The sequence below is a fragment of the Parabacteroides timonensis genome, assembly GCF_900128505.1.
In the GTDB taxonomy this organism is placed as follows: Bacteria; Bacteroidota; Bacteroidia; order Bacteroidales; family Tannerellaceae; genus Parabacteroides; species Parabacteroides timonensis.
In genome coordinates, this window is record NZ_LT669941.1 from 3,762,399 (window position 1) to 3,877,741 (window position 115,343).

Genomic DNA, 115,343 nt, shown 5'->3' on the forward strand with positions numbered 1-115,343 from the left:
TTTGCGGTTCAGATGCTGTGCCATAACGCCCAGGCAGAATACCTGGCTTAACGGGCCAGCAATGGAGAACGGCGAACGGGTCTTTTCTTTTCCTTGGCAAGCCAACAAGAAGTTTTCGTAATGGTTGGACGGACTCTTTTCATATTCCGGCAGTTTCGGATTCATATCCTTTGCAATCTGATCCGGAATAACAGACAATGTACTGCCATGAGAACCACCTTTAAATGTAAGTGTCTTTGAATAGATTTCCTTACCCGGGTTCAGTTTCATCAATTGCAGTTTACCGCCGGCAACGGTCGGAATATTCGGATCGACATCCGAAGAGCCAAAGTCTTTCGGAACAGCTGGAATATTATCCAAACCATCATACCAGGTTACATCTACAGCCGGCATATTATTCCTTTCAGGGAATTTAAACAAAATGGTAGACGACATCGGATAGAAAAATGGATTATGGTCTTTCAGATACAACGGGTTTACTTCGGAAGGCAAGCCTAAATCCAGGAACTCATGAGCCGTATCCAGAATATGAGCTCCCCAGTCTCCCAGTGCTCCCATACCGAAATCATACCAGCAGCGCCATTGTCCCATATGATAATCATGGTTATAGTCATGATGCTGCACTACACCCAGCCAGGTATCCCAATCCAATGTTTCCGGAGCCGGTTCGCCCATCGGCATATGTTTAATGTTCGGATTCCATCCGTGCCAACGGCGCGGAGAGTTCATATGAGCTGTGATAGCAGTCACATCCTTGATTAATCCGGCATCTTTCCAGGCTTTGAACTGGAAGTAATTCGCTTCAGAGTGTCCCTGGTTACCCATCTGTGTAACAACACCGTATTTCTTTTCGCCTTTCATCATCAACTCCACCTCATGGAAAGTACGGGCCATCGGTTTTTCAACATATACATGTTTGCCATGAGCCATAGCTTCGATGGTTATAGGGAAATGGGCATGGTCAGGAACCCCCACCGTAACAGCATCTATCTTATCTGCCATCTTATCGAACATCTGGCGGAAATCCTGGAAGCGTTGAGCTTTCGGGAACATAGATATAAGCTCCTGTGTGTGCTTAGCTCCCATGTCGACATCGCAAAGAGCTACCACATTACATAAACCTGTTTTATACAACTCCTTGGCAATCTCACCTCCCCGGTTACCAATGCCAATAAACGCAATATTTACTTTTTCGTTAGGACTAACGAAAGGTACGCCAGGAAAGGCATTAGCCTTTGAAGGTATCCAAAACGACGGGATCGCCGTAGCTGCAGAAAGAGCCAATGCCCGCTTCAGAAACGAGCGGCGTGAAATGTCTTCTGATCTCATGGTACTTTATATTAGATAAATTAAGTCTGTTTGCGCAAACATCAAAAACATCAACTTTGCAAAAATAGATATTTTTTGTTGATATGAAAGGGTTTGTAGAAGAAAGTTCTTAAATTAATCCAATAATATTGTTATCATCGAATTATTTTATTCGTATAGTAAGGCAGAAATCTCCTGTCGTTTTTGCCTGTCGATAATTATGAACAAGCCTGTTGATAATTGTGGGCAGGCTTGTTGACAATTGTAAGCAAGCTTGCCGACAATTATCGACAGGCAATCAGATTGGTAACTGATTCTGATTGCTACGTATAATAATCAGAATCACATCACATAGTAACTACCAGATATTCTGCATTGTGTGGCTAGTCAATGCTTCTTCTACCCTTTGTTTATACACCTCAGCTCCTGCCGCTATATTTCTGGAAGCATCCCCGCTACCCATTCCATAGACAACCAACGGTGTATTCCAGACCATTCCGGCATGTATTGCACATCCCTGATAAGGACGCAAAAGTTCATCCATTGTAAAACAATTCCGTCCACCACTGCGGTAAGCTGCATACTCCGAGCCGGTTGTCGTGACGATTTGCAACGGTTTACCGGCTACGGCAGGTGTCTTCGCCAACGAAGTGAATACTTCATCCAGCCATCTTTTTAAAAGAGAAGGAGCAGACATCCAATGGAAAGGGAACTGAAAGATAACCATAGAGGCATCAGAAATGATAGTGCTCCACACATTTACATCAAAAGACTGATCCTGGTATTCATATAAATCATAGAGCATTACACCATCTATATCTTTTACCGCATCTGCCAATGCTTTGTTTGCCTGTGACTCTTTCAGGTTAGGATGAGCCAGAAGAATCACTACTTTTTTCGAACCGTCATTCATAATATTGTATTTTATAGTGAAAAAGAGCTGATTGATTATTATTTTACAAATATAAACAAATTCATAAAACACTGATACAAAATTAAAAGTCAGATTTTCGTCTTTAATTAAATAACAATCGCTTCCAGATAATTGATTTTTGAAAAGAGAAAGAATTAGACACACTCTACTTATTTAACATAAATAAAGAAATGCATCTCTTTATGAGCCTTTGATTAAAATCAAAGACAAAGTTATGATCTACAAATATATAGTTGCCTTTTGACAATTTTATAAATGATATTGTTCTAGTAGAACTCATTCGTAAATTCTGTTAAAAATAGATTCTAAGTTAACATTCATACTTTTGACCTCCTTAGGTAATAAACTAATTACAACTAATTTGTTACAAAATTAACGCTTTTAGCTTGCGTATTCCTTTTATTAACGAATTTAAAATTGATTTAGGCTATTTTAGCCATTATGAATAGCTGTCATTTTGGTAGAATTCCATAGTTCTACTAGAACTACAACAACTTTAAATATGCTAAAACAAATATACACACATCTATTTTTTACCTATAAATCAAACGCTTATGTCTAAAAGATTAAAATTTCCAAGCTTGATTTTGCTTGCCGGTGCATTAGCTTCTCCATTAGGAGTCTATGCAGACGTGTTACCTGACAAGCAAAGTGTAAACATTTCCCAACAAAACGGGAAAATAACCGGAGTAGTAGAAGATTCAATGGGACCGGTTATTGGAGCATCTGTCGTTATTAAAGGAACCACAAGTGGAATCATGACCGACCTCGATGGCAAATTTACGCTAAACGATGTCAAAAGAGGTCAAGTGTTACAATTCTCTTTCGTAGGATATAAAACGAAAGAAATCGCTTACACTGGCCAAACAACGCTGAAAGTATTTCTGGAAGAAGACTCACAGGCCTTGGACGAAGTTGTAGTAACAGCTTTGGGTATGTCACGTGACAAAAAATCACTGGGTTATTCCATGACCGAACTGAAAGGAGATGAAATCGCCAAAGTAAACTCCCCCAACCCGATCAACGGTCTGCAAGGTAAAGTGGCCGGTGTACAGATCAACATGGGTAACTCCGGTCCGCAATCTTCACAACGTATCATCATCCGTGGTAACACTTCTTTGGGAGGTAACAACCAGCCGATTTTCGTGATCGACGGTATTATCATCGACAATGAGGTAACAAAAACAGGAGCAGGACAAGACTGGGGTAATGACCTGAAGAACCTGAATGCCGATGACTTCGAGTCGATGTCTGTATTGAAAGGTGCTGCCGCAACCGCTTTGTATGGTTCGCGTGCTTCCAACGGTGTGATCCTGATCACAACCAAAAAAGGCCGTAAAGGTGAAGGTATAGGTGTTTCCGTTTCACATACGCAGCAATGGGAAAAGATCTATGCGACACCGGATTTACAAAACGAATTCGGATCCGGTTCTTCTCCGGCATGGGCACAGAACCCCGACGGCAGCGAAAACCGATACACTTCTGCCGGTCGTAGCTTCGGTCCTCGTTTCGACGGCAAACCATTCTATGTGGATGGCCAGGAAATGATCTATTCCGCCAAAGACAACAACTTGAAAAACCTTTATCAGACCGGACACTACATGAACACCAACGTGGCTTTGCAAGGGGGTTCTGAAAAAAGTGCATTCCGTTTCTCTTATTCAAATTTGCAATCAGAGGGTTTGACTTTCAACAATGAGTTCAAGCGTAATTCGTTCAGCTTAAACGCTTCCCACGATATCAGTTCGCGTCTGAAAGCAGAAGGTGGATTCTCTTATATCGAATCGACCGCCCAGAACCCGACAAGGCAGGGAGGTTCAGGTTCTCCGATCTATGACTTCATGTACAGCATCGCTCGTGAATATGATACAGATTACTGGTTGAACAACAAAAACTATATCAGTCCGGCCGGCGACGGTTACAACTCACAGGATCCGTATGGTTATTCCAAAACGATCTACGACTACCTGGAAAATATCTATACACAGGACGAAATGAGTGTACGCGCTTTCCTGAATCTGGATCTTAAACTATTGGATTGGTTGTCATTGAAAGTGAAAGGCGATATTTACAAGTTATATACAACCAACGAATCAAAAGTAATGGCTACAGGTGCCAGCAAATATGACGGTGCGGCATACAAAATCCATGAAAACAAGAAAGACCAGTACAAGATTACCGGTATGTTGACTGCCAACCATTCTTTCGATGATTTCAATATCAGCGGTAGCGTGGCGGTAGAACAGTGGGATACCAAAAGGGGATACCACAGAACCAACTCGGAGAATGGCTTGCGTGTTCCCGGTTTGTTCGATATGACAAACTCCGTTAATAAAGCAACAACCGAAGTCAGATATAATACCGACAGAAAACGCATCAACTCCATCTATGCTTTTGCCAATATGGACTATAAAGGCGTTTATTTCCTGGATATAACAGGACGTAACGACTGGTCGTCTGCATTGATCTACGAAAACGGAACAGGACACACTTCTTATTTCTACCCGTCTGTAGGAGCTTCCTGGCTTTTTGCCGAAGGTCTACGCGATGCGATACCCGAATTTATTTCTTTCGGTAAACTGAGAGCTTCGTATGCTATCGTAGGTAACGACTGTGCGCCTTATCTGACAACCGGTACCGGTTATTATGCATTCGACAACACATTCGACAACCAGCTTGGCGGCGGTACTTATCCTTATTACAAATTCGACAAAGATGAATTACCGAACTTGAATTTGAAACCGGAGAAACAACACTCCATCGAAATCGGTTTGGATATGCGTTTCTTTAAAAACCGCCTCGGCTTCGACTTTGCATGGTATAAGACCAATACAAAGAACCAGATCCTGGCATTGCCGATCGCATCCGAATCTGGTGTTTCAAAACGTTGGATCAATGCCGGAGACATCCAGAACAAAGGTATCGAATTATTGATCACCGGTACTCCGATCGAAACGAAAGACTGGCGCTGGGATTTGTCTTTCAACCTGACACGCAACAGGAACATGATTGTTTCTTTGTTTGAAGGCGTTGAGAAATACCAGTTAGTAGGAGGTGGTACAGATACACAGGCATGGGCTACCGTTGGCGGCGCTTATGGTGACATCTACACATCCTATGCATACACACGCAACGAAAATGGTGAAAAGCTGTTGAACGCAGACGGTTCTTATCCCCGTTCAAATAAAAGTGAGAAAATCGGTTCTTTGCAGCCTAAATTCTTATGGGGAGCCAATACTTCCGTAAGCTGGAAAGGCATTACACTGAATGCGGTCATCGATGCTCGCTTCGGCGGAGACGTCTTCTCGGCAAGTTACTATTATGGTATGAATTCAGGTAACGTTAAATCTTCATTAATCGGCCGTGACACACAATACGGCGGTCTGCCTCGTACATTGAGCGACGGAAGAGTGGTTAACGACGGTGTAATTCCGGAAGGCGTATTTATACCTGGTACGGAAATCAAAGGAGTAGACGTATCCGGCAAGAGCTACCAGTATGCTTACGATCAAGGATTGGTCGATCCGTTATCTGCCTACAAATATTATGACAATGTGTACAGTTGGTCCGGAGGTATCCGTGAAGAAGGTATCCACAAATGCTCATGGGTTGCCTTACGTGAAGTTTCCGTACACTGGCAATTGCCTAAAAAATGGGTGAATAAAGCCTACATCCAGAATGCAAGTATCGGTCTGATGGCTCGTAACTTAGGATTCCTGTATAACAGTCTACCGGACAATATCCACCCGGAAGGCTTAAATACATCTTACAGCTCTGAATATATGGAAAGCGGTGGTGCCGTATTCTCACGCAACATTGGTTTCAGTGTTAACGTTTCGTTCTAATCACCTTTATAATCAAGTAAAATGAAAAAAATTAAATATTATATTCTCGGAGCGCTAGCTTCCATGGCTGCATTAAGCTCCTGTGATGCCGACTTCACTAAAATCAACAAGAACCCGGATACGGTATACGAAGTTGATCCGGAAGTATTCCTCTATCAGATTGAAAATGTAATGTGTAATGCCGGAGAGACATGGGCAGACTCGTATGCCTGCCGCTTGAGATGGATGCAGTATTGTGCCGGAATCTGGGGGTATAGCACAACCAACTTCACCGAATGCGCCGGTTTTTCGGGATCATTATACAGCAACTATGTAAACGCCGGCAAATATGCCCGTCATATCCCCTATTACGTCAAGACCCATATGCCGGAACAGGAAGCAGCTTACAGCGACTTGACCGAAGTAGCCCGTGTTCTCCTGATTACAAAAGGTATTCAAACATCCGACGTATACGGATCTTTGGTGTACACCGACGGCTGGGGGACCCGTAACGGCAACGTGGAAATTCTTGAGCCTGCTTTCCAGACTCAGGAAGAATTGTTTACGATCTGGAACCAGGAATTGAAAGAGGCAGCCAATAAACTGTCGACATCCAGCAACCAGGTGACTTTCAAAAATTATGACCTGGCTTATAGCGGCGACATGAGTAAATGGGTGAAGGCAGCTAATGCCGTTCGTCTGCGTCTCGCTTTGAGATTATTAAAACAGAAACCGGAAGAAGCAAAAGCCATTGCGCAGGAGGTATTATCTTCCGGCAACATTTTCAGTAGCATCGACGATAGTTTTATCCTCTATTTCGATAACTACTGGACAACGCAAGGCGACTGGCATTCTGTGATTGACATGGACCGCGCATCTTCTGCTTTCATGGCTTACTTACTAAAGTATAACGATCCGAGAAAACGCCTGTTTTTCCAGATCAACAATTTGACTCCGGAAAATGTAGCCGCATTCAATGCCAAAGAGACAACGACTCCTGCGCAGGTCATCCCGACTCATTTAGGTCGCTGGACCGGTGGTAGCGTAAGTTACGACAAATGGGCAACCGACTCCTGCCGTACATCCCGTTATCTGGATGATATCGACATGCGTCCGATGAACAGACCTCAGACTCGTTTGTGGAAAGGTGCACAAGACAATGGTAGTGCCGGCGGCTGGATTCCTTTGGTAACATACGCAGACTTCTGTTTCATGGCTTCCGAATTTACACTGGAAGGCGTAGCCAACAGCAAAACTGCTCAGCAATGGTATGAAGAAGGCGTAAAAGCCTCGCTGAGACAATGGAGCAAAATTGCAGATTATTGCAAAATCAACGATTACGAAGCTGTCACAGAAGCAGAAATCGAAGCATTCCTGAAACAGGATGGCATCGCATGGAACAGCTCCATGGCTAAAGAGCAGATCTACTGCCAGACCTGGGTAGAACATTTCAAGAATAACAGTGAATCATGGGCCATGTACAAACGTACCAATTATCCGAGCACTACATCTACACTGGTTACCTGGGAACCGATCAATGTATACGGAGAATTGCAGCAAGTACCGCGTCGTAAAAAATTCACTATGCCTGCCGATGGCTCTGCCAACTATGCTAATCAGGTAAAACGCCTTGAAGACATGCAGAAAGCATCGAACTTCGGTCGTTTGGACAGCGAATTTGGTCGTATATGGTGGGATAAAGAATAAACCCAGAACTAAATTTTCAACATAATTTTTGATGGTGAAGGGTGACCGGGATGGTCACCCTTCTTTATATGTATTAACTAATAAGCCGCTGAAAATGCTATAACTTACAGAAAAAATCATTTACTTTGCAGGTTGATAATAATTACATATACTTATGGCACAAGAAGATGTTTTCAAGAAATTAGTTTCACACTGTAAAGAATATGGATTTGTATTTCCTTCTTCGGAAATATATGATGGTTTAGGTGCAGTGTATGATTACGGACAGTATGGCGTAGAGCTGAAAAACAATATAAAGAAATACTGGTGGGATAGCATGACCCTACTTCACGAAAATGTAGTAGGCATCGACTCCGCTATTTTTATGCACCCGACTATCTGGAAAGCATCCGGCCATGTGGACGCATTCAACGACCCTTTGATCGACAATAAAGATTCAAAAAAACGCTACCGCGCAGATGTCCTGATCGAAGATCACCTGGCTAAGATCGACGAAAAGATACAGAAAGAAGTAGATAAGGCAGCTAAAAAATTCGGTGAAGCATTCGATGAAGTTCAATTCCGTGCCACCAACGGCCGTGTATTGGAAAATCAGGCTAAACGCGACGAGATACATACCCGTTTCGCAAAAGCATTGAACGATTCTAACTTCGAAGAACTCCGTCAGATCATCATCGATTGCGAAATAGCCTGTCCGATTTCAGGAACACGTAACTGGACGGAAGTACGCCAGTTCAACCTGATGTTCTCTACGGAAATGGGCTCTACAGCCGATGGTGCTTCTAAAATATACCTGCGTCCCGAAACAGCACAGGGAATTTTCGTAAACTTCCTGAATGTACAGAAAACAGGCCGTATGAAAATACCTTTCGGTATCGCTCAGATCGGTAAAGCATTCCGTAACGAAATCGTTGCCCGTCAGTTCATTTTCCGTATGCGTGAATTCGAACAGATGGAAATGCAGTTCTTTGTTCGTCCGGGCGAAGAAATGGAATGGTTCAAGATGTGGAAAAAGACTCGTCTAAACTGGCACAAGGCCATGGGATTAGGTGAAAAGAAATATCGTTACCACGATCACGAGAAACTGGCCCACTATGCCAATGCAGCAACAGATATCGAATTCGAAATGCCATTCGGTTTTAAAGAAGTGGAAGGTATCCATAGCCGTACAGACTTCGACCTGAGCCAACACGAAAAATTCTCCGGTAAGAAAATGCAATACTTCGATCCGGAACTAAATAAAAGCTATACTCCGTATGTTATCGAGACATCTATCGGTGTTGACCGTGTATTCCTGAGCGTTATGGCCGGTTCATATTGCGAAGAGACACTTGAAAACGGCGAAACCCGTGTGGTATTGAGATTACCGGCAGCCCTGGCTCCTATCAAACTGGCCGTATTGCCACTGGTAAAGAAAGACGGTCTTCCTGAAAAGGCAGAAGAAATTATCAACATGCTGAAATTCGATTTCCGTTGCCAGTATGATGAAAAAGATTCTATCGGTAAACGTTACCGCCGTCAGGATGCTATTGGAACCCCGTACTGTATTACAGTTGACCATGATACTTTGAAGGATAATTGCGTAACGATCCGTTTCCGCGACACAATGGAACAGGAACGTGTAAGCATCGACAAGTTGCACGACATTATCTCTGAAAAGGTAAGTATGAAGACGTTATTAAAAAAGATAATTGAATAAGTACATGAAGAAGTACCTGCAAATCGCGTTGATGATTTTTTGTATATCGACCGTTTTTACCTCCTGTAAAGACGACGATAATAATGATGATGCACTTGTCGAGGCATATAAGTTGGAAAACGAACAAGCTTTCCAGGCAAAAGCCAATGATCCGGATTACATACAAGTACAAATAACTGGTAGTGGAGACGGTTTTGTTTATGCTAAAAAGCTGAAAAATGGCGATGGTCCGGCAATCTACTTTAATAGCCGCGTTACTGTTTATTACAGAGGTTGGCTGGCCAACAGCACCTCCGATGATTATTTCGATAAATGCGAGTTTGAAGATGGGTCACCTGCTAAATTTGCAGTAAGTTCCTATTCGGCAAACTACAATCAATATAGCAATCCTAGCGGCTATTCTGCACCGATAACAGGCTGGACAATTGCTTTGCAAAACATGGTTGTAGGTGATAAATGGGAAGTATGGATTCCTTATGGATTAGCTTACGGAACAAGCGACCGGAAAGACAATGCCGGAAATGTTACAATTCCTGCATACTCTACTTTAGTTTTTGAAATTGAAGTAATGGAACGGACTGCTGAAGTGGCAGGCACTACTTAATCGTTCTTATACAATAAAAAGGAGTTGTGTCAAAAGTCTGCAATAGTTTTTGACACATCTCCTTTTACCTCTTATGATCAGAAACTGAGTAACCTTTTTAATACACAACACCTTAAAGCTATCTTTATGAGAAGAGTCCACTATATATACTTGCTGATGTTTTTCTGTCTGCTACAGCTCGATGCAGCGAACAGAAAGCCATTCAACTATTACTTTTCGCATATTTCAAGTAAAGATGGCCTATCGGAAAGCCAGGTAAAAGTTATATTGCAGGATAGTTATGGCTTTATGTGGTTTGGGACCAAAAACGGATTGAACCGTTATGACGGCACTTCCATCCAAACAATCAACTGTGATGACTATATTGCCGGCAAAGGAGACCACAACATTTCTGCTCTTTTCGAAGATGAAAATAAAAAACTTTGGGTAGGTACCGATAGAGGTGTTTATATCTATGATCCAATATACGATCTGTTCACTTTCATAGACTTAAAAACAGAAAATGGAGAACAGATGGGAAACTGGGTTGCTAAAATAATCTCCGATCATTCAGGAAACATCTGGGTACTTATTCCCGATCAGGGAGTTTTCCGTTATAAAGACAATAAGTTATACTACTACGCAATTACCAATAAAGATAATATTAAACGAGAAAGTCCCAGCGCAATCTGTGTCAGAGAAAATGGAGAAGTATGGATCGGCACAGTGGGCGTAGGCCTTTTCCGCTATGATCCAAAAACAGATTCATTCGCTCAATATCATACCGACAAGGATAATAACACGCTGATGAATCAATATATCTTCGCCATGTGTGAGTATGGTGACTGGATCGCCCTGGCCATTCATGACGGCGAATTAAAGAAATACAACCCTGAGACGAATGTCTTGCAAACAGTAAAAGCCCCAGGGGTACATTATACCGTATTACGCGATGTCGCTTGCTTCGACCAGAAAAAACTTTGGGTCTGCTCTCATGCCGGCCTGTTTATCATAGACGAGAGTCATGAGAAAGTGACTCATCTGCAGGAAGACCTGATGCACTCGTATAGTTTATCCGACAATATTATTTTCTGTATCCATAAAGACCGGGAAGAAGGCATCTGGCTTGGAACTAAATTCGGAGGTGTCAACTATTTACCGAACCATCAACTTTTATTCGAAAAATATGTTCCGTCAAGTTCCGAAAGCTCCCTAAACACCCGACGGATCCGGGAAATCGTAGAAGCTCCGGACGGAAAGATCTGGATCGGTACGGAAGATAACGGTATTAATATACTGGATCCGGAAACCGGAGAAGTTAAGCAACTGCAATATCCGGCAGCCGAACGAAAGAACCACCTGATGACCCATTCCATGACCACACACAACAATCAGCTGTATTGTGGCCTGTTCAAACAGGGCTTTGACATCATCGACTTATCCACACAATCGATAAAGCATTACAGTCCCAAAAGCCTGAACATCGATGAAGAAAGCGTTTATGCTCTTTTAGTCGACAGTAAAGGGCAAACCTGGCTGGGAAACGGATGGGGATTATACCTAGCAAAGCCCGGCACGCTGGATTTCAAGAAAATCAACGAAGTTGGCCTCGACTGGATCTTTCACATCATGGAAGACAGCAAGGGCCGGATATGGATCGCTACCATGGGGAGCGGAATATGGAAATTTACTCCGAATGACCATTCTTTTAAAAAGTACAATCATGAACCGAAAGATCCGACCAGCTTGAGCTCAAACTCCGTTAGTTCCTCCATGGAAGACAGTAAAGGACAGATATGGCTCTCTACCGACCGGGGTGGTATCTGCCGATATAACGAAAAGGAGGATAACTTCACTACATTCTCCAAAGAACAAGGCTTACCGGATGATGTAGCTTATAAGATACTGGAAGATAAAAATCATAATTTATGGTTTGGAACAAACCAGGGACTTGTCAAATTTAATCCGGGAACCAGAGAAGTTCGTGTATTCACAACCCAAGACGGGCTGATTGGAAATCAATTCCATTACAATTCAGGATTTAAAGCAAGAGACGGAAAATTTTATTTCGGAACAATAGACGGATTGATCGCATTCAATCCGGACGACGATCGGCAAAAAGATTCAGTTACTCCGGTATATATCACTAAATTTAGTATCTACAACAAAGAAGTGACGGTTCACACTCCCAATTCGCCGTTAAATAGAAGCATAGTGCATACCGACAGAATCGTATTGCCTTACAATCAGTCGAATATCAGTTTTGATGTAGCAATACCCTCTTATTCGTCCATACGCAATAAAGAGTGCCTTTACAAAATGGAACCACTCGACCATACCTGGATAAAAGCCAATAGCAATCAGAACATATCCTATGCCCAACTACCTCCCGGAAATTATACATTCCAGGTAAAAGCGACGCAAGGAGAAAAAGCCGAGAACTCACCGACAACATCTCTTCTCATTACGATTCTTCCTCCTTGGTGGTTATCATTCTGGGCCTATCTGGTTTATACCATACTGGTACTCTGCCTGTTATACGGGTGGTTCCGCTGGTATAAACGGCGTAAGGAACAACAGATGGAAGAAAAGCAAAAACTCTTTGAGATTGCTAAAGAAAAAGAGCTCTACGAAGCAAAAGTGGAATTCTTTACAGAAATCGCCCACGAGGTACGTACCCCTTTAACTCTGATCAATAGTCCATTGGAGACAATTCTGGAAATGGATATTCAGGATAGCAAAATCAAACGTAATCTGAATGTAATTGCCCAAAACACGAAACGACTGCTCGAACTGGCAAGCCAATTACTGGACTTCCGGAAAATCGATGCCAATAAATTTAAAATGGATTTCATTTGGGTAAATGTCGGTACCTTACTCAAAGATACGATCCTGCGCTTCGAACCGACTATGGTACAGCAGAAAAAAGAACTGTCTATCGCTATCCCCGATAAAGAGGTCATTGCCGCCATCGACCAAGAGGCCGTTACCAAAATATTGAGTAACCTGCTAAATAATGCTCTTAAATATTCAGCTCATAAAATCAAGGTCGAGTTACAACAGGCAGAAACCACCTTCAGCATCCGTATCACCAATGATGGGGGCCGGATACCAGCCGAACTCAGTCAGCAAATATTTGAACCATTCTATCAGATCAATAAAAAAGAAAAAACATCTACCGGAACCGGTATCGGTTTACCGTTAGCCCGCTCACTGGCTATGCTCCATTCCGGTAATCTCTCGTTAGATACGGAAGCAACCGACAATTCATTTGTATTGATTCTGCCTCTTACCCAGGAAAAAATCAGACAACAGGAGAGTTCCGCTCTTCAGGAAGAGTTCATTTTTTCTGAAGAGAATACTAATATTCATATTGAAGGCCGGAATTATACCCTTTTGCTTGTAGAAGATAATGATACCATGCGTTCATTTCTTGCTGAAAAATTACAAGAGTTTTTTATTACCGAAACTGCTCCGAATGGGAAAGTGGCCTTGGAGATCCTGAGTGAACATTCTGTTGATATTGTAGTTAGTGATATCATGATGCCTGTCATGAACGGTCTCGAACTATGTAAAGAAATGAAAGCGAACATCGAGCTCTGTCATATTCCGGTTATTTTCCTGACGGCTAAGAATGATCTCGACAGTAAGATCAACGGTCTGCGTCTGGGAGCCGAAGCTTACGTAGAAAAACCTTTCTCATTCAATTATCTGGCAACACAGATTTCTTCATTGCTGAACAACCGGCAGAAAGAACGTGAGGCGTTTTCTAAACGCCCGTTCTTCCCTGTCAATAATATGCAAATGAATAAAGCGGACAAGGAGTTCATGGATCGTATCATCGCTATTATCCACGAAAACATCACCGATGAGAACTTTGGTGTAGAAAAGCTGGCAGAAATACTTTCTTTAAGTCGTTCCAGCTTACTACGTAAAATAAAAGTCTTATCCGGACTTTCACCGAATGACTTTATCCGCCTCATACGTCTGAAAAAAGCAGCTGAGTTGATACTCGACGGCCAACATCGGATCGGGGAGATCTGTTATCTGGTCGGTATCAACTCACCTTCTTATTTTAGTAAGATATTTCAGAAACAATTCGGTGTAACTCCCAAAGATTTTGAGAAACAAAATAGCTAAACAGAGCTTACTACATATACTTATACGAATCTATTATCAGTACGCATCACTAAGTGAAACTATTTTCAACTGTTTTCCAAAGTCCGATCCTGACAGTTTCGATTTTACTTTAACAGAGACAGTTTCTCCCGGAAGTATATCAAAATAATTGTTCTCAAAGAAATTATCGATTCCATTCAACGACATGAATACCGCACGTGCGAACTTGTCGGCAGTAAGTTCTATTTCATAGCCTCCATCGATCGGTTTTATTTGTTTTGAAATTGTTACCAGAGGATAATTTATCGCTTTTTGCTGCAACAAGAAATAATTGTTCGTATATATTTTCCCTGCCTTATCGACCAAACGGGTCTGTATGACCACTTCACTCTTTGAATTTCCTTTTATCAGATGCTCTGCATCCATCGACAAAACGTTCTTACTGGTATTAGCCGCGATTGAAACTTTCTTCTGTATCTTGTTGATCACTTTACCATCCAAAGTCAATACAGTTACAGTCAGATCCCCTTGTGAAGCAGTCAGTCTGTCAGACACGATATATACCGATAACCGATTATCCTTTTCGATCGGAGAAACCAATATATCCTTATAAGCTTCACGGGCAAAATAATGCTGAGCCTTCCAACGGCCATAATAATCACGGCTGGACCATGAAGCCACAGGCCAACAGTCATTATGCTGCCAAAATAACGTACCCATACAATAAGGCATATCTCTTCGATGGGCTTCCATCGCAATCTTAACGGCATCACCCTGCAAAACCTGATTCATATAAAGAAAAGATTCAAAATCTTTAGGCTTTCTATATTCATTCAGCAGATACTCTTCTATCAAATTGTTAGCGTAAGAACCGGCCCGTTGATGTTCCATCATAACTTCAGAGGTAATGGCCCAGTCTTTAGATTCCGGCGCATATATTTTCACCGACTCAAACTCCGGAAAAGATTGAAATCCATACTCACTGAAAAAGCGGCTCCGTTCATTATTATATTGAGTAATCGGCTTTCTTCCATGCCAAACATCCCAGTAATGGCGATCTCCATGCTTATCATCACAACCTTGTCCCGGAAGACCATAGGGAGAAGAAGGCCAATAAAATACACCCGGAGCATACTGTTCCACCATATCCGGCAACAACTTATGGAACAAATCAGTATACTGTTTCCACATAACACGCGCATATTCCGGATTCTGTCTGGTATAATCTTCCTTGCGTCCCCAGCCGAACCAGCCATCATACGCTTCATTATTTCCACACCAAAGAGCAATAGAAGGATGATTTCTTAAACGCTTAATATTATCTATCGCTTCCTGACGGACACTTTCAAGATATTCTCCTTCAGAAGGATACATACTACAAGCAAACATAAAATCCTGCCAGACCAAAATACCATATTGATCGCAAAGATCATAAAAGATATCATTTTCATAAGTACCTCCACCCCAGACTCTGAGCATATTCATATTCGTATTTACAGCATCGAGAACTGTTTTCTCATATATCTCTTTGGTTACACGAGGTAAAAAGTTATCGCAAGGAATATAGTTCGCTCCCTTCATAAATACAGGAACTCCGTTTAGCTCAATATATAACGTCGAACCATATTGATCCGGCTTATTGATCACTTTTACAGACCGTAAACCAGTTTTGGAAGTATTAGAATCAACAACCTGAGAATCCAATATAATATCTGTCTGGAACTCATAAAGATGGGCTTCACCTAAACCGTTTGTCCACCATAACTTCGGATTATTGATCACAAAATCGGTAGTAGCAACGTTTGCTCCTTTTTTCAGATCTGTTGTGAATGTAGCATAAGATATTCCCGATTTCTTATCTTTTACAACGATTTGTGCATTGGAGATATCTTTGTCAGCCAAAACATCCACATTTACTGTAATCGAGGCTTTTCGCTTGTTCACCTCTTTCTGCTGGATAAAGACATCTTCCAGTTTAACGTCATTCCATGCCTCTACATAAACCGGACGCCAAATTCCAGATGTGACCAGGCGTGGTCCCCAATCCCAACCATAATGATAACCCGCCTTACGTGCAAACGGACTAACTGTTTTTTCGAAAATACCTCCTTGCTGAGACTGATCCGGTCCTGTTGGATAATGATAAGGCAGCGCATCCCATTTAGGTATATCTTCTTTTATCGGAGAGCGGAATAAAACCTCCAGTTTATTGTCTTTTTGTTTTACCTTCCCCTTTATATCGACTTTCCATTCACAGAACATATTATTGCCTTCTAAGATCTTTTCACCATTCAGATAAACACTGACATAGGTATCCAGTCCCATAAAATGTAGCCGGATATTTTTCTTATCAAACATTTCGTTATTCAGATCAAACGATGTTTCATACATCCAGTCTTCTTTGTCAACCCACTGCACACTTCTCTCATTCAGACGAAAGAAAGGATCCTCTATTATTCCATTTGCAATAAGATCGGTATGGACTACACCTGGCACAGCCGCCGGATACCAATTGTTCAACCGCCATTGTTTAAAACGCCATCCGGAGTTCAACTCCGTTTTCAATGAAGTCTCACCGACTGCTGTATAAGATAAAGTTGCCAGAAAAAAGATGATAAGTTGGATATAGTTTTTCTTTATTTGGATTTTCATGTCAATATGCTATTAAAAACTAAAAAATAAAAGGGGGTAATATAGAGAATATCCAATATTACCCCCATATTTCGATCAGGTTTCAATTAATAGCCCGGATTCTGATCATCTTTTGTGAAGTCCGGATTATTATTAATTTCAGAATCTGGAATAGGATAACGCATGTGGTAATCTTGAATCGTACCGGATTCTTTTGCCCAACGGTTACGTTGTTTGATCAACTCCACAAATTTACCTGTTCTGATAAGGTCCATACGTCTCCATCCTTCAAAGCAAAGTTCCCGCATACGCTCGTCCATGATTTCGACTCTGAATTGTTCTTTCGACATTCCCTTCCACTGCTTATCTGCCGGAAGATTTCCGCCCCAGGCACGACTACGGATCTGATTATTTACAATATCCAGAGCCTGAGCTGTATTTCCAACTTCATTCAGGCATTCTGCATAGCAAAGCAATACATCTGCAAAGCGAATCATCGGATAATTCTTACCTACACGGTAATAACTCCTGTTGAACACATTTGGATAATCGGGAGCAAAACGGTCAATACGTCTGTCTTCCCATTTCTTAATATGCGGATCCAATTCGTCAGCAGCATCCGTAGGAACTGTATAAGTAATTCCGTCATAAGTCCATTCGTAACGCAGGTTCACATTTTTACGCGAATCGCCGTCTTCCCATACACCACCGTCCTCTTTCATGCTGTACTGGTAAACTGTCGGCATAATCACATCCCAGCCACCCAGATAACACTCTTCACTATAACCGGCTTGTCCTAAAGTCTTAGATCCCATATCCCATTGCCATCCGCTTCGGCCCTGGTCATTCGGTTCATAGTCGATCTCAAATACAGACTCAGGAGAGTTAAACTCTAAAGTACCCCATTCATCAAACAGCGTTCCGTAATTCGGTTCCAGAGAATAACGTCCGTCATTTATTTTCTCAAAATAACCGATGGCTTTTTGGAAATCGCGATAACCACTCTCTTCCGGAGCATACATACAAGTCTTTCCCAGCATAGCTATAGCAGAACCTTTTGTGGCACGAGGGCCCGTTTGTCTTCCATCAGCCAGATTCTCCGAAGCGTATGTAAAATCATCAAAAATCTGCTGCCATACTTCCGATAAAGGTCTTCTTGAATAATCAGTATCTGTCTGGTCCAAAGACTCAATTTTAACAACCGGAACTTCTCCCCAATGCATCGCAAGCTCAAACATTGACATGGCACGCATAAAACACGCATTACCTTTCAATACCTTAATTCGCTTCAGGTTCTCTTCATTAGTTTCCGATTCTTCCAGGATACTCAAACCACAAATAGACAACGATGCCGTATTTATAATAGGCCATTTGCTTTGCCACATGGCAGAGATCTTATCCAGTGAGCTATTCAGCTGTCCATTATAATAATCAAAACCAGGCTGGCTCGCATAAGTCAGCACCTCTTTAATACCCTGCTGGGCTTCATCCGTACCGATCATATAGAAAGTAAAGCCTTCTCTATTGACTTTCGTATTACGAAAACTGGTGTACAACCCGTCAACCGTAGGCTCCAATCTGTCCAAATCAGTATAAATCTGATCTGCTGTCAATGCGCTCTGAGGCTCCTTATCCAAAAAATCCTGGCATGAACTTGTCCCGAACAAGCACAGAGCTGAGAGTGATAATATAGTTATTGCTTTCATAAATTTCATTTTAAAAATTGTTTACAATCATTTTTTATCAACGGTAGCTTAGAATGATACGTTAAGACCAAAAACAAACATTCTTGTAGGTGGATACCAGTCACCCGTTTCAGGATCATATCCCTTATACGGAGTTATACAGAATACGTTAGAGGCCGTACTATATACTCTCAGATTATCCAATTTCAGTGTATTGGTAATTTTTTTAGGAAGAGTATAAGCCAACGTCATTGTAGACAAGCGCAGAAAAGATGCATTTTGTACAGAGAAATCCATCTGGCTGGCAGAGAACGGATGATATGCGGGAGCAGTATCGTTACCATCCTGATACATCGGACGAGGGAATTTAGCTCCTGTATTTTCCGGAGTCCAACGATCTAGCAAATCGACCGATGCCAGTGAACTACCTGTACTTCCGACCAGCGTCTCATATAAAGGACTTAATTTCTTTGCACCATAAGAATAATTGAATACAAGGTTCAACGAAAGACCTTTGTAAGAAAGATCCGTACTGAATCCGCCATAGAATTTAGGATCAGGCGAACCAACGACAACACGGTCATATTCATCATCAATTTTTCCATCAGGCACACCATCAGGACCAGAAACATCCAACGGATATAAATCGCCAGGGCTGACATTCTTTCCCTGCCAGTTGATCTGATTCAGACGATCCATATCACCCACCTGAGCAATACCGCCGGTTTTCCAGATATAAATGGTATTACGTGATTCTCCCAGGAACAGGTTACCCTCTTTTTCCAGGTTATGATCATCATTATATTTCTTAATAAATTCCACACCATCTCCATACAGTTTAGTTACTTTATTACGGTCTCTGGAGAAGTTAGCAGATATATTCCATTCCCAGTCTTTCGTTTTTATAGCATTCACATCCACAGTAAATTCAACACCGCGGTTCTTGATCTCACCGATATTCATCACTGCGGTTTTGAAACCGGAGGTTTCCGCCAAATTACGTGTCAACAACAGGTCGCTGTTGACAATATTAAAATAATCAGCCGAAAATTTAATCCTATTATTGAGGAATGCCATATCGAATCCAAGGTTGAACTGACGCTGTCCCTCCCAGGTTATATCAGATGTACCTTGTTTTGAATCAGGCACGTAAGTGGTTGATCCACTCGATACATTTGGCTTGTATAAAGTCAGGAAAGCATAGTTATCAATTTCCTGGTTACCAACGATACCATAACCAAGGCGTAATTTCAACTGATCGAAAATATTCTGATCCTGCATAAAATCTTCCTGAGTTATATTCCATGCTCCGGAGAAAGAAGGGAACATACCCCATCTGTAGTCTTTACCGAATTTGGAAGAACCGTCATAACGAGCCGTTACAGTCAAATAATATTTATTATCATAGGTATAATTGGCACGCAAATAATAGGACATCAATGAAGAGGAATAGAAATCCGATTCAATACGTCTATCTCCTGTTTGCTCCGATGCACCGATATTGTGGTATCCAAGAAGATTGGAATCGAATCCGCGACCGGTCGCATTGGTATAATTACGGGAGTTATTAGAAGCACTGGTACCCAACATAGCATTGATACGGTGAACTCCGCCGAAAGTATTATCATACGAAATAGTATTATCCCACTGCCACATAGTTACATTATCCCGCTTATGCTGCGTTTCTCCATGATTGGAATAACGGATAGCCTGTTGAATATCGTTCGGTTGATATCTGAAAGTAGATTCTTCCAAATGGTTCAGTGAAAAGGTCGTACGGAAGTTCAATCCCTTGATCGGATTAATATTCAAAAAGTTAGAACTGATAAAACGGTTTCTTATCCGATCGTGGTCAATACGCATTGTACCCAGCGGGTTAAAATAGTTTTCGTCGATACGATCGCCATAATTCAATGTAAGCAAGTCATAATCAATTGGCAACATAGGGTTCGCACCTCTTGCTTTATCGAAAACATCGTCATTTTCTGCAATCTCCGATTCAGTACGTATAAACGAAGTATTAGTACCCACCTTTAGCCAGGACTTAACATTGTAATCAACATTGACACGGCCAGTAATATTCTTGTTACCCAGGTTTTTCACCATTCCTTCCTGATTGGCAAAACCAAGGCTAATAAAATAAGTACCTTTATCACTTCCACCTGCAAAACTCAATGAATGATTATGTTCTATGGCATTACGAGTTACTTCGTCCAACCAGTCGTAATCCTGAAAATTAGGATTGTTATAGGCATCCAATTCGTATTGCCCGAATACATATCCTCCTCCACCAAGCGGGTTATAAGGTGTCATGATACGATTTTGCAGATTGGCATTAACCTCTGCTTCCGTTGCATTAGGATGACGAGCGGCAAAACTGTTCATTGCAGCATCTCTGCGAAGTTCGAATAACTGTTTAGAGTTCATTGTTTCAGGTCTTTTCGCATAAGAACGAACACCAATCCATCCGTCATAGCTAACTTTACCTTCTCCCTTGCTACCCTTCTTTGTTGTGATCAAAACGACGCCATTAGCGGCACGTGAACCATACAAGGCCGTAGCCGAAGCATCTTTCAAAACCTCGATGGAGGAAACGTCATTCAGGTTAACTGCATTAAATCCACCTCCATAATTATCCATGATCAAACCGTCAACTACATAAATAGGATCTGTAGAGCCGTTAATAGTGTTGATACCTCTGATCTTAATAGATGAGTTATCTCCCGGTTTTGCAGCAGAACTGATAAACACACCAGCTACGCGCCCTTGAAGTGCTTGGTTGATATCGGTCACCGGTTTTTCTTTCAATACTTCACTGCTGACACTACCCACAGCACCGGTCAGGTCACTCTTTTTCATCACAGTACCCACAACAATCACTTCGTCAATGGATTGTGAATCTTCAGAAAGTGCGACATTGATCACATTCTGATTGCCTACTTTTATTTCTTTTGAATCATATCCGACATAGCTGATCACCAACGTGGCGCCGGGTGATGCAGTTAATGAATACTGTCCATCCATATCCGATATAGTCCCTTGCGTTGTTCCTTTAACAACAACACTCGCTCCCGGAAGCGACTCCGACGTTTTCGCATCGGTGATCGTACCTGTAATTGTTATGCTTTGTGCGAAAATGGTACCGCAACATAATACAAGCATCATCAAAATACTAAAAACTTTGATCTGTTTCATAATTGATAAATTTAAGAACATTTAGTTGTATCCAATCTTATAAAGCAACGCATCCTTGGCAGGGATCGTCACCTTTAATGTTTCCTTAACAGGTTGTTCATCTCCGCTCCAAAGCTCTTTCGCCCGGTAAGTAACAGTTGGCTCCAGGCCGAGACGTTCAAGTGAAATTGTGGTGTTCATCTCCTCTTCCGAATAATTAAAGATAGCGAAATAAGATGTTCCGTCTGCATCATGATGAATAAATTGATTTTCAGAACGTTCGCCATTCCCTTCCACCGGAGTAAATGAGAGGCCTTTAGCGACAGCATTTACCTCCGGATTGGTCATGAATTTCATAGCACGATCTTTATCGATCTGTTTTCCGCCTTTACTGAAATCATCTCCAACGATATACAAACCGGTAATGGCGCCGGAAGTCATACGGGCACGGTTCTCACCTTCGGTCGCTTCACGCAACACCAGATGGTCGGCATCATTATACTGATACACTTCATCCTGCCACCAACCGTAAGAAAGGGCATTCAGCGTATACTCCGTATCCTTGATCTTATTCCATGCATCGCAGGCGATACGGCGTGAATTTGCGTAATGGGCAGGGAATACAGGAGAAATCGACAAATTGATGTACATATCGCCGAAGTACTTATTCAGCAACTGCATACCGTAGTTGTAAGCCTGGATACCTGTCTGAATTTCCGGATTATACCATTTGTCGGCTTCCATGGCTCCATGTGTCATAAAGTCCATCTTCACATATTTAAAGCCGCAACGGTGGAACAAGTCGGAAGTCTTCTTCATCATCTCCTCGATGGCCGGATGAGTCGGGTCGATCGCATAAGCGCCGTCCAGTTCCTGCGGCTGACCGTTTGCATACAGATAGACATCTTTATACTTATAATCAGGAGCACCGTCGATGGTTCGTTCCGGATGTTTACCCCAATCGGTAAAAGGCGTCCAGTACACACCGGCGATCTGTCCGTTAGCCGCACAATGATCTACGAAATCTTTCAGTTCCTCATCTTTAAAGCTGTTCCAGCCGGAATCGAGACCGATCGTCACATTGCCGTCCGTATTTACAAAATGATTGTTCTGCAAATTATTCTTGAAGAAATCGGATACTTCCAACGCTTTCTGGTAAGTAAGATTAAACTGAAGTGCTCCCCAACTGTTCCAGCCGAAAGTAACGGCACCCGGCCATTTCTTTACAGGAGCCACCACTGCATTCGCTTTTCCGTATTCTTCCAATCCGGCACGCCAGTCGTTGAAGAAGCCGACAAATACTTTCGGGGATTTTACTTCTTTGCCTTTCAGTGCACCATGTGCTTTCGAATCGCGTGTCAACGTATCGGCTACACCACCGAAACAAACCAGCGAACCGATATTATTACGGTCACCCTGAGTCATATCGATACCGGTTTTCCAGTCGGAATGTTCCACCGAACCGATCACAAGACCTTTACGGTCATGATTATTAAATACGGTAGCCACCTCATAACTGCGTAACTTATCGAAAGTCAGCGGATGAGACTGATAACGGATCCAGCAATCGTTATCGAAAGGCTGGAACAACGCACGGTTATCCCCTTCGGCAAGTAAAGCAGGCATACGGTCGACGTTGACCGGAGCCATATAATTCGATTCGACATCGGCATCTCCTCCCTGAAGAGTAAATTCCGTCAACAGATAATCTTTCTCCGGATAGATGTAGAAAGACTGTACCAGTGTAGGCAGGTTACTGTCGGTATAAGTGACCTGCAATAATGACCCCTCGCCGAAAGCGTCACTGATAGCGGTTGCTTTCGACCGGCTACTCTTGTAGTCACGGGTAGTGACCAATCTGTCGCCCAGTTTGTACGAGGCGTAGACCCCATCGGAAAGAAGCTGATTCTCTTTCTCGATGCGATGGCCTTTCTGCGCCTGATCGTAGCTGACCGTCCATTTCCCCGAAGAGACGGATGGTTCACCACAGGACACAAGCAGGGCGAGCAATAGCAGCAGATTTAAATTGATGAGTTTCATGTATTGATAATTAAATGTGTGTTTTCAAATGTGATCCGGCTTTATTCCGGACAGTGTCATTGTTCTGTGATCAACAGGACAGTGCTTTCATACGTATTCCCGATCTTCAGGCTGATGCCGGCATTCATCAGATAATCGCCGGGGAAGACCTGGCCGTCTCCATAAAAGGTACTGTCTCCGGCTTTGTTCAATTCACTAATCTTATACATTTTAGCCGGATCCAGCCCTTTTAGCTTGGTCTCAAAGAATGTTGTACGTCCGTGGTATTTCAGGCTGTAAGCGAAAAATACCGATTCCTTTTTATCTTTCGATATATACATATGCGAAGCCCATCCGGTTCCGTCGTAAGGAGATTTGAGACGATAAAGGTCGCCCAGCTGCACGATCGGACGGATACGTTTATAATTCCTGATTGCCTGTTCTGCAAAAGGCAGTTCATCGCCGGTCAGATCCTTCGGCTGCAACTCCATTCCCAAACGGCCTGTCATAGCGACATCGAAGCGGAACTTCAGCGGAGCCATCATACCTGTCTGATGATTCGGAGTGGTCGACACGTGTGATGCAGTGGCTTTTGCCGGAAAGAAAAGGTTCGTGCTGTATTGGATGAATATACGGTCGAGCGAGTTGGTATTATCGCTGGCCCAGAACTCATCGTGATATTTCAAAGCCCCGAAGTCCAGACGACCGCCACCTGCGGAACATAGCTGAATCATAACGTCCGGATGATTTGCACGAATCCGTTCGTAGGCACTGTACAGACCTTTTATATAATCGATCCAGAAATGCGTCTGATCTTCTTTCGACAGATATTCGGAACCGAAGTTATCGACATGGCGGTTTGCGTCCCATTTAATATAAGAAATATGGGGAGACAGGGCGATCACATCGTCGAAAGTCTTTACCACAAAGTCCTGTACAGCCGGATTGCTCAGGTCGAGTAACCATTGGTTACGCATCGGGATAATATCCCGTTTGCCGCTCTTCACGATCCATTCCGGATGTTTTTCCGCCAATTCGCTCTTCGGGCTTACCATTTCCGGCTCAATCCAGATACCGAATTTCAAACCTTTATTGACAGCATATTTCGCCAGGTAGTCGATGCCACGCGGCAGTTTCTTCTTATTCACCTGCCAGTCTCCTAAGCCGACTTTATCCGAGTTGCGCGGATACTTATTGGCAAACCAGCCATCGTCTAATACGAACATCTCAACACCGAAGTTGGCAGCATCATCGATCATATCTGTGATCGTCTTCTCTGTAAAGTCAAAATAGGCACCTTCCCAACTGTTCAGCACGATCGGCAATTCCTGATTGCCATGAGCCAACGCATAGTTACGCGACCAGTCATGCAGGTTTCTGGAAACCTGTCCTTTACCGGCAGAGCTGTAAGTCCATACCATCTCCGGAGTTTGCAAGACTTTACCCGGTTCCAGGTTATAAGTAGAGGCAAAATTATTCATACCGGTCAGCACATGCAGCATGCCGCATTCATCTATTTCAAAAGAAGTCAGATAGTTACCCGACCAGGCGAGGGAGCCTCCATAGACTTCACCCATATCTTCATAAGCCGGTCCGTTCAGAGACAATAGGAAAGAAGAGTTTTCAGACTGCGTAGTCCGTATCCCTTTCTTGGATTCTATCCGTTTGACACCGGGAGTCAGCTGTTCTTCCACCAGCTGCATTTCGGAAGCCCATGCACCATGGAAATGCGTCAGATAATAGGAATCTGCATGTAAAGGGAGATAAGCGGAAGATATATTTTCAACTGCCAGACGGCTATTTTCCTGATGGGAGATCGAAACAGACTGGCAGATCACATTCTCTTTCTGATAAGCAACGAAGTTCAGATCGACAAAAACCGGATACAAAGGGTCTTTCAGCCGAATCACTGTTTCGACTCTGTTAGCATCGACATTCTTTACCGAATGATCTGCATATATTAATTCGGTAGTCTGAACACCGTCGGTATGTGTCAGCTTCAATGCCGGATTCAAGAAAAGACGTCCTCCGTAAGCAGGATAGATTGCCGGAGCATAACCGATACCATTATCCGGCTGTTCTTTATACTTCTTAGTAAGGAAAGGGGAAACGTGCTGGAATTTATCTCCAAAATAGTTATATACTACCTTTTTATCCGGAGAGATAGAAAAGACCATATTTAAGTCGTTCGTAGAGACGGATATGATATCCGCTTCTTTCTCCTGGGAAGAAACATTTATACACCCCAGTAAGAGGGCTACAGTTAACAATAGTGCTTTCATGTCTATCAGTTTTATTTTACTTATTCAAGGTTGATGCTGCAAACTAAGCCAATAAACAGATGTACGGAAAGCACGGATTCGCCAATAATTTGTATTTATGCGCTTAATTCACAGAGAATTAACACGAATGCAACATTTACGTCATTTTTTGACGCATCTATTACAAACGGAAAACAGATAAAAGAGAACACTACCCACAAGCTACCTGTACTGATGGCAACTGCAGTAGTCTCCACTGCTAACTGAAATTTGTTTATAATAACAATACCCATTATTATAACTGCGGCAATTGGCACATCTTGCACTACCGGAAGAAGAAAAAAAGCATAAGATAGCATATCCTATGAGAACAACTATCAGCAAAGGCAGGAAATGGAAAAGCGTTATAAGTGTAGCTATTGAACCTACTACGTATAAGACAATGGTGTATATCAGATTAATCCAACTGCCGTCGTCCCGAATATTATTGTACACAAGCAAAGCGATTTGAATAAACTGAATACCTAAAACACACCATAAAACAATGTGCAGATATTCTTTAAAGAAGATGACAGATATAATTGCTGCAATAATGCCAATTGCCCATCCGTACACACCCAAACGAAAATCTATATTACGTTTGCCATGATAACAACTGGCATAATTCAGACACACAAAAGAAATGACCTGATGAAACAACAGGATGGCAAACAGTATAAAGTTAATGATAGTCCAAATCCATCCGACCTTATCCGGTGAACAAAACCATGTCTTATCTCCTTTATATGTTACAAAATAAATCACCTCACTAATACAGAGTGCTAGAAATATGGCTGAAGAAATATAAAACCCCGCCGCACTGTCTTTAAAATTACCCGAATCAGATTTGTATAGCCATCCTATACATACCATAACCAATCCCAAAGCACAAGAGATATAAAACCATATCAAGGAATCGGTTTTCGAAGCCATATCGATCAGTTCCTGCCAATCAAACGAAGAGAAAGAACTTTGTTTTTCAATCTTTTGTTGCACAGGAGCAGCCTTAATGTATTGTTCAGATACGTAGCCGATCTTCCCATTATATGAAATTTTAGCCCATCCATTCTTTATGGTGTAAACATTCACCGTTTCCCCACTTTTCAACTGACCAAGCTGGTTATAGGATTTGCCGGGGCCTGTTCGTACCAACAAAGTTGTTTTTGTATCGACTACATATTGAGTTTGTGCGTTTGCACTAACTGCAACCAACAGCAGGAGAAGAAGAATAGAAATAATGCATCTGATTGTTGTTGTCATAATACTAGAGTTTAGGCTTCACATTCACAAATGTAAATAATTTCTTACATACAACACCCAAAATACATGACTTCATTCAGATTATAACTGCAGAAAAAGAAAAAAGGCCTGCATCTATCTTAGATGCAAACCCCTATAAACAATTAAAGCCTGTCTCACGACAAGCCCTAACCAACTTTGTTAACCTTAAATCTAATACTATTATGAAAAAACCACAATGCAAAGATAAGCCCTAAACAAGGGTTTGTCAAGTCTTTTACAGACAATATATGTTAAGCCTTACGAGCTTTGTAGCTAAAAATTGTTTCCGAACACAAATCTTTATACAATACAGACAAAAACTGCTAAATTTAACAGTTAAAGCGAGGCATTTTATAAAGAAAGCCGCTCTTTAAGCAACCTGTATCCGGTCAGGCTGGCACGCAAGCAGACACCTGACTTCAGACGAACCTGGTAACTGTCTTTTCCGAACAATTCCACACGGATGATCTGATCGCTGTTCACGATACAGGAACGGTGAATACGGATGAAAGAGCTTTCCGGCAAATGCGTCTCAAAATATTTCATCGTTTGTTCCTTGACATATTGGCCTGTCGAAGTGAACAGCGTCACATAATCGCCGCTTGCCTGGATATAGAGCAACTCATCCAACTGGATCAGATGGATACGCGTGCCGTCTTTCACAGAGATACGATCCAGCAAAGTTTCTTCAGGTGGCAATGACGTTTCTGTCTCAAGAGAAACAGAAGAATCCTCGGACGGGTCCTCTTTCCGAATCTCTTTCCAGCGAATAAAATACCACTGCGCCAGAATGATCCACACTAACAGACCAAACAGAAAACGAAAAGGGATCGTGGAGGCAAACCATTCCATCCGATCGGGGCAAATCAATGTCCCTGCCATATACCCTCCTATAGTAGAAATCGCCAGGACACCGATGGTCAATGCGATCTGGGCCTGTATCGGGCGCAATACTCCGGTAACGTACCAAAGCAGAAAACCGGAAACAGAGAATAACCCTACCGAGACCAGACTGTCAAGCCATGCAACAAGCCACCCCGTATGTTCATAGTAATACAACAACAAGGCTCCTATGCCACAAGCTATCAACGCCAAGGTGATACCGACAATCCTATAAAAGACAGAGTTTATAAACGGATGCGTCTGCATAATCAACTTTTAAATTCAATTCCGCCGAAAGTAGCATTTCCACGTACTACTAACACATGTTCTTTATCCATGTCTACAGAAGCATTGAAGCGTTTATCTTCACAGCCCCCCAACAACGGACGGACATTAAAATGAAGTCGCCAGTCATTGGGCACATATATTTCCACTCCGGCAAACGTACAGTCGATATCAATATAGGTTCGCGAACCTTCCAGCTTTGTTCTTCGCAGATCCAGAATAGTCCCCCCGAACAATGCCTTGATCCGTGCCCCTTTGAAAACCGGCTCCAAAATGATCTGCTCCACGGAGCTAAACGTATTATCCGATTCCACATAACCGTCTATATTGACAAATTCACTTTTTGTGCCAGTGTCCGCCTCGTTACCTGTCGCCTCCCCTCTATTTTTTCTATAAGCATCGTTTTTCTTTCGAGGTGAAAAGAGGATTACAATGCCGGCCAACACCAGGAGCAGCGGCCAGATGGTCAATCCACTGCCATCCATCCAATCCAGTTCCGGCATCAGAAAATAGAGTCCGAATAAAAAGGTCATCACTCCTCCGGCATACCGGCGAGAGAAAAAGGTAAAAACTCCGACATACATAACCAGCATCTGCCAGGATACTATAATATCAAAGATATCGGTTGCTATCATACCCATATTCTTCAGCAGCCATACAATCCCGACTACGATAAACGGGATTGCCCAAAAGATATTTTTTCTAAAAGCCATAATCTATATTGTTTAAGTGTTTGGGACAAAAGTAGGTATCAGACATCTCCCGGACAAGAGAGAAACGCTCTATTACAGGCAAATATCGGTGAACTGCCGATAATTACCGATAAAAAAGGATATTATTTGCTCTTTGCCGCAAACTTTCTATTTATACCGGCAGATAACAAGCACAAAAGGGAACAGAAAGCCCCCCGTATACATATAAGAAAACTCAATATCAACTATCATACTATCACTTTTCGACTTAAACATCTAACCAGTAACACATTGTATTATGATAGTTGCTGTTTTCAACTATCACTCAACTATCATACATCTATCATCATCCGTTTAAAAACAGAAAAGACTTGATCCTTTTTAGAGTAGATATATGACTAAAAATCAACAATATAGTAACAAATATCGTTTGCCACCCGGGTCTCAATGATCCCGAGACCCGGATGTGAGCATCGTCGAGATGGGGGTGTGAAAAGGGTTGAGACCGGCATCTCAGCAAGTAAGAGTAAGCACTTTCATGAAAATATACTATAGCTTTTGGAGAAAAAGCAAGAGGGACGCGAAGGATGCAACCCCTATAAACAATTAAAGCCTGTCTCACGACAAGCCCTAACCAACTTTGTTAACCTTAAATCTAATACTATTATGAAAAAACCACGATGCAAATATACAGCTTAATCCAAATTTGTCAAGGGGTTTTATGCTAAATCATGTTTCGTCTCGTATAAGAAAAGCTAACAAGTTTCAATATGTTTGTTTTTTGCTTCCAAAGTGTTAAAATAAACACTTTTTGTTCCTATTTCTTCTTTAATATGCGTTGCGCACAGTCGGATAATACAACGATCGCTCCCGCAATAATAGCCGTGTCTTTGATCACCAGACGACCTGCTCCCGTAAGCAGCGGGAAACCGTGTTCGCCGCTTCCCAGGTCCGGTACCCATACCTCCGGCGTAGTGACGAGAAACGACAAGGTACCTATTGTCATTATAATAGCCAATAAGGAGCCTACCAATCCAATCTTCGGAGAAAAGATACCCAGGAAGGTTAAGATACCGATTGCCATGATCATAATACCCAGTCCATGAGAGAAACCATACGTATTGTTTTCTACATGCCACTGATGTTTAGCTTCGTTGAATTCACCTTCTTTCAGTTTATACTCTTTGTATTCCGGTGCACTTTTGGTATAGAAGAAGCTCATAAACGGGCTGTTTGCCACGAAAGGAACAATTCCTTCTGCTTCATAGTTCCAGAACTTCAGTCCGCCGATCCATACGAAGATGATCAGGATAGCTATGCGGATCAGGTTAATACCCAGTTTCTGTGAAGAAGCTGCCAGGTTCAGAAATGTGTCGAATAAATCTTTTAGTTTAGTAGTCATGTCTTTCTTTATTTATCAGTTTAACTTATGATGCAAAGGTCTGACATTTCTACCCTATGGGAAATGGCAATTCTACCGGATAATTTGACAATTATTCCCTAAGACGCAATAAAGCCGGTTAGCAGAGGCACATTTCCTCGCTAACCGGCCTTATTACAACGAATTATTTTTAATTGCGGATGCCCAGTTCTACCAGTTTCTGTTCGTCCAGAGCATACTTCCGTTCGATGCTCTGCAACAAATCTTCATTGATATTCAGAGGACGATTCAGCTTCTTCATTTCGCGATATCCCTTATATACGTGGGTAATCATCTTACGCGGATTGAAAACCAATGAAGAAGTGATCCAACATCCATGCGTACACCAGCAGTTGGCGGTATCGCCGTGACCGATAGCAGCAATCTCTTGTTTCATGGCACCGCTCTGCATGATCTTGCTGATATCACAACCGTAATCCTTCACATTACCGAGCGGTTCACGAAGCTCGCAGGCACGGAAACGACCGTCGTAGTCGATCACCAGCGTGGTCTCTCCTGCCGTACAATCCATACCCCAGGGAGTCGGATGGTCGATATTGGTTGCACGTATATTATATAATGTACGGATAAAGCCCAGATAGAAGAAACGGGCGATCGGCTTCCTGAAACCACCGGTTTCTTCCGCCATCCGTTCACCATATACATTATAAATAGGTACAACCTGGTCCTGCAAAGCACGCAAGGTAGGTTCGGTAAGTACTTTCACTCCATCGTCGCGTGTCATTCCGCGGGCCGCTTCGATGATATGGTTGGAAAGATGGAAACGTCCCAACATCCACAACATTAAGTCCTGTACCTCTTCCAGGTTATATTTTGTAATAACAGTGGCCAGGTTCTTCAGCACTCTGCCATCATCGGCAAAATTCTTTTCAATCAGTTTCAAAGTCCCCATTGCCTTATAGAAGTTACCGGGAACGCCGCGCTGTATATCGTGCGTATCTCCGAAACCGTCCAGCGAAAGGCTCAGGTTGATATTCAGTTCCGGACAATTCTGGCGGATCTGTTTCACCCAGGCAACGATCCGGTCCGGTTTCAAGCCGTTGGTAGGAATGTTGACATCCTTTATCTCATTGTTCTTATAGAACATTTCTATGATCTCGGGAAGCTCCTCACGTAGAGTCGGTTCACCGCCGGAAACCCATAAGCGGTTAAATTGTCCGGCCGTTTCAGATATTTTCTTTATCTCATCAAAGGTCAGGTCTTTTTCCTTTTTATCCATGTCTTCCGCATAGAAGCACATTTTACATTTTGCATTACATCGTCCTGTGACAAACAGGAAAACAGATTCTAATTTTCTGTTTGTGCTCATTGTTCTGAAAGAGCTCTTTGTTCGTTTTGTACCCATCGTTATTTTCTATTAGAATTCTCTATTAGTATTAGCTTTCATTTCTTATTAAGCAGATAGACAAATATATACCTTCGCAGCTAAAGCTACCGGCCAGACTTGAAAACATTCGCAAATTTCAACTATTATGCAGCACCAAACAATCTCCATTTGTGGGATTCGATGTTCTATATTTAAGATTATCGCACGACAAGTCTAAATAGTTTTATATTTGCACAATCAAATAGTGGAGATAACAACATGGAAGACAACATTCCTAAATTCGACATTCCTTTGGATTTTATTGTCGGAGACAGCATTACGGGTGAAATATTAAATCAGTACGGTCGCTTCCCCTGCAAGATCAAAGCCGGTGTTTTTGTGCTTTGTGTACAGGGCAGTGTACAGGCCACCGTCAACCTGACAAAATTTATTATCAAACCCAATGATTTCATTACGCTTCCTCCAGGATGTTTTATCCAGATACACGAAGTATCCGACGATGTCAAACTGTGTTTTGCCGGATTCTCTTCTACGTTTGTGAGTCATATCAACTATATCAAAACTATCACGAACTATCTGCCCGTTATCTTCGACAGTCCGGTCATGCCTTTACCGGAGCAGGTTTCCCTGTTATACCAGGAGGCTTTTTCATTGCTGATCAAGGCGTATTCTTTGCCTAAGACCATCGAGAATAAAGAGATTATCAAGGCGATCTTCACCATTTTCATGCAGGGAGTGATCGAACTGTATAAACATCATACACCTTACAGCAATGCTCCGATGACACGCAACATGGAGATATGCCGTGAGTTCGTGCAGCTGGCAATGGAAAACTACACGAAAGAGCATAGCGTTTCTTATTATGCCAAGAGGCTTAACATTACCTTGCAACATTTCTGCTATGTGATAAAGAAAGTCAGTGGTCGGACGGCGTTGGAAATCCTGAGCAATATCATCATCATGGATGCGAAGGCACAGCTTAAATCGACCGATATGCCGGTTAAGAAGATCGCATTCGCCCTGGGGTTCGACAACCTGTCGTTCTTCAATAAATATTTCAGACAACACGTGGGAATGACTCCCCAGGAATACAGGGAGAGCTAAAAAAGGGATATGCCGAATGCAAACCCCTATAAACAATTAAAGCCTGTCTCACGACAAGCCCTAACCAACTTTGTTAACCTTAAATCTAATACTATTATGAAAAAACCACAGTACAAAGATACGGGTATTCTCCAACTTGTCAATAGTTAAAATGCTAATTAGTGTTGTACAGCACATAAGAAAGGCTAACAAGATTCAAGATATTTATTATTAGATTTCGAAATGTTAAAATGAAGGCAAAAAGAGAGAGGCGCTGCATAAAGCAACGCCTCTCAAGCTATACATTATATATATGTATATTAGTCTTGTAATTTAGCAGCAATAAATTCGCGGTTCAGGCGAGCGATGTTGCTGACAGAGATATTCTTCGGACATTCCATTTCGCAAGCGCGAGTGTTGGTACAGTTACCGAAGCCCAGTTCGTCCATCTTGGCAACCATTGCTTTTGCACGGCGGGTTGCTTCGACCTTACCCTGAGGCAACAGAGCCAACTGGCTAACCTTTGCAGAAACGAACAGCATAGCCGAACCGTTCTTACAAGCAGCAGCACAAGCACCACAACCGATACATGCAGCAGCATCCATAGCCATTTCAGCATCTGCACGAGGGATAGGAATTGCATTTGCATCAGGCACACCACCTGTGTTCACTGATACGAAACCACCTGCCTGGATAATTTTATCGTAAGCATAACGGTCTACCATCAAGTCGCGGATTACCGGGAAACCGGCAGAACGCCACGGTTCGATCGTGATTGTTTCGCCATCGTTGAAACGGCGCATGTACAGCTGGCAGGTAGTAGCACCTGTTGCCGGTCCGTGCGGATGTCCGTTTACATACAATGAACACATACCGCAGATACCTTCACGACAGTCGTGGTCGAAGACGATCGGCTCTTTACCTTCACTGACCAAACGTTCATTCAAAATGTCTAACATTTCCAGGAAAGAAACACTCTGATTGATTTTGTCTATTTGGTAAGTCTCAAATTGTCCTTTATCTTTCGGACTTTTCTGACGCCAAACTTTAAGTGTTACTTTTATATCTTTATCCATGATTCTAATTTTTGTGATTGATGATTATTACTTCTTGTAGTTACGTGTTTGAGGAACAACGAACTGATAGTTCAAATCTTCCTTCAGCATAACCGGGTCTTTGTCTTCACCCTGGTATTCCCAACAAGATACGTACATGAACTTATCGTCATGACGCAGGGCTTCGCCTTCCTCGGTCTGGTGCTCTGTACGGAAGTGTCCTCCACAAGATTCGGCACGATCCAACGCATCGTGTGCCATCAATGTACCAATCTCAATAAAGTCAGCCAAACGCAATGCTTTATCCAACTCTACGTTCAGGTTATCGGCTTCTCCCGGGATATATACATTACTCCAAAACTCTTTCTTCAGGTCTTTCAACATCTGGATCGCTTCCTGCAAACCTTTTGCATCACGTGCCATACCTACGTGTTCCCACATAATATGACCCAGTTTCTTATGGATAGAATCTACCGACTCTTTACCCTTGATACTCATCAATTTCTTGATACGGTCTTTGATACCCTTTTCAGCTTCTGCAAACTCAGGCAGGTCGGTGCTGAAACGCGGAACCTGGATCTGATCTGACAGATAGTTCTGGATTGTATAAGGCAATACAAAGTAGCCATCGGCCAATCCCTGCATCAACGCAGAAGCACCCAGACGGTTAGCTCCGTGGTCAGAGAAGTTAGCTTCACCGATAGCGAACAGACCCGGAATAGAAGTCATCAATTCATAGTCAACCCACAGACCACCCATCGAGTAGTGCAATGCAGGATAAATCATCATTGGAGTTTCATATGGATCGTCGTTGGTAATTTCTTCGTACATGTCGAACAAGTTACCATATTTAGCTTTCACAACATCCTTACCCAGACGGTTGATAGCGTCAGAGAAATCAAGGAATACGGCCAAACCTGTGTTGTTCACACCGAAGCCGGCGTCGCAACGTTCTTTAGCAGCACGTGAAGCCACGTCACGAGGAACCAGGTTACCGAATGCCGGGTAACGGCGTTCCAGATAGTAGTCGCGGTCTGCTTCAGGAATATCTTTACCTTTCTTTGTTCCGGCCTGCAATGCTTTAGCATCTTCCAGTTTCTTCGGAACCCAGATACGACCGTCGTTACGCAATGATTCAGACATCAAAGTCAACTTAGACTGATAGTCACCTTTCACCGGTACGCAAGTCGGATGGATCTGCACCATACAAGGGTTAGCGAAATAAGCACCTTTCTTGTAGCACTGCCATGCAGCAGAACCATTGGAAGCCATAGCGTTAGTAGACAAGAAGAATGTATTTACATAACCACCTGTTGCAACAACTACGGCGTGAGCAGAGAAACGTTCGATCTTACCGGTGATCAGGTTACGGGCAATGATACCGCGAGCGCGGCCATCCACCTTAACAACGTCCAGCATTTCGTGACGAGTGTACATCTTTACTTTGTTCAAACCGATCATACGGCTCAAAGCAGAGTAAGCACCCAATAACAACTGCTGTCCGGTCTGACCGCGAGCATAGAACGTACGGGATACCTGAGCACCACCGAATGAACGGTTATCCAGCAGACCACCGTATTCGCGAGCGAAAGGAACACCCTGTGCCACGCACTGGTCGATAATAGAGTTTGACACTTCAGCCAGACGATAAACGTTTGCTTCGCGGGCACGGTAGTCACCACCTTTAATTGTATCGTAGAACAGACGGTAAACCGAGTCACCATCATTCTGATAATTCTTTGCAGCATTGATACCACCCTGTGCAGCGATAGAGTGTGCACGACGGGGAGAATCCTGAATACAGAAATTCAATACATTGAATCCCATTTCAGCCAAAGAGGCAGCAGCAGAAGCACCGGCCAGACCAGTACCAACTACAATTACGTCCAAGCGACGTTTGTTTGCGGGATTCACCAGTTTCTGATGATCTTTATAATTTTTCCACTTCTCAGCCAACGGGCCCTGAGGGATTTTAGAATCTATCTGAGTCATAATGATTTATTTTCAATTGTTACACCTTAAATTAATGTCCTGCACAAACAGCTACATAATCACCGCCTACACCATTCAGGTAGAATACGATAGTAATAATAGCAAAGATCACGCAAATAGCAGTTGCTACGATCTTTGAAATGCAGATCCAACGGTTCATCCAGATTGTGTTGTTCCAACCGATTGTCTGGATAGCGCTCCAGAAACCATGAGTCAGGTGGAACCACAAAGCTACATACCATACCAGGTAAAGAACTGTGTTCAGGATATTACCCTGGAAGTAGTAGTTGATAAACGCTGCACCGTCCTGAGGAGATACGGTAGTCGTTCCGTCGCAAAGAGTTACCATGTGATTGCCCATAAGTTCGGCGAACATCATCTTATACCAGAACTGGCTGAAGTGCAACACCAGGAACAGGACAATGATAATGCCCAGTACCAGCATGTTCTGAGATGCCCATTCTACACCTTTCGGACGAGCGTTGATTGCATAACGGTCGTTACCGCGAGCCTTACGGTTCTGGAGTGTAAGAAGAACTGCATACACAAAGTGAATCACAACGCCTGCTGCCAACACCAATGTTGCTGCAACGGCATACCAATTAGCTCCCAACAATGAGCAAATCATGTTATAGGCTTCTCCCGAGAAAGCAGCCGCCACATTCATTGACAAGTGGAACAATAAGAACAAAACAAGAAAAAGCCCTGTAATACTCATTATCAGCTTTTTCCCGATAGAAGAATTAAGTAACCACATAAGATAATAATTTAAGTTATTTAATTGTTTTTAAAGATTCGTTTCAACTAGCTTAATTGTCACGCAAAGGTATGCTAAATACACGTATCACGCAAACGATTAAAGAAATATTTCGCCAATTCAAGCCATGCATTTCGGTCGAAAGAAGTCCCGCATGATCAGCCTTGCAATAATTAACATGCATATTCCGTTTTATTTCAATAAATAATCTATTTTCGCCGGACAATTAACGACTATGCATGTTACATCATAAAATACTGTGCCTCATAGCTGTCACGCTCTATACCTGCACTATTTCTGCTCAGCGGAACGATAGTGTAACAACCATGTACACAGGAGATAAATTTGAAAAGACTTATAATAAAATATCAGAGAATAAGGCCTTTCAAATGCTGCGCATACCGGTACCTTTATTTGCTATATCGGCATTGACTTACAGTCAGGGAAACAAGTTCCGGACCATGCGAAACACCTATGTACCGAACTTCCGGTATCATTACGACGATTTCCTGCAATATGCACCTTTAGCTGCCGTAATCGGTATGAAATTGGGAGGTGTAGAAAGTCGGAGTTCATGGGGACGGATGTTAGCATCGGACGCTTTATCTACAACCATCATGGCTCTCACGGTAAACAGCCTGAAATATTCCATCAATCGCACACGGCCAGACGGCTCGGCCAACAATTCCTTTCCTTCCGGACATACGGCCACGGCATTTATGGCTGCAACCATCATGCACAGGGAATACGGACTCACCCGTAGCCCACTATACAGTATCGGTGGATACACGGTTGCTACTGCTACCGCTTTCAGCCGGCAGTTAAACAACCGTCACTGGCTAAGCGATGTATTGGCTGGTGCCGGCATCGGAATATTATCCACTGAACTAGGTTATTTTCTCGGCGACCTGATATTTAAGGACAAAGGGCTTAACCTGCCTGATAAGATCAGAGAGACCGCTCCCAAAGGCGGACGACCGTCGTTTCTTGAATACAGTGTGGGATACAGTATTATAAACGGAAGTATCGAAATAGGAAAACATATCCGGCTTACTTCGCCGGGGGCTACCCACATCAGTGTAAAAGGAGGATATTTCTTCAATCCTTATATTGGCATCGGTGCCGAAATCACGGCCCTTACCAGTCCAATGGCCTTCGATATGTCATTATATAACGGATCTTCTCCTTCTGAAAATTATAATATCGTACGGGTTCATGCCGATCCGACAGGTGTATTTTCATTTACCGGTGGTCCCTATTTCTCTTTACCTGTAGCTGGCAAACTGCTATTAGGCACTAAGTTTCAAACCGGCTACTCCCACTTTCTAGGAAATGAAGTCGAAATGGATATACAAGAGAAAAAAAGTCCCTACACGATTAAAAAAGATATTGCTTTTATGAAAGGTAAAAGCAGCAACGGACTCATCATGCGCACAGGTATTTCAGCAACGGGTATTATCAACCGGAATCTGGGAATTCGTATGTATGTGGATTACGATTATACTTTCCTGAACGCTCCTTACCAGATATTATCTAATCCGGGAGAAGAAAAGCCGGTATATGGCGATCTCCATTACAGCAAACATAAGATGCATTACTTTACGATCGGGGCTGCTGTAACCGCTTTATTCTGGTAAAAGCGACTGTTCACACAGAGCCAACAAATTGTCTACATGCAACAATATTTATCAATAAGCCCATGAAATACTAATAAATACGAAACATACGAAGTTTTTACGACAACTTCGTAATATCATTTACGAACATTTCGTATGTTTGCTCCATAAACATAAAAGCAAGCACCATGAAAACAAACGTATTTATCAGAAGCATCCTATGCTTACTACCGGCATACCTGTTTCAACTAGTAAGTGCACAATTGCCCGTTGCCGAATATCAGCCGGGGATAGCTATCCTGACAGGTAAAATCAAGAACTTCAACCCCGAGCAGAACCTGGATATCCGTTGCTCAGCCCCCAACCTGATAATGATGCGAACCGATCCTATCTTTATACAACCGGACAGCACTGGAGATTTCCGTCAAAACGTCACACTGAAATACACAACACAAGTTAGAGTCAAAATAGGAAAAGATTATCTGTACCTGCTAATGTCGCCCGATAACAAAGAATACCATTTGTCGATCGAAGCGAATGAACAAGGAGCCCAGATGCCTATTCGCATTTCCGGGCCGTACGCAGAGATCAACAACAGTTTCAACTTTAAGCTGAAACGACTGTCTACAAACATGTTCGTCCCCACAACCTGCGAACTCACCCCAGACCAGTATAAAGAGACATGCCTGCAAGACCTACTGAAAATAAATACGGAAAACAACAGTCTGCCGGATATTAGTATGGATGCAAAAAAACTAATGGAGCTGACCAACGCTTTCGAATGCCTTGAGAATCTGAACCGCTGCAAATACGCAATGGTCTATTCCCGCATGCAGAAAGACAGTCTGCAACGCATGGAAGCGTTCGGACTTTACAAAGACTTCCGGTTACCTGACAACTATTTTGACTTCCTGAAAGAAATGCCTTTAAACGATCCGGAAGCACTATTATGCTACAACTTCACTTCTGCAATTCCTTTCCCCGGCTATTACGATACTTACCAGGATGAAAACGGATACGAAAAATATATACTGGCAAACGCTCCGATGAGCCAGGAAGAAAAAGACTTGATCAATGATTATATTGATAAAAGATATCTCTCCGACAACTATCCCCACGTAAATGAAGTAATGACTATCTGTATGAAATACCAGTACATCTTCCAGAAAAAACGGAAAGAAAACCTCGTTATACTGAAAGAACAGTTACCTCTACTGACCGGACAGGAACATCCGATGATATCGGAATTTGCCGACATTCGGTTTGCACGCTTCCTGTTCATGGACTTCAAGCCTTTGACACCCGAATACGAAGAGTATTACAAAGAGGCTCTCACAAGCCCTCTTTGTATCAACTTACTGAACGATGCCAACGAAAGCATGAAACCCAAAAAGAAAATACAACCTAAAACAGGTTTTATTTTACGCGACAATCCGGACTGCGCAGCCGATCAGATACTGGATGCTATTATCGAAAAGAATAAGGGGAAAATACAGCTTATCGACATGTGGGCTACCTGGTGCGTTGGTTGCCGGCAGACAATTAAAGAATACGAACCATTAAAGAAAGACTTCCCCGATGTCGCCTTCGTATACCTGACAAACGAAACATCCCCATTGGATCTGTGGAAAAAGCTGATCCCTGATATTGCAGGCGAACACTACCGCCTGGGCACCAAACAATGGGACTATCTATGGACCCGCTTCAAACTACAAGGTGTCCCCTACTACCTCATCATCGATGAAAAAGGAGAGATTAAAGATCAATTCATTTACACTAACAAGAAAGAAGTACAGAAGAAATTAAGCGAATTAGTTAGCCAGTGAGTCAGAAGAATTGAACTTTTTTAGCTATGTTTGCAAATGCATAATTAAAAAAGGCAATGAAGACACTGGTACACACTGAGAAAGAACATATAGAGGCAATCATCCGTAGCTGCGACGTCTGTTTCGTCGGTCTGGCAGATACGGACGGTACACCTTACGTTATTCCTATGAACTTTGGCTATCGCGATGGTGTTATTTATTTACATTCTGCCCAGGAAGGTCGCAGCATTTCTATTTTGGAGCGTAATCCGAAGATCTGTATCACGTTCAGTACCGATCACGACTTGGTATTCCAGCACCCCGAAGTAGCTTGCAGCTACCGTATGCGTTCGAAAAGCGTCATCGCTTGGGGAGAAGTACGGTATGAAGAAGATTTCGATAAGAAAGTGGAAGCTCTGGATATTATTATGAAACAATATTCAGACAAAGAATTCCGTTATTCAGACCCGGCAGTTAAAAACGTAAAGATATGGCTGGTAGACCTCGATGAAGTAACATGCAAAGAATTCGGGGCACCGCACAAGAAATACTAAACATTTAATAGAATGAGTATATGAAGAATTTATTAGCAATATTTTTAATGGCAATCTTGTTCGTTTCGTGCGACGGGGAAATAGGGCCGATGGGCCCTCCGGGACCTCCGGGAGAACCAGGGCAAGATGGTGGTATTACCGAATGGTGGATAGATAAAAACATAGCAGTCAAATCTAGCGACTGGGAACTGGTAGACAACGGAGCCGGCAAGCCTTTCTTTATATATGAATACAGGATCGACGACAAGAACTATGATCTGTATCAGGATGCTTATGCTGAAGGATTAGTCACCTGCTATATGTATCTGGACTACGACGACAAAAACATACAGGCGCAAACGGCATTGCCCTATACGCTTTATGATAAAGACGATCAGAACAATCACTGGGAAGAACATTACTCGGCAGAGTACACGATCGACGGATTCATTATCTTCAAGGTAACAATCTCCGATTTCTTCGTTGACCAGCGACCGCCGGAGGCTCATTTTAAAGTAGCTTTAACCTATTAAAAGTACACATATATCAGATATTTAATGTACTTTTGCCCAAAATAAGATTTTCAAAATAATGGGATTGCAAAAGCATAGCAAGGTACTGAATGAAACAGTAGAGAAGCTTTCGGACGAGAGCTCATACAAACAACTGTTCCATGCATACCGTGACGAAGAGGCATTACCTTCGGGAGAAGTGCTGAAGGACATCATAGACCTGTGCCGTGCAATCCTGTTTCCGGGTTACTACGGGAATGCGCGGATCAGCAAACAAACGATCCGCTTCCATACCGGAGTGAACGTAGAAACCCTGCATACCTTACTCTGCCGGCAAATCTATGCCGGACTTTGCCTGGCCGATACCAGCTGTACTTCCTGCCCGGAAGAAAAAATACAAGCACACGCGGAAGCACTTACCGAAGCATTCATCGCAACCCTCCCGGAGATGCGAAGCCTGCTCGCTACCGATGCCGAAGCCGCCTACAACGGCGACCCTGCCGCACAGAACATCAGTGAAGTGATATTCTGCTACCCCGGGTTCCGGGCCATCTGCAATTATCGTATCGCACACCAGCTATATAAGCTCCGTGTCCCTTTCATCCCCCGTATGATCACCGAAATGGCTCATTCCGAGACAGGTATCGACATTCATCCGGGAGCTGAGATCGGACACTATTTCTCTATTGACCACGGAACAGGAACCGTGATAGGCGAAACCAGTATTATCGGGAACCGCGTACGTATCTTCCAGGGCGTCAGCCTTGCCGGAGAGAAATTGCCCCCCGACGAAAACGGGAATGCTATCCGCGGCGTAGCCCGTCACCCGATCCTGGAAGACGACGTAACAGTCTATTCCAATGCCACTTTGCTGGGCAGGATACGGATCGGTAAAGGAGCGACGGTCTGTGGTAACGTCTGGATCACCGGTGATGTACCCCCCGGCGACGTGATTACGCAAAATAAAATAACTAAATAAATATCTTTTCTTACAACGCACACAAATGAATAACGAGACATTTGAAATGGTGGCCAAAACCCTATACGGGTTAGAAGAAATACTGGCCGGTGAGTTATTAGCTATTGGCGCTAACGATATCGAAATCGGACGCCGGATGGTATCTTTCACAGGAGACAAAGAAGTGCTTTACAAAGCGAACTTCTGCTGCCGCACCGCACTGCGCATCCTGAAACCGATCTATCACTTTAAAGCCAAAGACGCCGATACGGTTTACAAGGAAGTTAAGAAAGTAGTATGGGAAAACTACATGTCACTGGACAAGACCTTTGCGATCGACTCCGTGATCTATTCCGACGATTTCAACCATTCAAAGTTCGTTGCCTACCGCACGAAAGATGCGATTGTCGACTATTTTATGGAGAAGCACAACAAGCGGCCTTCCGTACGTGTGAATAATCCGGACTTATATATCAACATACATATCTCGCACAACGACTGTACACTGTCGATCGACAGTTCGGGCGAGAGCTTACACAAACGCGGCTACCGTGTCGAGCAGACAGAAGCTCCGTTGAACGAAGTACTGGCCGCCGGCATGATTCTGAAAACAGGTTGGAAAGGTGAGTCGAACTTCGTCGACCCGATGTGCGGCTCCGGTACCCTATTGATCGAAGCGGCCATGATCGCCCTCAACATCGCCCCGGGTATCCATCGCAAAGAGTTCGCCTTCGAGAAATGGATCGATTTCGACCAGGAATTGTTCGACCGTATCTACAACGACGAAAGCAACGAACGCGAGTTCACCTTCAAATGCTATGGCTCGGATATCAACCCGGCCGCCATCGAAATTGCCCAGAAGAATATTCGCAGTGCCGGATTGGTTAAATATATCGACCTGCAAACACTGCCTTTCCAGCAGTATGCAGACGCACCGCAACCGGGTATCATGGTAACCAACCCTCCTTACGGCGAACGTATATCCAGCCGTGACCTGCTCGGACTCTATACGATGATCGGCGAACGCATCAAACATGTATTCACCGGTTATAAAGTATGGATACTAAGCTATAAAGACGAATGTTTCGACAAGATCGGCCTGCGTCCGAACGAGAAGATGAAACTGATCAACGGTTCACTCGACTGCGAATACCGCTGCTACGATATTTTTGAAGGAAAGAATAAAGATTATAAGAAAGCATTGAACGAAGAAGGAGGAGAAACCCCTTCCGACTCACGTCCTAAAACAGAGTTTCCGAGAAAGGAATACGGAAGCCGCAGCAACGACCGTCCTGCCGGCCGTCCTAATTTCAAGTCCGACCGCATGGACAGCCCGGCTCGCCGCTTTGCTGCCGCCCATAGCGAAGACGACGAGGAACGCGCAGCTGCAGCACCCGGCAAACGCTTCTTCGGCGAAGATCGCAACGACGGACGCCCCGCCCGCAAACAGTTCGGTGGCGAGCGTGAAAAACGCCCGGTCCGCCCAATCCTACACAAAGCCGGCGAGAAGCGCCCGGTCAAAATGCGTTATAAAGACGAAGACGATAAGTTCTCAAAGAACAAAAAGAACTTCGGAGACAGAAAACGCGGAGACGTACGTTCATTCAAGAAACCATTCAAAAGAGGCACAGATGATTTTAAAGACGAGTTTGACGATTAAATATCTTCTACTCCTTTGTGCGTTTGTTTTATCTACACCTATAACACTGATGGCACAAGACAAACAGTTTACCTTACACGACCTGATCCCGGGCGGAAAAACGTACAGCCGCTTCGTGCCGGAAAACCGGTCACAGCTGCAATGGATAGGCGACGACACGTATATATATGTAGAAAAGAACAGCGTAATAGGAGCCAAACCGAAGCATTACCCCGAGATACGTGTCAGCCTCTCCGGGCTGAATGAAGCGTTGCAGGCTGCCGGACTCGATACTGTGGGACGTATGCCGTCTTTCTCGGTACCTTACAAAGACAAACAGATACTAGCGTTCACCTCCAAGCAGCACCGTATCCATTACGATATGCAGCGACATAAGGTGGTAGCCGACTACAAGCTGGACCGAAAATGGAGCAATTACGCGTTCTGTCCGGCTAACAACTACCTGGCTTTCACGGAAGGCAACAACATACAGATCCTTTCGCCGGAGAACCGGCCGGAGATTGTTACACGTGAAACAAAAGACGGTGTCGTGTGCGGACAGGCTGTCCACCAGCGGGAATTCGGCATCAATAAAGGCCTGTTCTGGTCGCCGGAAGGTGACGCTCTGGCTTTCTACCGCATGGACGAGAGCATGGTGACCGACTATCCGATCGTCAATATCGATGCCCGCTGTGCGAAAGCCGAACCGAACAAATACCCGATGGCAGGGATGAAAAGCCATGAGGTAACAGTAGGCGTCTACAACCTGGCAAGCGGCAACACGATCTGGCTAAAGACAGGAACTCCCAAAGAGAAATACCTGACGAACATCGCCTGGAACCCTGACGGGAAAAGTATCTATATCGCAGAACTGAACCGCGACCAGAACGAAATGCACCTGGTACGCTACTCCGCCCTGACAGGCGAGAAGGAGGCCGACCTGTTCACCGAAACAAACGAACACTATGTCGAGCCGCAGCACCCCATACTTTTCCTGCCCAACGCCCCGGATAAGTTTATCTGGCAAAGCCAACGCGACGGATACAATCATCTTTACCTGTATGGTACGACCGGCAAGCTACTGAAACAGCTTACCAAAGGCGAATGGGTTGTCACTGGTGTAAACGGTTTCGATGCCAAAGGCGAAAACCTCTTCCTCACTTCCACCCAACCGCATGTACTGAGCTCATTCAGCTACGGGACACCGATGAACGTGAACGGCTGGAAGCTGAACCTGAAAAAAGGCGACACACAGCTCCTCACCTGGAGCGCCGGCCTGGAAAGCGTACATACCCTGTCCGTCAGTCCTTCCGGGAAATATGCGATAGACAGCTACGAAGCCCCTAAGATACCACGTAATATCGACATTGTACAGACGAAAGACGGAAAGGTACTCGAAAACCTCCTGACCGCCAAAAACCCGTACGAAGGCTACGCAATGCCTGAGATAGAAGCCGGCATACTGAAGGCGGCCGACGGCACGACCGACCTGCATTACCGCCTGGTAAAACCCGTCGGACTGGATGAAAACAAGAAATACCCGACCATCGTCTACGTCTACGGCGGCCCTCACTCGCAACTGGTTACAGGCGGATGGCTGAACGGCGTAAGAGGGTGGGATATCTATATGGCCGGGCGCGGATATGTAGTCTACACCATCGACAACCGGGGTACCTCGAACCGGGGATTTGCTTTCGAAAGCGTGATCCACCGTAACCTGGGAGTCAACGAGATGGCCGACCAGATGAAAGGTGTGGAGTTCCTCCGATCGTTGCCCTATGTGGATGCCGACCGTATCGGTGTACATGGATGGAGTTACGGAGGCTTCATGACGACCAACCTGATCCTGACGCATCCCGATGTTTTCAAAGTCGGTGTAGCCGGCGGCCCGGTGATCGACTGGAGCAATTACGAGATCATGTACGGCGAACGGTACATGGACCGTCCACAGGATAACCCCGAAGGATATAAGAATGCCAACATGAAACTGAAAGCAGGCAACCTGAAAGGCCACCTGCTCCAGATACACGGCGACATCGACCCGGTAGTGGTATGGCAACACAGCCTCGGCTTCCTAAAAGCCTGCGTGGATGCAAATACCTACCCCGACTATTTCGTATATCCCCGTCACCAACATAACGTGATCGGCAAAGACCGCCCGCATCTGTATGAGAAGATTACACGATACTTTGATGATTATTTAAAATAAATTACGACGATATGAATATTCTGTTATTAGGCTCCGGCGGCCGCGAACACGCAATAGCCTGGAAGATCGCTCAAAGTCCGAAGGTGGACAAGTTATTCATTGCCCCCGGTAACGCAGGTACTGCACAGGTGGGAACCAATGTACATATCAAGGCTGACGATTTCCAGACCATAAAAGAATTCGTATTGGCTAACAACGTCAACATGGTGGTTGTAGGCCCGGAAGACCCGTTGGTAAAAGGTGTCTACGACTTCTTCAAGAACGACGCTTCCCTGGCCTCCATCCCGGTGATCGGTCCCTCTAAAGCCGGTGCACAGCTGGAAGGCAGCAAAGACTTTGCCAAGGCTTTCATGATGCGTCACAACATACCGACAGCCCGTTACAAGAGTATCACTGCCGAAAATCTGGAAGAAGGATATGCCTTCCTCGAATCGCTGACAGCCCCTTACGTATTGAAAGCCGACGGACTGGCAGCCGGCAAAGGCGTATTGATCCTCGAAACACTAGAAGAAGCGAAAAAGGAACTGAGCGACATGCTGAACGGCATGTTCGGCGACGCCAGCAGAACAGTCCTTATCGAAGAATTTATGACAGGTATCGAATGCTCCGTATTCGTCATGACCGACGGCACAAACTACAAAGTACTCCCGGTAGCCAAAGATTATAAACGTATAGGTGAAGGCAACACAGGCCTCAACACCGGCGGTATGGGAGCCGTTTCCCCTGTTCCTTTCGCCGACGAAACCTATATGGCAAAGGTGGACGAGCAGATTATCCGTCCGACTATCGAAGGACTGAAAGCGGAAGGTATCGACTACAAAGGTTTCATCTTCCTTGGCCTGATCAACGAGAACGACCCGAAGGTGATCGAATACAACTGCCGTATGGGCGACCCGGAGACGGAAGTAGTTATGCTCCGTATCCAAAGCGACCTAGTAGACCTGCTGGAAGGCATAGCCGAAGGTAACCTCGACAACCGCACCCTGGTTCACGACCCGCGTGCAGCCGTTACTGTTATGCTGGTAAGCGGCGGTTATCCCGAAGCATACGAGAAAGGCAAATTGATCTACGGCCTGGACGATGTTCCATCCGACAACATCCTTTTCCACGCCGGTACCGTCGCTGCCAACGGTCGTATCCTGACCAACGGTGGACGCGTCATCGCCGTCAGCTCTTACGGAGCCGACAAGGAAGAGGCCCTGGCCCGCTCTTTTGCCGGTGCGAAGAAAATCTTATTCGACAAGAAGTATTTCCGGAGCGATATAGGATTTGATCTGTAAGAGGGTATTATATCTAAAGCATAATGAACAGTACATACAATTACTCACGCAGAAACAACATATCCGGCACTGGTACCTTTATTACCGTGTTGCTGGCCTGTGTTGTATGCTGGGTAATTAGTTACATGAATTCGGTAGGATATCCGGTATATGGCGAAGTGACTGCCCCTCCGCTGTGGAACGCCATCTGCCAGGTACTGCCCGGCAAGGCTTTCACCTACGGCATCGGTATATTATTGATGTTCGGAGGTGCTTTCCTGATCCACCGGGCCAACTATATATTGGTCCTGATCCGGGAAAAGACACTATTGCCTTTTCTCTTTTATGTACTGTTCATCAGCACCAACCCGGACTTCCTCCCGCTGAAATCGACTTCACTGGGTGTATTCTGCCTCATACTAGCTATCTACCAGCTATTCATGTCCTATCACGACCCGGAAGCCAAAAGTAACGCCTACAACGCAGCACTGCTTATCGGTGTAGGTAGCCTGTTATGGATTCATATCCTATGGTTCCTGCCGCTGTTCTGGATGGGGATGTATAACTTCAGGACACTGAACATACGAACCTTCCTTGCCTCCCTATTGGGGGTCGGCACAATCTACTGGTTTCTGTTGGGCTGGTGTGTATGGTTCCGCGACTTCACGCCGTTCACGATCCCGTTTGCCTCCCTGCTTAAGATACGTTTCCTGGTTTCACAGGAGATCGGCCTGCTGAGTTGGATCGCCATACTGTGGACAGCCTTTCTGACAACCGCCTCCGCCATCAACATCATTACACATGAGTTCGAGGATGTCTTGCGTACACGCCAATTCTTATCCTTCCTAATCGCCATGTCGGTATGGGCATTCGCTCTTTATTTCCTTTACGAGCAGGCTTCCGAAGAGTTCCTGGAAACAGCCTGTGTGCCTGCCTCGATACTGATAGCTCATTTCTTCACCGTTATGCGGGGTAAGATCATCTTCTGGATGTTCTATTCGACAATTGTACTTTTTATTTCCCTCCTGATATTACGTCTATGGAATTTCTTATAGAATATGGATACATCGGGGTGTTTATCGCCTCTTTCCTGGCAGCTACCATTCTGCCTTTTAGTAGTGAGGTGGTACTGACAGGTGTGCTGCTGGCCGGTTCCTCCTACTGGCCCTGTATGATCGCCGCCACCCTGGGAAACTTCCTGGGCGGTATGAGTTGTTACTGGCTCGGTATGCTCGGCAAAGTGGAATGGATCGAGAAATACCTCAAACTGGATGCTAAAAAGCTCCAAAAGGTTCAGGACTGGATCGCAGGAAAAGGCTCCTGGATGGGCTTCTTCGTCTTCCTCCCCGGCATCGGCGACTTTATCGCAGTGGCACTGGGTTTCCTCCGCGCTAACATCTGGATCGTCGCCATTTCGATGTTCCTGGGCAAGGCCATCCGCTACTGGGTATGGATGGAGTTCGTTTATAAAGTGCAGGGAATGTTTTAACTCACGTCTGATTAATCTATATTATCATTACGATTATTTCGTAAACGGTAGAAAATAACTATATTTGCGTTCACATTATACCTACTTTTAAATCCGGTCTCCTATGAAAACGAAATACTTTCTACCGTTTTTGCTTCTTCTGCTTTTATCCTGTTCCGGGAAGCTGAAAAATATTGACTATACGTTAGTACCAACCGGTAAAAAACTCGTTTTTAATCTCGATACGAAAACCTACCCTTTCATGATGTGTGTATCGCCATATACCGATACGGATCAAAAGGAATATCTAACCCTTCAGTGCCATGATTCCAATACAATACACTTCTACGATATACATTCAGGTAAGCATCTGTTTGAGATCAAGACAGACCGTGAAGGCCCCAACGGTGTAGGAAACCTCAGCGGTTATTATATCCATAACCTCGATAGCATTTATCTTTCGGGCTACTATGGGGAAGAGTTGATCCTGATCGACCGGAAAGCCGAGATAAAAAAGCGTATCCCCATCAAGAATAGCCAGGAAGGAATCCCTCTGGATATGAGAAGTTTCACGCAAGAGGGAGAAGTACGCTTGCAAAGCGATTCCCTCTATATTATTGCAGAGGCTGACAGATGGATCGAACACGATCCGATCGCTGCCGTCCTGAATATACAGACGGGAATCATCCATACCTATCCCCCCGAATATATCACGTTCCCGAATCAAAACAAACAAAAGAAGTACGGTTGGGAAAGCTATATGCAACGTTGTTTCAACGGGACGAACTTCGTCTACTCCTTCCATTTCCTGGAAGATCTGCTGGTGGCCTCTCCTTCGCAGGATGAAATGACCCGTGTCCCGGCCAAAAGCCGATATATCGAGCAGGTCAGATTATTGGACGATTACGGCAACCTGACTTTCCAGGATGCGACAGAGAATCCGAACTATGGAGGTATCCTTTACGATCCGTATCGCGAAGTATATTACCGTATCGCCTACCCGGCTACGGAAATCGGGCGAAAACTCAAAGACCGGGAAGCCATGGAACTGTTGCAATTCGGAAGAAAGAACTTCACGATCATGATACTCGACAAACAGTTCCGCCTGCTCGGTGAAACCCGGATGCCGGATTACACCTACAACTCCAATCTCCTCTTTGTACGTCCAGACGGGTTATATATCTCCTCTTCACATCCTTTCAACGAGAATTATAACGACGATGAACTCTGTTTCCAACTGTTCGAATTGAAAACACGAGGTAATAGCCCCAATATCTAGAACTACTCAGCCAACCATTTATTCAGTTGCGTCAATATCCGCTCCTTGACATCCTCCGGCATGTTGCCGATGCGTGCACGGTGGCTACCGCGGGGCTGGAAGTAGACCTGTTCGTTCACTTTACCTTTGAAGACAGGGACGTGGGCGGCACTCCAGGGGTCGATCTCGCCATAGATAAAGATCATCTTCGGGTCGTTGTCTTTCAGGAAGTTATATATCTTATGATAAAGGGCAGGGCGGAATTCCACCTTGTCGACCAGCTCTTTGGGTAGCATGATGCGGTTGAGGTAACCTTTGCTGCTGTCGATGGTCAGGTATTTCCTGAAAGGCTTCGTGTCGTAACCGTAGTAGCCCAGTTCGCGGGCAGCCTGTACGAAGAAAGAGATATTAGGCTGGTTCTCGGCAAAATAGTCGGGACTGCTGATCTCCATCAGATGCTTGAACAAAGCCGGGCTGTCCGAATGCAAAGAAGGTATGACTGATACAGGAGTGCCCCACTGCCAAAGGGCAAACGGGTATTCCAATACGCAATAATCGAGCACTTCGGCCATCGGGATACGGTATTCCAGGTTCTTATCTTTGGAGAAAGCTTCGAGCAAGGGAAGCATTTCAGCTTTACGCTTCAGGACTTCACGCTGGAAGTCTTCTATCTTTCGGCGTTCCTGCTTGGTACCGACCTTGCGGAGGAAAGGCTCGTGGCGTCCGTCTTCAACGCCTTTACACAACGGGCCGACGTAAGGGACAGAGATATCCACATCATCGGGGAAAAAGGCACGGTAGAGCATTGTGGTCTGGCCACCTTTACTGATACCGGTGCTGATCCATTTGCCAGTATACAATTGTTTGAACGTCTGATTGACATTATGCAGATCGTAGGCCGAGTTTTCGGCGGTCAGGTAATCCCAGTTGCAAGGTTCGGGGGTCGACTCGAGAAAGTAACGATATTCTACAAAGACAAGGTTGGCATCGAGCAATTTAGTCAACTCTTCCTGATATTTGGGATTGAGAGCATAAGCAGCGCCGTAGCCTTCCGTCACCAGGATGGTGGGACGGTCGAAACCGACATGGCCGATGATGACGCGCTGAGTGAAAGTACCGGCCGCCGGATTTTTCGGATCGACAGGTTGAGTGATACGCACCAGATACTTTTCCGGATAAACGTCCGACTCGAGTTGTTCGATGTTACTGATCCCTTTAAGGGAAGCTAGCTTCTCTTTCAGTTCGCCCGGGGCAGCAAAGGCAGCCAAGGTACAAAGAAAAGAGAGCAGCAGGAGGTTGAATGTTCTTCTCATGGCTTATCTTTTTTGTTATTGATTGTTCGTATGAGTCCTTCATATTTGGCGCGTTTCACGGCCGACCCGGCAAAGATACGATTATAATCGTCGCGTGTAAAGTTCTGCAAGTCTTCTTTTTTCAAAGAAAGGAAGGCAGGGGAAGGAGAAAATGCCGTCTCACGGGTGGGCCGGGCAAAACGGTTCCAGGGACAGACCTCCTGACAGGTATCACAACCATAGAGGCGGTCACCCAGACGGGCAGCGTACTGCGAAGGAATATCGCCTTTATGCTCGATGGTTAGGTAGGAGATGCATTTGTTTGCGTTCAGGTGGCCGGCACTTTCGAGAGCACCCGTCGGACAGGCATCGAGGCAACGACGGCAATCGCCGCAACGATTTTCCCGGGGACTATCGTAATCGAGTTCCAACGTGGTGACGATCTCACCGAGGAAGAAGAAAGAGCCTTTACCGGGGATGATAAGGTTGGTGTTCTTTCCGATCCAGCCGAGGCCGGCTTTCCAGGCCCAGTAACGTTCAAGAAGGGGGGCGGAATCAGTGAAGGCACGGGCTTCAAGAGCTTCTTCCGTGGAAAGAAGTTCTTCCGTTATGTATTGCCAAAGTTGGCGGAGCTTGTCTTTCAATACGACATGGTAGTCTTTTCCGTAGGCGTAATAGGAGATACGGGGGGCATCGGGGGATTGTTTCTGTGCCGGATAATAGTTGAGGGCGACGGAGATAACGGAGCGGGCACCTTCCACCAGGCCGGTGGGGTTGAGACGGATATCCCGATAGTTCTCCATATATTTCATTCCGGCATGGTATCCTTCGGCTATCCACCGGTCAAAAAACAAAGCTTCGGTGTCTGCGGAAGAAACCTCTGCTATTCCGCAGGCATCAAAGCCTAATTCTTTTGCTTTGTCCTTTATGTTGGTGGATAAGTTCACATTTTCCTACAATTGGCACATTATTCGAACACCTTGAACGTATACCCTTCCTTCTGTAGCCATTCGATGGCACGGGGCATGGCTTCACGCATGTTGCGCTCGGCTTTGAGGGAGTCGTGGAAAACGATCACTGAGCCGTTGCGGGCATAGTTTTTTACCACGTTGAATACGCCATTGGGAGTCATGTGGGGACTGTAATCGCGGGTCACCACGTCCCACATGATGATCTTGTATTTCCTCCTGAGGGCCACTACCTGCGGGAAACGCATGTGTCCGTGCGGCGGACGGTAGAGGTCGCTATGGATATATCCGGCAGCCTTCTCGATATCATCCAGGTAGTTCTTCGTCCAATATTGAAGCCCCTGAATATGGTGGAAGGTATGATTGCCTACCCGGTGTCCGCGATCGAGCACCATCTGATACACTTCAGGGTGTTTGCGGACATTATCGCCTACACAGAAGAAGGTCGCTTTCACACCATATTTGTCGAGTATATCCAAGACCCAAGGGGTAACCTCGGGAATAGGGCCGTCGTCGAAGGTGAGATATACACACTTCTCCTTGGCCGGTATCCGCCAGATTACCCCTGGGAACAGGACCCTGTAAAACCAGGGCGGTTGTTCTATAAACATACTTTATTATTCTCTGCGAACCGAACCGTAAGCCATCCGGTAGTTGTCAAACTCTTCCTGATACTTCTTAGCAAATTCGGGATTATAATGTTTGCTGACTGCCAATACCTGCTGCATGACGGCCAGGTTATGTTCCAATTCTCTTGTCACAGAGGCCAGCTGAGACGGTTTCAGACGGAAGAACCAGTCGATATTGCGCATGGCATTCTCGGCAATTCCGGTAAATACCTCTTCAGCCTTTTCATCCTGGTCGAGAGCATAATAAAGCTCACCCGTAGAAAGTGCGGTATAATCCAACGGTACGTTTTCCGGTGGCAATACTTCCATACACTTGTCCAGTACGTTCAATGCTTTATCGTTCTTACCTTCTTTCAGCAAGTCTTCGGCCAGCTTATTGAACAGTGCCATACGGTAGCTCTTACACATACGCATCACGTTTTCGTCAATATAAACGCCCGGTTTGTCTACGCCACCCCATTTGAACTTGTTCATCACGTTATCATACATCTTTTCCGTGTTGGTTCCTTTGTTTGCCTGCTTCGGTACGATCTGGTAAGCCAGACCTGTCTGTTCAAAGTAACCGTCCAGGCCGACGAACTGGTCGGGGTTCACGGTGATTGCATAATAGATAGGACGTTCCCAGTCGTTTGTCTGCAGCATATCCAGGATCATCAGTTCCTGTTTGCCCAGTGCGTTCTTACCTTTCAGGTCGATCGTCATTTCCTTCAATAAGCCGGTAGAGTCTGTTGCCAGACCTTTGGCTACGGCCTTAGCAGAGTCGACCTTATAGACTAGCGTTTCGGCTGGGATATAGTCGAGTTCCTGGCTTATGCCCGGTATCTTCTTGAACTTCGGATCATTGCTGCGAACGAAATTCAGGGCCGTAGACAAGTCGATCGGTTTGTCGGTCATTGGAAATACATAAGCTGCATCACGTGTACCCTGTACGTAATCCGCACGATCCCATGAGATAGGCAGCGGAGCCGACTCATAAGCCTGTTTCTTCATCTGGTCGATGTACCAGTCGGTTTGCAGGTAGCTGGTGTTACATACACGGACATCTGTACGGATACCTTCCACTTCCTGAGCATACCACAGAGGGAATGTATCATTATCGCCGTTGGTGAAGATCACAGCATTCGGTTCGCATGATTCCAGGTAGTTAGCACCGAAATCACGGCAGACGTAACGTCCCGAACGATCGTGGTCGTCCCAGGTCTGGCTGGCCATCTGGATAGGCACAAACAGACAAAGTACAGTTGCCACAGAACCGGCCACTACCGGCGACATCTTGCCATACCGTTGTATCAGCTTGGCCAGTGCCGCGACACCGAACCCGATCCAGATACAGAACGCATAGAAAGAACCTGCATAGGCATAGTCTCGTTCACGCGGCTGGTAAGGAGTCTGGTTCAGATAAAGCACAATGGCGATACCCGTCATAAAGAAGAGGAAGAAGGTGATCCAGAAGCTCTGGATACCACGCTGTCCGGAATAAGCCTGATACAACAACCCGAGGATACCGAGCAGAAGCGGCAACATATAGTAGACATTGTGTCCTTTATTATCGGCAATATCAGAAGGCATATTATCCTGCGGACCGACAAGTACCTCGTCGATCGCCTTGATACCGGTGATCCAGTTACCGTTCAACACCTCACCATTCCCCTGGATATCATTCTGACGTCCGGAGAAGTTCCACATGAAGTAGCGCCAGTACATGAAATTGAGCTGGTAAGCGAAGAAATAACGCAGGTTTTCGGCAAACGTCGGTTTCATCACGGTTACGTTTTCACCGCAACGGTTAAACTTCACCGGTTCTCCCTTGAACTGCGACCATTCCTTATAAGCTCCCACATGAGCATCGACGTTGCTGTACATACGTGGGAAAAGCATACTCAGCTCGTCCACATACTCATAATCGACATCGTGACGTGAGATATAGTATTTATCTTTCTCGTTCTTGTCTTTCTTGATCACGCGGCTCCATACGGCTTCACCTTCCTTGGTTACAGGAGAGCAGTTACCACCCTGGTTTTCACGCTTCACTTCCGAAGCAAAGGTCTGTCCGTACAACAACGGAGTCTTACCGTACTGTTCACGGGCCAGGTACGAACGCAGGGTGAAAATATCACTCGGTGCATTCTGGTTCATAGGCGTATCGGCTGTAGCACGGATCATGGTCAATGCATAGGAAGAATAACCTACTACGATCACCATCAGGCATACCAGAACCGTATTCAGCAATTTGATATTTACCTTTTTACTCATAAACAGGTAAGCTGTCAGCGCAGCTGTCAGGATAACAGCCAGTACATAACCGCTTCCGATAAACGGAACACCTACCAATACGATAGCCGCGATAAAGGCGATCTTCATTCGCACAGGATGAACCTCGTCGCGCATCGTTTCCCAGATAGACCAAATCAATACGCCTGCCAGTACAATCACATAGGCAAACACTCCCGAATTGTAAGGCATTCCTAATACGTTGACGAACAATAGTTCGAAATAGCCGCATACCTCAACCAGTCCCTGAACGACACCGTACATCATCAAAGCTACGATAGCAAAAGAAACCAACAGTGCATAGATGGTACCTTTCATCGTCGGGTTCGGGAATTTCTTATAGTAGTAAACCAATACGATCGCCGGGATACAAAGCAGGTTCAACAGGTGGACACCGATACTTAATCCCATAAGATATGCAATCAGTACGATCCAGCGATCGGCATGAGGACGATCGGCAGCCTCTTCCCATTTCAGGATCAGCCAGAATACAAGGGCTGTGAACAGGGATGAATAGGCATATACTTCGCCTTCTACCGCACTGAACCAGAATGTATCGCTAAAGGTATAAGCCAATGCGCCTACCAGACCGCTACCCATAATAGTGATCATCGTACCCAGAGAAATTTCATTCTCATCGTTCACCATGATCTTGCGGGCCAGGTGGGTTATACTCCAGAACAGGAACAGAATAGTCAGTCCGCTGAACAGCGCCGACATGGAATTAACCATTTTAGCCACCGTAGCAGTGTCGGATGCAAGCTGTGTAAACAGATTGGCCGTCAACATAAAGAACGGTGCGCCGGGCGGGTGCCCTACTTCCAGTTTAAAAGCCGAAGAAATGAACTCACCGCAATCCCAGAAACTGGCAGTGGGTTCGATAGTCATCAAATAAACGGTGGAGGCGATCAGGAATACGATCCATCCCAGCACGTTGTTGATTAGTTTATACTTTCTCATACGTTTGTATAAAGTGTGATAATTAATTGTCTAAAAAAGCTATCCTAACGCAGACAGTCGGCCGCAAAGGTAAGCATTTACGTTTAATACCAACGCCCTAACACTCTATAAATTGTATTGAAGAGATTAGAATTATATTAAAAAACCGCTGATATTTAGCTGACAAAACCTGTCCGCTTTATGACATTATATGACACCGGATGTCATACGGATCATACGTCTTAATTATCACACTTTACACAAGAAATGAAGCTAAAGCATTTTTTTTTAACTTCTGCAAAATCCCCCTGCGATACGGGAGGATTACAAACAAGAAAACATAGAAACAGTTACTTGATCTTCTTTATTTTATTCAGTGTCTTATAAACGGAATAAGCCCAGAAATTACGAAGTCCGAACCCTCTGGCTTTCTCTGTAAATTGCTTATTCAAGACAATATCTTTTGTAGCGATATCGAATACTACAACATTATAAGTAGCCTGACCTTTCCCTTTATTCAGTAGTCCGGCGATAAATACGGCCCCATACCCCTGGGCATCCCCGGTATTAAAATGACGGATATGCTCTGCTATTTCTTCATTAGTCAATTCATAACCAGTATCCTGAGCCACGAAATCTGCTTTCTTTATCTGTTCAATAAGATCCTGGGCCGTTGTGAGGTCCAACGTTACTTTTGCATCGAAAGCCTTATCGAGATCATACTTTTTCGGTTCACGCTGAAACAGCGTATTTATCCCATAAAACGCGTCTTTAAACTGTTCTGTCGTTTCATCGGCACCGTACACCTTAGCCATAGAAAAGTCTACACCGAAAAAGGTCAGTTCTTCTATGTCTTTCAAATTTGCTTTCTCCTGTGCATTCACAAAGCTTGCCAGAAATAAAAACATCAATACCATCAACTGTTTCATACGATTACATTTTAAATTAGTACTAAATTATCGCAAATCTATAAATTTAATTGCTTTCCTGCTCATCTGCGGCATCTGAATTTTAGCCACATAATCAGGAGAGGCAAACTGAATGGTCGGTGCTACCCGTACTTTCGACCGGAACAGATCCTTGATTTGCTTGGCGAAAGCCTCCGTTTGTAAATCGCTTCCTACCCGAATCAGAATATCGTCAGTCCCCAGATCATTTGTATAGACTTCTACTACATAATTTTTTACTCCGGGAATATTGTCGAGAATATCATATAAAGCCGGTGGATAAAGAGTGGTTCCTTTATACTTTATCATTTGCCCTTTACGCCCCAATACCGAACTGAGCCGCATCGTATTCCTTCCGCAGGAACACGGCTCCGTATAATGATAACAGATATCGCCTGTTTTAAAACGAAGCAGAGGCATTCCCCGTACACCCAGTGTAGTGATCGTCACTTCACCTGCTTCCCCTTCTGCGACAGGCAGGTTCTTATCATCCAGAAATTCAACAATGATCAACTCCGGCTGCAAATGACCTCCCCGGCATGCCTCACATTCTGTAAAAGAAGATTGCATTTCCGTGGATGCATACGTGGATTGCAATAAGGGGGTCTGCCATTTTTCATGGATACGTTGTCCTAATGTATTCAGGGAGAAATCAGGATTACGTAATGCCTCTCCGATACAAATCGCTTTCCTGATGGAAGAATTGTTATAATCGATCCCGTTGGCCTCCGCATATTCGATCAACTTTATCAGAAAAGAGGGGACAACCATACAGAAAGAAGGATGTATCCGGTGGATCGTGTCCCACTGTAATTCAGGTATCCCGTTACCGACGCGAACGACTCCCGCCCCCAGTTCACGGGCTCCCATATAATAGGCCAGGCCCGCCATAAAACGCCGGTCGAGCGTGGTCATCAACTGCATGACATCTTCCCGCGTGCACCCCGCCGTTGTAAACGATAGATATTCGTTATAAGACAGACGGTCCAGGTCGCCTGAAGTCAGTACAAATGTAACCGGATCGCCCAATGTCCCCGAAGTTGTCACATAATCGATGATCTCTGCCTTATCCACACAAACAAAATCCTCATTATGCAGTTGCAGGTCTGTTTTTGTCGTAACAGGCAATTGCTGTAAATCTTCCAATGTGCGGATACCGGATATATCGATCCTCTCCTCGCGGAACATACGTTGATAAAAGGCCGAATGCCTGTTCAGGTATTCCAGTTCATCGGCAAGCCGAAGTTCCTGATACCTTTTGATCTCCGCAGGAGTTTTGAATTGTATGTCGCTAAACTTCTCCATTTCGTTTATTTTTTAATTCTTTTTTCCAGTACAATACGTTCTTCTTCTTTAGGTATTTCTTTTGTCAAAGCGGTCTGCCAACAAAAAACAGCCTTGTCCTCCGGACCGAACAGATGATAATAATCCCCCGCCAACTGCCAGGTATAATAGAATTCCGGATTGGACAATATAAACTGATCGACCGTTTCTTCATCGAGAGGAATAATGTTACCGATACTGTGGCGAATCTCCTTCGCCAACTTTTTATAGGTCAATAATTGCTGATAAACCGGACTATTCAAAAAGGTATCCACAGGCAAAGAAAGACTATCGATGCATAATTCTTCTGTATCAGACGGATGGGCAAAAATCACATTCAGATCATAAGCCACATATTCACCCAATTGCCAGGGCGCAGTCGACACCCACATCAGTCGTTTAGCCGGTTCAAAGATCACCGAATGATGGGCAATAAACTGGTTGAGCGCTTTCTCGTTGGTCAATCCGATATTCCGACCTTCCTTTCCGAACCGGTTACGTAATATAGATGCAGCTTTCGAAGCATCTACCGGGATATTCTCATCCAGCAATTCATCCAACCGGGCATACCGGTAAGGACTATCGGAAGTGGCTATATTCTCCTTATTCCGGACATCCTCTTTAAAGGTGTCCGCTTGATAATGGTTCGTACAGATAATACGATTTGTTTCCGAACAGAACAGGGCGATCTGATCGGTCGACTTCTCAATGATGGCAGCCTTCTCGTCTTTTGCCGAACCAATCAATAAAGACTCGGCAACAAAAGTTTTATGTTTCTGTGCAATCGCATACGCCTCTTCTATGGTGGAAGCATATTGAAGGATCTCGCGTGCCAATAAAGAGATAGGCATGGCAGCCGATACCGGCATAGTCGATTTGGCAGCATTGATGGTAACTGTCAGTCCCGTTTCATTCATCCCCGACAACACACCGGTCATGCCCGCCCAACCTACGGATGCAAAACAATATCCATCGGATGGACGGTAGAACGAAACCAGTTTATTACGGGCAAAATCATCGCCCACATAAAAGTCGAAATTACGCCCGATCAATAAAGTCGAATCCGCACTTTCACTTCCCCAGACACCAAAAGAGCTACACCCGACCAACATATAATCCTGCATAGCATGGCCGATATCATGTGCGGCATGATAATTCAACTGACGTTCGTAAGGAGTACCGATCGCATCATATTCGTGGGAACAGGAAAGAGAGATTCCGTAGATCTCCGTCCGGTATTCTTCCGGTATGTATTCTCCCAGGTTGCGGTTAAACAGGATCAGGAAAAAACGCAGGAACTTCAGATAACTGTCCGAAGGTATGATCTGACGTATCTGATCGACAAAAACCTCTTCCTGGTAATGGAGCAAATCTTCTGCCAATTTCCCGAAAGCAACTCCCCTTTCGACCGGATTCCCCTGCAACGACATTTCCCACAACCCGCTTTTGCTCTGCCGCAGATGATTCGGGCCATACGTACGCAGACTATCTGTCTTTACCAGAGAATAAGCCGGCAGCGATTGTCTGTCGATAATCGGTTGTTTCATATCTGCCGTCAGATAAAGGACAAAGGAAGCGATCAGGATCAGTCCGACAAAACAGAGAACGGACAGGATCAGGTATTTTATTATCTTCTTTATTTTCATATCAGACATCTCCTATTTTCCGGGCCAGATATTCCGACCCTAACAGTTCCGCACAAGTCAGCATTGAAGTCAACGTTACCCCTAAAGCACCATGTACATTCAAGCTTTGTCCGGTCAGGAACAAATTAGACATACGCGTACGGGGGGGAATCAATGTGATCAACGGATTTTTATAATTCTTCATTATTCCATAGGCCGAACCATCGGGAGTACCGGTATAATCCCTGTAAGTAAGGGGAGTAGTAGTCACTATTTTCTCGGTATTCTGTGAAATGCCCGGACAATATCGTTCGGCAAAAGCCATTAACTGCTGTGCTTTTTGCATTTTAAACTCTTCATAATCGGCACCCCGTCTTCCGACAGTCGTATCTTCCCAGTTTTTCACCTCCGACAGATACATGGGTGAAAGCAGACAAATCACATCGGTATACTGCTCCTGGACAGAAGACGGTTGCATCGAAACCATACAAGTATTGATCCGGGTATCTTCGGGATACCGGGTATTATACCAGGCATTCTGATCTCCCAACAAAAAGAGATTCCGGTTATAATACCGTGTGCTCTCCCGTTTCTGAAGCAGATAGACAGAAAACAATCCGTATGAATTAGGCAAATGTTGTAAACGGGATAGAGTAGCCTTCCGTATCAACGGAGATTTCTCCACCAGACTCAACGTATTGAAAGGATGCAGGGAAGAGATAACATACCGGGATTCCAGTTGTTCCGAATGATTAATCTCTACGGCTTTTATTTCGTTTCCGGACAAATAGAGTTTGCTCACTTCTGCGCCGGTCAGTACTGTTCCACCGTTTTGGCGGATCATGCCCACCAGGGCATCTGCCACCTGCATACTTCCGTCGACAAAGCGCCAGGCCCCCTGAAGGTACGAATTCGTAATGATGGCATGATGATAAAAAGTAGAAACCGACTGATCGCCTCCATACAATAGAACGCTGCCGGATAACACCTGTCGCAAAGTCTCATCCGGAGTAATCCCCCGGATCTGTTCCCAAGCAGAGACATAAAAATTATCCATATTGCCGGAAGACAGTTTCCCTTTTCTCAACTGTTCCACACTGATCGAACGGCCAACAGCATCCAGCATATCGACATAACGATAAAGAGCGTCTTTTTCTTTCGGAAATTCACGGGCCAAAGTCTCGGCAAACCGTTCATGTCCCATGGCGAAAGGATAAAACTTATCTTTGTAGCAGATCATGTCGAATGCCTCTTCATCCATCCGCCGCATCTTCAACTTATCCATTATTCCGAAATAAGTGAAGTATTGCCGCATGATTTCACCCTCATCCATACTGCCTATATAATGAATGCCTGTATCCAGCATTCTGCCATACCGTTTAAAAGATTGAAAACAACCACCGGGTAAAGAATTCTTTTCGAGCACACAGACATTATACCCTTCTTTACTCAAAGTTACGCCACAAGCCAGACCGCCCAGTCCGCTTCCTATGATAATAACATCGTATCGGCTACTGTTACTCATGTGCACACTCCTTTCTTCGCAGAATATAGATCGTATTGGATGTAAAACGATCGTTAGCCTGCTGCTCTATCTCCATCCGGTGTCGTTCTGCGAGCCGGATAAACATTTCATGCGTAGGAAAATAAAGATCGTTTTCCCTTTTATTGAATTCCAGTAAACGGGTAGAAAGCAGCTCGGTAAACCGGGTCACCCGGTGTTTAACCGTACCTCCGGCATCACCGTCACGAATAACCAACATTCCACCCGGCAATAGCTTACCGATACAGGCTTCCAACAAACGTTCCTGCGACGGATAATCCATATAATGGAGCATATCATTCATTATAAATACATCACTGGCCGGGAGATCATAGTCTACCGCATTGCCACAAACAAAACGGGTACGGTCGTTCCTGGAAAAATTATGATTCGCAACGGCAATCTTATCCGCATCATAGTCAATACCCAGAACAGTCCGTTCTTCCGAAAGCATAGCAAGCATGTAAGAAAGCGGCCCCAACCCACAACCAATATCTGTTATCCGGGCTTTACGCGGAATAATCCGGTTAAAAAACTCATATTTATCCTCCATGAGGACTTTAATACGAATATACCATTCCTCCACCGGGCCTTTATAAATATAATTGGCAACCAACTGCCTGTAAAAATAAGGATTATCTGAATTTGAATAAATATCGCAAGTCTCCTGATAAGCAGTACGGAAAACGGCTGCGATGGCTTTGGAACGTTCCTGATACGTCACACCAAAACTTGTATCGGTGTTGGCTATGCGGGGCAATATACGGGTGCACAATACCCCTCGCTTCACATAGAACGGCTGCCGTTTCGAAATGATCATTCCTGTTCCGTAAAGAACGACCGGCAGTATATCCAACTGTAATTTTTCAGCCAGATAAAAAGCACCTTTATGAAAACGATGTACTTTACAGTCTGCCGAACGCGTCCCTTCCGGGAAAACAACCACCGAATATCCCTGAGCAACCTTATCACGAAGATGATGTAAAACTTTTTCATACCCATCCTCTGTCTGCACAAAATCAGCATATTGCACAATCTTTCCAAAAACGGGAGAATGCCATACCCACCTGTTCGTCACCATCACCAGCTTGGGTGCCAGAGAAAGCATGACCAGTATATCCACAAAAGACTGATGGTTAGCAATTATCACCGACGGCTTCTCAAAAGTTTCATTACCCGGATTTATTTTCTCACGCCGGGCTATCCAGGCAGCTTTCAGGAAAATACGGAGCATATACATCATGATCCGACTGAACAACTGCTTTTTCCTTTTCCTTCCTACAGGTAGCAGTATCAACAGAAGCGCTACTCCCATCATCAATAAACAACCGGTAACAAACAAGCCAAAAAACCAGACTGTGACCAGAAGCGCAGACAAAGTATAAGGGAAATTTCCTTTTGAGGCAGGCCGGGAAATAAAAAAGCGGAACAGGATCGGCAAGATCGTATAAGAAACCAATACGACAGAGATCATTCCCAGAATCGAAATAACAGAGATCGACTGTAATGCAGGATGTTTTGCAAAAACCAATACCCCAAGTCCTACAACCGCAGTAAATGAAGAGAAAAAGATAGCTGTCTTATGGGAAGTAAGCATCTTTTTTCCCGTCCGGTATTCCTGTTGCAGGCCATCCATGATAAAAATACTGAAATCATCTCCCAGACCGAAGATAAAGGTCGAAAGGATGATATTCACAATATTGAACTGCGTACCGGTTACTGCCATCAATCCCAGGATGATCACCCAGCTGACAGCCATCGGAGTAAAAGTCATCAACGTCAATTCGATCCGTCCGTACGAGATCAATAAGGCGAAGAAGATCAGAAAAGAGGAGATATAAAGGATCAGATAAAAGTCATCATTGATAGCCGAGACCCACTTATTGGCAAAATACCCGCGATCAAAAATCACCAATCCGTCATTATCGGCAAAACGGTCATAAACAAACTCTTTATCATCCTCATTCAAACGAACCTGCGTGATAAACATGGAAAGTGAATCGGCCGAAGAAGCCCAACTGTCGAGCAACGGTAAAGAAGAGTCGCCGGAAGTAAAGTCGCAAGGGCTATATTGTTTATCCAGAAGGGTAAAGAAATCATCAAAAGCATCGGTCCGGAAATGATACTTCCCGGCTTTCTCCCTGATCTCTTTAGCGACTAACGCCTTCCGTTCAGCCGTCCAGTAGCTGTTCCAGCGGTCGATACGCCGCTGCTGCTCTGCATAAGGAATAAATATTTTTTCTGCCGAAGCAAATTCTTTAATCTTACCTTCTGCTTTCAACGTTTCCAGTTCACGATTCGTTTCCGCATAATGCTGTAATCCTTCATCAGAAGTATTACCTACCGAAACGAAAAGTGTCGTTTTATTATCCGACTGAAAAAGATCGTTCAAACGCTGTTCTGCCGCCTTCAGGTTAGCCGGTTCGAAGCTCAGGTTCATCATATTACTATCGAACGTCACCTTTCCCGACATATAAAGAGACAGGAAAAAGACGATCACGATCGTAATGACCAACGGCTTATTTTTTTCATAAACATATCCGTTGATCTTCTCAATAATGCGAAGCACCCGGCCGGCCTCTTCATGTCCTTTCTTTATCTTCAGGAAATGCGGTAGGAACACCAGGCAAAAAAAGGTTGTCCCGATCAAAGCCAATGAAGAGAACAAGCCAAAGTCACGTAGCAGGTCCGAACTGGTGAAAACCAACCCGAAGAAAGCCCCGACCGTTGTAAAACTCCCCACTGTAAGCGGATAGGCCAGTTCCTCAATCAACTGCCGGATGGACGAGACATGATTAAAATGCGACAATACATGGATCGAGTAGCTCAGTGCCACCCCAAACACAGCGGCACCCGCTCCGATCGCAATGGCCGATACAGCACCTTTAATAAAAAAGATCAGAGCCAGTGAAAATACGGCTCCATATAATACAGGCAGTATGATCAAGATCACAGCCGAACGGCTTTTGAATACCAATGTTATAAAACCGATAATGATGATCAGGGCGATCGTCATAGTCAACATGGTATCCGATTTGATCTGCCGGGCATTGTAGACACCGACCGACGGCCCCCCGAAATATTCCGCCTTCACACCGGGATAGACGTTCATCGTTTCTTTCAGTTGCTTTTCGATCGTATCGATCAGGAACTCGTTTTTCCCTGTACTGCCTGTCCCGTAACGCGGAGTAATAAAAAGCAACAAGGTCGACATATCCTTTGAAAAAATATGCCCGTCATACAACTCATAATTAGCCGTCATCTGGAAATCGCGTAGTTTTTCCAGAGAAGAAGTACCCAGACCTACCGGGTCACGGGGCAGAATATTCTTCAATGCCACCCCTGCCGGAGAAAGCAGGTTCAGATAATTACTACGCATACGGCCTTCTATTCCCTCAGGAGTCAATACGGAATCCATCCGGACATAATCAGCTTCGGTCAGGAAAACAGGCAGGTTATCATAAATAAATCCGGTCACCTCCCCGATCATATCCTCACCTACCTCCGCAAATATATCCGTTATGTACTCGGTTCCAGCCTCTTCCAGCAAACTATCTTTCAGATTTTCTCCTGCTTCAATCAGGCGATCGGAAGAAACTGTGCCGGATACCGTATCGGCAGACGACAACATAACGATAATCTTATCTTTGATCTTCAGGTTTTGGAAAACAATCTCCGTACTCCGCGCATCCTGTGTATCAGGAAAAAAGCGGGTTACGTCTTCTTCGAATTTCACCTGTACGGCAAAGAAAAGTAATAACAGGAAGCTACCAACCAGTAACAGGTAACGGACAGCCATCTGGCGTTCCAAGTAATTATATATATGGATAAACAGCTTATTCATCCGGCAGAATGCTCAGGCTTCCGAAACAACGAAAGCAAGGTTAGACAAACAACACCGGCCAATAACCCGCAAATAACAGCAAAGACCATACTTCCGGCCAGATACTGAACGAACGAATCCTTGATCGTATCGAATGTCACTTCATGTACACTCAGCTTTACAGGACGATCCAGTATCCACCCGCCCGTCACATAACTCCCGAATAACAAGAAGGGAATCATTGGAGGGATACTGATATTCGATGCAACGATCGTGATCACTTTGTTCAACCCCATCAAATGAGCCAATATACCGGCAACAATCATCTGGTATCCCCAGATAGGCACAATTCCCATAAAAACACCGAACATAACCGCTAATGCGATCCGTATATTCGACTCCGGGGAATGAGTGATATTCTTAGATATGAATTTCTTTATATTCTCCTTCGTTATGCTTCGTACGCATTTCCAGGGCCAGAACCATAACAAAGCAATGGTTACAAGCACCGAGTTCAATAAACTGATCCGTGTAAAATCCCGTAACGGGCGAAAATGACTGACCCGCTCTCCTGCCGGTGGGTAATACACTTTCACCGGAACATTCGCAACCCGTATATTCCGCCAGGCAGCCTGTACGATTATCTCCAGTTCGTATTCGTATTTTGTTGTGAAAAGACATACTTTCTTCAGCTTGTTCAAAGGATAAAGCCTGTAACCCGACTGGGTATCAGTTAAGCGGATGCCTGTCTCCAGCGTAAACCAGAAATTAGAGAACTTATTGGCAAAGGTATTTTTTCCGGGCATATTATCAGAAGCCAGATTACGGGCCCCGATCAATAGGCTATCCGGATGCAATTCTATTTCTTTCAGGAAAACGGGGATATCGTCTGCATAGTGCTGTCCGTCCGAATCGAGTGTAATAACATAGCGGTAACCGATCTCCATAGCTGCTTTCAGTCCGGTATTCAAAGCATAACCTTTTCCCCGGTTGTTCGGATAGCTGATAACACCGATTTCGGAGAATCCTTTCAATACCTCCACCGTATGGTCGGTGGAACCATCGTTCACCACTATAACAGGAAATGAATAAACTAATACATCCGTGAGTACCTGTCCTAGTGTTGCAGCGTTGTTGTACGTTGGAATCACAATAGCCAATTGCCCCTCCCGCCGGAAATGATCCGGAAATGTATATGTAGTATCTGTTACCATTTATTCGTTATTACTCCGCAACAATCGTTGCTTTTAGTTTGAGTACAGTCGTCTCACCTGCACTTGCAATAGCCTGTAGCCTGTTAGTATTGCCTAAAGAGAATGCAAACGTAAGAATACCATGTTCCAGCGGATTCACGACAGAGAGGAATTTACAACTATTTATAGCTTGAAAACGCACCGGAGTATTCAACATCATCGATACGCATTCTTTCACTATGCGGAGCATACAAACACCGGGCACCACAGGCATACCCGGGAAATGCCCTTTATAAACATTATGCTCCGGATTCAGCCGGATTACACAGGTATATCCTTCATCTTGTCCCGCAACGGTTTCTACTGTATAAAAGTCAGTCAACATCCCTTTTACTATGCATTTAGTGGGACAAAGGTAGGGAAGTTTTTCTATTATTTTGGTCTGTTTCGAATCTTTTTCAGAGTATTAACCCTTCTCTCACAAGAGTTCCTGCTACAAAATATCCCAAAGATAGAAGGTTCTTTACTTTAAGGCTCCCAAACCGATAGAAAGCCGTAATCCCGTATGTCTGATACGGATCGTTTCTATCCCGGTGGTGTCGGGCAGGGAACGGAAAGTTGTTTTACGAAGGCCGGCTCCGAGCTTGATCTCTTGTATGCGGTTTGTTATATCGTCCACACGATAATATCCTTGGAAGCCGGGCAGGAACAATTTATAAACAATATCTGTTTGCGGTTTTGTACAGCTATAAACGACCGCTTTATTTTCAGGTTGTATGTTCAAACCGAAGAGGACCGAGAAGTCACGATAAAACAGATCCAGCATCTTCTTTTTATTCAATGGTTCAATACAATGATGTACCACCAAACCGTCCCTCCCGATTTCCAAATCGAAAAGGCTCAATCCGAAATGGGTGCTGAAAAGCGTACGGTAGGTTCCCTGATCCGTCTCCTTGACTAACAATAACCCGCTGAAATGCTTCCGCATGAAATCGATTGTCATATTGTATTTACACAACCCGGCAGAAGCATCCACCATAGGAAGAAGCTGTTCTTTTCCTATCAGTAACGTTTCCCCTTTCCGGCAGTCCCGTGTGATGGAGGGAGCGCACGAACAGCAGATCAGTAAAAGACAAAGACTAACGGATAACAAACTTTTCATCACCGGTCAGTGTATTATATTGCTGGTTTGTAAAATGATATTCGGTATAATCTTTTGCATTCTCCGACAGGCGCAGCGTTTGTACAGCCATATTTTTCTTATCTATCGAGATAACGATCTCCGAGATATAAGCCTGTACACTTTTAGAAACCGGACGGATCTTAACCACATAAAGAGAAGGCGACTCATAATATTCCAACTTATACGCCGATGTCATACTACTCAGATCGCCAACCATACAGGCAGCCAGCATCCCTTTCATTTCATTCATCATCTGGTTGGAACCCAGGTTGACAACATTGCTTTTCCCTTCGGATACGATCTTTAGCTTTTGGCCATTGATAATAATCTGATAATCGACCGGTGAGGTATAATCCATCCGGATCATGTTCTCCTGTTTATAATAGAAACGTCCCTTCGAGATAATTTTCTCATTAAAAACGTCCAGAAACTTCTCCTGTGTAAAATCACTTTCAATAGAAGAGAGCGAAGCCGCTTCCTTCTTCAGCCGCTCCTGGAACTCAGCTGTCGAAACCAACGGTTTCAGATCCTTTTGAGCCGTCATCGGCAAATAAAAGGCCAGAAGCAACAACAGGCATATATATCTACTTATTATCATACTCTTTTTCATACGGACAAGATAAAGAAAACATTGTATCGAGTGGAATGACCTCATAATCGATTGTCTTTAAATATTCCAGTAAACGAGCCACCAGAGAGGCACAGCCGGGCAAGCGATCATGCAACAAAATTACAGCCCCCGGTTCGATCTGCCTGACGATACGGCGGAATATCCTGTCTTCAGATTCTCTCCGCGTATCAAAAGAACGAATGCTCCATCCGATTATTGTATAACCCAGTTCATCCGTCACGCGGGCGATAGTGGGATTCGTTACCCCAAAAGGAGGGCGGAAAGCTGATAACGGGTCTGCATACGTGTACAAGGCATCTTCCCCTTTCAATATTTCGTCATACATCTTATTGAATGAAAGAAACGGGAACGTCCAGGAGTGTTTGTGAGTATGGTTTCCGATATAATACCCTTCCTTTACCATACGCTTGAAGAGCTCCTGGTTTTCCAGTACTTTTTCCCCTACGCAAAAAAAGGCGGCCGGTGCCTGGTACTTCTTAAGAACATCCAACACCTGCGGCGTATGTTTCGGGTCAGGGCCGTCGTCGAAGGTGAGGCAAACCACACGTTTATCGGTTTCTCCCTTGCACAAGGCTTTCACATATACTCCCGAACGAATGCTGTAAGAGGCATAAAACAGATAACCTCCGACACAAACCAATACGACTATCAATAGCAGCCATCCCATATATTACCCTTTCTTTATTAATAAAAACGAATGATTGTCCAGGAAAGAATTATACAACAAAACAGAACCGGGAGAACCGGCCTCCTGCATCCGGCTACAGGCATACCACAGAGCAAACGACATGGCTGTCGGGAACTCTCCGCAGTAACGTTTATACTCATCCGGCAAGACCACACAGGCATCCGTAGCCCCATTCCGAAGTAGAAAAGCCTCCATGCGCTTATCGATCTCTTCCTTCGTGAAAGAGCCACTGAACAACTCCATATCCCGAAGCTCCGCCATACATTCCGGCGACGGATTTCCCGACAATAGGAAAAAAGCCGCCCCTTCGCCCGGTTTTGCCTTCTTCCAAAATCCCAGACGGCCAAGAATGACCTCCAAGGCCGGCGTCATTTCATCGACGGCTCCAACCAGAACAGACGAAGCTTCCCCTTCCTGCAAAAGTAAAGCCGCATCCAACAAAGCACTTTCCAAAGAAAAGGCACGATGTACGTAAGTCGTATTATAGCTATGATTGCCGGTAAGCAGAGCGATCTGTGCCCCGATCGTATTAAAGGTAGACTGGATAAATGCCGTGGGAGCAAGCAGTTCCTCGTTATGCTCCAGTATCGTATTCATAAACTTCTCCGTATCGGCCAGGCATCCCAATCCTGTGGCGGTCAGGATCGCATCCACAGGAACAGCCGTTTCCCCGATACATTGCAATCCGGTAGCCACCCCCATACGAACCATACGACTCATACGGCGGCGAAGGGTTGCATTGGGGATCAGGAGTTTGTAGTCAGGTTCCCTGAGCAGGCAACCGTCGACTGTCCGTTCAAAAGAAGCTGCTGTTTTTTCTATATAAACCGGCTTTGTAAACATAGCTTATCGATCGAATTGCTGGAAAAGCAGGGAAGCATTGTTCCCTCCGAAACCAAAGGAGTTAGATAATACAGAGCGAAGAGTCAATCCCTCCTGATAACGGGTAACAGGGATCAATCCTGTTTCCTCTACCGGAGCGGAGAAATTCAGGTTCGGATAAAGAATACCGTGTTTCAGGGAAAGCACGCTGAATACAGCCTCAATCCCACCGGCGGCACCCAATGTATGGCCGGTACAGGTTTTCGTAGAACTGAACGGCGGTATCCGGCCTTCGAAAAGGCGGAGAATAGCCCGACTTTCAGAAGCATCATTATTCGGAGTCCCTGTTCCGTGGGCATTGATATAGTCTACCTCCTCCGGTCGCACCCCCGCTTTATCCAGGGCACCTTTCATGGCAAGGAAAGCACCGGTGCCTTCGTCAGAAGAAGCCGTCTGGTGAAAAGCATCGTTGGCATTCGCATAGCCGGACAACAGGCAATAGGGAGGATTGGCAAGGGTCGCTTCCGATTGAAGTACCAGGTAACCGGCACCTTCCCCCAGATTCAGCCCGGCACGCGAGCTATCGAAAGGGCGGCAAGGTTCCTTGTCCAGGATCATCAGGGAGGCGAAACCATTTAAGGTGAACTTACACAAGGCATCCGTCCCGCCGGCAATCACCACATCGAGCATTCCCTGCCGGATCATCCGGGCTCCGAGCATAATTGCGTTGGCGGCAGACGAACAGGCCGTACTGACCGTTGTCCGGAACCCGGTAATTCCCAAGAAAGAGGCGATCCGTTCCGTACTGTCGCCGGCATCGTGCGAGGCGACATATCTTAACCGTCCATGTGCCGGATTCTCGCGGAAGAGTGGGTAAAAAGACTCCGTCAGGTCCATTCCCCCGGTAGAGGTGGAAGAGATCAGGCCGATACGTAATCCGCTATGCGGATCGGACAAGTCCAACCCGGAATCGGCCAATGCCTCGAAGGCGGCCGTCATCCCCAATAAAGCGGTACGAGATAATTCGGCGGATATCGGAATACCGAGTGCCTGTTTCAGTTCCTCATTCGTTCGTTTTACTTCGGATACAGGTTCCTTACGCGAGGTAGGAAAGAGCGTAACAGGTCCCAGCCCATTCCGCCCCTCGCGGAAAGCGCAAAGATGTTCCTCCACATTCATGCCGATCCCCGACACGCAACCGATACCTGTGACGCCTATTCTCATTTCGTGCGGTTTGCCGTGATGTAGTCAGCCAACGTTTTTACAGAGTAGAAGATAGATTTCCCCTCCCCCGGATTCGCTATACGAATACCATAGTTACGTTCGAGTATCAGAATGATTTCGAGGGCATCGATCGAATCGAGTCCCAGTCCTTCATCCCCGAAAAGAGGCGCTTCGTCTTCAATCTCCGCCGGGGTTATGTCTTCCAGGTTCAGCGATTCGATCAGCGATTCTTTCAATTCCTGCATTAATTGTTCCATATTGTCTGTTCTATATTATTATTCGTTTAAAATCATTTTTGTTCCAGCCAGTCGAAACGGGCTTCATACGTTTCACCCAGCAGTTCGCACCAACCGGTCAGACAGGCGCGTAGCCGCCTCTTTTGCATCACCAGCCGGGCATATTCCCTGATAAAGGACTCCGGGTAGCGGTTGTTGATAAAGAAGGTATTCTCCCCCTGTATCTTATACCGGATGCAAAGTTCGCCCATCACCACATTCGGCAAGGTGTAAACAAACACGGCCGGGCTGGCTTCCCGATCGCCCATCGTATCGATCAGACGCTGATGCTTCCGGTCCGTATCCAGCGAAGACGAGACATTTGCCAACACGATCCCGACTTCTCCCGGAGCATAGCCGGTAGTTCCCCCGTTCTTTGCGAAAAGACAGGCTGCCGCTATATATCCGAGTTTACAAAGATCGTCCATCTTATAAAACTTCCGGTCATCCAGCGATAACATTTTGTAAGCCCTGCGGATAAATGTTCCAAAATCTTCTCCCGATACAGCCTCCAATAAAGCTTCTCCATCCAACAGAATCCTCCCTCCTTCAACCGACACCTTGCGACAAGAGTATCTTTTCCCCTCTCGAGAGGGGGCACGGGGTGTGTCATCTTCCCCTGTCTCCAGCGATAAAACAACAGCCGCATTACATCCTCCGAATCCTGAAGCAGTTTTCACACAACTACTCATAGAAATCCCCCTATGCGCGGCACTTACCGACAAAGGATAAGGAACACCGCAGGTGTCAAACCCCAAGGTCGCGAATACTTCTCCGCTGCGAAGTTGCTCCATACAGGCGATCGTTTCAATGATACCGGAAGCCCCGAGCGTATGTCCCCAGTACGGTTTCAGGCTGTTGAGCGGCAAATGATCCAACCCGGCCAGATGAAGCGCTTTCGACTCCATCTCGTCATTATACAAGGTAGCCGTCCCGTGCGCATTGACGAACGAAATGGCATCCGCCCCTAAACCGGCCTCGCCCATTGCCTGGCTGATGGCATAATACAAGCCATCGCCGGTGCGCGAAGGCCCCGAGATATGATTGGCATCATTCGTTATCGCCCCTCCCCGGATAATCACGGGGCAATATTCTTTCACCCGATGCGGGTCGGAGGTTACCAGTACAGAACCGCAGGCTTCCCCCAGCGACAGGCCGTCGCGCATTTCGTCGTAGGGCCTGCATATCTCCGGGCTGACTGATTTAAAAGATTGAAAGCCGGTGACAACGAAACGGGTCAACAGATCCCCTCCGGCCACCAGTATATGTTTATAAGTGCCTACCTCTATCAGCCGCGAGGCGACTACCAGTGCCGAAACACCGGAAATGCAGGCATTGGAAATGACAATCGGTTCGTGTGTGAAATGGAAATAAGCGGCTACCCGTTCGGCCATGCCGTAAAGCGAAGGATCGGGACTATCCGCCGGCAGCCCGGTATCCGGGGCGAAGGCCAAAGCGTCGATATTGCCTTTTGTAGTCGACAGAATAAGTCCGCACGCAGGATCGGAGGGATCGATACCGCATTGACGGATCGTGTCCGACAAAGAGAGGATGAATAATTGCTCCATCCGGGTGTATCCGTCCAGCTTCTGCGCCGAAGCGGCTTCTTTTAAACGGGTATCGTCTATACATGCAGCCATGAAAGGAGTGTCGAAAAGAGCAGTGTTTTCTACCCGTTTGATACCCGAACGATACCCGCGGATATGGGAGAAATTCTCTTCCGTACCGAAGCCCAGCGAACTGATGATCGAGCCGGCCGTTATATAACTGTTTACCGGATCTCCCATTTTTCTTTCCACATTTTATAGAAGTCCGGATTATTCAGCTCCAGTAATCCTGTCGCTTTGTTTACAAAGACCTGCACACTGGAACCCGTAGCCACCACAGTCTCGTCGCTTTCCCGGAAGATAATGTATTCAAAAAGTATCTTAGCCGCATCCGTCCGGATATATCGCGTTTCTACAATCGCAGACTCGCCATACTTGAGGAATTGCTTGTATTGTACGTCCAGTTCGACAATCGGCACTACATAACCGGCATCCCGTATATCCGTATAACCGATACCGTACTGTCGACCGAAAGCCTCCCGTCCGTCTTCCATATAACGGACGTACTCCCCATGCCAGACCACCTCCATCGAGTCTACTTCGCTGAATCTGACCCGCAAGTTCGTGCGGTTGGTAAGGGCTGCCTCTTGTAGTTTTCTCCGTTTCATGCGTCTTTTTTCAAAAATATTTTAAGCTGACCTTCGGCAATCGGATTTCCGTTCACCTGCACAGTGGCCGAGATCAGCGTGATATCGAATATTTCCTGTTCTACCCGGATCGTGGTCCGCAATTCATCCCCGACCTGCGGCAACGTCCGATAGTTCATCTTATCGACCGAGCCGATAAAACCGACCGGCACCTCTTCGCCGGCATTCTTAGACAGATAGCCCACCCGCACGGCTGCCGATTGGGCGATATGTTCCGTAATGCCGCATTCATCGAGTTGCCCATCCCGACAGAACAGGTTGGAGGCTTCCACCTTCAACCCGGTATACGAACCGCTCTCGTCCATGCCGAAGAAACGGTCTACCATCACGATCGGCGGACGTTGCGGGATCAGTTCCAACAGCTCGTCGCCGGCCAACAGAGGGGTATCGAATGAGATTGCAGCCATATTTACTTGAGTTTACATTGCATAATACTATGTCCCAGGCCGAGTCCGTCGTGCATCCGTTCGATCATCAGTCCGGCTTTTTCCACCAGGCGAGCCATATCTCCGGAATAATACATCTTACTGTTGCCATTGGCCATTGCCGTGAAATAAAGGCTGATCTGCGCCAGGCAATAAGAGGCCGTCTCGAAACGCTGGCGATCCCAGAATGTCTCCATGATATACAGGCGGCTATCGGCGTTCATCGAACCCGCGGCGCGTGTCAGGATACTCAGTACCTGTTCTTCGGAGAAACAGTCGAGGAACTGGCTCATCCAGATCGCATCGAACGGTTCCGGAAAACGGGTCTCTTCATCCAACAAGTTGGCGGCATACCCGTGAATACGGTCCGCTCCTTCCAGCTCCTTTGTCTGCTCCCGCATCATTTCCAGTTGCTGGGGCAGATCCATGATGGTGACCTCCACTTCCGGTGACCAGGCTACACATTGCGTCGCCCAACGTCCGGTATTGCCCCCCACATCCAGCAACGTACGTACCGACCCGGCGAAAACAATCTCCAACGCCTGCTTAAAAGAGTTGTCGGAATAGAAATGGTCGAAACCGAACCAGCTCTCCTGGACCTTTTCAGGCAGGCTGGACAAACCTTCATAAACGGTCGGCCAGTTGCCGAACACTTTCAGGCCTTCGGGCTTGCCGGTAAGCAGGGCCTCTTCCAGATGAAAAAGTCCCAGATAGTTCACGTCGTGGTTGAAATCCATATTCACCCGTGCCATTTCATCGTTCAACAGGAACCAGCCGGCTTTTCCGAGAAAGAAACGGTCGTCTTTCAACAGGATGGTCCCGATCGTCAGCGACGATTCCAGCAACACCTGTACGGCATAACGTGAAAGGCCTGCCTTTTCTACGATCTCATCCATTGTCAGACCGTTCTGTGCTTCCCGCAACATGCCGAATATCCCGAATTTAATCATCAGGCGCGACACCTGAAAGACTACCGGGCCAAAAGCGATCTCCTGCGCCAGGCGTTGTGCCTGTACTGCCGAGAAACGATCCTTTGCATATATTTCTTTTTGAGGAGATGATAATTCCATGTTCTCTCTTATTCTATCTCTTATTTCCAGAAGTCATAGTAATTAAACCACTGTTCCGGATATTGTTTTACAACCGATTCCAACGCCGATACATATTGCTTCAACAACTCCTGCCCCGGCACTTTCCCTTTGACACGCTTCTCCGGCTGTGCCAGTACGAAGTTAAACTTATAGTGCATGCCCTTCTCACGGACAGCAAAGTAAAATACGACAGGCACTCCCAGACGGGAAGCCAACAGGAACGGCCCTGCCGGAAAAGAGGCCTCTTTCCCGAGAAAAGTCTCTGTAAAGACCTGCGAGCCCTCCACATAACGGTCGCCCTGGAAACAAACATATTCTCCTCTACTCAATACATCCCTGATCCGGAATATATGTGTCAGGTTGTCTTCATTCACGGGAATGACTTTGTAGTTCTTCCCGTTCGTATTCTTCTCCAACAGTTCTTTGATCTTCTGATATTCGGCATCGAACATCACGATATTCATCTTTTTCCCGTATTCATCGAAAAAGGGAGCACCGATCTCCCAATTGCCTACATGGGCACCGATCATAACGACTCCTTCATTTCCGTTCAACACCTCCAGGAAGTCCTGATACCGCGTACCGAAATCGAAAGTATATTGTTTGTCCATCCCTGCACCGACCGCCACCTTATCGATCAGGGTTTGCCCCAACCGGTAATAATTGACCAACAGAAAACGGGCAGAACGTAGACGTCCATATCCCAACCGCTGCCGTGCATATCTCCAGATCGCCCGGGTCGCCTTCGGGGCAAACGGGACAAAGTAGACCACAACCAGACAAAGAAACGCATACGCCGCCTTTACTCCCAGTCCTTTTATCAAGAGAATAAAGAAGAGGTAGCCGAAAGAACCTCCGCGCGTTTTACCTTTCCAGCCTGTGTCGTTGTCGTTACTCATTCACACGTGAGTCAATGAAATCGTAAAAGTCCTGGAACGTTTTGATCCCGACAAAATCCTGTGCCTTCAATGTAAACCCGAAGTTATGTTCCACCAGTACGACCATGTCCACCAGGTCGAGACTGTCCAGTTCGAGTGTCTGCATCAACGGGGCATCGGGCTGTATCAGTTCAATATCTATTTCGAACTCTTCCGATAGTTTCTCGTTTATTTTTTGAATTAATTCTGTATTTGCCATTTGTTTATTTATTGACTGCTAAGATTTGAATTTCCTGATTATTAATGTAGAGTTGGTCCCTCCGAAGCCAAACGAGTTGGACAGAAAGGTGTCGAATTCGAGTTGTTTAGTCTCCGCCGGGATATTCAGTAAAGCGGAAGCCTCGTCCGGTTCCGTAAAGTTCAGGTTGGGAGCGATAAATCCGTTCTGCATCATCAACATGGAATAGATCACTTCGCTTGCGCCTGCCATCCACATCTCATGTCCGGTCATCGACTTGGTAGAAGCCACATACGGAGCTGCCTCCCCGAAGACTTCCGCGATGGCTTTCGCCTCGTTCAGGTCGCCCAAAGGGGTGGAAGTAGCATGGGCATTCACATACTGTATGTCGCGGGCCGCCATACCTGCGTCTTTTAATGCCATTTCCAATGAACGCCGCGGACCGTCCACGTTCGGGACGGATATATGTTCGCCGTTGGAAGAGAATCCGTATCCTACCACTTCGGCCAGGATATTGGCACCTCTTCGTTTAGCCGACTCATAACTTTCTATAATAACGGTCGCACCTCCCCCGCTGGGAACCAGGCCGTCACGATCCTTGTCGAACGGACGGGAGGCCTTTTCCGGCTGATCTTCCCTGACTGAGAAAGCAGCCAGTCCGTCGAAACTACCGACGGAATACATATTCACTTCCTGCGCTCCCCCGCATACGATACAATCCTGCATACCCGACCGAATCAGGAAATAGCCCATACCGATCGCATGCGAACCGCTGGCACACGCTCCGGAGATCGTAAAATTGACCCCACGCAGCTTGAAGATTACCGACAGGTTCATGGTGACGGTCGAGTTCATGCTCCGGAAGATAGATCCCGAACCGACCAACGCCGTATTCTTTTTTTCGCGGATGATATCCACCGCATTGATCACAGGAGCCGTACTGCTATCGTTACCGTAAAGGATACCGACCTCATGATTCGACAGATACTCTTCGTCTATCCCAGCCTGTGCAAAAGCTTCCGCAGTAGCCAGATAGGCATATTCGCCCTGTTCGGGAAGGCCGAGACGCTGCCTGCGATCGAGTACGCCTTTCAGATTCGGCTTATCCAATAGGCCGGTCAATGCCGAACGATAGCCGAACTCTTTCCGTACCGGGTCGAGGCCAATACCTGACTGCCCTTTATATAATGATGTTTTTACCTCCTCCTGATTCTTTCCGATACAGGAGTAAATGCCCATCCCTGTTATTACAACTCTATTCATAAATCTTTATATCAGGTATATAACCCTCCGTTTATAGAAATCACCTCTCCTGTAATATAAGAAGCGGCGGGCGAAACAAGAAAAGCCACCAGGTCGGCCACCTCTTCCGGTTCGCCGAAACGGCCGGCGGGAACTTGTTTTTTCAATTCGCCTTCATCCAGGTCTTCCGTCATATCCGTACGGATAAAACCCGGGGCCACCGCATTTACCGTGACTTTCTTTTTGGCCACCTCCTGGGCCAATGCTTTGGTTGCCGCAATAATTCCGCCTTTAGCTGCCGAATAGTTGGTTTGCCCCGGCATACCTTTGATACCGGACAGGGAAACGATATTGACAATTCGTCCGAAACGTTTCACCAGCATGTCCTTCAATAAAGGCTGCGTAACGTTAAAGAAGCCGGACAAACTGATGTCGAGCACCCGGTGCCACTCTTCGCCGGTCATCCAAAGCAACAGGTTGTCTTTACGGATACCGGCATTATTGATCAACACTTCAATATAAGCATCCGGATGCTTATCCATCCACCCGCTCAGGCAGGATGCCACCGCTTCAGCATTCGTGACATCGAATTTAAATAACTCGCCATCCGAACCTTTCTCACGTACTAACTGCAAAGTGTGCTCCGCTTCCGTATCGTTACTTTGGTAATTGATCAATATGACATATCCCATCTCCGCCAGCTTAAGACTGACGGCACGTCCTATTCCCCGGCTTCCGCCTGTCACTAATGCGTATTTCATACAATTGGTTCTATATTCTTATTCTTCAACCAGTCGACCATTGTCGCTATCTCTTTATATTTAGGCGTATCTTCTGTAAACACAGGGAAGAAGCTACGTATTTCATTGTAAATATCCCGGGTACGAGGCGACAACTTATCCTGTATCTTCAGGTAATCTACGGCCTGTACGATAGCCATATAATGGATTGCCATCACCTGATAGCCATTTTCGATAACAGTTTTGGCAATCAGGGCCGAGTTTGTCCCCATACTAACGATATCCTGGTTATCATTATTGTTCGGAATGCTGTGCACATACATCGGATTTGAAAGCGTCTGGCTCTCAGCCGTTGTGGAAGTGGCTGTAAACTGAGAAGCCTGTAAACCATAGTTCAATCCCAGTACACCCAGGTTGACAAACGGAGGCAAGATTCCGTTGATACGATCATGGAAAAGATAGTTCAACTGCCGTTCGGTAAGCATCGTCAACTTCGTAACGGCTATTTTCAGTTTATCCATTTCGAAAGAGACATAATCGCCATGGAAGTTACCGCCATGATACACATTTTCAGTCTCCGGGTCGACGATCGGGTTATCACAGGCCGAATTCAGTTCGTCTACCAATACTTTTTCCGCATTGACCATTTCGTCCAGGACCGGACCCAGAATCTGCGGAACACAACGCAGTGAATAATAAGGTTGCACTTTGTGTTCAAAAACCTTTTCGGTATGACGGCAATAGAGTTCGTTTTCCCGTTTACGTACCGAGCTGCTTCCAGCTACCCATTCACGCATGGCACGCGCTATCGTTTGTTGTCCCTGATGTTGCTTCGTTCCATTCAGGGCAGGCGACATAAAATCATCGTATGAAGAAGCGATCTCGTTCATCATAACAGAAGCGACCACCGACCAGGTCAACAACTGTTTGGCATAGATCAGGTTGACCATACCAATACCGGTCATCACAGACGTTCCGTTCGTTACCGACAACCCTTCCCGTATTTTCATAGAAAAAGGTTGCAGTCCCAAGTCTTTCAGGACAGTAGCAGTTTCACGGCATTCCCCCTGATAGAAAACTTCCCCTTCACCGATCAGTGCCAGTGCCATATGCGCAAGTTGTACCAGGTCGCCACTCGCCCCCACACTTCCGTGTTCGGGGATATACGGACAGACATTATTATTGATAAAAGCCAATAACAACTCCACCAGTTCGGTATGCACTCCGGAATAACCCTGCAGGAAAGTAACCAGCCGTGCAATCATTGCCGATTTGACATACAAGGGCGGCAACGGAGCACCCGCTCCGGTTGAATGGCTGCGGATAATATTATATTGCAATTGTTTCAGCGAATCATCCTCAATGCGGTACTGTGCCATCGGTCCGAAACCGGTATTGATGCCATATATGACTTTATCTTCCGAAAAGTTCTTTAAAAAGGTATAGCAATCCTCCACCTTCTGCCATGCCACCGGAGACAAATCAAGCTGTTCCTGCTCAAACAGCAAAGCGCGGACTTCATGAATGGTTAACCTTATATCCGGGTTATATGTAATTGTTGTTGACATTCTATTACTTTCTATTCATGTGCAAAAGTAGCCTTTTTGCTTTAGTATACAAAGCGATAGAATAGTTTAACTAAGAATTGAGTCTATAACTCTTCTTTCTTCAAAAAAATCAATCAGATGGAGATGAATAATACCTCAGACATCGCTCCCTCTGTTAAATTCATCCAGACTAACCACATATTTAAGATAGTTGTCCTGTATAGCCATTAGATTACCAAACTCACGTTTACGCATTTTTTCATCCGAAATAAGATAAGCGACCTGTACATACACTTTCTTTCTCTATGCTGGTATTTATGACTCATGGCTAGACAAAGTAACCGGGGAAGTTGTCAATACGTTTTCAATCATAACGACTGAGACAAATCCTTTTACTGACTATATTCATAATACGACACAAGATGCCTGCTATTTTGTCTCAGAAAGACGAAGAGAAGTTGCTTGATCCGTCTATCGGGAAAGTACGATACTTGATAAAACATCATAAAAGAAACCATCCATAAAATTGCGTATAAGGGAATTACAAATTCTATTTCAGCTATAAATTTCTTCTACACAATTTTATGGATAGTGTCACTATAGACCTTAACGAAATAAATATACTACTTCAACAAATCAAAATCTCATAGTAAATAAGCACTAATAAAAAACTTATACAATAGAATTTTCATAATATATTCTTATCAAATAGGACTAGCCTTCTTCTCAGAATCACTTAAAATCCCTCAACTGTATATTTATAGAATTATCAACTACAATATCGGGGTATAATTCATCTGGAAAATGAGAATAAAAAGTATGTAGTTTTTCCAAAATAACTCGACCATTGAAATATGCTTTAACAAACAATGACATTGAATCTCTTTTTACCTCATTTATATTAAATGCAGAACATGTAAATAATAATCCTAAGGCTTTATTAGTTGTATAAAATCTCAATTCGTCTTTTTGAATATCCTCTTCATTTAATATATAATAAATACCAAGAGATTTACCATTATCAGAATATATTAAACTTCCATCACCCTCTTCTGAGCTTACACTAGCATGTAGTTTAAACTTATCATAATCCCCGGATTGAGCAATTTCAATTTCATAGATACCTAATTGATTAGAATCTTCACTTCCCGTTGAGCAAGACGTAAGCATCAACATCACCAATACTAATTCGATCAAACATTTTCTCATAACTTTCAAATTTTAATTTTAACACTAATACAAGAAAAACACAGACAATTCCGGAAAACATTTTTTTACTCTTTAGCATGACATCAAATTTAGTTGATTAAGATGTAGCAAAGGTATACGTTTTATCGCTGGTTAGAACAAAGATATGCAGACATAGAGTGGACAAGGACAAGAATTTAAATTCCTATTATACAGCAAAATACGATCTAAAACATCCACAAAATGTGGACAATTCATTTCTAATCATTTTTCAGTACTCCCAAAGGAACGTTTCAATAGACCCTTCTTTCTCCAATGGGGTTTCCAAATGTTGATTGATTCGTTCTTTCAAACGCTGTTTACGCTTAGTTACAGATGAAGGAGAAATACCCATCAATGTGGATAGCTGTGAATTACTTAAATGTAGTTTTATTAAGCAACAGACTTGAAGGTCACTATTTGTTAAGGAAGAAAAATCTTTCTGTAAACGATTAATAAGATTGGGATAGACTATTTCTATTGATTCAAATATTTCCAGCCATTGAGATTCCTGAATACATTTAGGGGTAACCTTTAAGCGATTTAACAATTCAATCTGCTTAACCAGTTGATTACAAAGGTATTTTTCACGGTCATATAGTATCGCGTTTTTAGTAACTAACTGTTTATATGCCTTCAGTTCTTCCCCTCTTTCTTGCAAATTGGAGACATACTTTTCTATATCTTCATGTAAAGACTTATTCTGAGTCTGTAACAAAACATTTCTATTTCGGATTTTTTCAATCTCCATTGTCAGACCATCAATATGCTTTTGCAAATCAAAAGTCGTTTCCACTTGTGAAGATAGCGATTCTATCAGGCTCTCTTTTTGACGTATTACATCCTCATTCTCATGTAATTGAATCGAATGCAACTGCAACTGATCAAAAGTCTCTTCCATTTGTAAAGACAATGATTCTATCAAATTCTCATTTTGACGTATTACATCCTCATTCTCATGCAATTGAATCAGATGTGACTGCAGCTGATCTTTTACATTTTTAATAGCACGTTCTTTATTGAGTAACTTTCGCTGATATAAGAATATCAGGACGCCTATTACAAACAAAAATATCACCAATCCCCACAATGCTATTTTTTCTATTTTCCCTTTCTCTATTGTCAACCGGTTATTTATATTCAACAACTTCTCTTGATCATACTTAGACTGAATTTCTACTATTTTCGTACAACGATCGATATTCTCTACAGAATCCGTATATAACCAATACTGATCATTATATTCGATTGCTTCTTTATATTTTCCAAAATCTCTACATAAATAATATAGGCTCTTAGAGGCATCCTGTTTTGTGTAAATATTAGTAGTCTTCAACGCCTTCTCTAAATAATAATAGGACGAATCAAATTGTGCCATTAATCGATACGTATCTCCCATTCCTAAATATGTTTGAGCCAAAGTAGAAGAACCGTTTTTTTCATCTATATCTATTACCTTCTTAAGATAATATAAAGAAGAATCTAACTTTGCCGTCCCAGTATACACTGCAGCCAATTCATTATAAGCAAAGGATAAAGCTTCCTCATTTTTAGATTGATTCGCAACCTCTATAGCTTTTTTATAATAATCAACAGCTTTCTCCATATTTCCACAAATGGCAGAAGCACGTCCCAGGTAAGACAAAGAGTAAGAGATTATTAAACTATCACCCATTAAGACTGAATAATCATAAGCTGCTTTATACGCTTCTGATGTTTGGGAACACAAATTCCTATAAAGATATAACGTACCCAAATGAGTATTTATTAAATGAAGTAAATTATAATCCGTTGTACCTTTAGCCACATCCCTCGCCCGCAAATAATACTCAGTTGCCTCATCCGGATTATCCATATCATAGTTAACCCGTCCTTCATAATATAACGCAGTCGCTTTTCTCGCCGGATCATCCTGCTTTTCAAAATAATTCAATGCAATATTGATCAGGGAATCGGAAGTATGTTTTATAAAATTCTTATCACGCGCTTGAGTGATAAGCAAACACCATGTAGCATATTGAAGTTTGTCTGATGGAGAAGGCACTTTCATTGAATCCAGAATCATCAAAGCACTATCGGGATGGCATTGCATCAACGACTCAGCACAAGATAGTTCAGGTGATAAATCTTTAGGACGATCATTACACATCACTAAAAAAGATAAACACAATATCAGAACAAAAACATTCCTCATTTCTTGCTGATTATCACTTTCAATGCCTCTAAGGTATTAATTATTTCATAATATAAGTAATTATTCTTGCATTTTATTTATCGTCGACAAGTGTTTTATAAGTTATGATTAAAAGTCCTTCTTTCATTCTTCGACGATCATCCAATCCCCGATCGTCCGTGTAGCACTGTCAAAATTAATACCGACCTTCACAATGCGCCGCCCGTCTTTGTTATAAGGAATCGCATATTGCCTGCTCTCGATTTGAGCCAAAGCCTCCGCGGCTGTTCCGTCATATTTAAATTCTAAAACATAAATAGTATCCCGCATTTTTATAACTACATCCGCACGACCGACAGAACTCTTCACTTCCGTCTCCACATACATCCCCATCAGGCGGAACAACAGGTAAAAGATAGTCTGATAATGTTTTTCAGTCTTGTTTTCCAAATCGTTCGGGATAGAAGCAAAGAAAGAACGAGTACGCTCCAAACAACCCTCGATATCGCCTTTACGCAAATCGCGTATAAACGAAACGACATAAAAAGTATTGCTCTGCCCCGGCAATCCGATATAAGCGGGAAGCAACGATTCGATAAAGCCCTTACGCACCTCACCATTGGGATATGCCAACCAATAAGTTTGAAAGTCCGGATCATATCCTTTTATCGTTAAATAGCCGCTCTGATAGAGAACAGGTATAGGACTCGTGATACGTTCCGTCGGGGCGTCAAACTGTTCATCGGTAGCTTCCACCCCATCCAGCTCACGAACATCGAAGTCCACTTCCTGTAATAAATCGATAAGAAAGGTAGGTGTCCCTGTAGAAAACCAATAATTCTTATATTCTTTCGAATTAAATGCATTAAACAAGCTGAACGGATTGTAAATATCCTCACAATGTTTGCTGAAATGATAGCCATCGTATTGCCGCTTCAAATGATCGCAAGCTGCCTCAAAAGTCTTCCCATTAGCCGCAGCCATCCATTCTGAGGATAAATAACACATTCTAACGAAAGTAATGCATTGTATAAATATTGCATAATTATCCCTATATAGCGAACAATTCCCTGCATTGTGTTGTATATTTGTCTCTATCCTTTTTGGTTGCCGATAATTATCGACAGGCCTGCTCACAATTGTCGACAGGCTTGTTCATAATTATCGACAGGCTTGCCCACAATTGTCGACAAGCAATTATGTCGGCAGGAAACCAAAGTGACATCACATTGTTTTTACAGACACATTAGTATAAAACAAGAATAAGAATGGGAATAAAATTCAAAGTGCATGAGACACCGCAGCCGAAGAACCGGCCAGGAAAGAAATTAAGTCATGCACGGGCAGTATCCGACGGTACAGCAAAAATGGACTATCTATGCAAAATGATCTGCTCCCGGTCTACAATCTCCTCGGCAGACGTAAAAGCGGTGCTCGACTCTTTTGCATGGGCCATCACCCTATGCCTAAAAAGCGGGCAGCATGTGGAACTGGAGGAACTGGGGTATTTCTCACCTTCACTCCGTACCCAGCCGTCGGCCGACGGAAAGAAAATGACGGTTATGGTGGACGGAGTAAATTTCCGTTGCTCGGAAAAGCTGAAAGAAGGATTAAGAAATGCAGAACTCGAACATGTTAAAACTCCGGCTAAGCTGACACTCGACGAACGGGAAAAGAAGATGCTGGATTTCCTGCAACGAAACAAGCGGATTTCAACACTCGACTATGCAGAATTGAACGGCTGTTCACGTTATCGTGCCACTGCCGATATAAAACTATTTGTCGAAAAAGGTGTTCTTTCTAAAATAGGAGGCGGAACGCATGTCATGTATGTATTACCGATTAATAATTAATAACCGAATGAAACAAAAACGATTTTTAATCTATTCCCTGTTAAGTTTTTTCTGCCTCTTCCAACTGGCAGCACAACAGGAAATGCAACCACTGCCTATCGATCCGCAGGTTCGCTACGGTAAACTGTCGAACGGATTGACGTATTATATCCGTCACAACGAACTTCCCAAAGAACGGGCCGACTTCTATATTGCGCAAAACGTAGGCTCCATGTTGGAAGAAGAGAACCAGCGCGGACTGGCCCACTTCCTGGAACACATGGCTTTCAACGGATCAAAAAACTTTCCGGATAAAGGAATGGACGAATTCACCGAGAGTGTAGGTATGCGCGGCGGCGAAAATTTCAATGCTTATACCAGCTTCGATGAGACAGTGTATATGATCATGAACGCTCCGGTCACCCGTGAAAGTGTAGTAGACTCCTGCCTGTTGATCCTGCATGACTGGTCGGGTTTCATCACACTGGCCGATTCCGCCATAGAGAAAGAACGCGGCGTGATCCGTGAAGAATGGCGTACGCGCCAGGATGCGCAGGCACGTCTCTGGGAACAGCAACTACCGAAGATGTATCCGGACAGCCGTTATGCCCACCGCATGCCGATCGGAACGATCGATGTGATCAACAACTTCAAACCGAACGAACTACGCGACTACTACCACAAATGGTATCGCCCCGACCTACAGGCTATTATCATCGTTGGCGACATCGACGTCGATAAAGTGGAAGCAGCCGTTAAAAAGATCTTTGCCGATATCCCGGCTCCGGTAAACCCGGCTCCCCGCGAAATGTTCGAAGTGGCAGACAACGATATGCCGCTGATCTCCATTGCTACCGATAAGGAGGCTTCAAACACGATCCTGTCTATCTTCTACAAACATGAAAAGATGCCGCAGGATATGTATGGTACGATTGCCGGAGTGGTAAAAGATTATATCCAGAGCGTAGCAGCCACGATGATGAACGAACGTTTCAACGAAATGGTACAGAAAGCCAATCCCCCGTTCGTTGCTGCACAAGCTTCAGACGGCGATTATATGATATCGAAAACAAAAGGTGCCTGGTCGGTAGCCGCATTGGTTAAAGACAATGAAGTGGACTCTGCCATGAATGCGCTGGTCACAGAGACAGAACGCGTAAAACGTTTCGGTTTCACTCCTTCTGAGTATGATCGGGCACGCATTAATGTGCTCAAACAATACGAATCGCTCTACAACGACCGCGACAAACAACGTAACAGTGCCTTCACCAACGAATATGTACGCCACTTTACCGAAGGTGGATATATTCCGGGTATTGAAACGGAATACGCGTTGATCGGGCAGATCGCCCAGGCTGTTCCGGTTGAACAGGTCAACAAATATATCCAGGATATGATCGGCGAACGGAATATCGTTATCAGCCTGACCGGTCCGGAAAAAGAAGGTGTCACCTATCCTACCGACGAACAGCTGCTCCGCGATTTTATGAAAGCACAACGCATTCCGGTAGAGCCTTATAAGGAAACACTTTCGAACGAACCTTTGATCTCGGAACTACCAGCCCCAGGTAAAATCACGGATAGCAAAGAAGATCCGTTGTTCGGTGCCACCGTATTGACCTTAAATAACGGCATTAAAGTAGTACTGAAACATACCGATTTCAAAAAGGACGAGATCATTATGACGGCAACCAGCTCGGGCGGAAGTACCTTATTCGGAAATAAGGATATCGACAACCTGAAAGTATTCAACGAAGTCATCGACCTCGGCGGTTTGGGAAATTTCTCGGCTATCGACCTCAACAAGATGCTGGCCGGCAAGAAAGTATCCTGTTCTACTTCGCTCGGAATGGATAGCGAAAACGTAAACGGCTCCTCCACTCCTTCCGACCTGAAGACATTATTCGAATTGATCTACCTCAATTTCACGGCTCCGCGTATGGATGAAGAAGCATACAAATCTTTTGAAAACCGTATGATTGCCCAGCTGAAAAATGTGGAACTGAATCCGATGGTAGCCTTCAGCGACTCACTGACGAAAGCTATTTATAATAATAACCCGCGCGCCATGCGTATCGATCCGGCTGATTTCAAGAATATCAGCTATCCGCGTATCATGGAAATGTACAAGGAACGCTTCGGCGATGCCTCCGGTTTTGTCTTTACTTTCGTAGGAAACATCAATACCGACAGTATCCGTCCATTGGTAGAACAATATCTGGCAACTCTGCCCGCCAACGGTAAAATAGAACAGGGAAATGTAAAAGAGGTTCCGGCCATCCGTAAAGGTGAATACATAAATCGTTTCAAACGTCAGATGGAAACCCCTAAAGCTTCCGTCGTAAACTTCTATTCCGGAGAAATGGATTACAACCTGGAAAACATCATCACGGCCACCATGTTGAAACAGGTGCTCGACCTGGTGTATATGGAAAAGGTACGTGAAGAAGAAGGCGGCACATACGGTGTACAGACCTCTGCCCGTATCTCTTCTTTCCCCAAAGGACAAACCTTCCTGCAGGCTTATTTCGACACCGATCCTGACAAACGGGAACAGATGAACACAATCGTACGCAACGAACTGAAACGTATCTCCGATATCGGTCCGCGTCCGGAAGATTTCAAAAAGACGCAGGACAATATCCTGAAACGTCATGCAGAGAACCAGCAGGAAAATGGTTACTGGCTGAATACGCTGGATAATTATTACTACAAAGGATTCGACGCCGCAACGAAATATGTCGAAACAGTCAACAGCATCACTCCTGCCAAAATACAGGCCTTCACCAAAAAGCTACTTGGCCAGGGAAATAGTATCGAGGTGGTGATGGAGCCGTAATACGATATAACATTCGCCAAATTTAAAATAAGAAAGTATCTCATACGAGTTCTGTCCTATTTTAAATTTGGCGATTTTAACCTTCTATTATTTAACAAATATCTAATAAAGTAATCCAAACATCCAAAGCGGAATTCTGTTATGATGTCCCACTTCCGTACCATCTACCGCCAAAAAACTATCGGAAACATCTTTTATCTGGTCAAACGTTTTTGTCCGCCCACCGACCTCGAATAAATAATGACGATCGACATAAAAATCACCTTGACGAGGTAATAATAATTCATGATAAACACTCAACTGATTAAAAAAGAAAGTCTCTCTCAATGTTCCAATATCAGTATTTGAAGATAATGCATACATTAAATTAGAATTATCCAAATAAATTTTATCGGGCCGTGAAAGACTCTTATAGTTTTTTACCTGGGTGGTCAACAACGCTAACAATCCGCCCCTTTCCAATGCATATAACATCTTCAAGCCCTGCTCCCTGTTTGTTTCCAACTCTTTATAGAGTTCGTTCATTTTAGGTGTATGTGGAACTCTCTCTACTAATATCATTAACAATTTCTTTACCTTTTGCGTAGTAACATATTGTACATCTTCCACGGCCGGCAAGTCTGATTCAATCACTTGCCTGACAACTTCCTGCAATCTAAAATCATATCCTTCATAAGTATCTTTATAAAACGGATAATAACCGGTTCGGAGATATTTTTCAAATAAAGGGAGTATCTTAACCTGCTCTGTTACTCCGGATGCAATAGCCACATGGTTCTGCAAGATCTCTTCCAGAGAATATGCCGGTATCTTCATTCCGCATTCAAACTCCAGAAATTCCCTGAATGAAAGCCCAGCCAATTGATAAACCATCTGACGTCTGGATAGATCACCTTGTTGTATGTCAATCTCTAACATAGATGAACCAGTATATGCAACATGTAAATCCGGATAATCATCATTCAGATTTTTCAACATCGTTTGCCACTGTGGAAATCTATGCACTTCATCAAGAAAAAGATAAGTACCTCCATGCGTATAGTGATACTCTACCAAATCATCCAAGGAATGAGTGGTAAACCATAAATTATCTAATGACACATACAAAGCACGATCAGTCTGATCAAAATTCCGTTTGATATGTTGAAGCATTAGCGTTGTTTTCCCTACACCTCTTGCACCCTTGATACCTATAAGCTTATCATTCCAATTAATTTTTTCATAAAGAAACCTAGTGAAGGACATAGGAGTTTCTTTCAGTTTTCTCCGATAGCCCCGATAAATCTTTTCGATGTCTTTTTCTTCCATTTTATTGTCTTCTTGTTCTAGCACAAATATAGAAAATAAATCTCACAAAGTCTTTTTTTAGAAAAAAAACAATCTTACAAAGTCTTTTTTGAAGCAAATATCTCAGAAATTTCAAAGAATTACTCTATCTCTGTTCTCAAAAATGATATGCAGGAACCATTTTTATCCGCTTGCCGTCTTTCTCAAAAGCGTCACTTTGACTCATTGTAACGATTGTTCTATCAAAAACACGCAAGTTTTCTCATATTTTAAATTGGTGATTTTATTGGAATATCGTTCTCCTTATTTTACTTTTGTAGTGAAAACTAAAATAACGAGTACATAAAATAATTAGGAAATCGATCAACCAACGTTTTAAAAGAGATTACAGATGGAAAACGTGGACGGATCTATATCTTAAAAAACATGTAGAGATATTCAAATAATATAAAACCACGAATATGAGAGCTTTATCTTACTTATTTTCTATCCTTATTGTCTTTTTGTGTATCAGTTTTAATGGATATTCGCAAGAATTGACAACCGAACTAAACACTGGTTATAAAGTGGGAGATTATGAAGTGTTTGTATTTGCCGAAGGTTCAGGAGATGCAGAGACGGGCTTATTGATAGACGCGCCGGCAGATATAACAGCTAAATATGCTCCAAACGGAACCTTTCCGATCGCAACAAACGTTGTATTGGTAAAAGGGAAAGGCAAAGTATGGCTCATAGATACCGGCTACGGATGGAAAATTTTCGAGCATATGAAGAACCTTGGTGTTGAATGCCAGGATGTAGACCAAATACTGTTGACACATATGCACGGAGACCATGTAGGAGGAATGCTGTTGGATGGAAATCCTGTTTTCGTAAACTCATCGATAGCCGTAAGCGACAAAGAACTGGCTTATTGGAGCAGTGAAGTAGAAATGAACAAGTTCCCGCCCGACCAGCGCGGAAATTTCCATACAGTCCAGAAGATAAAGGAACAATACGGTACAAAAGTCAAAACAGTACAAGCTCTTGCGCTCGACGGGGATTACGGCGACGGCATCTTCCCGATAGAGGCCTACGGCCATACCCCAGGACATATAATGTATCTCATCTCCGACGGCGGCGAAAAGCTGCTGGTATGGGGCGACCTGACACATGCCCTAGCTATACAGATGCCACACCCCGAGATATCTATAACCTATGACGTCGATCCCGACATGGCACGAGAAACACGCCTGAAAGTGCTGGAATACCTCGCCGACAAGGACATCGCCGTAATAGGAATGCATGTTCCGGTTCCTCAGCCGGGAAAGATTGTGAAAGATGAAATTTCCGGAAGATACAAGTTTTTATCAAAACTAAAATAGCGTATCCATCTATCTCATTGAGCATATGCCTCAACCAGCTGTTGTTTACCAAATATTATAGCCGATTGATCTTTCACCATTCGTTTGATTGTAGAACGATTTTCTTCTATATCATTACGAAGTACTACCACTACCCGATTCTCTTCATTAGAAACATAAATATTATCTGTATCAACTTCATGATTACAATTGTATCCTAAAACAGAAGATAAAAGATTTTTAAAGATGGATTGTACCTAATTAAAGAAAAAGTGTATATTTGTCCAATTATTCCTTATTTATAATACTACTAGCTGACGGCAATGATTGATTTAAAAAGCTTTAATCAATTTTTTACGGACTATCAGCAACGCTTTGTATACTTTGCTTGTACTTATGTGCACAACGAAGCTGTTGCAGAAGACTTCGTTATCGAGGCCATGATGTATTATTGGGAAAACAAAGACAGATTATCAGCCGATACCAATATACCGGCTTATGTACTGACTACTATCAAACATAAATGTATAGACTACCTTCGACACCAACAAATACGACAAGACGCTACTGATGAAATATCCCAATTATATGCCTGGGAGTTGTCGAGTAGGATTGTCAGCCTAGAAGATTTTGAACCTAATGACATTTTTACAACAGAAATATTGACTATTGTTAATAAGACATTGAATACTTTGCCGGTTCAAAGTAAACAAATATTTATAATGAGCCGTTACGAAAACAAGTCTTACAAAGAAATAGCCCTTTTACTGAACATGACTCCCAAAGGAGTAGAATTTCATATTGCCAAAGTTACCAAAGTTTTACGCTTAGCATTAAAGGATTATCTACCCGCCTCATTATTTTTTTTCCATTTTCTTTAAAAAAGTTGCCTTTTTTACTAGGGCTTACTTCTCATGACTCGCTATTTCTATAGAGACTACAACAAATTTATTTATGGATAAAGATATATTATATCGTTTTTTTGAAGGAAATACTTCCGTAAGGGAGATGAAACAGATAAAAGAATGGGTTGAAGCTTCCGATGAAAACAGCAAACAATTCCGCATGGAACGTAAGCTGTTCAATGCTATGGTCCTTACCGGCGATTTAAAACAAACCAATATATATACTACTGGTAATAAGAAAAATACCTCTTTTTCCAAAGAACTTTTAAAAATAGCCTCTATTATTGTAATTACAGTAGCTATAACAGCCACAGCATTTCTAATAAGACAAGATAAAGACAACTCCAATTTCACCATGCAAACAATCACGGTACCAGCCGGTCAGCGAGTCAATCTGGATCTGCCTGATGGTTCAAACGTCTGGTTGAATGCCGGAACCAAGATGCAATATCCCGTTCCATTTATAAAAGGGAAGCGGGAGATAATACTGGACGGAGAAGCATATTTCGATGTAGCACATAACGAAAAATGTCCGTTTATTATACATACACAAGTCTTAGATGTAGAAGTTTTGGGAACAAAATTCAACCTGGAAGCTTACAGTAGAAAAAAAGTGTTTGAGGCATCTCTGATGCAAGGCAGAATAAAAATCCGATCTCCACACAACGAAAAGAATTCCGTGATCTTATCTCCCAATTACAAAAGTACATTGCAAAAGGGGAAATTAGTTGTCAGTAAGATTGATGATTATAACGTATATCGATGGAAAGAGGGCTTGTATTGCTTCAAGAGCAAACCTTTTATTGAAATAATGACAGATTTAGAAAAATACTACGATCTGAAAATTCAGATGGATAAAAAAGAAATAGAAAAGGTAACACTAACCGGCAAATTCAGAATATCCGACGGATTGGATTATGCTCTACGCGTTTTGCAAAATGATGTGCCTTTCACCTATCAAAGAGATAAAGAAAATGACGTCATCTATATAAAATGAAAAAACTAGTATTAACCTAATAAATAAAGACAGCCTATGAAATAATACTTATAAAACACAAAAAGCCGATAGATGTTTGCCCCATCTATCGGCTGGAGTAAGACAATTTTTTAACAAATCGTATTAATAACTCATTTGCAAAGATATGAAAAACATTCTTTTGTCGGATATTCATTGCCCTGAAAATCCGGAATTTAAATTACTACCCAGAATTATGCGAATATCAATATTTCTCTTATTCTGTTGCGTTTTCAGCCTAATGGCGAAAAACGGGTACTCCCAGAATGCTGTTGTAACAATTAACCGCAACAATGTTCAGCTGGAGGTCATATTGAATGAAATAGAATCCCAGACAGATTATCTGTTTATCTATAAAGATGGAGTGAATGTGAAAAGCCATAAAAGTATCCAAGTGAACAATAGACCAGTTTCCGAAGTATTAACTACATTACTGGCTGGTACTTCGATCGCTTATAAACTGGAAGGTAATCACATTATTCTTACCCAAAACAAGGCTTCTATTACCCAACAAGAATTGATAACCGGAGTTGTAACTGATGGGAAAGGAGAACAGCTAGTCGGAGTTACAATAATGTTGAAAGGAACTACACGAGGAACAATTACAGATGCAGACGGAAGATTTTCCTTACAAGCTGAAATTGGCAATAAACTGATGATCAGCTATGTAGGTTACACACCACAAGAAATCATGATAAAAGACAAGAAAAGTCTTCGCATCATCATGCAAGAAGATATAAAGTCATTGAATGAAGTTGTTGTAATCGGTTATGGTACACAAAAAAAGGGGGAAGTAGCTAGTGCTATTTCAAGTGTAAAATCAGATAATTTTATAAAAGTACCTTCTCCCGATGCCGCACAGATGATTCGGGGACAAGTTGCCGGTTTATCAATTGTAAGCCCAGATGCAAATCCTCTTTCTTCTTCCGAATTATCTTTGCGTGGAATTACCACACTTCTATCCAGCACCAGTCCACTGGTTCTTATCGATGGAATTCCGGGATCACTGAATACAGTATCACCTGATGAAATAGCGCAAATAGACGTACTAAAAGACGGATCGGCAGCAGCTATTTACGGAACACGCGGAACCAATGGAGTAATTATTGTCACAACAAAAAGCGTAAAAGGAGAAATGCCTACGACTGTCGATGTAAACGCTTACCTTTCTGTTCAGCAGATTGTTCGAAAGTTACCTATGATGACAGCCGCCCAATATAGGGAAAAAGCAAAGCAAGGATTACAAGGGGCCATTGATTATGGAGGTAATGTAGATTGGTTGGATGAAATCACACAGACTCCTATCTCACAAGTATATAATATAAGTCTAAGAGGTGGCAGTCGGACAACCAACTATACGGCAAGTTTTGAATACAGGAGTCTTGAAGGAATTATCAAGCGTTCAGACAATCAAATTATTTATCCTCGCATAGAAATAGTTCACAGAATGTTTAATGATAAGCTAAAAATTAATGCAGGAATGAATGGTTCGCTCAAAAAGTATTTTGATGGTTCTGATGGCGGTGGATATAAAACAGATGTATATGCAGGTGCCATCCAATTCAATCCAACCGACCCCATCAAAGACGAGAACGGAAATTGGAAAGAAAGATCCATCAACGACTATTTAAATCCGCTAGCTCTTTTGTGGGAAGCTGATGGTGAAAATAAAGAAACCAATCTGAGAATGTTCGCCAATCTAGTACTGACACCTATAGAAGGATTAGATATCAAATATACAGCATCCAGTAACAGATTCAATCAGATACGCGGGTATTATGAAACAAAAAAACATTCTTCCACTACAAAATATGGGAAAAACGGATACGCATCACGAGGTACCCAGTATACATATGATAACTTATCCGAATTGACTGCCCAATACAATAAAACACTGTTTAAAGATCACTATCTGACTCTATTAGCTGGCTATAGCTGGATGAAAAGCGGATACGAAGATTTTTATATGCAGAACTGGGATTTCCCATCAGATGACTATACTTATAATTCTATGCAATCGGGACAAGCTTTACGTGACGGACGTGCAAATGAAAATTCTTATAAAAGCGAAAATATGTTGGTTGGTTATTTCGGCCGTTTTAATTACAGCTATAAAGGAAAGTACATATTATCAGCCAGCGTCAGAAGAGAAGGATCTTCCAAATTCGGAGACAACTATAAATGGGGCACATTCCCTGCAGTCTCTGTTGCTTGGAATATCAAGGATGAAAATTTCTTACGCAGTATGGACTTCCTTTCCTCCTTAAAATTACGTGCAGGCTTCGGTATTACAGGTACAGAACCCGGCAATCCGTATATGTCACTCAATGTATTAAGCTTTGGAGATTACACCTATTTCGGGAATTCCTGGATCAAAGCCATACGACCAGATTCCAATACAAATCCCGATCTGCGATGGGAGAAAAAAGAGGAAATAAACATCGGATTGGATCTGGGCTTCTTCGATGAACGCCTAACCGGTAGTATAGACTTCTACCGAAGAAATACCAAAGATTTAATTTGGAATTATAATGTACCCTCTCCTCCTTATATTTTCTCAACAATCACGGCTAATGGAGGCTCCATGCGTAACAGTGGGATAGAAGTATCACTACAGGCCACCCCTATCAAAAGCAGTGATTTTCAGTGGATCACAAACATAAACTATTCAACCAATTCTAATAAAATGCTCTCATTCTCTGACGATAAGTTCACAGCGGGCACATATAGAGATGAAGGTTGGACAGGCTCACCTATCCAACAGCCGACCCATAGAATAGAAGAAGGACAACCCTTTGGAAATTTCTGGGGATACAAGACTATCGATATCGACGACAACGGACATTGGATCATTGAAGATAAAGATGGCAATCCCAAACCAATTGTTGAAGCTCAGTCGTCAGACAAAAAAGTAATTGGAAACGGCTTACCCAAACATTACCTGAATTGGAATAATACATTCAGATACAAGAACTTTGACTTGGGTATTACGATGCGTGGAGCATTCGGATTCCAAATATGGAATACAGCAGAAGCATTTCACGCTTCCCCTGCCATGTTCACTGCGGGCTGGAATGCCATGGAAAAAGCATTCGAACCTGTTTATGGAAAAAAACCTCTTGCCTTCGACCAGGCTTTGGCTTACGTAAGTTATTACATCGAAAACGGAAACTACTGGAAAATAGACAATCTCACTTTAGGTTATACCTATAATACTAAAGTGAATTGGCTGAACAACATCCGCTTTTTCGGTTCCATATCCAATCTGGCCGTTATTACAGGATACAATGGTATCGATCCAGAAACACCCATCAGCGGAATGTCTCCTGGTGTTGATAACCGATATAGATATCCTTCAGCACGAACATATACTTTCGGTGTATCATTCAAATTTTAAATCAAAAAAAGATGAAAACATATCACAAAATAACAGGAATAGTCTTTTCTATTCTTTTGATCGGCTCAATACTGAGTTGTAATGACTTAAAAGAGAATGTGTTCTCCTCCGTTACCGAGCAAAGCTATAATTATTCGGAGCAGGATTTCAACTCAGTCATTGCTTGTGTCTATCCTCCTATGAGAAACGTTTTCAGTCATACCGGTTTCTGGACTGCCCAGGAAGTAAGTGCCGATGCGATCGTTTCTCCTCCGACTGCTACCGGCTGGTATGATGGAGGACAGTATATGCGCTTTCATTATCATAACTGGAATTCGGAGCAAAGTAATGTTGCAGATATCTGGAACTGGATGTATCGAGGTGCACTACTAGCAAACAATGCGATAGAACAGATAGAAAGTGGTAAAATCCCGACTGTATCCCCCGAACAAAAAGAAAACGGACTCATGGAATTAAGAGCGGTACGAGCTTTTTATTATTGGTTAATTTGTGACAACTTCGGAGATGCTCCATTAGTTACAAATATTTCTAGTGAGTTACCCGAAAAAAGCAGTCGCAAGGAAATTTATGACTTTGTAGTCAATGAATTACTTGAAGTAACTCCTAAATTAAGTGAAGAGCAAGGAACCGACATGTACGGGCGCATGACAAAATGGGCAGCCAAAGCTCTTTTAGCAAATGTTTATCTGAATGCCGAAGTGTATACAGGAGAAAATCGCTGGAAGGAATGTATTACCCAATGTGACGACATTATCAACAGTGGAAAATGTGAATTATCCTCTAATTATAAAGATTCGTTCAAATCATCAGGAGTAGAAACCTCCAAAGAAGTCATCTTCGCTATTCCTTTCGATAAAACACTTGCCGGAGGAAACGATATGCATATGCGCTCCTGGCAAAGTGAATTGAAAAAGAAATTCGATCTAGAAGTAACTCCCTGGGGTAGTGGAACAGTAATGGGAGTTACCCAATTTATTGATACATATGACGTAGACGACAGTCGAATAGATGATACCTGGCTACGCGGGCAACAATATGACATAGATGGTAATATGCTTTATGGAGTATATGATGAGCCTGGCAAACCTTTCATTATCGGGAAAGATATACCGGATGGCAGTTATGTCAAGGAATTTGAAGGATACCGGATGAATAAGTTTGAAGTAGCCCCCAAAACACCGACAAGCTCCGATACTGATTTTCCGTTCTTCCGGTATGCACAAATACTATTGATGAAAGCAGAATGCCTTTTACGTACTAATCAACCCGGAGCCGGAGCATTAGTGACCCAAGTACGGGAACGGGCATTTAAGAACACTCCGTCTAAAGCAATAGTTACCGATGATCAACTCAGGCAAAACTCCGTTTACAAATATGGTTATGTAGAAAAATACATTATTGTAGACCCAGGAAACCAAGACCCTATTCAATTTGGACGTTTATATGATGAATTAGGGTGGGAATTTGCCTGGGAAGCCCAGAGAAGACGGGATATGATCCGTTTTGGGTTATTCACAAAAAAGAGTTGGTTATCCCATAAACCTGCCGGAGATTATAAAACTGTATTTCCAATTCCAGAAACAGTTCTTACTTCAAACCTGAAGCTAACACAGAATCCAGCTTATTTACAATAAGTATTTACAAATAGGAGAATATGTTATTATATTCTCCTATTAGAATCATCCATTAAATTTATTCATATGAAAAAGATATTTCTATTTACAATCTGTCTATTATCAAGTATACAACCTCTGTTCTCCCAAGAAATGGTAAAACCATTACAGGAAAACAAAATAGACCTTTTCCCATTAAGTGCCGTTAGAATCACAGACGGTCAGTTCAAACACATTCAGGATTTGGACCATGAATATCTTTTAACACTGGAACCAGACAGGCTCTTATCATGGTTTCGCCGTGAAGCAGGTTTAACACCAAAAGCACAACCTTATCCTTTCTGGGAGTCTGAAAATGTGTGGGGAGGAGGACCTTTGGCCGGACATATTCTTGGCTTTTACATGTCCTCCATGTCTATGATGTACCAGGCAACCAACGATAAAAAGATCCTTGACCGGTTAAATTATATCGTAGAAGAAATGAAACAATGCCAGGATGCCCACGGTGATGGCTATCTGCTAGCTACCATCAACGGTAAACATGTATTTGAAGATGTTATAGACGGAGATTTTAGGACATCCAATCCATTTATAAATGAGACATGGGAACCAGTGTACATTATGAATAAAATTATGCTGGGACTCTATAACATATATACATTGTGCGGAATTCAGGAAGCAAAACCCATATTGATCAGGATGGCTGATTGGTTCGGTAATGAAGTACTGAATAAATTAAATCATGAAAATATTCAAAAATTACTGGTTTGCGAACATGGATCCATCAACGAATCTTATATCAATGTATACACCATAACGGGAAGCAAAAAATACCTGGAATGGGCTAAACAATTAAATGATGAAGATATGTGGATTCCGCTCTCCGAAGGAAAAGATATTCTGAACGGTTGGCATGCCAATACACAAATCCCCAAATTTACAGGATTTAACGCAGTGTACCAGTATACTGATAATAAAGCCTATTATGATGCTGCTAACCTTTTCTGGAACATCGTTGTACAAAAACATACTTGGGTAAATGGCGGTAACAGTACAGGAGAACATTTCTTTGAAGAAAAAATGTTTGAACAGAAAGTTCCACAATATGGAGGTCCGGAATCCTGTAATTCCGTAAATATGATGAGACTTACAGAAAGTTTGTATCAAACCGATGCCAAACCGGAAAGAATAGATTATTATGAACGAATTCTTTATAACCATATTCTAGCAAACTTTGACCCGGAAGAAGGAATGTGTTGCTATTATACCTCCATGCGTCCCGGCCATTATAAAATATACGGAACAAAATATCATTCGTTCTGGTGTTGCACAGGAACAGGCTTTGAAGCACCTGCAAAGTTTGCCAAAATGATCTATGCTCACAAAAATAATTCTCTTTATGTCAATCTTTTTATGGCTTCTCAGGTGGAATGGAAAGAAAAAGGTATAATCTTAAAACAATGTACCCGCTTTCCTGATGAAAACCAGTCTATATTGACTGTTCAAACCTCAGCTCCTAAAACATTTGACCTAAAAATCAGGAAACCGTTGTGGACGGGAAAAGGAGACTTTTCACTTAAAATAAATGGCAAAAATATTAAATCCGCCATATCTGAAGAAGGGTATTTGTGTATCTCACGTGAATGGTCTGATGGAGATGAAATCATCATTTCTTTTACTCCCTTACTTAATATCGATCCTCTAAAAGAGAGTAAAAGATATTTTTCAGTGACTTACGGACCTATTGTATTAGGAACAAAAATCAACAATACAAATATTGATAAAAGTGAATTCCGGCATAGTCGTAAAACTGTTGCAAACACAATGATCCCTATGTCGGATACTCCAGTATTGATTGGTTCTACGGAAGAGATCAAACAAAATATGAGACGGATAACCGGAAACGAATTAATGTTTCGATATTCACCAAAGCAAGGAAACGAAATAACTTTTATTCCTTTTAATCGTATTCACTTCAGCCGTTATGCCATTTATATGCTTCATATAGAAAAAATAGAAGACTACAAACAAACAATAACAGATGGTTCGACTTTTCATAATCGGAACACAAGTTTGGGCATCATGAGTATTGATGCTGTCAATATAGGGGATAAAGATTCCGAACAAATGCACAAAATGGAAACAGTAAATAGCATGGCAGAGAAATATGATGCAACTGCATCCTGGAGACGAGCAACCAATGGCGGATACTTTATGTATAACCTAAGAGCACTACCGAATGAAAAACAATCCCTTTATTTTGCGTTTCGTGCAAATGATCAGGATGAATTTACTTTTGACGTACTGGTGGATGGTCGAATAATCAAAACCTTTACTCGCAATAAGGCAGATATGAATCTGGTAACCTCCTACTTTTCTGAGTTTATCCCAATCCCGGAGGAGTTAACCAAAGGAAAAAATAATATAACGATCAAGATCGCAGCTCGACTTAAAAATATTACTGGCGATATTTTAGATCTCAAATTGCTACGAACAGATCAAGAGAATATTTAATGATAACTATTACTGACTAATTCTGAATAAAAAAGAGGGTGAGATTCATCCTCTTTTTTTATCTTTGACCCGTAAACCTTAAATCAGACAACAATGTATATCAGGATAATACTATTATTTATCATTCCTTCATTCGTTTGTTCAGGATATGCCGACGGGCAATCAGTATCCGATAACATCGAAAAAATGCTACAAAGCCTTGACTCACTCCTCGCAAAAAAGGAGACTTTTGTCGTTGCTAAAGAAAAACGAATTGAAGAACTAAGAAAAATGGAACAGAAAGTTCAGACGGATGAAGAACAATACTGGATGAATAAACTATTCTATGAAGAATTTATGGTATACGACAGTGATTCGGCATTGAGTTATATACACAAAAACCTGGATATCGCCCGGAAACTGAATAATCCGCAATGGGTTGCACAATGGAATATCGAACAATCTTTTATATTATCGGCCACCGGATTCCTGAAAGAAGCACTAGATGCCTTGAATGAAATAAATATCGATAATCTGTCATCTTATGCCAAAACGGATTATTACGGACAGATGATGTATCTCTATTCGCATTACGGTCAATATTCCGGGGAAGACTCCCAACAAAGCATACTTTATTATGCCCAGGAAAAGATATACCGGGATTCCATTTTTTCCAGTATACCGGATAATCATCCCTATTATTTATGGTACAAAGGATGGCAGTATAACGGAACTCCTATGGCCGAAGAAGTAAAAGAACAGTTGGGGTTATCGTTGGCTTCTGCATCTTTCGATTCCAGAAAGGAGGCCATGAATGCATATATTTTAGCAATAATGAATAGAGACGAAGGTAACGAAGAGGAATATCTTCGTTACCTCATTTTATCAGCCATGGCTGATATCCGGTCGGCCAACCACGATATCGCTTCACTGGAAGAACTTGGAAAAACCCTCTATGAAAGGGGAGCCACAGACCGCGCCTATTCGTATCTTAACTATTGTCTTGGATGTGCACAGCTATACAAAAACAGGATACGTATGATCGGTATTTCATCTGCCTTGGACGCTATCCATAAAACCTATGAACAAAGAAATAAAAAGCAAGAAGCTGATTTACGCCAGTATCTGTTCATCGTAAGCATGTTACTATTGATTCTGCTTGCCGCCGTATTCTTCATTGGATTACAAATGAAGCGGCTGAAAGAGTCACGAAAGAAACTGAACAAAGCCAATCAGAGCCTGAATAAACATGTCGAAGAACTCGAACAGGCTCATGGACAACTGGCTGAAGTGAATAACCAACTCCAATCATTGAACGGACAATTATTGGAAGCGAACAATAATTTAACGGAATCAAACTATGTCAAAGAAGAATACATCGGTTATGTATTCAACATATGTTCAAACTATATCAGTAAACTCGATGAATACAGGAAAAATATAAACCGGAAGGTCAAAACCGGTATGATAGACGAAGTGAAAAAGATGACGGATACCTCTTCAATGGCCGCTAATGAACTAAAAGAATTTTATCGCAATTTCGATGCTATTTTCCTACACATCTATCCGGACTTTGTTTCCGATTTCAATGCATTACTCGAACCGGATAAACAAATCATGCCCAAAGAAGGGGAACTGCTAAATACCGAGCTCCGTATCTATGCCCTGGTTCGTTTGGGAATCAGCGACAGTGTAAAAATAGCCGAATTCCTCCATTGCTCCGCCCAAACAGTCTACAACAACCGATTGAAAACACGCAGTAAAGCAGTCGTTCCTAAAGAACATTTTGCGGAAATCGTAAAATCTTTGGGAAAAATAGAGCGCTAAAGTGGAGTTAAAAGCCTCCTTGACCTTATATAACAACTTACTTTTTTCATTTATTTATAACATATATACAACTGCATATCAGCCATATAACAAATATGCCAGTTTACTTCTCCTATTTACCTGACTATTGAGACCCACAAACCACACTTTACTTTTGCAAGTACAATAAAAGTAAAATGATTAGTATGTTAACTTTAAAAATGTATTTATCTTATGAAAAGCATTTTAGTAAAAAAGCGGCTTTATAAAAGAATCATTCCTTTATTATGCCTGTTACTATTCCCTACATTCTTGTTTGCCCAGAAACTTACGGTAAACGGACAAGTGAAAGACACCCAGGGTGAGCCTGTTACCGGCGCAAATGTGGCGATAAAAGGAACCACGACCGGAACAATAACGGATCTGGATGGTATGTTCTCAATTCCTGATGTAGAGCAAGGCTCCATCATCGAAATCTCTTTTATAGGTTATTTAGCTCAATCGGTGAAGGCTTCGGATAATAATCCTTTATCAATTATTCTGAAAGAAGATAACCAGGCTCTGGACGAAGTAGTCGTTATCGGTTATGGCGTTCAAAAGAAGAGTGTGGTTACCGCCTCCATTGCCCGGGTTTCTGCCGACGACCTGAGTACAACAGCTCCCGTTCGTGTGGATAATGCGCTGAAAGGTTTGGCATCGGGTGTGCAAGTAACCACAACCAATGGTCAGCCGGGATCAGAAGCCAAAATCCGCATACGTGGTATCGGTACCATCAACAATTCCGACCCCCTTTATATTATTGACGGTATGGCCATCGACGGCGGTATTGACTATCTGAACCCGAATGACATTGCTTCTATCGAAGTACTGAAAGATGCAGCTTCAGGAGCTGTTTACGGTGCACGTGCTGCCAATGGCGTTGTTCTGGTAACAACCAAGAGCGGAAAAGAAGGTAAAGTAAAAGTGACTTACGACTTTTCTTACGGATGGCAACGCCCCTGGAAAGAACGTGAATTGCTGAACGGCACACAGTATGCCACCTTGATGAACGAAGCCAGTAACTATGCAGGCGAAGGCAATATGTACGAAAATCCTGCCCAGTACGGTACGGGAACAAACTGGCAGAAGGAAACTTTCAACTATGATGCCCCGGTGCAGAACCATCAGGTAAGTGTAAGCGGCGCCACAGAAAAAATCAATTATTTCCTATCCCTGGGTTATTACAACCAGGAAGGTATTGTCGGTGGCGATTACGACCGCTCAAACTACAAACGTTTGACCTTACGCTCCAATTCTACCTATACTATGTTCGACGAAAGCAAAAAACGCAATTGGTTAAACAAAATGGTTGTCGGGGTAAATGCAGCTTATTCCCGCATTAAGAACTCAGGTATTGAAGCAAACTCATTAACTGGTTCCGCGTTGGGTAATGCTATGTTCCTTTCCCCTCTGATGGGAGTATATGCCGATGACGAAGAGGCTTTGTACAAACAATATGCCGACGAGATTAAGCAATACGGCGACCTGGTCAGAGACAAAAAGAACGGTCGTTTGGTAACTATTCCGGGCAAAGACTTCAATGAGATCAGTAATCCGCTGGGATATCTTTCCCTGCCGGGAGAAGTAAACAACTCGGATAAATTCGTGGCCAACTTCTTCGCTGAGCTAACTTTGTGGGATAATCTGAAGTTTAAGACCTCTTATGGCGCCGACCTGGCCTTCTGGGGAAAAGACGGATGGAGCAAGGCGTATTACCTGGCAGTGAACAGCCACAACGACAAATCGAAAGTATGGTCGGAAATGAACCGGGGCTGTACGTGGCAGCTCGAAAATATCCTGACCTATGACAAGACATTCGGATCTCATTCGTTTGCAGTCGTATTAGGGCAATCAGCCAAGAAATATACCGGTCGTAAGATAGGCGGTAGTGCATACGATATGATTGCGGAACTGGAAGACAAAGCCAACCTCGATTTCACATCCGGACTGGCCTCCGACGGCAAACGCGATGTATACGGCGGCATGTTCGACCCTTCCACACTGGCTTCCTATTTCGGCCGTATCAGCTACAACTACAACGAACGTTATATGTTACAGATGACCGTACGCCGCGACGGATCTTCCAACTTCGGGCCCAACAACAAATGGGCAACATTCCCTTCCGTCTCTTTGGGGTGGAACATCACGAACGAATCCTTTATGGAAAAACGTCCGGAATGGCTGACCAGTACCAAACTGCGCCTGTCATGGGGTAAGAATGGTAATGAAAATATCGGAGCTTTCCGCTATACAGCCAATGTTGCAACCGGCAATAACTATGTATTCGGTGGCGGCGCAGGCCAGCAGATCATTATGGGTAGCAAGCCGTCGGGTACTCCTAATGCCGACCTGAGATGGGAAGAATCGGAACAATACGATGCCGGCCTCGACTTTGGATTCTTTAATAATTCACTGACACTGAATGTCGATTATTTCAAAAAGAAAACAAACGGCATGCTAAAAGAAATGAGTATCCCTTCTTATCTGGGAGAATCTAAGCCTTGGGGTAACGTAGGTAAGATGGAAAACTCAGGTGTTGAAGTGGATCTGGGATATAAGTTCGGTTCAGGCGACTGGAACTTCCGGATCGGTGGTAATATCAGTTACCTGAAAAACAAACTGATCAACCTGGGCAACTCGGATGGTTTTGAAATGATGGATAACGTTCACCAGCTGGGTAATGTCAGCCGCGCAGAGAACGGGGAAGTTTATCCCTACTTCTACGGTTACAAGACAGCCGGTATTTTCCAGAATCAGGCACAGATCGATGCTTACGTAAACAATAAGGGAGAAAAGCTTCAGCCTAACGCCGAACCCGGTGATGTTATCTTTATCGATGTAAACGAAGATGGAAAGATCAGCGATACCGACCGGACAAAGATCGGCAAAGGTACTCCTGACTGGACATACGGCCTTAACTTCCAGGCTTCGTGGAGAGATATCGATTTCAGCATGCTGATCGCCGGTTCTATCGGCAACGATATATTCGATGCCACCCGCCGTCTCGACCTGAGATATGTAAACCTTTCTGCCGACATGATGGATCGCTGGCACGGTGAAGGGACTTCAAATACAGTTCCCCGCTTCACCTGGGCCAACAACAATGATAACTACCGTGTTTCAGACCTCTACGTTAAGAATGGTTCATACATGCGCCTGAAAAACATCCAATTGGGTTATACATTGCCGAAGACATTGACGTCCAAAGTATTCATCTCTAGTCTTCGTGTATATGTAGCAGCCGAAAACCTGCTCACGCTGACCGGTTACAAAGGATTCGATCCTGAAATTTCCTACGATGCCTCTTCAGGTATCGACAGAGGTATCTATCCGCAGGCTCGTACGTTTACAGTTGGTTTAAACCTTAATTTCTAACATTAATAAAGACAAAACAACATGAAAAAGATAATTATAGCTTCTTGTGCAGCTCTGGCAATATTCGGAGCAACTTCATGCGGAGACGATTTCTTATCCGTAGAGCCTTCCAGCAGTGTGCCCATTGACGGGTATTACAACTCGGAAAGTCGTATCATGGAAGCAGTTACCGCTGCTTACGATCCACTTCAATGGTATGACTACTTCTCAGGATGGGCACCTTTAAGCCTGGTATACGACTGCATGAGCGATGATGTATATGTAGGCGGCGGAAGTACCAGCGACCAGGGTGAGATCCATCTGATCTCCCAATACCAGTCAGACCCCATCAAAACAATCGGTGGCGCATGGACGACCAGCTATTCGGGTATCAACCGTTCGAATCTTGTGATTGCAAATGTCGAAGCAATCGAAATGGCAGACGCAGATAAGAAAAAGCTGACCGCCGAAGCCCGCGTACTGCGTGCCTGGTATTATTCCGTCCTGTGGAAGTTATGGGGCAATGTTCCTTACTATGATGTGAACCTTACTTTCCCGTATATCGCAGAACAGAAAACGGCGAAAGAAGTGTATGACCTGGTGGAAGCAGACCTGGCCGAAGTGCTCGACAGCAAAGTGCTTCCGATGAAACAACCGGCCGAGTGGGCCGGTCGTGTCACACAGGCGATGGCCTCCATGCTATATGCAGAATATGTGATGTACCAACAGGATGAATCCAAATATGCAAAAGCTCTGGCATATATGAAGGATATCATTTCTTCAGGCGAATACTCCCTGCAACCGTTCGAAAATCTCTGGGAAACAGAGTTCGAATGGAATAACGAGACGATCTTCGACATCAATTACATAGCCAAAGGTGGCAAGAGAACCTGGGATGACGCCAACTTTACCGGAGGCACCGTAGTCCCTGCCATGATCGGTATCGACGGCCTGAGCGGCAGTCCGGATTATGTTGGCGGCTGGGGATTTGAAGCCGTTGCCAAAGAGGCTTATGATACTTATGAAGCCAACGACAAACGTCGCGACACCGGTATCCTGAATATGGATAAATACATAGCCGACAATGCAGCTAAAGGTATAACTGTTACTTACGGAGGCCGTTACCAGAACACAGGCCTGTTCCTACGCAAATATCTGGGACGCATCGGAGGTAATGCCGGTTGTGTAGGTGATCCCGACCTGAACTGGGACAACAATCTCCGTATCTATCGCTATGCAGAGACATTGCTGAATGCCGCCGAACTGGCAACACGTACAGGAGATACAGGTGCAGCTAAAGGCTACCTGACCCAGGTTCGCGAACGTGCAGGGGTTGCTCCGGTCGATGCAAGCCTCGATAATCTTCTGCAGGAACGCCGCCGTGAATTTGTAGGTGAAGGAAAACGTTACTTCGACCTGATTCGTTTCGGTAAAGCCGAAGAGGTATTGAAAGCCAAAGGCGGAAAAGTACTGGATAAAAAAGGTGGCTCATACGTGAAAGACGGTATCCCCGAACGCGTTCAATGGACTATCAACAAGAAATACCTCCCGATCCCGCAGAGTGAAATCGAAGCGGCAAAAGGGACTATCGTTCAGAATCCGTATTAACAGTTACCATGTAGGGGCGGCGTTTATCCGCCCTTTACAACAATCATATAACAACCATGAAAACAGTAAGATCAACGATATTCTACACCGGCCTGCTGGCTCTTACCCTGATGGCATGCAGTCAGCCTTCCGGGAGCGGTAAAGATTCACTTGTCGAAAGACAAGTGGAAGAACTACTCGGCAAAATGACCTTATCCGAAAAAATCGGTCAGATGAACCAGTTGAGCCCGTTTGGCAGCATGGATGAAATTGCAGGACAGGTTCGCAAAGGAGAGATCGGTTCGTTACTGAATGTGACGGACCCTGGAAAAGTCAATGAGATACAGAAAGTAGCGGTGGAAGAATCCCGGCTGGGTATCCCCCTGTTGATATCGCGTGATGTCATTCACGGATATAAAACAATATTCCCAATACCCCTGGGACAAGCCGCTACTTTCAATCCTCAGATCGTGCAGGACGGTGCCCGCGTAGCCGCTATCGAAGCATCTGCCGACGGTATCCGTTGGACGTTTGCCCCGATGATCGATATCTCACGCGATCCCCGCTGGGGACGAATCGCCGAGAGTTGCGGCGAAGATCCGTATCTAAGCTCCGTCATGGGTGTAGCCATGGTAAAAGGGTTTCAAGGCGATTCCCTAAACGATCCGACCTCCATCGCAGCCTGTGCCAAACACTTTATCGGCTACGGAGCAGCAGAAGGGGGACGCGATTATAATTCGACATTCATTCCCGAACGCCAGATGCGTAACGTCTATTTTCCTCCGTTCGAAGCGGCAGCGAAAGCCGGATGTGCCACCTTTATGACGTCTTTCAACGATAATGACGGTATTCCTTCGACAGGAAATACCTTTATCCTGAAAGATGTACTGCGCGATGAATGGAAATACGATGGCATGGTCGTTACCGACTGGGCTTCGACAGCCGAAATGATCTCCCACGGCTTCTGTAAAGACGAAAAAGAAGCTGCCTTGAAATCGGTTAATGCCGGCATCGATATGGAAATGGTCAGCGGTACCTTTATCCGCCACCTGGAAGAACTTGTAAAAGAAGGGAAGATATCGGAAGCGGCTATCAACAATGCGGTACGCAACATCCTTCGTCTTAAGTTCCGTCTGGGACTGTTCGATAATCCTTATGTAAACACAGACCAACATGTAAAATATGCACCTGAACACCTCGCCAAAGCCAAAGAAGCAGCAGAGCAATCGGTTATCCTGTTAAAGAACGACCGGGAGACCTTACCTTTCACCGATAAGATCCGTACCATTGCGGTCGTAGGTCCGTTGGCGGATGCTCCTCACGACCAGATGGGAACCTGGGTATTCGATGGAGAAAAAATACATACTCAAACCGTACTGGCAGCCTTGAAAGAGATGTATGGCGACAAGGTACAGTTTATCTACGAACCCGGATTAGGTTACAGCCGCGACAAGAACACAAGCAATATCTCCAAAGCCGTAAGGGCCGCCGCACGTGCGGACGCCGTACTGGTATGCGTCGGGGAAGAGTCTATCCTCTCGGGTGAAGCCCATTCTTTAGCAGACTTACACCTGCAGGGAGCGCAAAGCGAACTGATTGCCGCCCTGACAAAGACAGGGAAACCCCTCGTAACCGTTATCATGGCAGGCCGTCCATTGACGATCAAGCAGGAAGTAAACCAGTCGAATGCCGTTCTCTACGCTTTCCACCCGGGAACGATGGGTGGCCCGGCTATTGCCGACCTGCTTTTCGGAAAAGTGGCACCGAGCGGTAAAACGCCGGTTACCTTCCCGAAGATGGTAGGACAAATACCCGTTTACTATGCCCATAACAACACAGGACGCCCTGCTTCCCGCCAGGAAACGTTGATCGATGCTATTCCGCTGGAAGCCGGACAGACTTCGCTGGGCTGTACCTCTTTCTATATGGATGCCGGCTTCGATCCCCTGTTCCCCTTCGGTTACGGATTGTCGTACACCACATTCGGATACGACAACCTGCAACTGACCACCGATAAGTTGGCTGCCAACGGAACACTGGAAATCAGTTTCGACCTGACCAATACCGGTAAATACGACGGAACAGAAGTAGTACAATTGTACGTACAGGACATCTTCGGCTCTGTTACCCGTCCGGTCAAAGAATTGAAAGGTTTCCAACGCGTTTCCCTGAAGCAGGGTGAGAAGAAAACCGTCACCTTTTCTCTCCCAGCCGAAGAACTGGCATTCTGGAACATAGATATGCAGAAAGTAGTAGAGCCAGGCGAGTTCAATCTCTGGGTCGGCCCCAACAGTGCAGAAGGATTACAAACAACATTCACAGTAGAATAACAGATATGAAAAAGAATCTATATTTAATGATCCTGCTTCTGCTGGTATCCTTTACCGGATGCCGGCAGGACGCCGCAATAACGGATACAGACACGACCGATATGCCCCCGGAAGCATTTATGCGTATCTCCGGAACCGACCTGGTCACCCCCAAAGGGCAAAAGTTCTTCATCCGGGGAACCAGTCTCGGCAACTGGCTGAATCCCGAAGGTTATATGTTCGGCTTCAGCAAAACGAACTCACCGGGACGTATCAACCAAATGCTGTGTGAAATGGTCGGTCCCGACTTTACCGCTGAGTTCTGGAAGTCATTCAAAGACAATTATATCACCCGCGACGACGTGCAGTTCATCGCTGGGACAGGTGCCAATACCATCCGTATCCCTTTCCATTACAAACTCTTCACCGACGAGGATTATATGGGATTGACTTCCAACCAGGATGGCTTCGCCCGCATAGACAGTGTGGTCAACTGGTGCCGGGAGACCGGGTTATACCTGATCCTCGACATGCACGATGCACCAGGCGGACAGACTGGCGATAACATCGACGACAGCTACGGTTATCCCTGGCTCTTTGAAAGCGAAGCCAGCCAGCAACAGTTCTGCGACATCTGGAAGAAGATCGCAACGTATTATAAGAATGAGCCCGTAATCCTGGGTTACGAATTGATTAACGAGCCTATCGCCCCCTATTTCAGTAATATGGAAGAACTAAACGGCAAATTGGAGCCGTTATACAAACGGGTTACAGCCGCTATCCGTGAAGTGGATACCAACCATATCATCTTGCTGGGCGGTGCCCAGTGGAACGGCAATTTCCGACCGTTCACCGATTCCACCTTCGACGATAAGATCATGTACACCTGCCACCGTTACGGCGGAGAAGCGACAAAAGCCGCTATCCAGGAGATCATCGACTTCCGCGACCGCGTGAACTTACCCATGTACATGGGAGAGATCGGACATAACACGACAGCCTGGCAAAATGCTTTCTGCCACGTCATGCAGGAAAACAATATCGGCTGGACCTTCTGGCCTTATAAAAAGATCGATGAGTCCTCTTTCGTCGGTATTAAAACTCCTGAGAATTGGGACCGTATCGTTGCTTTCTCGGAAGCTCCCCGGAGTACTTATCAGGAGATACGCGAAGCTCGTCCGGATCAGGAAGAGGCTAAAGCGGCTCTGATGGAATTTATAGAGAACAGCCGGTTACAAAACTGTACCATTCAGAAAGAATATATCCGCTCACTAAGTTTAAAAGCACAATAAAACGACATGAAACTGATTAAGTATATTGCTTGCTCCCTGTTGTTGTTTCCTGCATTTGTCCAGGCACAACAAAGCATTCCGGTTTATCTGGATAACAATAAACCGATAGAAGAACGTGTGGAAGACGCCTTATCGCGCCTGACACTCGAAGAGAAAGTGGCATTGACACACGCGCAATCCAAGTTTTGTTCGCCGGGAGTGGCTCGTCTGGGTATTCCTGAATTTTGGATGACCGATGGCCCTCATGGTATCCGTCCCGAAGTATTATGGGATGAATGGGAGCAAGCCGGATGGACCAACGACTCTTGCGTAGCTTTCCCGGCACTGACCTGCCTGGCTGCTACCTGGAATCCGAAAATAGCTTTATTGTACGGTAAGAGTATCGGCGAAGAAGCCCGCTACCGTAACAAAACGGTGCTGCTGGGCCCCGGCGTAAACATCTATCGCTCACCATTGAACGGACGTAACTTCGAATATATGGGTGAAGACCCTTATCTGGCCGGAAAAATAGTAGTTCCCTATGTACAGGGCGTTCAACAGAATGGTGTGGCAGCTTGTGTAAAACATTATGCACTGAATAACCAGGAAGTAAACCGCCACACAACCAACGTCATTGTAGACGACCGTGCCCTGTATGAAATCTATCTACCCGCTTTCAAAGCCGCTGTCCAGGAAGGGAAAGCTTGGGCAATCATGGGTTCTTACAATCTTTACAAAGACCAGCACGGTTGCCATAACCAGTATCTGCTGAACGATATCCTGAAAGGCGAATGGAGTTTCGACGGCGTTGTCGTTTCCGACTGGGGAGGCGTTCATAATACACAACAAGCCATAACCAACGGGCTCGATATGGAGTTCGGAAGCTGGACCAACGGATTATCCAACGGGGCAAGTAACGCTTACGATAATTACTACCTGGCAGACCCCTATCTTCAATTGATCCGGGAAGGTAAAGTCGGCACGAAAGAACTGGATGATAAGGTTAGACGTATCCTTCGCTTGGCTTATCGCACGAATATGGATAGAAACCGTCCTTACGGCTCACTTTGCTCGGATGCACATTTTGCCGCAGCCCGCCAAATCGGTGAAGAAGGTATCGTCTTATTGCAGAACAAGAATAATGTGCTCCCTATCGACCTGAGCCGCGCAAAGAAAATAGCCGTTATCGGTGAAAATGCCGTCAAGATGATGACCGTAGGCGGTGGTTCTTCTTCCCTGAAAGTGAAATACGAACTCTCTCCGCTGGATGGCATCCGCAAGCGAGTGGGCGACAAAGCCGAAGTCGTTTATGCACGTGGTTATGTAGGCGATCCGAGTGGTGAATACAATGGAGTAAAGTCCGGACAGGATCTGGAAGACAACCGTTCGCCGGAGGAATTAATAGCCGAAGCCGTAGCCGTAGCCAAAGAAGCCGACTATGTGATCTTTATCGGCGGTCTGAACAAGAGTGCTCACCAGGACTGTGAGGATGCAGACCGCAAAGAATTGGGTTTATCTTACGGACAGGATCAGGTAATAGCTGCCCTGGCTCAGGCAAACAAAAACCTGATCATGGTTAATATTTCCGGGAATGCCATCGCCATGCCATGGGTGAAAGAAGTTCCGGCCATCGTACAGGCGTGGTATCTGGGCTCGGAAGCGGGGAATGCTATTGCTTCGGTATTGTTGGGAGATGTAAATCCATCCGGTAAGCTGCCGTTCACTTTCCCTGTCTCTTTACAGGATGTAGGTGCACACCAGTTGGGTGAATATCCGGGTACTCCCAGAAACGACGGCAGCAACCTGGTAGACGAGAAGTACAACGAAAGTATCTTCGTCGGCTACCGTTGGGCGGACAAACAGAAAACCCGGCCGCTTTTCAGCTTCGGCCATGGCCTGAGTTACACAACATTCGAATACGGAAAAGTAACAGCCGATAAGAAAGCGATTGCAAAAGACGAACCTATCACGTTCACCCTGACCGTAAAAAATACAGGTGACCGCGAAGGCGCGGAAGTCGTACAGCTTTATATCAGCGACAAGAAATCATCCCTCCCCCGCCCCGTCAAGGAACTGAAAAGTTTCCAAAAGGTTTACCTACAGCCGGGAGAAGTAAAACAGGTATCTTTCACCATCGGTACGGATGCACTGAGTTTCTTTGACGACGGTAAGCACGAATGGGTTGCCGAACCGGGACAGTTCGAGACACTGATCGGTGCATCGGCAACCGACATCCGCAGCAAAGTGGCATTTGAATTGAAATAACCGTCCCCTTCCCTCACTTTTGTCCGGGTATATTGCTGAACAGCGTATATCCGGACTTTCAGAATATCAAAATGCTATATCAAGTGGTCGCAGAAGGCGCTGTATAAGACTTTATACAGAGAGGTCTCTTTTTATATAAATGTCGAAAGGTTCAGCAATATCAGATTGATCTCAATTATGAATATATCATATCATCACAAAAGACTAGAATAAAACATCGGCATCTTTTATCTCAAAGAAAAGACAATTATTCAAAATAATGACACTTCGGATATGCACTGTTTTCAGATCATTATAGAGAAATAAACTATTCAAAAACATAAGATTATGGGTAAAAAAATCTCTTCAGGAATACCTATTTAACTTATATTCACACTAAATTCCGGTTAAAATAAACTGCCATCTCGTTTAAAACGAAAAAAAACTCGTTTTAAACGAGATAAAATTTTCATGTAACTGAACTGAGACCGACATAAGAAGAAAACTTTTTGTTAATTATTGTAACAAACACTCCTCTGGAAGATATCTTTTGAAGGATATACACGTTACATATATACTCTTTTATGCATCATTTTGAAACATTATTATGCTATTATAAATCATTTTGAAAAAAACACGAAATGACTGTTTGGACGTTACAGTTTGCTTCGCTTTTTGTCAGTTTTGAGCCTATTTGTCTCATTATCTTTTATAGGGCAAAGCCCCCCATGCCGCAGGCTCTATTTTGCCGTCTGCTTCAGCAGACGGATATAAAAGACAGGAGGCAAAGCCTCTTCCTTTGTGGGCTTAAGCCCCTTTAAAGCAGGGACTACCATTATATGTCAAAGGGGTTAAAACCCACAGAGGAATCCGGCAAAGCCGGAGCATTTATATATCCGTTTGCTGAAGCAAACGGCAAAAGAAAGCCTGCGGCATGAGGCGGAGCCTTCTTTTTTATTCCTGCTTCATTCGCCTCAGATATTCAGAAGGCAGTACATCGAATTCTTCTTTAAAGCACTGACGGAAATAAACAATGCTGTTGAAACCGACCATAAAGGCGACCTCAGAAACATTATATTTCCCTTCAAGCAATAAACGTTCGGCATATTGCATCTTCACCTTGCGGATATATTCGTTGGTAGAAAGTCCCGTTAGTGCTTTCATCTTCCGGTAAAGCGTAGAGTGGCTCATGCACATCTTATCAGCCAGATAACCTATATCGATCTTTTCAGACGACATGCGCTCCTCGACCAGCTGATTGATCTTCTCCAGGAACTCATTATCCAGCTTGTTCAGCGACTCTTCGATAATAGCGCGTTTATCACCGACGCCAGAGGTTGAACTAAACCGTTCGGCCAGCTTTTTACGAGTATCGAGCAGGTTCTGAATACGACTATGGAGCAATGTAGCACTAAACGGTTTCGTCAGGTACGAATCGGCACCTATCAGGTATCCTTCCTCTTTATCCTGCAACGAATCTTTTGCTGTCAGCAAAACGACAGGGATATGGCTGGTACGGAGATCCTCCTTCAACGTTTTACACATATCCATCCCGTTCATCACCGGCATCATAATATCGCTGACGATAATATCCGGTATGTAGTGGAATGCCTGTTCCAACCCTTTTTCTCCGTTCTCCGCCGTTTTAACGTCGAAAGTATCAGAGAATGAATCGACAATATAATCGCATATATCCTGATTGTCCTCTACGACCAATAAAATACGCTTTCCGCTACCCGAAGGTTCGGGAAGAACCTCCTGTATCTCTTCCTCTTTCGTTTCCTCCTTTTCATTCGAATCGGTATGAAGAACATGCGGATATGTGTTATCGGTCAATAAGCTGATGTAGAAAATACTTCCTACATTCAACGCGCTTTCTACCCGGATATCGCCTTCATGCAGCAAAACCAGATTCTTTACCAATGCCAGGCCGATACCTGTCCCCGAAGCCTGGTGTCCGCTTCCTTCCTGATAATAACGATCAAATATGTGCGGAAGAGCTTCCGCACTGATACCGTAACCGGTATCGCTCACCTTTATTTCGGTCTTGGCAAGCCCGTCGCGCATGACATTGTAAAGACTCAGGGTGATAACACCTTTATCCGTATATTTGATCGCATTCGAGATCAGGTTGTCGAGGACGATCGTGATCACCTCCTTATCGAAGAACAGGGGCATATCCTCCTTCTCCAACTCGATATGGAACTCTATGCCAGGTTTCCGGTTCAGTTCCTTGTATTTCAGCCCGATCTCATAAATCAGGGCAGCTATATTCCCGCGGCTGACACAGAGCTTCTTGTTCTGCGTCTCCGTCTTCCGAAATTCAAGTATCTGGTTGATCAGGTTCAACAGTCGGATCGCACTCTGGTGGATCACGGATATTTTTTGCGAATCGCCGGAAGAGAGCGTGTTACGCTTCAACAAATCTTCCAGTGGCCCTAATATCAGGGTAAGCGGTGTCCGGAGTTCGTGGGTGATGTTCGTATAGAAACGAAGACGTTCGTTGTTCAGCTCCTGTTCCTGTTCGTGTTTCTTTTTTTCCAGGTTATACAAAGACTCCATTTCCACCTTCCGCTTATAGGCATAAGAGATCAGCAGCAAAGTGAGAAGTGCCAGGAAGACATAAAAAGTTTTCGCCCACCAGGTAAGAGCCAACGGAGGAGTAATACATATATCCAACCCCGTGATATCTTCCGACCATTCCTGGTTCCTTATACGTGTTTTGACCAGGAAACGATAATCGCCGGGAGGTATATTACGAAAAGTCACGTTATTGGGATCGG

At 44.2% G+C, this 115,343-nt stretch carries 76 protein-coding genes and 1 pseudogene (2 of these 77 cut by a window edge); 31 read left to right on the forward strand and 46 right to left on the reverse strand.

What is annotated here, in order from left to right; all coding sequences use genetic code 11:
- Together BQ7394_RS22805 and BQ7394_RS22810 are read right to left on the reverse strand one after the other, a co-directional pair.
- Positions 1–1,329, reverse strand: partial view of a Gfo/Idh/MocA family oxidoreductase gene (locus tag BQ7394_RS22805; RefSeq protein ID WP_075559492.1) — the 5' portion only. It extends 108 nt beyond the left edge of the window; only the first 1,329 of its 1,437 coding nucleotides appear in the window; its start codon is at positions 1,327–1,329; its stop codon lies beyond the left edge, outside the window.
- Between the two features lie 337 nt (positions 1,330–1,666).
- Complete coding sequence (locus BQ7394_RS22810) at positions 1,667–2,221, reverse strand: NAD(P)H-dependent oxidoreductase (RefSeq protein WP_075559493.1); 555 nt, start codon at positions 2,219–2,221, stop codon at positions 1,667–1,669.
- A gap of 575 nt (positions 2,222–2,796) precedes the next feature.
- Between BQ7394_RS22810 and BQ7394_RS22815 the strand changes: the two genes are divergently transcribed.
- The 5 genes from BQ7394_RS22815 to BQ7394_RS22835 all read left to right on the forward strand — a co-directional run bounded on the left by BQ7394_RS22815 (position 2,797) and on the right by BQ7394_RS22835 (position 14,195).
- Positions 2,797–6,087, forward strand: a complete 3,291-nt coding sequence (locus tag BQ7394_RS22815; RefSeq protein ID WP_075559494.1) for a SusC/RagA family TonB-linked outer membrane protein — start codon at positions 2,797–2,799, stop codon at positions 6,085–6,087.
- A gap of 21 nt (positions 6,088–6,108) precedes the next feature.
- Positions 6,109–7,773 (forward strand): SusD/RagB family nutrient-binding outer membrane lipoprotein, encoded by a 1,665-nt coding sequence (locus BQ7394_RS22820; protein WP_075559495.1) that lies wholly within the window; start codon positions 6,109–6,111, stop codon positions 7,771–7,773.
- A 154-nt stretch (positions 7,774–7,927) separates the two neighbouring features.
- On the forward strand, positions 7,928–9,472 hold the full coding sequence (locus BQ7394_RS22825; RefSeq protein ID WP_075559496.1) for a glycine--tRNA ligase: 1,545 nt from the start codon (positions 7,928–7,930) through the stop codon (positions 9,470–9,472).
- Between the two features lie 4 nt (positions 9,473–9,476).
- On the forward strand, positions 9,477–10,076 hold the full coding sequence (locus BQ7394_RS22830) for a BamJ family beta-barrel-assembly machinery protein (RefSeq protein WP_075559497.1): 600 nt from the start codon (positions 9,477–9,479) through the stop codon (positions 10,074–10,076).
- A 126-nt stretch (positions 10,077–10,202) separates the two neighbouring features.
- The gene (locus tag BQ7394_RS22835; protein ID WP_075560196.1) at positions 10,203–14,195 is read left to right on the forward strand and encodes a hybrid sensor histidine kinase/response regulator transcription factor; all 3,993 of its coding nucleotides are present in this window, start codon (positions 10,203–10,205) and stop codon (positions 14,193–14,195) included.
- A gap of 36 nt (positions 14,196–14,231) precedes the next feature.
- Here the strand turns inward: BQ7394_RS22835 and BQ7394_RS22840 are convergent, their stop codons facing one another.
- The 10 genes from BQ7394_RS22840 to BQ7394_RS22890 all read right to left on the reverse strand — a co-directional run bounded on the left by BQ7394_RS22840 (position 14,232) and on the right by BQ7394_RS22890 (position 31,909).
- A complete protein-coding gene (locus BQ7394_RS22840) occupies positions 14,232–16,826 on the reverse strand; it encodes a beta-mannosidase (RefSeq protein ID WP_075559498.1) in 2,595 nt (864 codons plus the stop codon).
- Positions 16,827–16,912: 86 nt separating this feature from the next.
- On the reverse strand, positions 16,913–18,511 hold the full coding sequence (locus BQ7394_RS22845; RefSeq protein ID WP_075560197.1) for a RagB/SusD family nutrient uptake outer membrane protein: 1,599 nt from the start codon (positions 18,509–18,511) through the stop codon (positions 16,913–16,915).
- 48 nt (positions 18,512–18,559) lie between these two features.
- Positions 18,560–21,685, reverse strand: a complete 3,126-nt coding sequence (locus tag BQ7394_RS22850; protein WP_075560198.1) for a SusC/RagA family TonB-linked outer membrane protein — start codon at positions 21,683–21,685, stop codon at positions 18,560–18,562.
- A 21-nt stretch (positions 21,686–21,706) separates the two neighbouring features.
- A complete protein-coding gene (locus BQ7394_RS22855) occupies positions 21,707–23,704 on the reverse strand; it encodes an alpha-galactosidase (protein WP_075559499.1) in 1,998 nt (665 codons plus the stop codon).
- 56 nt (positions 23,705–23,760) lie between these two features.
- Positions 23,761–25,965: an alpha-galactosidase gene (locus BQ7394_RS22860; protein ID WP_075559500.1), complete on the reverse strand. Its 2,205-nt coding sequence runs from the start codon at positions 25,963–25,965 to the stop codon at positions 23,761–23,763.
- A 201-nt stretch (positions 25,966–26,166) separates the two neighbouring features.
- Entirely contained in the window at positions 26,167–27,243 is a 1,077-nt protein-coding gene (locus BQ7394_RS22865; RefSeq protein ID WP_082212123.1) for an SH3 domain-containing protein, read from the reverse strand.
- A 372-nt stretch (positions 27,244–27,615) separates the two neighbouring features.
- Positions 27,616–28,413 (reverse strand): LytR/AlgR family response regulator transcription factor, encoded by a 798-nt coding sequence (locus BQ7394_RS22875; protein ID WP_075559502.1) that lies wholly within the window; start codon positions 28,411–28,413, stop codon positions 27,616–27,618.
- A gap of 2 nt (positions 28,414–28,415) precedes the next feature.
- Complete coding sequence (locus BQ7394_RS22880; RefSeq protein WP_075559503.1) at positions 28,416–29,144, reverse strand: LiaF transmembrane domain-containing protein; 729 nt, start codon at positions 29,142–29,144, stop codon at positions 28,416–28,418.
- Between the two features lie 796 nt (positions 29,145–29,940).
- Entirely contained in the window at positions 29,941–30,525 is a 585-nt protein-coding gene (locus BQ7394_RS22885; protein WP_075559504.1) for a DUF417 family protein, read from the reverse strand.
- 169 nt (positions 30,526–30,694) lie between these two features.
- On the reverse strand, positions 30,695–31,909 hold the full coding sequence (locus BQ7394_RS22890; protein ID WP_075559505.1) for a radical SAM protein: 1,215 nt from the start codon (positions 31,907–31,909) through the stop codon (positions 30,695–30,697).
- A gap of 240 nt (positions 31,910–32,149) precedes the next feature.
- On the opposite strand from BQ7394_RS22890, the gene BQ7394_RS22895 reads away from it, so the two are divergent.
- Positions 32,150–32,995, forward strand: coding sequence for a helix-turn-helix domain-containing protein (locus BQ7394_RS22895; protein WP_075559506.1), 846 nt, complete (start codon positions 32,150–32,152; stop codon positions 32,993–32,995).
- 299 nt (positions 32,996–33,294) lie between these two features.
- On the opposite strand, the gene BQ7394_RS22900 is transcribed toward BQ7394_RS22895, so the two are convergent.
- From BQ7394_RS22900 to BQ7394_RS22910, 3 genes are read right to left on the reverse strand one after another with little or no spacing between them, the layout of a single operon-like run.
- Positions 33,295–34,050, reverse strand: a complete 756-nt coding sequence (locus tag BQ7394_RS22900; RefSeq protein WP_075559507.1) for a succinate dehydrogenase/fumarate reductase iron-sulfur subunit — start codon at positions 34,048–34,050, stop codon at positions 33,295–33,297.
- A 27-nt stretch (positions 34,051–34,077) separates the two neighbouring features.
- Entirely contained in the window at positions 34,078–36,021 is a 1,944-nt protein-coding gene (locus BQ7394_RS22905; RefSeq protein WP_075559508.1) for a fumarate reductase/succinate dehydrogenase flavoprotein subunit, read from the reverse strand.
- Between the two features lie 31 nt (positions 36,022–36,052).
- Positions 36,053–36,778, reverse strand: coding sequence for a succinate dehydrogenase/fumarate reductase cytochrome b subunit (locus BQ7394_RS22910; protein WP_075559509.1), 726 nt, complete (start codon positions 36,776–36,778; stop codon positions 36,053–36,055).
- 239 nt (positions 36,779–37,017) lie between these two features.
- On the opposite strand from BQ7394_RS22910, the gene BQ7394_RS22915 reads away from it, so the two are divergent.
- From BQ7394_RS22915 to BQ7394_RS22965, 11 genes are all read left to right on the forward strand, one after another.
- A complete protein-coding gene (locus BQ7394_RS22915) occupies positions 37,018–38,415 on the forward strand; it encodes a phosphatase PAP2 family protein (protein WP_075559510.1) in 1,398 nt (465 codons plus the stop codon).
- Positions 38,416–38,582: 167 nt separating this feature from the next.
- Complete coding sequence (locus tag BQ7394_RS22920; RefSeq protein WP_075559511.1) at positions 38,583–40,220, forward strand: TlpA family protein disulfide reductase; 1,638 nt, start codon at positions 38,583–38,585, stop codon at positions 40,218–40,220.
- Positions 40,221–40,276: 56 nt separating this feature from the next.
- Complete coding sequence (locus BQ7394_RS22925) at positions 40,277–40,753, forward strand: pyridoxamine 5'-phosphate oxidase family protein (protein WP_075559512.1); 477 nt, start codon at positions 40,277–40,279, stop codon at positions 40,751–40,753.
- Positions 40,754–40,773: 20 nt separating this feature from the next.
- The gene (locus tag BQ7394_RS22930) at positions 40,774–41,265 is read left to right on the forward strand and encodes a hypothetical protein (protein ID WP_075559513.1); all 492 of its coding nucleotides are present in this window, start codon (positions 40,774–40,776) and stop codon (positions 41,263–41,265) included.
- 58 nt (positions 41,266–41,323) lie between these two features.
- Entirely contained in the window at positions 41,324–42,223 is a 900-nt protein-coding gene (locus BQ7394_RS22935; protein WP_075559514.1) for a serine O-acetyltransferase, read from the forward strand.
- 25 nt (positions 42,224–42,248) lie between these two features.
- Positions 42,249–43,862, forward strand: coding sequence for a THUMP domain-containing class I SAM-dependent RNA methyltransferase (locus tag BQ7394_RS22940; RefSeq protein WP_235848806.1), 1,614 nt, complete (start codon positions 42,249–42,251; stop codon positions 43,860–43,862).
- Positions 43,834–46,050: a S9 family peptidase gene (locus BQ7394_RS22945; protein WP_075559515.1), complete on the forward strand. Its 2,217-nt coding sequence runs from the start codon at positions 43,834–43,836 to the stop codon at positions 46,048–46,050. Before BQ7394_RS22940 ends, BQ7394_RS22945 begins: the two co-directional genes overlap by 29 nt.
- A gap of 11 nt (positions 46,051–46,061) precedes the next feature.
- The gene (purD, locus tag BQ7394_RS22950; RefSeq protein ID WP_075559516.1) at positions 46,062–47,330 is read left to right on the forward strand and encodes a phosphoribosylamine--glycine ligase; all 1,269 of its coding nucleotides are present in this window, start codon (positions 46,062–46,064) and stop codon (positions 47,328–47,330) included.
- Between the two features lie 23 nt (positions 47,331–47,353).
- On the forward strand, positions 47,354–48,364 hold the full coding sequence (locus BQ7394_RS22955) for a hypothetical protein (protein ID WP_075559517.1): 1,011 nt from the start codon (positions 47,354–47,356) through the stop codon (positions 48,362–48,364).
- Positions 48,349–48,798: a YqaA family protein gene (locus BQ7394_RS22960; RefSeq protein WP_075559518.1), complete on the forward strand. Its 450-nt coding sequence runs from the start codon at positions 48,349–48,351 to the stop codon at positions 48,796–48,798. Before BQ7394_RS22955 ends, BQ7394_RS22960 begins: the two co-directional genes overlap by 16 nt.
- A gap of 103 nt (positions 48,799–48,901) precedes the next feature.
- A complete protein-coding gene (locus BQ7394_RS22965; protein WP_075559519.1) occupies positions 48,902–50,056 on the forward strand; it encodes a DUF4221 family protein in 1,155 nt (384 codons plus the stop codon).
- A gap of 2 nt (positions 50,057–50,058) precedes the next feature.
- On the opposite strand, the gene BQ7394_RS22970 is transcribed toward BQ7394_RS22965, so the two are convergent.
- From BQ7394_RS22970 to BQ7394_RS23115, 29 genes and pseudogenes are all read right to left on the reverse strand, one after another.
- Positions 50,059–51,348 carry a S28 family serine protease gene (locus BQ7394_RS22970; protein WP_075559520.1) on the reverse strand — a complete coding sequence of 430 codons (1,290 nt, stop codon included), beginning with the start codon at positions 51,346–51,348 and terminating at the stop codon, positions 50,059–50,061.
- On the reverse strand, positions 51,345–52,274 hold the full coding sequence (queG, locus tag BQ7394_RS22975; protein ID WP_075559521.1) for a tRNA epoxyqueuosine(34) reductase QueG: 930 nt from the start codon (positions 52,272–52,274) through the stop codon (positions 51,345–51,347). Before queG ends, BQ7394_RS22970 begins: the two co-directional genes overlap by 4 nt.
- 20 nt (positions 52,275–52,294) lie before the next feature.
- Entirely contained in the window at positions 52,295–52,906 is a 612-nt protein-coding gene (locus BQ7394_RS22980; protein WP_075559522.1) for a polysaccharide deacetylase family protein, read from the reverse strand.
- Between the two features lie 6 nt (positions 52,907–52,912).
- A complete protein-coding gene (locus BQ7394_RS22985) occupies positions 52,913–56,155 on the reverse strand; it encodes a DUF2723 domain-containing protein (protein WP_075559523.1) in 3,243 nt (1,080 codons plus the stop codon).
- 329 nt (positions 56,156–56,484) lie between these two features.
- Positions 56,485–57,063, reverse strand: coding sequence for a hypothetical protein (locus tag BQ7394_RS22990; protein WP_075559524.1), 579 nt, complete (start codon positions 57,061–57,063; stop codon positions 56,485–56,487).
- Positions 57,064–57,090: 27 nt separating this feature from the next.
- Complete coding sequence (locus BQ7394_RS22995) at positions 57,091–58,386, reverse strand: flexirubin biosynthesis putative acyl-CoA ligase FlxY (protein WP_075559525.1); 1,296 nt, start codon at positions 58,384–58,386, stop codon at positions 57,091–57,093.
- 5 nt (positions 58,387–58,391) lie between these two features.
- Positions 58,392–60,050 (reverse strand): C45 family autoproteolytic acyltransferase/hydrolase, encoded by a 1,659-nt coding sequence (locus tag BQ7394_RS23000; RefSeq protein WP_075560200.1) that lies wholly within the window; start codon positions 60,048–60,050, stop codon positions 58,392–58,394.
- Between the two features lies 1 nt (position 60,051).
- On the reverse strand, positions 60,052–61,554 hold the full coding sequence (locus BQ7394_RS23005) for a phytoene desaturase family protein (protein ID WP_075559526.1): 1,503 nt from the start codon (positions 61,552–61,554) through the stop codon (positions 60,052–60,054).
- Positions 61,547–65,416: a 1-acyl-sn-glycerol-3-phosphate acyltransferase gene (locus BQ7394_RS23010; RefSeq protein ID WP_075559527.1), complete on the reverse strand. Its 3,870-nt coding sequence runs from the start codon at positions 65,414–65,416 to the stop codon at positions 61,547–61,549. Before BQ7394_RS23010 ends, BQ7394_RS23005 begins: the two co-directional genes overlap by 8 nt.
- The gene (locus BQ7394_RS23015) at positions 65,413–66,609 is read right to left on the reverse strand and encodes a DUF2062 domain-containing protein (protein ID WP_075559528.1); all 1,197 of its coding nucleotides are present in this window, start codon (positions 66,607–66,609) and stop codon (positions 65,413–65,415) included. The genes BQ7394_RS23010 and BQ7394_RS23015 overlap by 4 nt, the downstream gene beginning before the upstream one ends.
- Positions 66,610–66,619: 10 nt before the next feature.
- Positions 66,620–66,973 (reverse strand): ApeI family dehydratase, encoded by a 354-nt coding sequence (locus BQ7394_RS23020; RefSeq protein WP_075559529.1) that lies wholly within the window; start codon positions 66,971–66,973, stop codon positions 66,620–66,622.
- Positions 66,974–67,111: 138 nt separating this feature from the next.
- Positions 67,112–67,750 carry a flexirubin biosynthesis protein LolB2 gene (locus BQ7394_RS23025; RefSeq protein WP_139317746.1) on the reverse strand — a complete coding sequence of 213 codons (639 nt, stop codon included), beginning with the start codon at positions 67,748–67,750 and terminating at the stop codon, positions 67,112–67,114.
- On the reverse strand, positions 67,728–68,369 hold the full coding sequence (locus BQ7394_RS23030) for a flexirubin biosynthesis/transport protein LolA2 (RefSeq protein ID WP_075559531.1): 642 nt from the start codon (positions 68,367–68,369) through the stop codon (positions 67,728–67,730). The genes BQ7394_RS23025 and BQ7394_RS23030 overlap by 23 nt, the downstream gene beginning before the upstream one ends.
- Positions 68,356–69,069 carry a polysaccharide deacetylase family protein gene (locus tag BQ7394_RS23035; RefSeq protein ID WP_082212128.1) on the reverse strand — a complete coding sequence of 238 codons (714 nt, stop codon included), beginning with the start codon at positions 69,067–69,069 and terminating at the stop codon, positions 68,356–68,358. The genes BQ7394_RS23030 and BQ7394_RS23035 overlap by 14 nt, the downstream gene beginning before the upstream one ends.
- A gap of 3 nt (positions 69,070–69,072) precedes the next feature.
- Entirely contained in the window at positions 69,073–69,933 is an 861-nt protein-coding gene (locus BQ7394_RS23040) for a beta-ketoacyl synthase chain length factor (protein WP_097677888.1), read from the reverse strand.
- Positions 69,934–69,936: 3 nt separating this feature from the next.
- Positions 69,937–71,136, reverse strand: coding sequence for a beta-ketoacyl-[acyl-carrier-protein] synthase family protein (locus tag BQ7394_RS23045; RefSeq protein WP_075559532.1), 1,200 nt, complete (start codon positions 71,134–71,136; stop codon positions 69,937–69,939).
- Entirely contained in the window at positions 71,133–71,393 is a 261-nt protein-coding gene (locus BQ7394_RS23050; RefSeq protein WP_075559533.1) for a phosphopantetheine-binding protein, read from the reverse strand. The genes BQ7394_RS23045 and BQ7394_RS23050 overlap by 4 nt, the downstream gene beginning before the upstream one ends.
- 32 nt (positions 71,394–71,425) lie before the next feature.
- A complete protein-coding gene (locus tag BQ7394_RS23055; RefSeq protein ID WP_075559534.1) occupies positions 71,426–73,198 on the reverse strand; it encodes a beta-ketoacyl synthase N-terminal-like domain-containing protein in 1,773 nt (590 codons plus the stop codon).
- Positions 73,183–73,626, reverse strand: coding sequence for an acyl-CoA thioesterase (locus BQ7394_RS23060; RefSeq protein WP_075559535.1), 444 nt, complete (start codon positions 73,624–73,626; stop codon positions 73,183–73,185). The genes BQ7394_RS23055 and BQ7394_RS23060 overlap by 16 nt, the downstream gene beginning before the upstream one ends.
- A complete protein-coding gene (locus BQ7394_RS23065) occupies positions 73,623–74,072 on the reverse strand; it encodes a hotdog family protein (protein ID WP_075559536.1) in 450 nt (149 codons plus the stop codon). The genes BQ7394_RS23060 and BQ7394_RS23065 overlap by 4 nt, the downstream gene beginning before the upstream one ends.
- Before the next feature lie 2 nt (positions 74,073–74,074).
- Positions 74,075–75,160: a FlxJ family methyltransferase gene (locus BQ7394_RS23070; protein WP_075559537.1), complete on the reverse strand. Its 1,086-nt coding sequence runs from the start codon at positions 75,158–75,160 to the stop codon at positions 74,075–74,077.
- A 20-nt stretch (positions 75,161–75,180) separates the two neighbouring features.
- A complete protein-coding gene (locus tag BQ7394_RS23075) occupies positions 75,181–76,080 on the reverse strand; it encodes an LpxL/LpxP family acyltransferase (protein ID WP_075559538.1) in 900 nt (299 codons plus the stop codon).
- Complete coding sequence (locus BQ7394_RS23080; protein WP_075559539.1) at positions 76,073–76,318, reverse strand: acyl carrier protein; 246 nt, start codon at positions 76,316–76,318, stop codon at positions 76,073–76,075. The genes BQ7394_RS23075 and BQ7394_RS23080 overlap by 8 nt, the downstream gene beginning before the upstream one ends.
- Before the next feature lie 18 nt (positions 76,319–76,336).
- Positions 76,337–77,560, reverse strand: coding sequence for a beta-ketoacyl-[acyl-carrier-protein] synthase family protein (locus BQ7394_RS23085; RefSeq protein ID WP_075559540.1), 1,224 nt, complete (start codon positions 77,558–77,560; stop codon positions 76,337–76,339).
- An 11-nt stretch (positions 77,561–77,571) separates the two neighbouring features.
- Positions 77,572–78,300, reverse strand: a complete 729-nt coding sequence (gene fabG, locus BQ7394_RS23090) for a flexirubin biosynthesis SDR family reductase FlxB (protein WP_075559541.1) — start codon at positions 78,298–78,300, stop codon at positions 77,572–77,574.
- Positions 78,297–79,847, reverse strand: coding sequence for a flexirubin biosynthesis tyrosine ammonia-lyase FlxA (locus tag BQ7394_RS23095; RefSeq protein ID WP_075559542.1), 1,551 nt, complete (start codon positions 79,845–79,847; stop codon positions 78,297–78,299). Before BQ7394_RS23095 ends, fabG begins: the two co-directional genes overlap by 4 nt.
- A 711-nt stretch (positions 79,848–80,558) precedes the next feature.
- On the reverse strand, positions 80,559–81,035 hold the full coding sequence (locus BQ7394_RS23105; protein ID WP_075559543.1) for a beta-barrel fold lipoprotein: 477 nt from the start codon (positions 81,033–81,035) through the stop codon (positions 80,559–80,561).
- A gap of 250 nt (positions 81,036–81,285) precedes the next feature.
- Positions 81,286–83,247 carry a tetratricopeptide repeat protein gene (locus BQ7394_RS23110; protein WP_075559544.1) on the reverse strand — a complete coding sequence of 654 codons (1,962 nt, stop codon included), beginning with the start codon at positions 83,245–83,247 and terminating at the stop codon, positions 81,286–81,288.
- A 123-nt stretch (positions 83,248–83,370) separates the two neighbouring features.
- Positions 83,371–84,216, reverse strand: a pseudogene (locus BQ7394_RS23115) (PD-(D/E)XK nuclease domain-containing protein); the annotation flags it as partial.
- 278 nt (positions 84,217–84,494) lie between these two features.
- Between BQ7394_RS23115 and BQ7394_RS23120 the strand changes: the two are divergent.
- Both BQ7394_RS23120 and BQ7394_RS23125 read left to right on the forward strand, forming a co-directional pair.
- Positions 84,495–85,079 (forward strand): HU family DNA-binding protein, encoded by a 585-nt coding sequence (locus BQ7394_RS23120; protein ID WP_075559545.1) that lies wholly within the window; start codon positions 84,495–84,497, stop codon positions 85,077–85,079.
- Between the two features lie 7 nt (positions 85,080–85,086).
- Positions 85,087–87,897, forward strand: a complete 2,811-nt coding sequence (locus BQ7394_RS23125) for a M16 family metallopeptidase (protein ID WP_075559546.1) — start codon at positions 85,087–85,089, stop codon at positions 87,895–87,897.
- Positions 87,898–87,999: 102 nt separating this feature from the next.
- Here the strand turns inward: BQ7394_RS23125 and BQ7394_RS23130 are convergent, their stop codons facing one another.
- Positions 88,000–89,205 carry an ATP-binding protein gene (locus BQ7394_RS23130; protein ID WP_075559547.1) on the reverse strand — a complete coding sequence of 402 codons (1,206 nt, stop codon included), beginning with the start codon at positions 89,203–89,205 and terminating at the stop codon, positions 88,000–88,002.
- A 440-nt stretch (positions 89,206–89,645) separates the two neighbouring features.
- Here BQ7394_RS23130 and BQ7394_RS23135 point away from each other — a divergent pair, with 440 nt between their 5' ends.
- The 12 genes from BQ7394_RS23135 (at position 89,646) to BQ7394_RS23190 (ending at position 112,581) form a co-directional block, all read left to right on the forward strand.
- Positions 89,646–90,548 (forward strand): MBL fold metallo-hydrolase, encoded by a 903-nt coding sequence (locus tag BQ7394_RS23135; RefSeq protein ID WP_075559548.1) that lies wholly within the window; start codon positions 89,646–89,648, stop codon positions 90,546–90,548.
- Between the two features lie 302 nt (positions 90,549–90,850).
- Entirely contained in the window at positions 90,851–91,408 is a 558-nt protein-coding gene (locus BQ7394_RS23140; RefSeq protein ID WP_075559549.1) for an RNA polymerase sigma-70 factor, read from the forward strand.
- Between the two features lie 73 nt (positions 91,409–91,481).
- Positions 91,482–92,429, forward strand: coding sequence for a FecR family protein (locus BQ7394_RS23145; protein WP_075559550.1), 948 nt, complete (start codon positions 91,482–91,484; stop codon positions 92,427–92,429).
- 259 nt (positions 92,430–92,688) lie between these two features.
- Positions 92,689–95,844 carry a SusC/RagA family TonB-linked outer membrane protein gene (locus BQ7394_RS23150; protein WP_235848807.1) on the forward strand — a complete coding sequence of 1,052 codons (3,156 nt, stop codon included), beginning with the start codon at positions 92,689–92,691 and terminating at the stop codon, positions 95,842–95,844.
- Between the two features lie 11 nt (positions 95,845–95,855).
- Positions 95,856–97,478 (forward strand): RagB/SusD family nutrient uptake outer membrane protein, encoded by a 1,623-nt coding sequence (locus BQ7394_RS23155; RefSeq protein WP_075559551.1) that lies wholly within the window; start codon positions 95,856–95,858, stop codon positions 97,476–97,478.
- Positions 97,479–97,544: 66 nt separating this feature from the next.
- Positions 97,545–99,971: a glycoside hydrolase family 127 protein gene (locus tag BQ7394_RS23160; RefSeq protein WP_075559552.1), complete on the forward strand. Its 2,427-nt coding sequence runs from the start codon at positions 97,545–97,547 to the stop codon at positions 99,969–99,971.
- Between the two features lie 93 nt (positions 99,972–100,064).
- On the forward strand, positions 100,065–101,777 hold the full coding sequence (locus tag BQ7394_RS23165; protein WP_075559553.1) for a DUF6377 domain-containing protein: 1,713 nt from the start codon (positions 100,065–100,067) through the stop codon (positions 101,775–101,777).
- Positions 101,778–101,990: 213 nt separating this feature from the next.
- Positions 101,991–105,170, forward strand: a complete 3,180-nt coding sequence (locus BQ7394_RS23170; protein WP_075559554.1) for a SusC/RagA family TonB-linked outer membrane protein — start codon at positions 101,991–101,993, stop codon at positions 105,168–105,170.
- A 21-nt stretch (positions 105,171–105,191) separates the two neighbouring features.
- The gene (locus tag BQ7394_RS23175) at positions 105,192–106,757 is read left to right on the forward strand and encodes a RagB/SusD family nutrient uptake outer membrane protein (protein ID WP_075559555.1); all 1,566 of its coding nucleotides are present in this window, start codon (positions 105,192–105,194) and stop codon (positions 106,755–106,757) included.
- Between the two features lie 56 nt (positions 106,758–106,813).
- Complete coding sequence (gene bglX, locus BQ7394_RS23180) at positions 106,814–109,066, forward strand: beta-glucosidase BglX (protein WP_075559556.1); 2,253 nt, start codon at positions 106,814–106,816, stop codon at positions 109,064–109,066.
- 5 nt (positions 109,067–109,071) lie between these two features.
- The gene (locus BQ7394_RS23185; protein WP_075559557.1) at positions 109,072–110,337 is read left to right on the forward strand and encodes a glycoside hydrolase family 5 protein; all 1,266 of its coding nucleotides are present in this window, start codon (positions 109,072–109,074) and stop codon (positions 110,335–110,337) included.
- 6 nt (positions 110,338–110,343) lie between these two features.
- The gene (locus BQ7394_RS23190; RefSeq protein WP_075559558.1) at positions 110,344–112,581 is read left to right on the forward strand and encodes a glycoside hydrolase family 3 C-terminal domain-containing protein; all 2,238 of its coding nucleotides are present in this window, start codon (positions 110,344–110,346) and stop codon (positions 112,579–112,581) included.
- A 933-nt stretch (positions 112,582–113,514) separates the two neighbouring features.
- Here BQ7394_RS23190 and BQ7394_RS23200 read toward each other — a convergent pair.
- A protein-coding gene (locus tag BQ7394_RS23200) for a hybrid sensor histidine kinase/response regulator transcription factor (protein WP_075559560.1) crosses the window boundary here: on the reverse strand, positions 113,515–115,343 show its 3' end. The gene runs 2,215 nt beyond the window's last position; only the last 1,829 of its 4,044 coding nucleotides appear in the window; the start codon falls outside the window, past its right edge — the gene reads right to left on this strand; the stop codon is at positions 113,515–113,517.

Coding starts and splice junctions, on each gene's coding strand:
- BQ7394_RS22810 (WP_075559493.1), bottom strand. CDS start 2,221: ATGAATGACGGTTCGAAAAAAGTAGTGATTCTTCTGGCTCATCCTAAC.
- BQ7394_RS22815 (WP_075559494.1), top strand. CDS start 2,797: ATGTCTAAAAGATTAAAATTTCCAAGCTTGATTTTGCTTGCCGGTGCA.
- BQ7394_RS22820 (WP_075559495.1), top strand. CDS start 6,109: ATGAAAAAAATTAAATATTATATTCTCGGAGCGCTAGCTTCCATGGCT.
- BQ7394_RS22825 (WP_075559496.1), top strand. CDS start 7,928: ATGGCACAAGAAGATGTTTTCAAGAAATTAGTTTCACACTGTAAAGAA.
- BQ7394_RS22830 (WP_075559497.1), top strand. CDS start 9,477: ATGAAGAAGTACCTGCAAATCGCGTTGATGATTTTTTGTATATCGACC.
- BQ7394_RS22835 (WP_075560196.1), top strand. CDS start 10,203: ATGAGAAGAGTCCACTATATATACTTGCTGATGTTTTTCTGTCTGCTA.
- BQ7394_RS22840 (WP_075559498.1), bottom strand. CDS start 16,826: ATGAAAATCCAAATAAAGAAAAACTATATCCAACTTATCATCTTTTTT.
- BQ7394_RS22845 (WP_075560197.1), bottom strand. CDS start 18,511: ATGAAAGCAATAACTATATTATCACTCTCAGCTCTGTGCTTGTTCGGG.
- BQ7394_RS22850 (WP_075560198.1), bottom strand. CDS start 21,685: ATGAAACAGATCAAAGTTTTTAGTATTTTGATGATGCTTGTATTATGT.
- BQ7394_RS22855 (WP_075559499.1), bottom strand. CDS start 23,704: ATGAAACTCATCAATTTAAATCTGCTGCTATTGCTCGCCCTGCTTGTG.
- BQ7394_RS22860 (WP_075559500.1), bottom strand. CDS start 25,965: ATGAAAGCACTATTGTTAACTGTAGCCCTCTTACTGGGGTGTATAAAT.
- BQ7394_RS22865 (WP_082212123.1), bottom strand. CDS start 27,243: ATGACAACAACAATCAGATGCATTATTTCTATTCTTCTTCTCCTGCTG.
- BQ7394_RS22875 (WP_075559502.1), bottom strand. CDS start 28,413: ATGCAGACGCATCCGTTTATAAACTCTGTCTTTTATAGGATTGTCGGT.
- BQ7394_RS22880 (WP_075559503.1), bottom strand. CDS start 29,144: ATGGCTTTTAGAAAAAATATCTTTTGGGCAATCCCGTTTATCGTAGTC.
- BQ7394_RS22885 (WP_075559504.1), bottom strand. CDS start 30,525: ATGACTACTAAACTAAAAGATTTATTCGACACATTTCTGAACCTGGCA.
- BQ7394_RS22890 (WP_075559505.1), bottom strand. CDS start 31,909: ATGGGTACAAAACGAACAAAGAGCTCTTTCAGAACAATGAGCACAAAC.
- BQ7394_RS22895 (WP_075559506.1), top strand. CDS start 32,150: ATGGAAGACAACATTCCTAAATTCGACATTCCTTTGGATTTTATTGTC.
- BQ7394_RS22900 (WP_075559507.1), bottom strand. CDS start 34,050: ATGGATAAAGATATAAAAGTAACACTTAAAGTTTGGCGTCAGAAAAGT.
- BQ7394_RS22905 (WP_075559508.1), bottom strand. CDS start 36,021: ATGACTCAGATAGATTCTAAAATCCCTCAGGGCCCGTTGGCTGAGAAG.
- BQ7394_RS22910 (WP_075559509.1), bottom strand. CDS start 36,778: ATGTGGTTACTTAATTCTTCTATCGGGAAAAAGCTGATAATGAGTATT.
- BQ7394_RS22915 (WP_075559510.1), top strand. CDS start 37,018: ATGTTACATCATAAAATACTGTGCCTCATAGCTGTCACGCTCTATACC.
- BQ7394_RS22920 (WP_075559511.1), top strand. CDS start 38,583: ATGAAAACAAACGTATTTATCAGAAGCATCCTATGCTTACTACCGGCA.
- BQ7394_RS22925 (WP_075559512.1), top strand. CDS start 40,277: ATGAAGACACTGGTACACACTGAGAAAGAACATATAGAGGCAATCATC.
- BQ7394_RS22930 (WP_075559513.1), top strand. CDS start 40,774: ATGAAGAATTTATTAGCAATATTTTTAATGGCAATCTTGTTCGTTTCG.
- BQ7394_RS22935 (WP_075559514.1), top strand. CDS start 41,324: ATGGGATTGCAAAAGCATAGCAAGGTACTGAATGAAACAGTAGAGAAG.
- BQ7394_RS22940 (WP_235848806.1), top strand. CDS start 42,249: ATGAATAACGAGACATTTGAAATGGTGGCCAAAACCCTATACGGGTTA.
- BQ7394_RS22945 (WP_075559515.1), top strand. CDS start 43,834: ATGATTTTAAAGACGAGTTTGACGATTAAATATCTTCTACTCCTTTGT.
- purD (WP_075559516.1), top strand. CDS start 46,062: ATGAATATTCTGTTATTAGGCTCCGGCGGCCGCGAACACGCAATAGCC.
- BQ7394_RS22955 (WP_075559517.1), top strand. CDS start 47,354: ATGAACAGTACATACAATTACTCACGCAGAAACAACATATCCGGCACT.
- BQ7394_RS22960 (WP_075559518.1), top strand. CDS start 48,349: ATGGAATTTCTTATAGAATATGGATACATCGGGGTGTTTATCGCCTCT.
- BQ7394_RS22965 (WP_075559519.1), top strand. CDS start 48,902: ATGAAAACGAAATACTTTCTACCGTTTTTGCTTCTTCTGCTTTTATCC.
- BQ7394_RS22970 (WP_075559520.1), bottom strand. CDS start 51,348: ATGAGAAGAACATTCAACCTCCTGCTGCTCTCTTTTCTTTGTACCTTG.
- BQ7394_RS22980 (WP_075559522.1), bottom strand. CDS start 52,906: ATGTTTATAGAACAACCGCCCTGGTTTTACAGGGTCCTGTTCCCAGGG.
- BQ7394_RS22985 (WP_075559523.1), bottom strand. CDS start 56,155: ATGAGAAAGTATAAACTAATCAACAACGTGCTGGGATGGATCGTATTC.
- BQ7394_RS22990 (WP_075559524.1), bottom strand. CDS start 57,063: ATGAAACAGTTGATGGTATTGATGTTTTTATTTCTGGCAAGCTTTGTG.
- BQ7394_RS22995 (WP_075559525.1), bottom strand. CDS start 58,386: ATGGAGAAGTTTAGCGACATACAATTCAAAACTCCTGCGGAGATCAAA.
- BQ7394_RS23000 (WP_075560200.1), bottom strand. CDS start 60,050: ATGAAAATAAAGAAGATAATAAAATACCTGATCCTGTCCGTTCTCTGT.
- BQ7394_RS23005 (WP_075559526.1), bottom strand. CDS start 61,554: ATGAGTAACAGTAGCCGATACGATGTTATTATCATAGGAAGCGGACTG.
- BQ7394_RS23010 (WP_075559527.1), bottom strand. CDS start 65,416: ATGAATAAGCTGTTTATCCATATATATAATTACTTGGAACGCCAGATG.
- BQ7394_RS23015 (WP_075559528.1), bottom strand. CDS start 66,609: ATGGTAACAGATACTACATATACATTTCCGGATCATTTCCGGCGGGAG.
- BQ7394_RS23020 (WP_075559529.1), bottom strand. CDS start 66,973: ATGTTGACTGACTTTTATACAGTAGAAACCGTTGCGGGACAAGATGAA.
- BQ7394_RS23025 (WP_139317746.1), bottom strand. CDS start 67,750: ATGAAAAGTTTGTTATCCGTTAGTCTTTGTCTTTTACTGATCTGCTGT.
- BQ7394_RS23030 (WP_075559531.1), bottom strand. CDS start 68,369: ATGATAATAAGTAGATATATATGCCTGTTGTTGCTTCTGGCCTTTTAT.
- BQ7394_RS23035 (WP_082212128.1), bottom strand. CDS start 69,069: ATGGGATGGCTGCTATTGATAGTCGTATTGGTTTGTGTCGGAGGTTAT.
- BQ7394_RS23040 (WP_097677888.1), bottom strand. CDS start 69,933: ATGTTTACAAAGCCGGTTTATATAGAAAAAACAGCAGCTTCTTTTGAA.
- BQ7394_RS23045 (WP_075559532.1), bottom strand. CDS start 71,136: ATGAGAATAGGCGTCACAGGTATCGGTTGCGTGTCGGGGATCGGCATG.
- BQ7394_RS23050 (WP_075559533.1), bottom strand. CDS start 71,393: ATGGAACAATTAATGCAGGAATTGAAAGAATCGCTGATCGAATCGCTG.
- BQ7394_RS23055 (WP_075559534.1), bottom strand. CDS start 73,198: ATGGGAGATCCGGTAAACAGTTATATAACGGCCGGCTCGATCATCAGT.
- BQ7394_RS23060 (WP_075559535.1), bottom strand. CDS start 73,626: ATGAAACGGAGAAAACTACAAGAGGCAGCCCTTACCAACCGCACGAAC.
- BQ7394_RS23065 (WP_075559536.1), bottom strand. CDS start 74,072: ATGGCTGCAATCTCATTCGATACCCCTCTGTTGGCCGGCGACGAGCTG.
- BQ7394_RS23070 (WP_075559537.1), bottom strand. CDS start 75,160: ATGGAATTATCATCTCCTCAAAAAGAAATATATGCAAAGGATCGTTTC.
- BQ7394_RS23075 (WP_075559538.1), bottom strand. CDS start 76,080: ATGAGTAACGACAACGACACAGGCTGGAAAGGTAAAACGCGCGGAGGT.
- BQ7394_RS23080 (WP_075559539.1), bottom strand. CDS start 76,318: ATGGCAAATACAGAATTAATTCAAAAAATAAACGAGAAACTATCGGAA.
- BQ7394_RS23085 (WP_075559540.1), bottom strand. CDS start 77,560: ATGAATAGAGTTGTAATAACAGGGATGGGCATTTACTCCTGTATCGGA.
- fabG (WP_075559541.1), bottom strand. CDS start 78,300: ATGAAATACGCATTAGTGACAGGCGGAAGCCGGGGAATAGGACGTGCC.
- BQ7394_RS23095 (WP_075559542.1), bottom strand. CDS start 79,847: ATGTCAACAACAATTACATATAACCCGGATATAAGGTTAACCATTCAT.
- BQ7394_RS23105 (WP_075559543.1), bottom strand. CDS start 81,035: ATGAGAAAATGTTTGATCGAATTAGTATTGGTGATGTTGATGCTTACG.
- BQ7394_RS23110 (WP_075559544.1), bottom strand. CDS start 83,247: ATGAGGAATGTTTTTGTTCTGATATTGTGTTTATCTTTTTTAGTGATG.
- BQ7394_RS23120 (WP_075559545.1), top strand. CDS start 84,495: ATGGGAATAAAATTCAAAGTGCATGAGACACCGCAGCCGAAGAACCGG.
- BQ7394_RS23125 (WP_075559546.1), top strand. CDS start 85,087: ATGAAACAAAAACGATTTTTAATCTATTCCCTGTTAAGTTTTTTCTGC.
- BQ7394_RS23130 (WP_075559547.1), bottom strand. CDS start 89,205: ATGGAAGAAAAAGACATCGAAAAGATTTATCGGGGCTATCGGAGAAAA.
- BQ7394_RS23135 (WP_075559548.1), top strand. CDS start 89,646: ATGAGAGCTTTATCTTACTTATTTTCTATCCTTATTGTCTTTTTGTGT.
- BQ7394_RS23140 (WP_075559549.1), top strand. CDS start 90,851: ATGATTGATTTAAAAAGCTTTAATCAATTTTTTACGGACTATCAGCAA.
- BQ7394_RS23145 (WP_075559550.1), top strand. CDS start 91,482: ATGGATAAAGATATATTATATCGTTTTTTTGAAGGAAATACTTCCGTA.
- BQ7394_RS23150 (WP_235848807.1), top strand. CDS start 92,689: ATGGCGAAAAACGGGTACTCCCAGAATGCTGTTGTAACAATTAACCGC.
- BQ7394_RS23155 (WP_075559551.1), top strand. CDS start 95,856: ATGAAAACATATCACAAAATAACAGGAATAGTCTTTTCTATTCTTTTG.
- BQ7394_RS23160 (WP_075559552.1), top strand. CDS start 97,545: ATGAAAAAGATATTTCTATTTACAATCTGTCTATTATCAAGTATACAA.
- BQ7394_RS23165 (WP_075559553.1), top strand. CDS start 100,065: ATGTATATCAGGATAATACTATTATTTATCATTCCTTCATTCGTTTGT.
- BQ7394_RS23170 (WP_075559554.1), top strand. CDS start 101,991: ATGAAAAGCATTTTAGTAAAAAAGCGGCTTTATAAAAGAATCATTCCT.
- BQ7394_RS23175 (WP_075559555.1), top strand. CDS start 105,192: ATGAAAAAGATAATTATAGCTTCTTGTGCAGCTCTGGCAATATTCGGA.
- bglX (WP_075559556.1), top strand. CDS start 106,814: ATGAAAACAGTAAGATCAACGATATTCTACACCGGCCTGCTGGCTCTT.
- BQ7394_RS23185 (WP_075559557.1), top strand. CDS start 109,072: ATGAAAAAGAATCTATATTTAATGATCCTGCTTCTGCTGGTATCCTTT.
- BQ7394_RS23190 (WP_075559558.1), top strand. CDS start 110,344: ATGAAACTGATTAAGTATATTGCTTGCTCCCTGTTGTTGTTTCCTGCA.